The following is a 111,315-nucleotide window of genomic DNA, read 5'->3' on the forward strand; positions in this document are numbered from 1 at the left end:
CGCGGAATGGTGTGTGGGCCGGGCCACTTTCAACGCGAACCGAAGGAAACCGGGGCCTCGAACGCCGCTTTCCGCACCACCCGCCGCAGCGCCCTCAGCAGCGTGCCGCCGATCGTGAGGGTCAGTACGACGGTCAGCACGGCCCGGCCCAGGTCCCAGCCCAGCGAGGTCGCCGCGCAGTACGCGGCGAAGCGCGCCAGATTGGCGGGGACCGGGTCCCCCGGGTGGAACGAGATCCCCTGACCCATGCCCTGCAGGAGCACCCAGCCCTGCAGGTTCATGATCGTGCCGTACGCGAACGAGCCCGCGAACCCGTACGCCGACAGCATCAGCAGCTCCGCCCGGCCCCGGAGCCTCTCCGCGCCGGGCAGCAGTCCGGCGCCCAGCGAGAACCAGCCCATCGCCAGCATCTGGAACGGCATCCACGGCCCGACCCCGCCCGTGAGCAGGGCGGAGGCGAACATCGTGACCGAGCCGAGGACGAAGCCGAAGCCCGGGCCGAGGACGCGGCCGCTCAGCACCATCAGGAAGAACATCGGCTCCAGGCCGGCCGTGCCCGCGCCCAGCGGCCGCAGGGCGGCCCCGACCGCGGCGAGCACGCCGAGCATCGCCACCGCCTTGGCGTCCATGCCCTGGTCGGCGATGGTCGCGACGACGACGGCGACGAGGAGGGGGAGCAGCCCGGCGAAGAGCCAGGGGGCGTCCTGGGAGTGGGCGAGGCCGGACTGGCGGTCGGCGAGCAGGGGCCAGCCGAACGCCGCGATGCCGATGAGGGTGACCAGGAGCAGCGCGGCGGCGGCGCGGGGGCCGATGCGCAGGGGGCGGCTGCTCATGGTGTGGCCTCGGCTCGCGGTTCGGCCCCGGCTTCGGCTTCCGCCTCGGTGGGGGCGTTCGCCTCGTCCTCGTCCTCGTCCTTCTCCTCTGCCTCCGCTGCCGCCTCGGCCAGGGCGTTCGCGACCTGGGTCACCGTGAGCCAGGGGGCCGGGGCCAGGATCTTGGCCACCTGCGGTGCGAAGGCCGGGGAGGAGACGACGACCTCGGCGGTCGGGCCGTCCGCGACGATCTCGCCGCCGGCCAGGATCACGACCCGGTGGGCCAGCTCGGCGGCGAGCTCCACGTCGTGGGTGGCGAGCACGATGGCGTGCCCTTCGGCTGCCAGCGCCCGCAGGATCTCGATCAGGCGGGCCTTGGCCGCGTAGTCCAGACCGCGGGTCGGCTCGTCGAGCAGGAGCAGGGCGGGCCGGCCGGTGAGTACGAGAGCCAGGGCCAGGGCCAGGCGCTGGCCCTCGGAGAGGTCCCGCGGATGCGTGTCGTCGGGGACGTCGGGCAGCAGGGCGGCGACCAGGTCCCGGCAGGTGCCGGGGGCCGCGCCGGCGTCGGCGTCGGCCGCGGCGCACTCGGCGGCCACGGTGTCGGCGTACAGGAGGTCGCGGGGCTCCTGGGGGACGAGGCCGACGCGGCGGACCATCTCCTGCGGTGCGGTGCGGTGGGGGGTGCGGCCGCGGACGGTCACGGTGCCGGTGGTGGGGGCGAGCGTGCCGATGAGGGTGGCGAGGAGGGTGGACTTGCCGGCGCCGTTGCGGCCCATGAGGGCGACGGTCTCGCCGGGGGCGACGCAGAGGTCGACGCCGTGGAGGACCTCGGCGCGGCCGCGGCGGAGGGAGAGCGCCTGGACGCTGGCGACGGGCTCCGGGCGCCCGCCGCCCAGGTCACCGCCCTGCGGGCCGGTCCCGATCGCGGGACCCGGGGCCGGCTCGCTGCGGCGGAGCAGGCGGGCCAGGAGGCCGGGGCCTGCGCCGGGGCCGCCGCGCTGGGCTTCCTCCCGGAGCCCTGGTCCCTTCCCGGCGCCGACGCTCCGCCCCGGACCCCGCGCCTCGGACGCCGCGGCGGCCGCGGGCGGGGTGAGGGGCAGCCGGGCCACGAGGGCGGGGGCCCGGCGGCGGGCGTCGCGGATCGAGAGGGGGAGGGGGGACCAGCCCGCCAGCCGGCCCAGGGCCACCACCGGGGGGTGGACCGGGGAGACGGCCATGATCTCGGACGGGCTGCCGAGGACCGGGGGCGCGCCCGGGGACGGGAGGAGGAGGACCCGGTCCGCGTACTGGACCACCCGCTCCAGACGGTGTTCGGCCAGCAGGACCGTCGTGCCGAGGTCGTGCACGAGGCGCTGGAGCACCGCGAGCACCTCCTCGGCGGCCGCCGGGTCCAGCGCCGAGGTGGGCTCGTCCAGGACCAGGACCTTCGGGTGCGGGGTCAGGACGGAGCCGATCGCGACCCGCTGCTGCTGGCCCCCGGACAGGGTGGCGATGGGGCGGTCGCGCAGTTCGTTCAGGCCCAGCAGGTCCAGGGTCTCCTCGACGCGGCGCCGCATGACGGCCGGGGCCAGGCCGAGCGATTCCATGCCGTAGGCGAGCTCGTCCTCCACCACGTCCGTCACGAAGTGGGCGAGCGGGTCCTGGCCGACCGTGCCCACCACGTCGGCGAGCTCGCGCGGCCTGTGGGTGCGGGTGTCGCGGCCGCAGACCGTGACCCGGCCCCGCAGCGTGCCCCCGCTGAAGTGCGGGACCAGGCCGGACACGGCACCGAGGAGGGTGGACTTGCCGACGCCCGACGGGCCGACCAGGAGCGTGAGTTCGCCCTCCGGGATCACCAGGTCGACATCGCGCAGGGCGGGCTGCGCGGCGCCGTCGTACGTGACCGACACCTGCTCGAAGCGGATCACTGCGATTCCTCCTTCGGAGGTACGGGGGCCACGAACGCCGGGACCAGGCCGATCAGGATCGCCGCCGCCGGCCACAGCGGGAAGGTCGGGGCGACCAGCGGGACGACGCCGGGCTGGAGGGCGGCCGGGTCCACCGCCCCGGCGCGGATCAGGGCGGCGGCCACCGCTGCACCCGAACCGGCGACCACCCAGGCCCGCCACCCCCACCGGTCGGGCCGGTAGCGGGTACGGATGCTGCGCCGCCCGCCCAGGCGCAGCCCCGCGAGCGCCAGGCCGAGCCCGATCACGAGGACCGGCAGCCCGTACGCGGCGCCCTCGGCGGCCAGCAGTCCGTACGTGCCGGCGCACATGCCGAGCAGCCCGCCCAGGGTGAGGACGTTGGTGGTGTGCCGGACGGCGGGCGGGACCTGCGCGGTCCGGCCGTACCCGCGCGCGTCCATCGAGGCGGCGACGGCGACGGAGCGCTCCAGCGCGCCCTCCAGCACGGGCAGGCCGATCTGGAGGATCGCCTTGACTCCGCCGGTGGGGCGGCCGCGCAGGCGGCGGGCGGTCCGCAGCCGGGCCACGTCGGCGACCATGTTCGGCGCGAAGGTCATGGCGACGACGACGGCGACCCCGGCCTCGTAGAGGGCGGCCGGGAGGGACTTCAGCAGCCGCGCCGGGTTGGCGAGGGCGTTGGCGGCGCCGACGCAGACGAGGAGGGCGGCCAGCTTGGCGCCGTCGTAGAAGGCGAAGACGAGCTGCTCGGCGGTGACGCGGCCGCCGAGGCGGATCCCCTGGGCCGCCCAGCCGGGCAGCGGCACCTCGGGGAGGGTGAACAGGACGTGCGCGCCGGGGATCGGGGAGCCGAGCAGCACCGAGAAGAGCAGCCGCAGCCCGATGACGAAGAGGCCGAGCTTGAGGAACGCGCCGTAGGAGCGGGCCCAGGGGGCGGCGGTCCGGCGGGCGGCCACGACGTAGCCGGCCACGCCGACGACGAGGCCGAGGAGCAGCGGATTGGCGGTGCGCGAGGCGGCGGTGGCGAGCCCGAGCGCCCACAGCCACCACGCCCCCGCATGCAGGGCGTTGCCGCGCCGGGCGCGCGGGGCCGCGATTTTTTCGTACGAGAGGCGGAACCCGGGACCACCCGCCCCGGCCCCGCCGGGCCCGGCCGGGGTCAGGTCGTCGGGTGCGGGACGGCGGGTCCGGGTCGTACCCGCACCAGCCGTGCGGGCGGCCCCGGTGGCCCGGAGCGCCGGGCCGTCGGGGGTGGCCGGGGATGTCATCGGCGGCGGCGGGACTGCCAGACCGCGGCCGCCGCCAGGGCGGCCACCGCCGCCAGGCCGACCAGGAGGGACGTCGCCGGGCCGCCGTCCTCGGCCTTCGGCTCCGCCGAGGTCTTCGGACTCGCGCTCGGATCCGGGTTCGGCTTCTGCGCCGTGTCCGCGATCGGTTCGCCGCAGCCCTGCTTCGGGTAGCCCGACACCGCGCACAGCAGTGCCGCGCTGTTGTAGCGGAGCGGCTTGGCGGCCGCCGCCAGGGCCTCGGCCGCCGTGGCGTCCGGGGCGACCTGGGCACAGGCCGTGCGCGGGGTGTCCTGCGGCGGGGCGTCGCCGGCCGGGGCGTCCGCCGGGACGCCGTAGTCCACGACCACCGCGATCCGCTTGCGGCCCTCCGCGGCAGGAGTGGCCGCGCAGACCGCAGCGAAATCGGCCGCGGCGCGCGGCTTGGCCGCCTCGGCCGCCGCGTCCTGGCTCACCGAGAAGCGGAAGCCCAGGGTCGCGCCGTCCGCCGGACGTGCCGTCGAGGGGCCCTGGGTGGCGTACTGCCACTGGCCGCCCGAGGCCTCCCAGAACGACCAGTAGCGGTAGCCCGCCGCCAGTGCCGGGGAGGAGGCCAGGAGGGTGAGGAGGACGCCGAACGCGAGGACCAGCGGGGTCGGGCTGCGGCGGCGCATCAGAGCTGGTTCTTCTTCCGGCGGCCGCTCAGCAGGACGCCGATGCCCATGCCGGCGGCCAGGCCGGCGCCGACGATCCACCAGACGTTCGAGCCCGAGTCGTCCGACTTCTCCTGCGCCTTGTCCGCCTCGGCCTCCGCCGTCTTCGGCGCCGGGCCCGTCGCGTTCAGGGCCGTCACCAGGTCCGTGCCGCCGAACGCCTTCGGGTCCGTGCCCGTCGCGTGCGCGGCCAGGACCAGGGTGCCGAGGGCCGCCGGGCTGTCCTTGGCCCACTCCGCCGAGTTCGTCTTGAGCCACTCCAGCGCGCCGGCCGCCGACTGCTTGTGCCCGGCCGCGGCCAGGGCGATCACCGCGTCGGCGGTGTTGCCGGTGTCCGCGGTCGGCTGGTCCGCGCCCGGGGTGACGGCCGTGAGGTGGCCGTCCTTCTTCAGCGTCTCGGCCAGGTAGCCGGCCGCGCCCTGGGCCGCGGCCGCCGGGTCGGCGGCGGCGGCCGGGCAGGCCAGTGCGGCCGCGGGGGTGTCCGCGGCGGACGGGGAGACCACCGCACCCTGGCCCAGGCCGGCCAGGACCGCGGCGGCGGTGGCGTCGGCGTTGGCCGCCAGCTTGCCGTCGGGCGCGGGCTGGTAGCCGAAGGCGCCCCGGTCGGCGGCCGGTTCGGCGGCGCAGCCGAGCTGGAAGGCGAGCAGGCCCTCGTACGCGGACTTGCCGGCCTTCGACTTCACCTCGGCCGGCTTCTCGCCCGCCACCGCCAGCGCGCCGATGACGATGGAGGTGGAGTTGCCCTCGCTGGGCGTGCCGGGGACGAAGGCCCAGCCGCCGTCCTCGTTCTGGACGGACTTCAGCCAGTCCACGGCCTTCTTCACCTCCGCGTCCCGGCCGCCCAGCGCCTTCAGCGCCTGCACGGCCACCGCGGTGGCGTTGGTGTCGTACATCGTCTTGTCGTCGCAGGCCGCGGCCGCGTCCGCGCGGAAGGAGGCGAAGCCGCCGCCCGCGCACTGCTGGCCGGCGAGCCAGTCGACGGCCTCCTTGGCCGGCTTCACGCCGACCGTGTTCTGGGCCAGCAGCGCGAAGGACTGCCGCCACACGCCGTCGTACGTCGGGTCCTTCTTGCCGAACAGACCGGAGGGGATCACCGGGGCCGGCGGGGTGGAGGGGGAGGGCGCGGCGAGGGCTGCGGGGGCGGCGCCCACGCAGAGCACGGCGGAGGCGGCGAGCGCGGCGGCGCTGCGGCGGACGTTCATGGGGGCGGGTGCCTCTCGTGCTGGGGAGCAGGAGAGCAGGCCCGTACAGGGCACCGGGCTCCGGCTCCGTTTACCTCGACGGTGCCGGCCGCCGGGGGCTCCGGCGGCGCGAGCCGCGCACCTCGCGTACGGGGCGGTCCGGCTCCCCGCCCGGCAGGGGCCGGGGCGGGTCACGGTTGCGGGTCAGCGCCGGAATCGCACCGGCTTTCCCCCGTACGGAAGGGTGGACGACTGGTTCACTGTACCGGCCCGTAGCAGCCCGGAAGGGTGGCGTGGGGGCGGAGCACCCCTTACCGCAGGGCCCGCCGCCGTCACAGCGCGCGGTACGTGACCGGGTCGCTGCCCGGGACCGCCTCCGCCCGGCCCTGCTTCACCAGCCGCCGCAGATGGGCTTCCGCTTCCGAGACGGCGATGTTGCGGGAGCCGTACGGGATCTGCTCCCAGGGCCGGTTCCACTCCATGCGCTCCGCCAGTTCCCACGGGGTCAGCGGCTCGGCCAGCAGTTCCCGCAGGCCGGTCAGCCGCTCCTCGTGGTGGTCCAGCAGTTCGCGCACCCGGGCCGGGGCGTCGGTGAAGGCGTGCTGGTGGGCCGGCAGGACCTCGGCCGGTTCGAGGCGGCCGATGCGTTCGAGGGAGTCGAGGTAGTCGCCGAGGGGGTCGGTGACCAGCTCGGACGACGGGTCCTCGTAGAGGCCGATGTGCGGGGAGATGCCGGGCAGCAGGTGGTCCCCGGAGAAGAGCCGGCCGTTGCCGGGGAGGTTCGCCGGGTGCCGCTCCTCCAGGTGCAGGCAGACGTGGCCGGGGGTGTGCCCCGGGGTCCAGATGGCGCGCAGGCGGCGTCCGGCGAGGGGGAGCAGCTCGCCGGGGACGATCTCCCGGTCGGGGACCGCGGCCCGCAGACCCGGCAGCGTGCGCATGCGGCCGCTCGCGCGGGCGGCCCGCAGGGGGGCGATGTGCTCCTCGGGGGCTCCGGCGGCGGCCAGTTTCTCGCTCATGTAGTCGAACCAGGTGCCGGGTTCCGCGGAGCGGGTCCGTACGACGACCTCGGTGTCGGCGGCGTGCATGGCGATCCAGGCCCCGGAGGCCTCGCGGACCCGGCCGGACAGGCCGTGGTGGTCGGGGTGGTGGTGGGTGATGACCACGCCGTGGACGTCGGCGATCGCGATGCCGAGGGCGTCGAGGCCGGCGACGAGGGTGTCCCAGGACTCCGGGTCGTCCCAGCCGGTGTCGACGAGGACGGGGCCGCGGTCGGTGTCGAGGACGTGGACGAGGGTGTGGCCGAGCGGGTTGTCGGGGATCGGGACCTTGATGCCGCGGACGCCGCCGCCGTGGTCGGTGACGTGGGGCGTGACCGGCGGCGTGACGGCTGGCGTGATGGGGGGCGCGGCCGGGGTGGCGGGGGCTGTGGCCCCGGGGGCGGCGGGCGGCGCGGCCTGCGGTGGCGTGTCCTGCGGCATGTCCTGCGGCATGAGGGCTCCCTGTCTGCGCCTGGGCGCGTCTGCGCCGCCCGGCTCACTCTCACGAGAACGTGTTCCAGTAGTCGCCCAAGTCGACCATCTGCAGCCGGTTCTGACTAGTCGCAACCCCGCATTGGATCTTCCGGGCCGTTGCGTCCTGGCCGTGGACTCCTGGAACTAGAACTGGTATCAGTTCGGGAACGTCAAGCCGCAGGAGGCAGCAGCCATGACCGAGCTCGTGGAACACGGACACCTGTTCATCGGCGGGGAGTGGACGGATCCGCTGGGCACCGACACGATCGAGATCGTCTCCCCCCACACCGAGCAGGTCATCGGCAGCGTCCCGCACGCCTCCCGCGCGGACGTGGACCGCGCCGTCGCGGTCGCGCGCAAGGCCTTCGACGAGGGGCCCTGGCCCCGGATGTCCCTGGACGAGCGGATCGCCGTCGTCACCCGGATCAAGGACGCGATCGCCGTCCGGCACGAGGAGATCGCCCGCTCGATCAGCTCGCAGAACGGGTCCCCGTACTCCTGGAGCGTCCTCGCGCAGGCGCTCGGACCGATGATGGTCTACGACGCCGCGATCCAGGTCGCGCGCGCCTATCCGTACGAGGAACACCGCCAGGGGGCTCTCGGGCCGATCCTGGTGCGGCGGGAGCCGGTGGGCGTGGTCGCGGCCGTCATCCCGTGGAACGTGCCGCAGTTCGTGGCCGCCGCCAAGCTCGCGCCCGCCCTGCTGACCGGGTCGACGGTGATCCTCAAGCCGTCCCCCGAATCGCCCCTCGACTCGTACATCCTCGCCGACATCGCGCGCGAGGCCGGGCTGCCGGAGGGAGTGCTGTCGATCCTGCCCGCCGACCGGGAGGTCAGCGAGTACCTGGTCGGCCACCCCGGTGTCGACAAGGTGGCCTTCACCGGCTCGGTCGCGGCCGGCCGGCGCGTGATGGAGGTCGCCGCCCGCAACCTGACGCGGGTCACGCTGGAGCTCGGCGGCAAGTCCGCCGCCGTGATCCTGCCGGACGCCGACCTGGACACGACCATCGCCGGCATCGTCCCGGCGGCCTGGATGAACAACGGCCAGGCCTGCGTGGCCCAGACCCGGGTGCTCGCGCCGCGCAGCCGGTACGAGGAGGTGGCCGAGGCGCTCGCGGCCGCGGCCGGCGCACTGGTGGTCGGCGACCCGCTGGACCCGGCGACGCAGCTCGGGCCGCTGGTGGCCGAGCGCCAGCAGCGGCGCTCGCTGGACTACATCCGGATCGGGCAGGAGGAGGGCGCGAAGGTCCTGGCGGGCGGCGGCCGCCCGGCGGGGCTGGAGCGGGGCTGGTACGTGGAGCCGACGCTCTTCGGGGACGTGGACAACTCGATGCGGATCGCCCGCGAGGAGATCTTCGGGCCGGTCGTCTGCCTGATCCCGTACGGGGACGAGGCGGAGGCGCTACGGGTCGCCAACGACTCGGAGTTCGGTCTGAGCGGCAGCGTCTGGACGGGGGACGTCGAGCACGGCATCGACTTCGCCCGGCAGGTGCGGACCGGCACCTTCAACGTGAACACCTTCAGCCTGGACATGCTGGGGCCGTTCGGCGGCTACAAGAACAGCGGCGTGGGCCGGGAGTTCGGTCCCGAAGGGCTGAGCGAGTACCTGGAGCACAAGATGATCCACCTGCCGGCGGGCTACGCGGCGGGCAATGCGGCGGGTGCGTGAGCGCCGTGGGTGACCGCTGGGTGGTGGAGGTGGACCGGGGGGTCTGCATCGGCTCGGGGATGTGCGTGAACCACGCGCCGGAGGGCTTCGCGCTGGACTCGGCGCGCCAGTCGCATCCGCGGGATCCGGAGACGGACGCGAACGAGCCGATCCTGACGGCGGCCGAGGGCTGCCCGGTGGAGGCGATCCTGATCACGCTGGCGGGGAGCGGGGAGGCGGTGTTCCCTCCGGAGGAGTAGCGGGCGGGGGCTTCGGCGGCGGTCTCCCGGTCGACAGGGGCGCGGCGCGGGAGGAGCATCGGAAGGGGAGGTCCGAAGGGGAAGGCTGAACCATGAACGGACCCGGCCGACCGGCCCTCGCCGCAGCACTCGCCGTCCTTCCGGTCGCGCTGTTCCCGGCCGCGCATGCCCTGGCGGCTCCGCCGACCCTGGTCACCGCCACCTGCACGGCGAAGGCCGGTCCGCTGAACACCGTGACCCTCACCGTGTCCGGGTTCAGCGGTGACCTGCGGGTGACGGAGACGGGCAGCAACGTCTCGAAGATCGTCCACAAGGGCGAGACCACGATCCCCAAGCTGCCCGCGGGCACGTACACCGTCGAATGGGCCAACGCGCCCACCCCTGCTCAGAACCAGCGCACGACGTGCGTCGGCGACACCACGTCGACGAACCAGGGCGAGGAGCAGTACGGCAAGGGCTTCCAGCAAGGGCTCAAGGACACCCTCGCGACCTGCACGAAGAACCCGCCGAAGCTGGCCGCACCCGATCCGAACTGGCAGGACGGCTACGACAAGGGTGCCGAGACCGCTCTCAACAGTGCGCGGTGCGCCGCTTGACGGGCGTAGCGGCCGCTTCGCTCCGGCCTCCGTCAGGGGGCCGTCAGGGTGATCAGGCGGCAGACCGTCTCGATGTCGATCTTGACCTGGGCGATCGAGGCGCGGCCCGAGAGCCAGGTGATCAGCGCCGAGTGCCAGGTGTGCTCGATCACCCGGACCGCCGAGAGCTGCTCCGCCGTCGGCGGGGCCTCCAGGCCCATCGCGTCCAGGATGATCGCCGTGGTCAGCCGGGACACCGTGTCCACCTCGGGGCTCACGCTGCGGTCCGCGAACGTGAGTGCGCGGACCATCGCGTCGGCGAGGTGCGGCTCCCGCTGCAGCGCGCGGAAGGCGCGCATCAGGGTCTCGGCGACGCGGGCCGCCGGATCCTCGCCCGCCGGGGGGCGTTTGCGGAGCGTCGTGTGCATGTGCTGGAGCTGGTCCTGCATGGTGGCGACGAGCAGGTGCACCTTCGACGGGAAGTACCGGTACAGGGTGCCCAGCGCGACCCCGGCGGCCTCGGCGACCTCCCGCATCTGGACGGCGTCGAAGCCGCCCCGGCTGGCCAGCTGTGCGCTGGCGTGCAGGATCCGGCGGCGGCGCGCTTCCTGGCGCTCCGTCAGGGGAGGGGACGCCGTCGTGGCGACGGCTTTCGCATCCGCTGTCATCTGTCCCGTTCCATGGCGTTCCGTGTCGTTGTGCTGCTGACTTCCGCACTGTTCACGTCGTGTTGTCGACAGGTGATCGGCGGCCAGCATGTCAGGCGTCGGAGCCGTGGCGCGAATCACCTGCTCCGCCTCTTACGGTGTGGTTTCCGGCCGGTAGATTCAATGGTCTTCGACGGATCAAGTCTGAAACTTGTTCTACATTATGCGAGCGGTTACGCTCCGGCGAAAGTGCAGGGAGAAGGGGGCCGAGAGTGACCGCTGAGGCCATGGTGACGAGCCCTTTCGCGGGTGCCGCCACCGACGGCGACCGCCCGTTGCGCATCGCACTCCTCACCTATAAGGGGAACCCGTTCTGCGGCGGTCAGGGCGTCTACGTCCGGCACCTCTCGCGGGAGCTCGTGAAGCTCGGCCACAGCGTCGAGGTCATCGGCGCGCAGCCGTACCCGGTCCTCGACACCGGCGCCACGCTCACCGAACTGCCGAGCCTGGACCTGTACCGGCACCCCGACCCGTTCCGCACGCCGAAGCGCGACGAGTACCGGGACTGGATCGACGCGGTCGAGGTCGCCACCATGTGGACCGGCGGATTCCCCGAGCCGCTGACCTTCTCGCTGCGGGCCCGGCGCCATCTCGCCGCCCGCGCCGGTCAGTTCGACGTCATCCACGACAACCAGACGCTCGGCTACGGCCTGCTCGCCGACCTCGGCGCCCCGCTGGTCACCACCATCCACCACCCCATCACCGTCGACCGGCAGCTGGACCTGGACGCCGCGCAGGACCGCAAGAAGCGGCTCTCCGTCCGCCGCTGGTACGGCTTCACGCGCATGCAGGGGCGCGTCGCCCGCCGGCTGCCCTCCGTGCTGACCGTCTCCGGCTCCTCCAAGCAGGAGATCGCCGAGCACCTCGGCGTGCGCGGCGAGCGCATCCACGTCGTCCACATCGGCGCCGACACCGACCTGTGGTCGCCCGACGCGTCCGTCGCCGAGGTGCCCGGACGGATCGTCACCACCTCCAGCGCCGACGTCCCGCTCAAGGGCCTCGTCCACCTCGTCGAGGCGCTCGCGAAGCTGCGCACCGAGCAGCCCGAGGCGCACCTCGTCGTCGTCGGCAAGCGCGCCGAACAGGGCCCCGTCGCCCGCGCGATCGAGACGTACGGGCTGCAGGACGCCGTCCGCTTCGTCAAGGGCATCACCGACGCCGAGCTCGTCGACCTGGTGCGCAGCGCGCAGATCGCCTGCGTGCCCTCGCTGTACGAGGGCTTCTCGCTGCCCGCCGCCGAAGCCATGGCCACCGGCACCCCGCTGGTCGCCACCACCGGCGGCGCGATCCCCGAGGTCGCGGGCCCGGACGGCGAGACCTGCCTCGCGGTGCCGCCCGGCGACGCGGGCGCGCTGGCCGTCGCGCTGGGCCGGCTGCTGGGCGACGCGCAGCTGCGGGCCCGCCTCGGCGCGGCCGGACGCGAGCGGGTGCTGTCCCGGTTCACGTGGGCCAGAGCCGCCGAGGGCACCGCCGCGCACTACCGCGCCGCCGTCAAGCAGGCCGCCCGCACCCGCCGCGCGCGGTGACCTTCCGCCTTTTCCACACCACCCCCGAACACCCCCGCGACCGCGAAGGCAGGACCCCGTGCTGACCGTCGATTTCTCCCGGTTCCCGCTCGCCGCAGGCGACCGCGTGCTCGATCTGGGCTGCGGCGCCGGCCGGCACGCCTTCGAGTGCTACCGGCGCGGCGCCCAGGTGGTCGCAGTCGACCGCAACGGCGAGGAGATCCGCGAGGTCGCCAAGTGGTTCGCCGCCATGAAGGAAGCCGGTGAGGCCCCCGCCGGCGCCACCGCCACCGCCATGGAGGGCGACGCGCTGGCGCTGCCCTTCCCCGACGAGTCCTTCGACGTCGTCATCATCTCCGAGGTGATGGAGCACATCCCCGACGACAAGGGCGTGCTCGCCGAGATGGTCCGGGTCCTCAAGCCCGGCGGCCGCATCGCCATCACCGTGCCGCGCTACGGCCCGGAGAAGATCTGCTGGGCGCTGAGCGACGCCTACCACGAGGTCGAGGGCGGCCACATCCGCATCTACAAGGCCGACGAGCTGCTCGGGAAGATGGAGGCCGCCGGCCTCAAGCCGTACGGCACCCACCACGCCCACGGGCTGCACTCCCCGTACTGGTGGCTCAAGTGCGCGTTCGGCGTCGACAACGACCAGGCGCTGCCGGTGAAGGCGTACCACAAGCTCCTGGTCTGGGACATCATGAAGAAGCCGCTGGCCACGCGCCTCGCGGAGCAGGCGCTCAACCCGGTCATCGGCAAGAGCTTCGTGGCGTACGCGACGAAGCCGCACCTTCCCGTCGGCGCGGCGAAGTGAGCTCGCCCGGGCGCACCGAACGCCTGGTCCTGGACGGCGTACTGACCGCCGAGGAGGCCGCCGGGACGGTGGCCGGCATCCTCGCCGCACAGCGCTCGGACGGGGCCATCCCGTGGTTCCGCGGCCACCACCTGGACCCGTGGGACCACACCGAGGCCGCGATGGCCCTGGACGCGGCGGGCGAGCACGAGGCGGCGGAACGGGCGTACGACTGGCTGGCCCGGCACCAGAACGCCGACGGCTCCTGGTACGCGGCCTACGCCGACCGGCCGGACGGGGTGGACACCGCCGCGCCGCAGGACGCGAGCCGCGAGTCCAACTTCGTCGCGTACATAGCCGTAGGGGTCTGGCACCACTACCTGGCCACCGGCGACGACCCGTTCCTGGACCGCATGTGGCCGGTCGTGCTCGCGGCGACCGAGTTCGTCCTCGGACTCCAGCAGCCGGGCGGGGAGATCGGCTGGAAGCGGGAGGCCGACGGCAGCGCCGTCACGGACGCGCTGCTCACCGGCTCCTCCTCGATCCACCAGGCGCTGCGCTGCGCGCTGGCGATCGCCGAGCACCGCGAGGAGCCGCAGCCGGACTGGGAGCTGGCGGCGGGGGCTCTCGGGCACGCGATCCGGCGCCACCCGGAGCGGTTCCTGGACAAGTCCCGGTACTCGATGGACTGGTACTACCCGGTGCTGGGCGGCGCGCTCGGCGGCGCGGAGGCGAAGGCGCGGATCGAGGAGCGCTGGGACGAGTTCGTGGTCCCCGGGCTCGGCGTGCGCTGCGTCCTGCCGAACCCGTGGGTGACGGGAGGGGAGTCCTGCGAACTGGCGCTGGCGCTGTGGGCGATGGGCGAATCGGACCGGGCGCTGGAGATCCTGCGCTCGATCACGCACCTGCGCGCGGACAACGGCATGTACTGGACGGGCTACGTCTTCGAGGACAAGGCGGTGTGGCCGGTCGAGCAGACGACCTGGACGGCCGGGTCGCTGCTGCTCGCCGTGGCGGCACTGGGCGGGGACGAGGCCACCGGGGCGGTGTTCGGGGGGCTGGAGCTGCCCTCCGGGCTGGAGCCCGACTGCTGCCGGTAGGCGGTGTCCGGCGGGGCTGCCGACATGGCGGGGTCGCGGGCATGGCGGGGCAGGCCGCCGCGGACGGGGGCCTGCCCGTGGCGGGACGCTCGGTCAGCGGCGGTAGAGCCGGCCCGCGACCAGGTGGCCGATGACCAGGTAGGCCACGGCCGCCACGCCGTAGCCGACCACCACCTGGACCCACTCCCGGTCGAAGGTGAACAGGTCGTAGGACCAGCCGGCCAGCCAGGTGGCGGCGTCGTGGACGAACTCCACGAGGCCGTTGCCCCGGTTGGCGTCGAGGAAGTAGAGAAGGACCCACAAGCCGATCGTGAAGGCCATGACGTCCGCCACCGCGGCGACGACCCGGCCGGCTTGAACGCCTCCACGGGCGTGTACTCCGGTGTGTGTGCGCATGCACCGCGTCTTGCCCCGTCCGGGTGAAGCAAACCCGAACGGGTCAGCCAAGTGGCGCAGCACGGGGGCCCGGGTGACGCTGCGGGAGACACCTCACTCCCCGGAGGCCCACTGTGTCGAAACCCAGCGAGTCCATACCCACCAGCACCCGTTTCCGCCGCGCCTGCACCGCCCTGCTCGTGTCCGGTGCGCTGCTCGCCGGCGCCACCGCCTGCGGCGGCGGCTCCGCCAGTGGGTCCGGAGGCGGTGAGCCGGCGCGCTCCGACATCGCCGTGTCCGTGGCCGCGCAGCAGGCGGCGGCCGACGAGGCGCTCGCCGTGCAGGCGCTGACCGCGCAGGCGGCCGCCTGGCAGGAGACCGCCGACGAGGCGGCCGCGGCCTCGCCCTCGCCCAGCACCCCCGTGGAGAAGCAGAAGTTCGCGAAGACGCGCTTCATCGCCAACGCGGGCCTCGCGGCCGGGGCCACGTACCAGTGGATCATCAAGCCGTACCGTGCGGGCAAGTTCAAGAAGGGCGCCAAGGGCCGTACGTTCGCCCTCGTCAAGGCGGGCCTGGCGGGCGCCTTCGCGTACAACCGGCTGAAGGCGGCGGCGGACAACGCCAAGGGCGACCCGCTGCTGTCGAAGGCGGTGGCCCCGCTGACGGCGGGCATCGAGTCCCTCAAGGGGCTGGGGTCCAAGCTGCGCAAGGGCGATGCGAGCGACGCCGACCTGAACTCCCTCCAGGACGTCATCACCGGAGTCAAGGACGCGGGCGCGGGCGCCGGCGCCACGGTGACCGACAAGGTCCCGAGCCTGTCCCAGCTGAGCGGCGGATAGGCCTGCGGCCCCTCGTGCTCCGCGGGCCGGCAGGGCAGCGTCGCCCGGCCGGTCCGCGGGCTGTTTCAATGGACGGATGATCGAGTTCCTTCGGCGCAAGCGGCGCGAGCGGCTCGCGGCCGGCAGTCCGGACGGGATCCCGTGCATGGTGCGCCATCCGGCCGGCGCGGGCCGCTGGCGCATGGGCCGGGTGTTCACGGGCCCCGGCGGGGCGCGCTGGGTGCCCCGGCGCGGTGAGCCCGTACCGCTGACCGGCGGCCGGGCCACCGGGGTGCGGGCGCCGTCCGTGAAGGAGGGCATCTCCATCAACCCCGGCTCGCGGATCGTGTCCTGTGCGTACGGGAGCGCCGCGGACGGTGAGGCCGGTGCGGCCGCCGGGACCATCGAGATCGCGGTCATGCCGCTGGACCTTCGCGAACTCCTGGAGGCCGTTCCCCAGGCCGGCCCGGACGCGGACGCCCCCGCCCCCTGACACGCCGGGAGCCCCGGTCACCGCCGTGTGCGCGGTGGCCGGGGCTCCGGTGTGCTGCGGTGTGTGATCAGCCTGCGGTGAAGTAGCCGAACAGGTCGGTGATCACGTGGTTGCTGCCGCCGTAGCTGTTCCAGACGGTGACGCGGCCGTCGGCCGCCGGGGTGGTGACGTGGTTGGGCACGGTCTCACCGGGGCGGGTGTTGAGGCTGCTGGCCTCGGGGCGCGTGCCGCCGTGTCCGTACACGGTGAGGAAGCCGGGGCCGGCGGTGTCGGTGGCCGTGACGTTCAGGGCCGCGCCGATCGCGTTCGCCGGGATCCCGGCGACGGTGGTCGTCGCGCCGGGGGCCAGCTTCCCGGTGCTGCGGGTGTCGGCGAGGCGCTGCGGGACGACGGGCGTGAAGAGGGCCTTGCCGTCCTTGGCGTAGTAGCCGACGGCGTCCAGCACCAGGTGGGTGGAGCCGGTGTTGGTGTAGAGGGTGATGGTGCCGTTCGGGCCGACGGGGACGATGGCCTGGTTGGACTTGTCCTTGCCGGGTTCGAGGTTGAGGTTCGAGGTGGCCGGGCGCTTGTCCGCCTCCGGGTAGGCGATGACGTGGGCGTTCTCGGTGGAGCCGGTGCCGGTCAGGTTGAAGGCGACGGCGGTGGCGTCGGCGGGGATGCCGTTCACGCCGGCGACCTTCACCGTACGGGTCTGGCCGCCGCCCAGGGCGCCGCCCGCGGTGCGGGTGTCGGCGACGCGGGTCGGGGCGAGCGGGGTGAAGCGCTGCCCGGTGTTCGGCTGGTAGTGGCCGACGTAGTCCACGATGAGCGCGGCCTTGCCGGAGTTGAGCTGCGCGGAGATCCTGCCGTCGGCGCCGACGGGCACGGTGACGGTGTTGGAGGAGGTGCCGCCCGCCTTGACGTTGACGTTCGAGGTGACCGGGCGGGACTGGCCCGAGGGCCAGACGCTGAGGTGGGTGTCCTCGGTGGCGCCGGTGACGGTCACGTTCAGGACCACGGCGGAGGCGCCGGCCGTGTGGTGCGGGCCGGAGCTGTAGTAGTGGACCGGAACGTCGATCGGGGTGGCGGTGCCGCCTTGGACGGGCGAGCCGGTCGTACGGGTGTCCAGGACGCGGGACGGGGCGACGGCGACGTAGCCGGCCGGGGTGTAGGCGACCTGCACCGTCCGTTCGGCGGTGGAGGTGGCGCCCTTGGCGTCCTGGAGGGTCACCGTCACCTTGTACGTGCCGGGCTGCTTGTAGGCGTGGCGGGTGGTGATGATCGGGTCGCTGACCTCCTTGGCACCGTCACCGTAGTCCACGTCCATCCGCACGATCGGCCACGGCATGGTGGAGCTCCGCGGGTCGACCTCGATGGCCAGCGGAGTCACGAGCTGGTTCGGGTCGCTCGCGCTCGGCAGGTACGGCTGGGCGGTGAAGGCCGTGGTCAGCGGCGAGGCCGGGGTCACCTTGATCGACTGCTGGCGGTAGGCCTCGTTCCCCGCGGCGGTGATGGCCTTCACGCTGACCGTGCACGCGCAGGGCGACTGGTAGACGTGCTCGGCGGCGGCCTCCTTGGTGACGACCGGAGCCGTCCCGTCACCGAAGTCGTAGCGGTAGGTCAGCGTGCCGGGCCAGTTGTTGTCCGCCACGGCCTTCGCCTGGACGGTGGTGCCGACCGGGGCCCAGTTCTGGGCGATCTCCAGCCGGACGTCGCGCACCGTGTCCTGCAGCTCGTGGGCGCCGCGGTCGATGAAGCCGCCGTCCTTGCCCGTGTTGGGCGCGAGCGGGTCGTCCACCACCGGGTACCCGTTGTAGTCGGTGGGCAGGACGCCGGGCGCGGCCGAGTCACCGGAGTCGACGTTGGGGGAGCGGTCCCACGGGCCGACGTCCCACGTGTTCGCGGTCAGGATGTCGTGCGCGCCCTGGCCGGTCGCCGCCCGGAGCGCCGCCGGGGTGGCGTGGACGACGTCGGCCCACTTGTAGGGGACCACCCCGTCCGCCGGGAAGCCGGCCAGCAGGTTGTGGTCGGCGCGGGTGCCGGCCGCGGAGTCCTGGCCCACCAGGATGCCGCTGCGGGGGTCGGCGTTGACGCACGACTTGGGGGCGCTGGTGTAGATCAGGTTGTTGAACGCCCCGGAACCGGTGGAGCCGCCGCGGAAGGAGACGGCCGCATCGCAGCTGAGGTAGAGGGTGTTGTTGGTGACGATGGTGCCCGGGGCCCCGACCGCGTCGACCGCGGCCGCGATGCCGCCGCGGATCTGGTTGCGGCCCAGCACGGTGCCCCGGGAGCCGCCCTCGATCCGGACGGGGGAGAGCAGGTTGCTCCTGGTCACGCGCACGTCGACGCTTTCCGCGCCGATGACGACGGGTTCGGTCTGCGAGGCGAGGGTGATCCGGTCCAGCTCGATGTCGGTGGAACCGCTGACCTGGATGCCTCCGGTGGAGGTCAGCCCGCGCACCACCACGTGGGAGGCGCCTTGGACCTTGAGACCCTTGACCCGGACGGGGCCGCCGGTGTTCGGCCGCATGACGATGGAGATGGGCTTGCCCGGCTCCCCGGAGCGGTCGACGGTGACGATCTCGTCGTACGACTTGTACGCCAGGACCTGCACGGTCTGGCCGGGCTGTGCGGCCTTGGCGCCCGCGGAGATCGTGCAGAACGGAGCGTCCTCGGATCCGGGTCCGGTATCGGAGCACCTGGGCGCGGAGGCGGAGTTGTTCACGTAGAGCGTGGACGGGGTGTCGGCTGCGGCGGCGGCCGGGATCCCGAGCAGGGTGACGAGGCCTGTGGTCAGCAGGACGGTCGTACGAGTGGGACGCACCAGGGGGTTCTTTCCGGCAGGAGACGAATGGCGACGATCATCATCTACTTTCGGACAGTCGCTGTCACATGTGATTAGTTGTTGAGCTCCGCCAGGACCCTCAGCGTGTGCGGGTCCGGGGCCGTCACGAGCAGGTCGGTGACCGGGCCCTTGCGCCACAGGTCGAGGCGTTCGGCGATGCGTTCGCGCGGGCCGATGAGCGAGATCTCGTCGGCGAAGGCGTCGGGGACGGCGAGGACCGCCTCCTCCCGGCGCCCGGCCAGGAACAGCTCCTGGATGCGGCGGGCCTCCTCCTCGTAGCCCATGCGCGCCATGAGGTCCGCGTGGAAGTTGCGGGCCGCGTGGCCCATCCCGCCGATGTAGAAGCCGAGCATCGCCTTGACCGGGAGCAGGCCCTCGCAGACGTCGTCGCAGACCTTCGCCCGGGCCATCGGGGCGATCATGAACCCTTCGGGGAGGTCGGCCAGCGAGGCCTGGTAGACGTCGGTGCGGGTCGGCGACCAGTAGAGGGGGAGCCAGCCGTCCGCGATGCGGGTGGTCTGGGCGATGTTCTTCGGGCCCTCCGCGCCCAGCAGGAGCGGCAGGTCCGCGCGCAGCGGGTGGGTGATCGGCTTCAGCGGTTTGCCGATGCCGGTGCCGTCCTGCCCGCGGTACGGGTGCTGGTGGAAGCGGCCGTCGAGGGCGACGGGCCCCTCGCGGCGCAGCACCTGGCGGACGACGTCGACGTACTCGCGGGTCGCGGTGAGGGGGCTCGCGGGGAAGGGGCGCCCGTACCAGCCCTCGACCACCTGGGGGCCGGAGAGCCCCAGGCCCAGCATCATCCGGCCGCCGGAGAGGTGGTCCAGGGTGAGGGCGTGCATGGCGGTGGCGGTGGGGGTGCGGGCGGCCATCTGGGCGATGGCGGTGCCGAGGCGGATCCGCGAGGTGTGCGCGGCGATCCAGGTGAGCGGGGTGAAGGCGTCCGAGCCCCAGGCCTCGGCGGTCCACACCGAGTCGTAGCCGAGGTTCTCGGCCTCGGCGGCGAGGTCGAGGTGGGACCGGTCGGGGCCGCGGCCCCAGTAGCCGAGTGCGAGTCCGAGGCGCATGTACGTCCCCTCCAGCCGTATCTGACGATGCGTCAGGTGACTGTAGGGCAACGGCCCCCCACCCGGAAGGGCGGGGGGCCGTCGGCCGTACGGAGCGGGCGGCGTCAGCCGCGCTGGATGCCCGAGGTGTCGTTCAGGACGCCGCGGCGGCCGTCCTGGGTCTGGGCGATCAGCGTGGCCGGGCCGCGCTGGTCCACCGCCAGGTACCAGGTGCCCGGCGCGAGTTCGGCGATCGGGGTGGGGGAGCCGTCCTCGGGGAAGAGGGGGCGGGCCACCGGGACCGCGAACCAGAACGGGGTGAAGTCCGCCGCCGGGGCGGGCGCCGCGTCCTGCTGGCCCGGGTTCGGCGTCGGGTTGGGGGTGCCGCCGTACGGCGGGACCGGCTGCGGGGTGGACCCGTACGGCTGGCCCTGCTGGGCGCCCGGGTAGCCGTACCCGGTGCCGGGCTGGGGCTGGGCCCCGTACGGCGCGGGGGCGACGGGCTTCGGCTCGGGCACCAGGCCGCCGGCGAGCGCGGGGATCTTCGCGCCCGCGACGGCCACGCCGGCCAGCGCGAGGGTGGCGAGGAAGGCGATGATGCAGCCCGCGCCGAGGTCGGCGCCGCTCGGGCTGGTGATCAGGGACCAGAGGGAGGACCAGGCGGCCGCGACCGCGAGCACCGTCCCCCACGCGGCCAGCGGCAGGCCCGCGAGCTTGCGGGTCTCCGGCTGGAAGCGGGCCGCGATGAGCAGGCCGGCCGCGATGAAGCCGAGCAGGAAGATGGTGGGAAGCGCCAGACGGTAGACGTCGGTGTCCCACACGCTCGGCAGGTCGAGGCCGGTCGCGGAGTAGAAGTCGAGGAACGAGGCGATGAACAGCAGCGCCGCTGCTCCGATCACCACGCCGTCGCCTCGAGTGAGGGAGCGGATGTTCACGTCTTAGGTGTCCTTCTCGGTCTCGGTCGTCTCGTGGTGCCGCGGTCGCGCACGTGCAGGAGCGGGGCGGGCGGGACCATGGTACGGAGGTTCCCGGCAACCGAGAGGATCGGGGCGGCAGGCTGTCCCGGGGGAACTACCCGCCCAAGAAGCCCACGATGCCGTCCGCGATGCCCTGGGCGGCCTTCTGCCGCCACTCCGGACTCGTCAGCAGCGCCGCGTCCTTGGCGTCACGCATGTTGCCGCATTCGATGAACACCTTGGGCCGGGTCGAGAGATTGAGTCCGCCCAGATCGTCGCGGACGACCAAGCCGGTTCCGCTTCCGAGGTAGTTGGCGGGGGCGGAGCCCGTGGTCCGGGCGAAGTTCGAGCCGATCCGCTCGCCGAGGTCACGGGAGGGGCCGACGATCTTGGCGGTGTCCGCGGCACCGCCCTTGACCTTGGCCGGGAGGATGACGTGGTAGCCGCGGCTGCCCTCGGAGACCCCGTCGGCGTGGACCGAGACCACGGCGTCGGCGGCGGCCTCGTTGCCGATGCGGGCGCGCTCGTTGATGCAGGGGCCCCAGGCGCGGTCGGCCTCGTGGGTGAGGACCACCTTGAGGCCCTTGGCCTCCAGGACGGTGCGCAGCCGGCGGGACACGTCGAGGGTGAACTCGGCTTCCTTGTAACCGGCGTTGGTGGTGGTGCCGGTGGTGTCGCACTCCTTGCGGGCGGTGCCGATGTCGACCTTCTTGTCGATCTCGGAGGTGTGCTGGAAGTTGCCGGTGTTGTGGCCGGGGTCGATGACCACGGTCTTGCCGGCGAGCGGGCCCTTGGCCTGTGGGGCGGCCGAGGCGGGGGAGGCGGTCGGGGAAGACGCAGGGGAGGTGGTCGGGCTGGACGAGGGGGAGTCGGCCGGCATCACGATCCGGGGCGGGCGGGCGTCGTCCGCCCCCGCGCCGGTGGTCACCTGGACGAGGACCCACCCCGCAAGGAGGGTCGGGGCGAGTACGGCGGCCCCGACGGCGAGGCCGGAGCGGCGCGTGAACCACCGCCGCTCCGGGCTGACCGAGGAGGCGGACTCGGGGGAGGGGGGACTGTCGTCGTAGCGCACGTCGCGATGCTAGACCGGCGGCCCGCCGCGGGCCCGGACCGTGGGCCATATGGGGGCGTGGTGCGCTTATCCGCTTATACGTGCGCCGCCGGGCGGGTGCCTGGGCCGTGTCTTTCGGATCGGGCGGGCCGGGCCTGATCCGAAAGACACGGCCTAGATGCCCGGGGCGGTGCGGCGCAGGATGCGGAGGGAGTCGGTCACCGTGACCTCCTCGAAGGCGCCCGAGGCCAGGGCGCGCAGGTAGATCCGGTACGGGGCCTGGCCGCCGTCGGCCGGGTCGGGGAACACGTCGTGGATGGCGAGCGTCCCGCCCTCGGCGAGGTGCGGGGCCCAGCCCTCGTAGTCGCCGGCGGCGTGCTCGTCGGTGTGGCCGCCGTCGACGAAGACGAAGCCGAGCTTGCCGCCCCAGGCCGCCGCGACCTGCGGGGAGCGGCCGACGATCGCGATGACGTGCTCTTCCAGGCCCGCCTTGTGGAGGGTGCGGCGGAAGGTCGGGAGGGTGTCCATCAGCCCGACCTCCGGGTCCACGACGGTCGGGTCGTGGTACTCCCAGCCCGGCTGCTGCTCCTCGCTGCCCCGGTGGTGGTCGACCGTGATCGCGGCCACCCCGGCCTCGCGGGCGGCGTCGGCCAGCAGGATGGTGGAGCGCCCGCAGTACGTGCCGACCTCCAGGAGCGGCAGCCCGAGCGCCGCCGCGGCGGCGGCCGCCTCGTACAGGGCGAGGCCCTCGCGTACGGGCATGAACCCCTTGGCGGCCTCGAAGGCGGCCAGGATCTCCGGCTTGGGGGTGGCGGCGGCCATGGGGTTCCTCCGGCGGTGCGGTGCTGTGCTGCGGGTGGGCTGGGCGCCCATGGTGCCCTACCGGCCGGTAGCGCACCATGGCGGGGGCCGACCGGCGGGCGGGGCTCCCTCCTCGGGGGGACCGGCCGCGGCGCGTCACCCTTCCGTGCCGCGGTCCGCTGATGCGATATACGTACTTTGGCCGGCATGTTCAGACTCGGAGTCTTCGCCGCCTCGGCGGCCGCCCTCACGACCGTGGTCGCCCTGCCCGCCGCCGAGGCCCGCGCGCAGCAGTTCGTGCCGTGCACCGCCGCCGCGCTCAAGGGGGCCATCACCACGGCGAACGACGCCGCCGGGCCCGCGCACCTCTTCCTCTCGCCCGGCTGCACGTACACCCTCACGGCCCCCGACAACCCGGGCAACGGCCTGCCGCGGGTGACCGGCGACATCACCGTGGTGGGCAACGGCAGCACGATCCGCCGCCAGTCGGCGACCGGGTTCCGGATCTTCGAGGTCAGTGCTCCGAACGGCAGGCTCACCCTGAACGACCTGACGATCCGCGGCGGCCGGTCGCAGAGCGCAGGCGCGGGCGGCGGCGGCATCGCCAGCGAGGGCGTGCTCACCCTCGACTCCGTCACCGTGACCGGGAACGTCTCGGCGGTCTCCGGGGCCGGGGGCGGTATCGCCAGCTCCGGCACGCTCAACCTCCGCAACAGCACCGTGAGCCACAACATCTCCACGAACAACGGAGGCGGTGTCCACAGCTCCGGCACCGCGAACATCTCGAACACCACCATCACCGGCAACACGGCCAAGGACACCGGAGGCGGGCTGGACGCGCGCGGCGGTCTGACCCTCGGCGCCAGCCGGGTGACCGACAACGCGGCCAGGCTCGACGGAGGCGGGATCAGCGCCTTCATGCTGACGGGGACCGTCACGGACACCCTCGTGCAGGGCAACGACACGGCCGAGGACAACGACGGCGGCGGTGGCATCCTCAACCGCCGGTCGAACCTGACCCTGGAGCGGACGAGGGTCTTCGCCAACCGGGTCCTCGCGACCGGGGCGACGGGCGGCGGCATCTCCAACATCTCCGGCGCCTCCCTCGTCCTGCGCGACAGCTCGGTGACCGACAACTACGCCGGCGGCGCGCCGGGCGGCATCTTCAACCACGCGAGCACCGTCTCGCTGACCGCCACCACCGTGGCCGGCAACTACCCGACCAACTGCGCCCCGGGCGTGTTCGCCGGCTGCGCCGACTGACGGGTCCTACACGGCGGCCGCGGCCGGGACGGGGCGTGCCCGCAGGAGCATCCGCGCCGCGTGGTCCACGAGGTGCCGCATGCCCGGCAGGTGGCGCTCGTCGCCGCCGAGCGCGGAGAGCAGGCGGTGGGCCTCGGCGCGGAAGGAGTCGAGGCCCGCGGCGTACCGGTCGAGCACGTCCGGCGTGAGGAGGAGGCGGCCGAGCTCCGCGCGGGCCTGTCCGCAGTGGCGTGCCGCGACGCTCCGGCCCACGATGTCCTCCCGGACCTCCGGTGTGGCCGCGTCGTCGAGGGCGCAGGTGAGCAGATAGGTGACCGTCCCGTTGTGGAGGTCCTCATCGCGGCCGGTCAGGATGTCTTCCTGGTCGTTGAACAGCTGCCACAGAATGCCGAATATGTATCCGAACTCCCGCCACAGTTCGACTCTTTCGTCACTAGCGCCCGCCAATAACGCCGCCATCGCCGTGATCATCGAGTAGGGGCCGCCGGATTTCCCGCGGTAGGTCTCGATCACCGAGTTCCGGGTGGCGTGCTCGGCGGCGGCTTCGATATCGGTCAGCTGGCCCTCGGCTCCCACCGCCCAGCCCGTGGCGATCTCGGCGCTGAGCGCGACCTGGAGCGCGGCCGGCACCGGGAGCGAGCGGACGATCCGGATCGGCAGCACCGTGCCGCTGAGCACCGAGGCCAGCAGGGCTTCGTCCTGGCCGATGGCGGCGGAGGCCTTCCTGCCGTGCCCGTCGGCCAGGTCGTCGAGGTAGCAGGCCGAGGTCCACCAGAGCACGTGCACGGCGGCGAGCGGGGCGGCCGGTCCGGGATCCCCCGTCTCGATCGCGTGGACCATCATCGGGAGCACGGAGAGGGGATGCCGCATTTTTTGATGCCTGAGGAGTCTGTTCACTGCGTTACCGGCGGCGTTCGCGGCGCCCGTACCCGAAGGGGGAGTGAGGGTCGAGACGGCGGCGTCCAATTCCGCCTGGATGTCTTGGGCGACGTGCCGATGGAGATCCATATACGTGGTGCAATTCACGGCCATTTCCTTCCTGAAATGAATTGGGCTCGGCGTCGACGCCCCAGATTCGGTCATTTGGCGCGGAGGGATCTAGAGCGATTTCCGGACATGACCGGTTCAGGTCCGTGGCGCTCGGACCACACCGTCCGGCCGGCGGCCGCCGGCCCCGCGCCCCGGCGGCCGGAACGGCCCCGATCGGATCTGACCTTCCGTCAGAATGGAACGTGTTCTACTCTGCCGCGCATGGGCATCGGAATCACGCAAGAACAGCGGGAGTTGGCCGGGGCCGTGCGCGGCTGGACGGCGCGCGCCGTGCCGCCCGAGGAGGTGCGCAAGCTGCTCGACACCCCGCCGCAGACCGGGGTGCGGCCCGCCTACTGGGACGCGATGGCCGCGCAGGGGCTGCTGGAGCCGCACCTGGAGGGCGGCACCCTCCTCGACCTGGCCGTCGTCGTCGAGGAGGCCGCCCGGGCGGCGCTGCCCGGGGCGTTCCTGCCGAGCGCGCTGGCCTCCGTACTGCTCGACCGGGCCGGGGCCGAGCCCCTGGAAGGGCGGGTCGGCGCCGTCGCCCTCGGCCCCGGGAGCCTGACCGCCGTCGCCGTCGAGGGCGGCGGGCACCTGCTCGACGGTCTCGCGCCCCCGGTGCTCGGCGCCGGGGAGGCCGACCTCGTCGTGCTCGCCGCCGAAGCCGCGCACGGGACCTGCTGGTTCGCCGTGGACGCCGCCGCGCTGGACATCCGTACGCACGACAGCGCCGACCCGACCCGGCCCACCGCCGAGGTGCGCGCCCGCGGGGTCACCGTCCCGGCCGACCGCGCTCTCGATCTCGACGCGGCCCTCGTGCGGGACCTGGCCTGCACCCTGTTCGCCGCCGACGCCTGCGGGACCGCCGCCTGGGCGCTGCACACCGCCGCCGAGTACGCCAAGGTCCGCGAGCAGTTCGGCCGCCCGATCGGGCAGTTCCAGGGCGTCAAGCACCTGTGCGCCGACATGCTGGTACGCCTCGAACAGGCCCGGGCCCTGGCCTGGGACGCCGCCCAGGCGGCGGAGGAGCCGGCGCAGGTGCGCTCGCTCGTGGCCGCGCTCGCCGCCGGGAGCGCGCTCGACGCCGCCTACTCCTGCGCCAAGGACTGCATCCAGATCCTCGGCGGCATCGGCTTCACCTGGGAACACGACGCCCACATCCACCTGCGCCGCGCCATCGTCGCCCGCCAGCTGCTCGGCGCCGGTGACGGACACCGCATGCGGGCGGTGCGGCTCGCGGCCGGCGGCGCGCGGCGGGAGCTGCGCCTGGAACTTCCGCCCCGGGCCGAGGCGTACCGGGAGCGGGCCCGGGCCGCCGTCGAGGACGCGCGCGGCCTCGACCCGGCGGCCGCCCGCCGGGTCCTGGCGCCCACCGGCTACGCGGCCCCCTACCTGCCGCCCCCGTACGGGCTCGGCGCCGGGCCCGTCGAACAGCTCGTCGTGCAGCAGGAGCTGGCGGCGGCCGGGGTCTCGGTCGCCGACCTCGGGATCGCCACCTGGGTCGTCCCCTCGCTGCTCGCCTACGGGACGCAGGCGCAGCGCGAGGCCTACGTACTGCCCACCCTGCGCGGGGACGTCACCTGGTGCCAGCTCTTCTCCGAGCCGGGGGCGGGCTCGGACCTGGCCTCGCTGCGGACCAGGGCGGAGCGCGCCGCGGACGGCTCCTGGAAGATCAACGGACAGAAGGTGTGGACGAGTTCCGCGCACAGCGCCGACTTCGGGATCCTGCTGGCCCGGACCGACCCGGCCGCCCCCAAGCACAAGGGGCTCGGCTACTTCGTGGTCGACATGCGGGCCACCCCCGGCATCGACGTGCGCCCGCTCAAGGAGATCACCGGCGAGGCCCTGTTCAACGAGGTCTGGTTCGACGACGTGGTGCTGCCCGCCGACGCCCTCGTCGGGGAGCCCGACGGCGGGTGGAAGGTCGCCCGCAACACCCTCGGCAACGAGCGGGTCCACATGGCCGACCAGATGACCTTCGAAACCGGCCTGGAGGCGCTGATCGCCCGCTCGGCCGACCTCGACGGGGCGTACCGGGCGCGGATCGGGGCGCTCACCGCCGAGGCGCACGCCCTGGCCTGCATCGGGCTGCGCACCACGCTCCAGCAGGTCTCGGGGCTGGAGCCGGGCGCCGGTGCCTCCGTACGCAAACTCGTCCAGACCCCGCACCAGCAGCGGACCGCCGAGCTCGCGCTCGAACTGCTGGGCCCGGCCGGAGCGGTGCGGGAAGGGGCGGGGGAGCGGGCGGTGCACGGGATGCTCATGTCCCGCTGCCTGACCATCGCCGGGGGTACCACCCAGGTCCAGCTCAACGTCGTCGCCGAGCGGATTCTCGGCCTCCCCAGGGACTGAAGGGCATCAGTGATGAAGTCGTACATCGTGGGCGTCGGCATGACGAAGTTCGAGAAGCCGCAGTCGCGGGACTGGCAGTACTGGGACATGGCCAAGGAGGCCGGGACGGCGGCGCTGGCGGACGCGGGGATCGCGTACGACCAGGTGGAGCAGGTCCCGGTGGGGTACTGCTTCCAGGCCTCCACGGCCGGCCAGCGGGCCGCGTACGAGCTGGGACTGACCGGGGTCCCGGTCTACAACGTGAACAACAACTGCGCGACGGGCTCCACGGCGCTGATGATGGCGCGCCAGTTCGTGGAGGGCGGGAGCAGCGACTGCGTGCTGGCCCTGGGCTTCGAGAAGATGAAGAAGGGCGCGCTGGGCGGCGGCGCCGACGCGGGCTCCGACTTCAAGACCTCGCCGGTCGCCCGGCACTACGGGATCATGGCCGCGGGGCACGGCTTCGAGATGTCCCCGCCGACCGCGCAGATCTTCGGGAACGCGGCGCGCGAGCACATGGAGCGGTACGGGACCACGGCCGCGCAGCTGGCGATGGTCGGGGCGAAGAACCACCGGCACTCGGCGAACAACCCGAACGCGCAGTTCCAGGACGTGTACACGGTCGAGGAGATCCTGGCGGCGAAGCCGATCCACGAGCCGCTCACGAAGCTCCAGTGCTCACCGACCTCGGACGGGGCCGCGGCGGCGGTCGTCGTCTCGGAGCGGTTCGTGGTGGCGAACGGGCTGCACGACAAGGCCGTGGAGATCGTCGCGCAGGCGATGACGACGGACACGGAGGCCTCGTTCGCCTCCGGATCCTGCATCGACGTGGTCGGCAGGCCGATGACGGAGGCGGCGGGGCGCCGGGTGTTCTCGGCGTCCGGGCTCGGGATCGAGGACGTGGACGTGATCGAGCTGCACGACTGCTTCTCGATCAACGAGCTGCTGACGTACGAGGCGCTGGGCATGTGCGAGGAGGGAGCCGGCGGGAAGCTCGTGGAATCGGGCGCGACCACGTACGGCGGGCGGTGGGTGGTGAACCCCTCCGGGGGTCTGATCTCGAAGGGCCACCCGTTGGGCGCGACGGGTCTGGCGCAGGCGGCGGAACTGGTCTGGCAGCTGCGCGGCGCCGCCGGGCCGCGGCAGGTCGAGGGGGCCAGGGTGGGCCTGGCCCACAACATAGGCCTGGGCGGCGCGGCGGTGGTGACGATGCTGCGCAGGGGCTGAGCCCGTCCGGGGCTGCGGGGGCGGCGCGCCGGTCAGAGCTTCTCGATGTCCTTGTGGACCACGTCGCCGAGGTGGTCGCCGGCCAGGCGCACCTTGAGCGGGTGGCCGGCCGGCGCCTTGATGATCTGGTCGTGCGACTCGAACAGGCCGGTGCCGTTGCAGGAGGGCTCGCTGGTCAGGTTGGACCAGCCGTTCACGTCGTGCGGGTCGTTCCACGAGACCCAGGCGCAGTCGCGCTCGCCGCTGACGATCTCCACCGAGATGATCTTGACGGAGTTCGCCGCGCCGTCGACGCGCTGGTAGGTCACCCTCGCGGTGTTGTGGTGGTGGGCGGCGGTGCCGGCCTCGAGCTCCACCGTGAGGATCGGGCCGGGGGTGTCGGCGGCGGCCGGAACCGCTCCTGCGGCGAGCGTGGCGGCCGCCAGGGCGACGGCGGCGGGAAGGGTGGATATGCGCATGATTCCTTCTCCACGAAGCTGGGTTGAGGAAGCCTCATCCTGGTCCAGTGCGCGGACCGGCGCTGCGGCGGAATCCGTCAAATCGGTGGCCGGGAACGGCTGCCCGCCGCCTTACGGTTCGAGCGTCGGGTCCGTGACCGGCTCGCCCGTCACGGCGCGGCGGATGGCGTCGGCCAGGGCTACGGGAGGGTCGTCGCGCACCACCACCCCCGCCGCCCCCGCGGCGAGCGCCCCCTCGACCAGGCCCGGCCGGGCCGACCCGGCCAGCAGCAGCACCCGGCACTCCGGGGCCGCGCGGCACACCGCCGCCACCTCCGCGAGCGCGTCCGGCCGGTCCGCGTCCACCAGCGCCACCGCCGGGCAGGCCGTCAGCGCCGCCGCGCCCACGTCCGCGCCGGGCGCGACCCGGGCGACCACGTCGAGATCCGGCTCCAGCCCGAGCAGGACCGCGAGCGCGCCGGCCGGCGTGCCCGGCCCCTCCGCCAGCAGGACCCGCAGCGACCTCGTCGTACGGAAATTCCGGGGCAGCTCGTCCACCCCGTCAGCCTAGGTGCCACCCCTCCGGGTTACGCGGCAACACGCCTCGGCCAAACCCGTCCTGACACGTAGTCAGGAGTCTTCCCAACTGCTGGGGCGTGCGTTATACATTCCTCACCGCTCGATCCTAGAACGCGTTCTAGAACCGGAGCGGTCCCGCAAACGACCTCGGTGCGGCCGACGGTGCGGACGGCCGCACCGAGGTCTTCCACGCAATGGGAACCGAAGAACCGAACAAGGAGCAGCATCCTCAATGCCGATCGATGCCGCCAGGGCCCTCGCCGCAGACCCCCGCCAGGGGACCATCGCCTGGGACCACAAGGACATCCAGCTCTACCACCTCGGCCTCGGGGCCGGCCGCCCCGCCACCGACCCCGACGAACTGCGCTACACCCTGGAGTCCAAGCTCCACGTACTGCCCAGCTTCGCGACCGTCGCCGGCGCCGGCATGGCCATGATGGGCGGCCTCGCCGCCCCGGGCATCGAGGTCAACCTCGCCAACGTCCTGCACGGCGGCCAGTCCATCGAGCTGCACCGGCCCATCCCGGTCAAGGGCAGCGCCACCTCCTCCGCCAAGGTCGCCGCCCTCTACGACAAGGGCAAGGCCGCGGTGATCGTGCTGCGCACGGAGGTGGCCGACGCCGACGGGCCGCTGTGGACCAGCGACGCGCAGATCTTCGTACGCGGCGAGGGCGGCTTCGGCGGCGAGCGCGGCCCCTCCGTCACCTCCGAGCTGCCCGAGCGGGCCCCCGACCGGGTCGAGGAGCGGCACATCCGCGAGGAGCAGGCGCTCCTGTACCGGCTGTCCGGCGACTGGAACCCCCTGCACGCCGACCCCGAGTTCGCCAAGCTGGCCGGCTTCGACCGGCCGATCCTGCACGGCCTGTGCTCGTACGGGATGACCCTCAAGGCCGTCGTCGACACGGCGCTCGGCGGGGACGTCTCGCGGGTCCGCGCCTACCGCACGCGCTTCGCCGGGATCGTCTTCCCGGGCGAGACCCTGCGGATCCGGATGTGGGAGGAGCCCGGGCAGGTCCGGGTCGCGGTGACCGCCGTCGAACGGGACGACGCGCCGGTCCTCGCCGACACCGTCGTCGAACACGCGTAACGCCCGACCTTCGCGACACACAAGGAGCCGCACCGTGCGCGCAGCACTGCAGAGCGAGATAGGCCAGGACAAGCTCGAAGTCGTCGACGACATGGAGACCGCGGGCTTCGGCCCCGGCAAGGTCAGGATCCGCATCAGGGCCACCGGCCTGTGCCACTCGGACCTCTCCGCGATGAGCGGCGTGCTGCCGCAGCCGGCCCCCTTCATACCCGGCCACGAGGGCTCGGGCGAGATCGTCGACGTCGGCGACGGGGTCACCACGCACGCCATCGGCGACCGGGTCCTCGTCTGCTGGCTGCCGCCGTGCGGACACTGCCCCGCCTGCAAGCGGGGCCAGGGCCACCTGTGCCTGGAGTCCTTCGCGAACGTGGCCACGCCCAACTTCCGCCGCGCGGGCGGCGGGGACATCTTCGGTTTCGCCGGCACCGGCACCTTCTCCGAGGAGATGGTGGTGCCCGCCTCCTGCGCCGTACCGATCCCCGACGACCTGCCGTACGACATCGCCGCGCTGATCGGCTGCGGAGTGACCACCGGCCTCGGCGCCGCCATCAACACCGCCAAGGTGGAGGCCGGGTCCTCGGTCGCCGTCATCGGCTGCGGCGGCGTCGGCATCTCCGTCATCCAGGGCGCCAAGGTCCAGGGCGCGGCGCAGATCATCGCGGTGGACCCGGTGGCCTCCCGGCGTGAGGCGGCGCTCCGCTTCGGTGCCACCGAGGCGGTGGCACCGGAGGCCTTCGGCGACGCCAAGAACCGGATCACGGCCGGCGAGGGCTTCGACTACGTCTTCGAGGTCGTCGGCAAGTCCGCCACCACGCAGACCGCGTACGAGATGACCCGGCGCGGCGGCTCCGTCGTCGTGGTCGGCGCGGGCGCGCTCGACGACAACTACTCGGTCAACATGTTCTCGCTGTTCTTCGACGAGAAGAAGATCCTGCCGTCGATGTACGGGGGCGGGGACGTGCTCCGCTCGTACGAGCGCACCATCGCGCTGTGGCGGGCCGGCCGGGTGGACCTGGGGAGCCTGATCACGCACCGGGTGCACCTCGCCGAGATCAACGACGCCCTCGACCAGATGCGCACCGGCGTGGCCCTGCGCACCTGCATCGAACTCTGAGAGGAATCCGGTAGATGTCACTCCCACTTGAGGGGCTGTCCGCCATCGTCACCGGCGCCGGCCGCGGTCTCGGCCGGGCCGAGGCGATCGAGCTCGCGCGGCTCGGGGCGGCCGTGGTCGTCAACGACTTCGGCCAGAGCGGGCGCGACGGCTCCGGCGAGGCCTCGGCGGCTCCGGCGGAGGAGGTGGCCGAGGAGATCCGCGCCGCGGGCGGGCGGGCGGTGGCGCACCTCGGCGACGTGGCCGACTTCGAGCAGGCGCGCGAGCTGGTCGAGCTGGCGGTGTCCACCTTCGGGAAGCTGGACGTCCTGGTCAACAACGCGGGCATCCTGCGCGACCGGATGGTCTTCTCCATGTCGGAGGAGGAGTGGGACTCGGTGATCCGGGTCCACCTCAAGGGTCACTTCAACACCACCCATTTCGCCTCCGTGCACTGGCGCGAGCGGTCGAAGGCGGCGGGCGGACCGGTCTACGGCCGGATCGTCAACACCTCCTCCGAGGCCTTCCTCGGCGGTTCGGCCGGCCAGCCGAACTACGCGGCGGCCAAGGGCGGCATCGTGGGCCTGACCACCTCGACCGCCCTGGCGCTGGCCAAGTACGGGGTGACGGCCAACGCCATCTGCCCGCGCGCCCGGACCCGTATGACGGAGGACGTCTTCGCGGGCTTCCAGCTCCCGGAGGACGGCAAGCTCGACCCGCTGGCCCCCGAGCACGTCGCCCCGCTCGTCGGGTACCTCGCCTCGCCGGCCTCGGCCGGGGCCAACGGGCAGCTGTTCGTCGTGCACGGCGGGATCGTGGTGGTGATGGAACGCCCGAAGGTGGCCGCGAAGTTCGACACGGCCAAGGAGGCCTTCTCCTTCGAGGAGCTGGACGAGGCCCTGACCCCGTACTACGCGTCCCGTCCGGCGAACGAGACCTTCGCGGCGGCGGAGGTGCTGGCCCTCAAGCACGACCAGGGGGTCCGCGCCGCGGACCGGGCCTGATCCGCACGGGCCGGCCCGGCGGGGAGGGCGCCCTCCTCTCGGGCGGCCCGCCGGGCGCCGGGCGGGCGGCTACAGCGGGGCCTGTTGCAGGGGGACGGGTCGCGGTGCGGCCGCCGGAGGGTCCAGGCGGACGGGGGGCGGCGGGGCCACCGGCATGGTCAGCCCCGTGATCCCGCAGGGGGTGTCGGGGGTCGCGTACGGGAGGTGCAGGCGGCCCTGCGGGCTCCACAGCCCGGTCCCGAGCCAGCCCTCGGGCGCAGCCAGCCGGAACACGTGCCGGTCGGCGGGGCGCCACAGGCCGATCCTCCCCCGGCCACCGCCGGGGGTGCCCCCGCCGTCCTCCAGCCGCAGCGCGACCGCGCAGCTCTCCGGCATCAGGGCCTGACCCGGCTGCACCGCGAACGGGGTCCCCGCCTCCCCGCGCAGGCACTCCGGGAAGCGCACCGGGAGCGAGCTGCCCAGCACCCCCCACCCCAGGCGCGGTTCGCCCGGGGCGTCCGAGCGGATCAGCAGCAGTCCGCTGTCGGGGTCGGCCAGCAGCAGCCGGTCGTCGCTGCCCTCCGCGATCTGGAGCAGCGGGGAGACCTCGCCGCCGCGGCCCAGGTCCACCGCGACGGCCTTGGTGGTGCCGTCCAGCTCGCGGTCCAGGGCCAGCATCCGGCCGGCCCGGTCCAGCCACACGCCGCCGGAGCACCGGCCCGGGATCCGGGCGACCTGTCCGAAGGGGCCTCCGGCCACCTGCCAGACCGTGGTCCCGGCGGCCGAAGAGGCCAGGGCGAAGGCGCCGCACCCATCCGGGGAGGGGGGCAGCAGGCGGACCCGCACCGCCTCGTCCCCGGGCTCCACCGAACCCAGCGGGAGCTCCCCGGTCCGCGGCCCGTCCGCGGCGCCGCCCGTCGGGTACAGCAGCGCGAAGGCGTGCCTCCGGGCGACCCGCCGGTGGATCAGCACCCGGCCGTCGGCCAGCGCCAGCACCTCGCTGTCGGCCTCCTCGGGCTGCGCGAGCGGCAGCGGCACCGCGTACGGCTCGGGCCCGGTCAGGGTCCAGCGCTCCGGATACCGCGCCTCTCCGTCCCCGGCCAGCCGGGCCGCGTACGACCCGTCCGCGGCGATGGTGAACGGGGCCGTCGTCGTGATCTCGATGGCACAGACAGTCATCCGTGCGTCACCTCCGGGGAGGAAGCTAGTTTTCGCACTTCGGGCCGAACAACACCACCATCCCCGCTTCACACATACGGGTGGCCGTCGGGCGGTTCGAGCCTGCCGGCGGGGGCGATTGTGCTGTGCGACAGCGGGGCGTGCTCGCCCTCACCGCTTGCGGCGGCCGGGACGCGAAGGCCGGCAAGACGGCGCGGACGGCAGGGGCGGCGCCTCGGACAACGTTGTCTCCCTCGGCCCCCAGCCCGTCGGCCACGCCCCACCGAGGGCGACGACGGCATCCCGGGCCACCTGAAGAAGGAAGCCGGCGAGCCCAAGCCCGTCGGCACCGTCAACCACCTCGACCTCGAGGCGATCAACGCCCTCAAGCCCGACCTGATCCCCGGCAGCCGGCTGCGCTCCGCGGACAAGTACGACGCGCTCTCGAAGATCGCCCCGACCGCGTTCTCCATCCGCCCGGGACCCCGTACCACCCCGGCACCCGGTGGGGCCGCCGCCCCGCGGGGACGGACCCGCTCCCGTGCGGACGGTAGCCTTGGCCTGTGCCCCGTCTCTCCGAAGTCATCGCCGCGCTGGACGCCCTCTGGCCCCCCTCGCGGGCCGAGCAGTGGGACGCCGTCGGAACCGTCTGCGGCGATCCCGACGCCGAGGTCTCCCGCGTCCTGTTCGCCGTCGACCCCGTACAGGACATCGTCGACGAGGCGGTGAAGCTGGGCGCCGACCTGGTCGTCACCCACCACCCCCTCTACCTCCGGGGCACCACCACCGTCGAGGCCGGCACCTTCAAGGGCCGCGTCGTGCACACGCTGATCAAGAACGACATCGCGCTGCACGTCGCCCACACCAACGCAGACACCGCCGACCCCGGCGTCTCCGACGCCCTCGCCGGCGCCCTCGACCTGCGCATCACCGGTCCGCTGGTCCCCGATCCCACCGACTCCGAGGGCCGCCGGGGCCTCGGCCGGATCTGCGAGCTGGACCACCCCGAGACCCTTCGCGCCTTCGCCGCCCGCGCCGCCGCACGGCTGCCGCGGACCGCCCAGGGCATCCGCGTCGCCGGCGACCCCGAACTGCTCGTCCGTACCGTCGCCGTCAGCGGCGGCTCCGGGGACAGCCTCTTCGACCAGGTCAGGGCCGCCGGCGTGGACGTGTTCCTCACCGCCGACCTGCGCCACCACCCGGTGTCCGAGGCCCGCGAGCGCAGCCCGCTCGCCCTCGTCGACGCCGCGCACTGGGCCACCGAGTGGCCCTGGTGCGAGCAGGCGGCCGCGCAGCTCGACGCCGTCTCCGAGCGCCACGGCTGGGGTCTGCGCACCCACGTCTCGCGCACGGTCACCGACCCGTGGACGGCGCACGCGCCGTCCGACGTTCCTTCACCTCCCTCTTCTATCTCAGGAGCCCCCAACTGAACGCCGAGCCCGCCGACCAGATCCGACTTCTCGACGTCCAGGCCCTGGACGTGCGGCTGTCTCAGCTCGCCCACAAGCGCAAGTCGCTGCCGGAGCACACCGAGGTCGAGTCCCTGACCAAGGACCTGACGCAGCAGCGCGACCTGCTCGTCGCGGCCCAGACGCAGGCGAGCGACGCCGCCCGCGAGCAGACCAAGGCGGAGCAGGACGTCGACCAGGTGCGCCAGCGCGCGGCCCGCGACCAGCAGCGGCTCGACTCCGGCGCGGGCATCTCCGCCCGTGACCTGGCGAACCTGCAGAGCGAGGTCGTCTCCCTCGCCAAGCGCCAGGCCGACCTGGAGGACGTGGTCCTGGAGGTCATGGAGCGCCTGGAGGGTGCCCAGGAGCGGGTCACCGAGCTGACCGAGCGGGTCTCCGCCCTCGAAGCCAAGCTGACGGACGCCACCGCCCGCCGCGACACGGCCACCGCCGAACTCGACGCCGAGGCCGCGAAGGTCACCAAGGACCGCGAGGTCATCGTCGCCTCGATGCCGGCCGACCTGATGGCCCTGTACGAGAAGATCCGCGTCAAGCAGGGCGGCGTCGGCGCCGCCCGCCTGTACCAGCGCCGCTGCGAGGGCTGCCGCCTGGAGCTCGACATGGCCGAGGTGAACGAGATCAAGGCCGCGGCCCGCGACCAGGTCGTGCGCCACGAGAACTGCGGCCGCATCCTGGTCCGTACGGCCGACTCGGGCATCTGATGCAGAGGCTCGTCGTGGAGGCGGACGGCGGCTCCCGGGGCAACCCGGGGCCCGCCGGCTACGGCGCGGTCGTCCTCGACCCGGCGACGGGCGAGACGCTGGCCGAGCGTGCGGAGTACATCGGCGTCGCGACGAACAACGTGGCCGAGTACAAGGGCCTGATCGCCGGCCTGAAGGCCGCCCGCGAGCTCTTCCCGGACGCCGTGGTGCAGGTCCGCATGGACTCCAAGCTGGTCGTCGAGCAGATGTCGGGCCGCTGGAAGATCAAGCACCCGGACATGAAGCCCCTCGCGGCCGAGGCGGCGAAGATCCTGCCGCGCGCGCAGGTCGCGTACGAGTGGATCCCGCGCGAGCGGAACAAGCACGCGGACCGGCTCGCCAACGAGGCGATGGACGCGGGCAAGCTCGGCAAGCAGTGGGAGCCGTCGGCCTCTTCGGCGGCCCTGGACTCCTCGGCGGCCCGCGCCCTGGCGACCCCGCCCGCCGGCCCTCCGGGGGATGCCGCGAAGGGGGCCGCGGCCGTACGGGCCGCGCTCGCCACCGCTTCCGCCACGTCGGCCACCGCACCGGCACGCGAGGAGGCAGGGGCCGACACCCTGTTCGCGGAGCACGGCGCCAGTGCCTCGGCACGCATCCCCGCGCCCGCACCGGGCCCGGCCCAGGCCCCGTCCGCAACGCCCGGCTGGGGTCCCGACATGGGGACCCCGGCGACCTTCGTCCTGCTGCGCCACGGGGAGACGGCCCTCACCCCGCAGAAGCGCTTCTCCGGCAGCGGCGGCACCGACCCGGAGCTGTCCGAGGCCGGCCGCCGCCAGGCAGCGGCGGTGGCCGAGGCCCTGGCCGCGCGCGGGACCATCCAGACGATCGTCTGCTCCCCGCTGCGCCGCTGCCGGGAGACCGCGCAGGCCGTCGCGGACCGCCTCGGCCTCACGGTCACCGTCGAGGAGGGCCTGCGCGAGGTGGACTTCGGCGCCTGGGAGGGGCTGACCTTCGGCGAGGTGCGCGAGCGCTTCCCGGACGACCTGCAGGCCTGGCTGGACTCCCCGAAGGCGGCCCCGACGGGCGGCGGTGAGAGCTTCACGGCCGCCACCCGCCGCATCTCGGCGACCCGGGACCGGCTGCTCGCCGCGCACGCGGGCCGCACGGTGCTGCTGGTCACGCACGTGACCCCGGTGAAGATCCTGGTCCGGCTCGCCCTGGGCGCCCCGCCTGAGGCGCTGTTCAAGATGGAGCTCTCCGCGGCCTCCCTCTCGGCGGTGGCCTACTACGCCGACGGCAACGCCTCGGTGCGCCTGCTGAACGACACCTCGCACCTGCGGTAGCCGCCGGTCGAGCACGTACGGCGAAGACGCCGAAGGGCCCGCCCCCTCAAGGGGGCGGGCCCTTCGGCTTCGTCGAGTGCAGAACAACCGGAGCTGTACGCCGGGTTCTGTCGCCCGGTGACCTCGCGGTCGCCGGGGAGACGGCCATCCATCTAGGACCGGCGTTGCCGCCGGCCTCCTGCGGTCTACCCGCGAACTCGGGCGGGCAGCCCTCGAACGTTCGCGCAGGGCCGTCCGAAAACGACCCCTCTTGACCTTGCTCCGGGTGGGGTTTACCTAGCCGCCTGGGTCACCCCAGGCGCTGGTGGTCTCTTACACCACCGTTTCACCCTTACCGAGGCCGAAGCCCCGGCGGTCTGTTTTCTGTGGCACTGTCCCGCGGGTCACCCCGGGTGGCCGTTAGCCACCACCCTGCCCTGTGGAGCCCGGACGTTCCTCGGCGGGATCCGGGGATCCCGACGCGGCCGCCCGCTCCGGTTGTTCTGCGAGTGACCATGCTACCCGCGCCCGGCGCCGCGCTTGACCTTGACGCAGCGGCAGGGTTTCTACTGGAGGGCATGCGGATCGGAGAGATCGCCGCGCTTGTCGGGGTCACGACCCGGGCGATCCGGCACTACCACCACGTCGGGCTGCTCCCGGAGCCGCAGCGGCGGCCCAACGGATACCGCGCGTACAGCGTGCGCGACGCCGTCCTGCTGGCGCGGGTGCGCCGGCTCACCGAGCTCGGGCTGAGCCTCGACGAGGTGCGGGACGTCCTCGCGGACGACGCGGGGCGCGAGCTGGCCGACGTACTCGAGGAGCTCGACGCCGACCTGGCCCGGCAGGAGGCCGCGATCCGGGAGCGCCGGCAGCGGCTCGCCGCGCTGCGCGCTTCGCCGCCCGGGGAGGACGGGCCGCTCTCGCCCGCCCTCGCCGCGCTGCTGGCGAAGGCTCCGGAGACGGACTCGCCGAGCGCCGCACTGGACCGCGAGCACCTGACGCTGCTCGACTCGGTGGGCGTGGGCGGCGCCGAACTGTACGCGGCGCTCGGCCCGGTGGCCGCCGACCCGGCGGTCCTCGCCCTGTACGAGCGGCTCGACGAGCTCGCCGACGCCGCCGTCGACGACCCGCGGATCCCCCCGCTCGCCGCCGCGATGGTGGCGGCCGTACCCGACGGGATCTTCGACGCGGTCCCGGCCGGCGGCGGGGTGGCCGGCGAGGGGTTCAAGGAGGCGCTGCTCGCGGAGTTCACCCCGGCGCAGGCGGAGGTCGTCCGCCGGGTCATGGAGGCGTTCGTGGAGAGGGGCAGGGGATGAGCGACGTCCGGGCGGTGCGGAAGGCGGTGCGGAAGGCGGTGCGGAAGGCGGTGCGGAAGACGACGCGGAGGACGGTGCGCGAGGCGGTGCGGGCCGTCGTGCCCGTGCCCGTACGGAGGCTGCTGCTGCACGAGCTGCGCGCGGGCGCCTCGCTGGGGCGGTGGGTGCTGCGCCGGCCCCCGCACGGGGTGGGCGCGGGCGAGCTCGCCGCCGGGTACACCGGACCGCAGACGGCCATGATGTACGGGCTGGTGTTCGTGGCGCTGGTCGAGACCGTCGCGCTGTCCCTCCTGATCCCCTGGCCGGCCGTCCACCGGGTGGTGCTCGTCCTCGACGTGTACGGGGTGCTGCTGATGCTCGCGATGCACGCGGCCTGCGTGACCCGGCCGCACGTGGTCCGCCGGGACGGCTCCCTGCGGATCCGGTACGGAGCCCTGTTCGACCTCACCGTCCCGCCCGAGGCGGTGGCCTCGGTCCGGGTGGACCGGCGCTATCCGGAGGGCCGGCTCGTCGCGCTCTCCGGGGACGGGGTGCTCGACCTGATCGTCGGCAGCCAGACCACGGTGACCCTGGAGCTGACCCGGCCGCTCGCCTTCACCCGGCCCCTCGGCGCCCGGGCCGAGGCCCGCACCATCCGCTTCCACGCCGACGACCCGCGCACGCTGGTGGCCGCACTGCGGCAACCCGCACCCCCGTGACGGGCTGCCGCACTGCGTCGGGACTCTCCGGGGGGATGAGGAGTCGTGCGCCGAGCGTGGCAAGGAACGGGCGGCCGTGTCTTGTCAAAAACGGCACGCACAGGTGATTCCCGGCCATGTTCACGGCTCCTGTCCGGGTTCGGCCGGGAGGTGTCCCACGCCCTCGTCGGGGAGCAGCAGGCTGGTGATGCGGCCCGGTACCCGGTCCAGGGCGGAGCCCGGCGGCAGCCCGCCGCGCAGGGCCGCGAACCGGGAGGGCGGCAGCCCGGTCAGGGCCTTCACGTCCCGCCCGAAGTGGGCCTGGTCGTGGTAGCCGCACGCCGCCGCGACCTGGGCCGGGGCCGTCCCGGCCGCCAGCATCCGCAGGGCGTGCTGGAGCCGGAACACCCGGGCGACGCCCTTGGGGGACAGGCCGACCTGTTCGCGGAAGCGGGCGCGCAGCGTACGGGCGCTCCAGCCGGTCCCGGCCGCGGCCAGGGCCAGCGAGCCGCTGTCGGCCCACAACAGGGACAGGGCTCCGCGGACCTCGGGGGCGGCGGCCGGACCGCGCTCCAGGCGGGCGGTGAACACCGCGTCGAGCAGGTCGAAGCGCGCGGACCAGGAGCCGAGTGCCCGGAGCCGCTCGGCCAGGTACCGGCCGCCGGGGCCGAGCACCTCGGCCGGGTCCACGCGGGCCTCCCCGAAGTGCGCCACGGGGACGCCGAAGAGCCGGTAGGCGCCGAGCGGGCTCATGTTGACCTCCAGCCCGTGGACGGCGCCCGCGTGCACCCCGACCGCCCAGCCGGTGCGCGGGCCGCTGACCAGCGCCCCGGCGGCGGGCCGCAGCGGGGCGGACGGCTGCTCCCCGCCCCGGGAGACCCACAGGCCCTCGTCGAAGGGGAAGACGAGCGTCACGTACCCGGTGGGGAGCTCCAGCCTGCGCCGGGGAGCGGTGAACTCCGTACGGAAGCCGGTGTAGTTGACGATGTGCGGGCGCAGTGCGGCGGCGGGTCGGCGGCGGTGCGCGTCCGGAGGCCGGACCGGCGCCGCGGTTGCCGGAGCTGCCGGTGCGGCCGGCCGTACGGACATGTCGACGGACCCCATCGCCGGCCTCCCCCGCCTGCTGCGCAGATGATGACAGGCGGCGGTCGCCCGGGCCATAGCCGGCCCGGCCGCGTCTTTTGGATCATGCAGGGGGCATCCGCTCACGCGGGCGCGAACAGCACCTTCGCGCGGCCCGGGTCGGCCTCGGTCAGGCGGACCCGGATGCGCTCGCCGAGCGGCAGCCGCGCGGACGGCGACTCGACCCGGCCGACCACCGCGGGCTCCTCCAGGTGGACGGTGCCCACCAGCGGCTCGTGCTCCTTGACGTCGATCACGGTCGCCTCGAAGGTCTGCCCGACGTGGTCCTTCAGCAGGGCCGCCTCGACGAGGTCCACGCACTCCCGCTCGGCCGTGTTGGCCAGCCTGTTCCCGTCCGCCATCCGCTGCGGGAGCGCGTCCAGCGCCTCCAGCGCCCACGCCGGGGGCTCGGCCCCGGCCACCGCCGCCACGCACAGCTCGCCGGCGTACCGGTCGACGAGCCGGCGCAGCGGGGCGGTGCAGTGCGCGTACGGGGCCGCCACCGCGGCGTGCAGGAGGGGGTCCGGGGCCCGGCCGCCGGTGAACACCGTGTAGCCCGCGCCGCGCAGCAGGGCCGTGCACTCCTGGAGGAACGCGGCGTGGGCGGGGAGGTGCGGGTCGAGGGTGCGGACGAGTTCGGCGTACGGCATGTGGTGCGGCCAGTCGATCCGCAGGGCGGCGGCGGCCCTCCGGAGCCGGCCGACGGCCCCGTCGGGGGCGCTGGGGAGGGTGCGCAGGATGCCGGTGCCGGCGCCGAGCATCAGCTCGGCGGCGGCCATGCCGGCCATCAGGGAGATCTGGGCGTTCCAGCCGTCGGCGGGGAGCGGGGCCCGGTAGGCGAGGGTGTACGAGCCGTGCTCCGCGACGATCTCCTGCTCCGGCACGTTCAGGGAGACCCCGCCGCGCTCCTGCTCCAGGGTCTCGCGGAGCCGGCCGACGTCCCGGAGCAGGGCGAGGGGTTCTTCGGCGGTGCCGGAGTCGATGGCCAGCTGGGCGCCGTCGTAGTCGAGTCCGGCCCGGCTGCGGACCAGGGCGCGGCGGACCTCGGTGGTCTCCACGCGGCCGGCGGAGTCCAGGTCGAAGCGCCACAGCAGCGCCGGGCAGGTCTGGCCGGGCAGCAGGCTGGCCGCGCCCTCGGAGAGGACGGACGGATGGAGGGGAACCCTTCCGTCGGGGAAGTAGAGGGTGGTGACCCGGCGGTGGGCCTCGGCGTCGAGGGCGCCGCCGGGGGTGACGAAGGCGGCGACGTCGGCGATGGCGTAGTGGACGCGGTACCCGCCGCCGTCGCCGCTCGGGCGCCTCGCCAGGTGCATGGCCTGGTCCAGGTCGCGGGAGGCGGGCGGGTCGATCGTGAACAGCGGGAGGTCGGTCGCGTCGACGCCGGGGAGCCGCGGGGCGCGGGCCGCCCGCTCGGCCTCGGCGAGCACCGGAGCCGGGAACTCCCCGGGCACGCCCAGCTCCGTCCTCAGGTCACGCAGCGCGGCCCGCAGGGCAGCCCCGTCTGCGCCGGTCATGTGCATATGGCGGCGTGGCATGGGTCGAGCGTATGACCGGTGGCGCCGTGGGGCGCGGCGAGAGCCTTACCCTGGCTCGGGGGCCGCACCCCCTGCGCCGTGTCGTACCGAAGGAGAACCACCGTGCTCGTGCTGCTGCCGCCGTCCGAGGGAAAGGCCGTCGGCGGTTCCGGCGCGCCCCTGGAGCCGCAGGCGCTGTCGCTGCCGGGACTGGCCGAGGCGCGGGCGGCCGTGCTGGAGGAACTCGTCGAGCTGTGCGCGGGTGACGAACTGAAGGCCCGCGAGGTGCTCGGCCTGAGCGAGGGGCTGCGCGGCGAGGTGGCGAAGAACGCCGCCCTGCGCTCCGCGCCGGCCCGGCCGGCGGGGGAGATCTACACCGGTGTCCTGTACGACGCGCTGGGCCTGGCGGACCTGCCGGCGGCGGCGCGGACGCGGGCGGAGCGGTCGCTGATGGTGTTCTCGGGCCTGTGGGGCGCGGTCCGGGTGACCGACCGGATCCCCTCGTACCGCTGCTCGATGGGTGTGAAGCTGCCGGGGCTGGGCGCGCTCGGGGCGTACTGGCGGGAGCCGATGGCCGCGGTGATGCCGGCCGCGGCGGGGGAGGGGCTGGTGTTGGACCTGCGGTCCTCGGCCTACGCGTCGGCGTGGAAGCCCAAGGGCGAGGTGGCGGGGCGCACGGCGACGGTGCGGGTGCTGCACTCGCAGGTCGTGGACGGGGTGGAGAAGCGGTCGGTGGTGAGCCACTTCAACAAGGCGACGAAGGGCCGGCTGGTACGGGACCTGCTCGTCGCCGGGGCCGAGCCGGACGGCCCGGCGGAGCTGGTCGCCGCCCTGCGGGACCTCGGCTACACGGTCGAAGCCGAGGCCCCCGCGAAGCCGGCCAAGGCCTGGGCCCTCGACGTGGTGGTCACCCAGATCCACTGACGGACGGCCGGCCGGGGTCCGGGTCGGGCCCCGCCCGGCACCGCCTAGCGGCTCAGGGGCCAGGCTGCCGACGGGGTCCGGTCGGCCGCCACCGCGTAGGCGGCGCAGGCGTCCGTCAGGGTCTCGAGGAGGGTGAGCGGGTCCGGCAGGGGGTGTTCCATGCCGCGGATCCACGTCACCGCCAGGTCACCGGGGAGGGCGGCCGGGGGGACCAGGACGTAGCTGCCGCGGCAGTGCCAGCGCAGGCCCGGGTGCTCGTCCATCGTCTCGGGGTGGCAGTCCAGCTCGCACGGCCACCACTCGTCCTCGTCCTCGGGGGTGCCGCGCGTCGCCGTGAAGAAGAGCATCCGGGCCTGGTCGCCCGTACCGCCGGACTCCGCGACCGGGCCGACCTCCACGCCCGCCGCCAGCAGGCGGCTCAGCGCGCTCGCCCCGGCTTCGAGCGGGACGTCCAGTACGTCGTGGACCATGCCCGTCGCGGTGATGAAGTTCGCCTGCGGCTCGTTGCGTGCCCAGCGTTCGATCTGCGCGCGGTCGGTCGTCGACTGCGTCTGCCAGGCGAAGGAGAGGGGGTGGCGTGCGGGGGTGGGACAGCCGATCCGGTCGCACGAACATCGGTAGCCGGCGGGATGGGCGGCGGGGGCGAGCGGCAGGCCCGCGGCGGCCGCGGACAGCAGAAGGGCCTCGCGTGCGTGCTCGGGATCTTCGGGGGAGGGTTTGGGCCGCCGGCGCAGCCACTGGGAAATCCTGCTCTGCTCGCCGCGTTTGACGCGGCCGGACTCAGACCCCATCTATCCCCTCACCTCACCGTTTCCCCGGCAGACCCTCACATGGTCCCACCATCCTGCGGTCCGGGTGACCGCACTCCCTCACCGGGGGGTGGGGGACAGGTGCACGGGGAGCGCACAACAGCAGGCGGAATACCATCACATACCCGTGAAATTCGGCCAATTGTTCCTGGCCCGTCGCCGCCCCGTCAGCCCTCGGTGACCTTCGACACCCCACCGAGCACCCGGTCCACCAGCTCGTCCGCGAACGCGTGCGTCAGCGGCGCCGTACGCATCAGCCAGCGGTACGTCAGCGGCCCCACCAGCATCTCCACGATCAGGCGCAGGTCCACGTCCGGCGCGAGCGCGCCGGCCTCCCGGGCCGCCCGCAACCGCGTCTCGTACAGCGCGAGCTGCGGCTCCAGCAGCTGCTCGGTGAAGCGGGCGCTCAGCTCCGGGTCGGTCGCCCCGGCGGCCGTCAGGGCGCGCGCGGGGGCCTCGTACTTCTCGTCGTTGAACTGGTCCACCGTCGCCCGCAGCACCAGCTTGAGGTCCGCGGCGAGGTCGCCGGTGTCCGGGAAGCCCGTCCAGCCGGCCTCCGCCTCCGCGTCCCCGAAGAGCGTGAGCGAGGCGTCCAGCAGGACCACGGCCTTCGAGGGCCACCAGCGGTAGATCGTCTGCTTGCCGACGCCCGCGCGGGCGGCGATGGCCTCGATCGTCAGCTTGTTGTAGCCGACCTCGGCGAGCAGCGCGAGCGCCGCGTCGAGGATGGCCCGCCGGGAGCGGTCGTTGCGGCGGGCCGGGTCGGGGGCCTTCGCGTCAGGTGATCTGCTGCTCATTCGGACAAATTATCAACGCGAGACGTCTCGTCTTTGTGTCATTCCGTAAACCACCCAATCAGTTCACTGCGCGGTTTCCCTTGAGGAGAGACGATTCTCTCGACATCTCTCGTGAGCCGTGAGGAGCCTTCTTTGCGCAGAGTCGCCACACCCCGGCGCTACTTGATGTGCCCACCCGCACACTTCAAGGTCACGTACTCCATCAATCCGTGGATGGACCCCACGAAACCGGTGGACCTGCCCCTCGCACACGCCCAGTGGGAAGACCTCCGGGACCGCTACCGCTCGCTCGGCCACAGCGTCGAGACGCTCGTACCGGACCCCGAGCTGCCCGACATGGTCTTCGCCGCGAACGGCGCCCTCGTCGTCGACGGCCGGGTGCTCGGCGCCCGGTTCGCCTATCCGGAGCGCGCCGCCGAGGCGGAGATCCACCTCGACTGGTTCCGCTCCCACGGCTTCGAGCACGTCCACGAGCCGTCCCACGTCAACGAGGGCGAGGGCGATTTCGCCGTCACCGCCACCTACATCCTGGCCGGCCGGGGCTTCCGCTCCAGCCCGCTCTCGCACGACGAGGCCCAGGAGTTCTTCGGCCGCCCGGTCATCGGCCTCGACCTGGTGGACCCGCGGTACTACCACCTGGACACGGCGCTGTGCGTGCTCGACGGTGACGAGGTCATGTACTACCCGCCCGCGTTCTCGCCCGGCAGCCGGGCCGTGCTGGAGCGGCTCTTCCCGGACGCGCTCATCGCGGGCGACGAGGACGCGGCGGCCCTCGGCCTGAACGCGGTCTCGGACGGCCTGAACGTGCTGCTCCCGCAGGCGGCGACCGGTCTCTTCCAGCCCCTGCGGGAGCGGGGCTTCGAGCCGGTCCCGATGGACCTGGGCGAGCTGCTCAAGGGCGGCGGCAGCGTGAAGTGCTGCACCCAGGAGCTGCGGATGTAGCCCCCCGCCGCGCGGTCACGAGGTGGCCGGCGGCCACTCCTGGCCCCAGTCGGCGTCCCGCGCCGCCTTGTAGAGGTCACCGTGGCGCTTGGTCACGTTGACCCGGGTCAGCCCCTCGCTCAGCGGACCGCACAGGTCCAGCTGGACGAGCCCCTTCCGGATCTGCGGCCTGCGCGTGATCCGGGAGGGGGCCGGCTCCACCGGGAAGCGGGTCGCGGCCACGTAGCTGAACTTCTCGTCCTCGTACGGCAGGGACCCGCCCTTGACCTGCCGGTGCAGGGAGGAGCGGCTGACCCGCGCCGAGAAGTGGCACCAGTCCCGGCCGACCTCGATCGGACAGGTCCCGTCGTGCGGGCAGGGGGCGGCGACCTTCAGCCCCGCCGCGATCAGCTGGTCGCGGGCCTCGCGGATGCGCAGGTACCCCTCGGGCGTGCCCGGCTCGATCAGCGCCACGGCCTGTCCGGCGCGGGCCGCCTCGGCGACCACGGCCCGGCGGGCCTCCGGCGTCAGCTCGCCGAGTACGTACGAGACCGTCACGAGGTCCGCCTCGGGGAGCGCCAGTCCGGATCCGATGACGGCCCGGCGCCACTCGGCCGCGCGCAGCGCCTGCGAACCGGAGGACGCCGCGAGCTCCTTGCCGAGGGCCAGCGCCGGCTCCGCCCAGTCCAGGACCACGGTGTCGCGCGGCCCGTCCCAGACGGCGTCCACCGCCCAGACCGCCGCGCCGGTGCCGCCGCCCACGTCCACATGGGATTCCGGGGACCAGCCGGGGGCGGCCTCGGCGAGGGCGTCCAGGGCGGACCGTACGGCCTCGAAGGTGGCGGGCATCCGGTACGCCGCGTACGCCGCCACGTCGGAGCGGTCGCGCAGGACGGGCGCGTCGGTCGGGGTCCGGCCGCGGTAGCTGGCGATGAGCCGGTCGACGGCGGCCGTGGCCTGCTTCGGCGGGAGCCCGTCGAGCAGTCCGCCCAGCGCGCTGCGCAGGGATTCGGCGGAGGTGGGCACGGAGGCGGAGGCGTTCACCAGCGAAGTTTACGGCGCCCGCGGGGCCCGGGACGCCGCCCCCCGGGGCGCCCCGGAAACCCGGCTCAGACGGCGGAGTCCCGGTTCTGCCAGGGCCGGCACATGGCGGTGAAGCAGGCCACCGCCAGCAGCGAGCACACCAGCTGGACCAGCGCCATCGGCACCGCGGTGTCCTCGCCCGCGATCCCGACCAGCGGCGAGGCGATCGCCCCGACCAGGAAGGAGGAGGTGCCCAGCAGGGCCGAGGCCGAGCCGGCCGCGTGCGGGGTGCGCATCAGGGCCAGCGCGTTGGTGTTGGGCAGGACCACGCCCATCGCGGACATCAGCACGAACAGCGCCGACGCGATCGGGACCAGCCCGACCTCCCCGAACACCCCGGTGGACATCAGCAGCAGCGCGACCGAGGCCGCCGTGATGACGGCGAGCCCGAAGCCCAGCACCTTGTCCAGCCGGACCCGGCCGACCAGCAGCTTGCCGTTGACCTGCCCGGCGGCGATCAGGCCGACGGAATTGAGGCCGAACAGCAGGCTGAAGGCCTGCGGCGAAGCCCCGTAGATCTCCTGCACCACGAACGGCGAGGCCGAGATGTACGAGAACAGCGTGGCGAAGGCGAAGCCGCCGGCCAGCGTGTACCCGGCGAAGACGCGGTCGGCCAGCAGCCCGCGCATGGTCCGCAGCGCGGAGCCCACGCCGCCGGTCTGCCGCTGCTCGGGGGCCAGGGTCTCGCCCAGGCTGCGCCAGACCACGAGGGTGAGCACGGCGCCGACGCCGGTGAGGACGACGAACACCCCGCGCCAGTCGGCGAAGCGCAGGATCTGACCGCCGATGAGCGGGGCGATGATCGGGGCCACGCCGGAGATCAGCATCAGCGTGGAGAAGAACCGGGCCATCTCGACCCCGTCGTACAGGTCGCGTACGACGGCCCGCGCGATGACGATCGCCGCCGACCCGGCCAGCCCCTGGAGCAGCCGGAAGCCGATCAGCAGCTCGGCGCTCGGCGCGAGGGCGCAGATCGCGGTGGCGAGGACGTAGACCACCATGCCGGTCAGCAGGGGCCTGCGGCGGCCCCACTTGTCGCTCATCGGGCCGATGACGAGCTGGCCCAGGGCCATGCCGGCGAGGCAGGCGGTGAGGGTGAGCTGGATGGTGGCGGCAGGGCTGTGCAGGGCGCCGGTGACCTGCGGCAGGGCCGGCAGGTACATGTCCATGGACAGCGGGGGGAGGGCGCTGAGTCCTCCGAGTATGAAGGTGACGAGCAGTCCGGTACGGCGGGCGGCCGTGAGCGGGGCGGAAGGGGCCCCCGCCGGTACGGCGACGGTCTGCGGTGCGGAAGCGGTCTGCGGTGCGGAGGGCGTTTCGGGCGGCGGCTCGTGCGAGGGGGCCGTCGCGGGGCCTCTCTCCGACATGCGGAACTCCAGTCTTTTCGTCGTCTTTTCACACCCCCGACCGCCCCATGCTCTCAGCTATCGGAACGTCCGTGGACCGATGCGACATGTGACGTACCCTGCGGCCCCATGAGCGCAAGTGGGAAGAAGATCGCCGTCGTGACCGGCGCGGGCTCCGGCATCGGCCGCTCCGTCGCCCTGGCCCTGGCCGCCGCCGGCTGGTCGTTGGCCGTGGCCGGCCGCCGGACCGAACCGCTGGAGGAGACGGCGAAGGCGGCCGGGGACGGCGCGGACGTGCTGTGCGTACGGGCGGACGTGAGCGATCCGGACGACGTGGCCGCGCTGTTCGCCGCGGTACGCGAGCGGTACGGGCGCCTCGACCTCCTCTTCAACAACGCCGGGACCTTCGGCCCGGGCGGGGTCCCGCTGGAGGACATCACGTACGAGGCCTGGCGCCAGGTGGTGGACGTCAACCTCACCGGGGCCTTCCTGTGCGCGCAGGCGGCCTTCCGGCAGATGAAGGCGCAGGACCCGCAGGGCGGCCGGATCGTCAACAACGGCTCGATCTCGGCGCACGTGCCGCGGCCGAACTCGATCGCCTACACCGCGACCAAGCACGCCATGACGGGCCTGACGAAGTCCCTCTCGCTGGACGGACGGCCGTACCGGATCGCCTGCGGGCAGATCGACATCGGCAACGCGGCCACCGAGATGACCGAGCGGATGCAGACCGGGATCCTCCAGGCGAACGGGCAGCTGGCCGTGGAGCCGGTGATGGACGCCGCGGACGTCGCGCGCACGGTGCTGCACATGGCGGAGCTGCCGCTGGAGGCGAACGTGCAGTTCGCGACGGTGATGGCGACGGCGATGCCGTACATCGGACGCGGCTGATCCCCGGCACCGGACGGGAATGCGGGCGCGGGGACCGGAGTTGGGGTGATCATGACTGAGGTGCTGCGTTACACCGCCTTCTCCGACGACCCGGCCGGCGGCAATCCCGCCGGGGTCGTCCTCGACGCCACCGGCCTGGACGAGGCCGCCATGCTCCGGATCGCCGCCGCGCTGGGCTACAGCGAGACGGCCTTCCTGACCGCGCCGCCCGAGGGCCTCGGCGGTGCGCGGGGCCGGGCCTTCACCGTGCGGTACTTCAGCCCCAAGACGGAGGTGCCCTTCTGCGGGCACGCCACCGTGGCCACCGCCGTGGCGCTGGCGGAGCGGATCGGGCCCGGCGAGCTGGTGTTCGCGACCCCGGCAGGCACGGTGCCCGTCTCGGTCACCGCGGCAGGCGGGGGCCTGCGGGCCGTGCTGACCAGCGTCGAGCCGTACGTCGAGGAGGTCGGCGCGGCCGACCTCGCCGAGGCGCTGGCCGCACTGGACTGGCCCGAGGCCGACCTGGACCCGGGCATCCCGCCCCGGATCGCCTACGCCGGAGCCCGCCACCTGGTGCTCGGCGCGGCCACCCGGGCCCGCCTCGCGGACCTCGCGTACGACTTCCCCCGGCTGGAGGCGCTGATGCGGCGCCTGGACCTGACCACGGTCCAGCTGGTCCACCGCAAGGGGCCGGCGCTGTTCGACGTACGGGACCCCTTCCCGGTCGGCGGTGTCGTCGAGGACCCCGCGACCGGGGCCGCCGCGGCCGCCTTCGGCGCGTACGCCCGCGAGCTCGGCCTGGTCCCGGCGGCCGCCGTCCTCACCCTCCACCAGGGCGAGGACATGGGCCGCCCCGGAGTCCTGACGGTGGAACTGCGCGCGGGCGATGCCCGGATCCGGGTCGGCGGCAGCGCGGTCCGCATCGCATGAGGGTGCGGACGTACGCGGAAGCCGAGCTGCCGCCGGAGGTCGCCGCGCAGGTGGCCGACCTGGAGACACGGGCCTGGCCCGGCGCCACCGCCGGGCACGACCCGGCGCTGGCTCCCCGGATCATGGTGCTCGTGGACGAGCACGGCACCGTGGCCGCCTCCCTCGCGCTGCTGTTCAAGCCGGTCCGGCACGCCGGGCGGACGTACCGGGCCGCGGGGCTCAGCGCCGTGGTGACCCGTGACACCGCGCGGGGGCGCGGGTACGGCGGGCGGCTGGTGGCGGCGGCCCGTACGGCCCTGGCCGCCGATCCGGCCGTGGACCTCGTCCTGTTCAGCTGCGACCGGCCGCTCGTCCCCTTCTACGAGGCGGCCGGCTTCACCCGGCTGCCCGGGACCGTACTGCTCGGCGGGACGCCCGGGCAGCCGCTGGCCACGGACGCGCCCGGGTTCGCCAAGGAGGTCCTGGCCGACTTTCCCGGAGCGGACACCGCGGCCGAGGACTTCGCGGGTGCGCGGATCGCCTTGTATCCGGGGCTCGTCGACCGCTTGTGGTGACCGGTCGTGGTGACCGGGACGTGCGGAAGGGGCCCGGATCGGGATGATCCGGGCCCCTTCCGCACGCCGTGCGCGGCGCGGTCCTACGAGCCGCTCTTGGTCTGCGCGGGCGCGGCCGGCGCCGGCGCGGGCGTCTTCGTACGGGCGAAGACCCCGAAGAACAGCAGCAGGGTCGGGACCAGGTAGGCCACCCACACGCCGACCTGGAGCCAGGTCGGGTCCGGCTGGAAGTTGAAGGTGCCCTTCAGCAGGGTCCCGTACCAGCTGTCCGGCGGGACGGCCGAGCTGACGTCGAAGGCCTTGTTCATCAGGCCCGGCAGGAACTCGGCCTCCTGGAGGTCGTGCACCCCGTACGCGAGCACGCCCGCGGCGACCACGACCAGCATGCCGCCGGTCCACGTGAAGAACCTGGACAGGTTGATCTTCAGCGCGCCGCGGTAGAACAGCCAGCCCAGCAGGATCGACGATCCGATGCCGAGCAGCACGCCCACCAGCGGACCCGCGCCGTCGCCGGCCGCGTGCACCGAACGCCACACGAACAGCGAGGTCTCCAGGCCCTCCCGGCCGACGGCCAGGAACGCCGTCGTCACCAGGGCGCCGGTGCCCATCGCGAGGGCCGCGTCGAGCTTGTCCTGCAGCTCGGCCTTCATGTGCCGCGCGGTGCGCTTCATCCAGAAGACCATCCACGTCACCAGACCCACCGAGACGATCGACAGGCTGCCGCCGATCGCCTCCTGCGCCTGGAACGTCAGCTCCGAGGTGCCGAATTCGAGCCCCGCGCCGAAGGCCAGGCTGAGCGCGGCCGCGAGGCCGACGCCGAGCCACAGCGGACCCAGCTTGTCCTTGTTCCCGGTCTTCACCAGGTACGCGATGAGGATGCAGACGACCAGGCTGGCCTCCAGCCCCTCGCGCAGGCCGATCAGATAGTTGCTGAACACGTTGTTCCTTTCGAGTCCGCGGAACTACGCGAACAGCGCCCGGCCCCACCAGTCGTCCTTGTCGCGGACGCCCGGCGGAATGGCGAACAGGGCCGAGCTCACGTGCTGGATGTACTCGTTGAGCCCGTCGTTCTTGGAGAGGTTGCGCTGGATCGGGACGAAGCCCTTGCGGACGTCCCGCTGGTAGGCGAGGAAGAACAGGCCCGCGTCGAGCCGGCCCAGCCCGTCCGATCCGTCGGTGAAGGAGTAGCCGCGGCGCAGGATCGTGGCACCGCTGTTGGTGTCCGGGTGCGCCAGGCGCACGTGCGCCTCCGGCTTCATCGCCTTCAGGAACGGCTCGTCGCGCTCCTTCGACTTGCCGACCGGGGCGCCCTCGCCCTTGTCCCGGCCGAAGATGTCCTCCTGCTCCTGGAGCGGAGTACGGTCCCAGGTCTCGATGTGCATGCGGATGCGGCGGGCGACCAGGTACGAGCCGCCGGCCATCCACGCCGAGCCGTCCTTGGCCTCGTCCCCGACCCAGACGAACTTGTCGAGGGCGGCGTCGTCGGTGCCCGAGATGTTCCGGGTGCCGTCCTTGAAGCCCATCATGTTGCGCGGGGTCTGTTCGTCCGGGGTGGTGGACGAGGTCTTGCCGAAGCCGAGCTGCGACCAGCGCACCGCCACCTTGCCGAAGCCGATGCGGGCGAGCTGGCGGATGGCGTGCACCGCGACCTGCGGGTCGTCCGCGCAGGCCTGCACGCACAGGTCGCCGCCGCTCTTGGCGGGGTCGAGGTTGTCGCCGGGGAACTGCTCCAGGTCGACCAGGGCCTCGGGGCGCCTGCCCTCCAGGCCGAACCGGTCCTTGGCGAAGAGCGAGGCGCCGAAGCCGACGGTCAGGGTCAGCCGGGACGGCTTGAGGCCGAGGGCCTCGCCGGTGTCGTCCGGCGGGGCCTCGGGGAGGCCGCCGACGGCGCCCTCGCCGACGGGCAGCCCGGCGGTCATCCGCTCGGCCGCCCGCGTCCAGTCCTTGAGGAGCTGGACGAGCTCGGCGCGGTCCTTCGTCTTCACGTCGAAGGCGGCGAAGTGCAGCCGGTCCTGGACGGCGGAGGAGATGCCGGCCTGGTGCTTGCCGTGGAAGGGTACCGAGGAGCCGCTGAGCGCGGCCGGTACGGGGTCGCCGTCGCCGGTCAGCGCCGCGACGGTGCCGCCCGCCGCGGCGGCGCCGAGCGCGAGCCCGGCACCGCCCCAGCCGAGTACGGACCGGCGCGACGGTCCGCCGCCGGCGGCCGTGGCGGAGTCGGCGGAGTCGGCCGGCTCGGCGGCCTCGGCGCCCGGGCCGGTGGTGCTGGTGTCGTCAGACATGGTCCGTACTCCTGATCACGCGTTACTTGGCGACGGCCGCGGCGAGCTTGGACAGCGGCTCACCGAGGGCGCTGACGGCGTCCGACAGTTCCTTGCGCTGGTCCTGGCCGACCGTGTCGTACGCCGTGAAGTCGTAGCCGTTCTTGTCGGCGCGGTACTTGTCGAGCAGCGTGTTCATCGCGGCGAACTGCTTGTCCAGCTCCGCGGACAGGGCCGGGTCGTTCTTCGCGGCGACCGGCTTCAGCAGCTCGTAGGCCTTCTGGGCGCCCTCGACGTTGGCCTTGAAGTCGACCAGGTCGGTGTGGCTGTAGCGCTCTTCCTCACCGGTGACCTTGCCGCTGGCGACCTCGTCCAGCAGCTCCTTGGCACCGTTGGCCATCGAGGTGGGGGTGATCTCCGCCTGGCCGACCTTCTTCTGCCATTCGGTGAGGTCGGTCATGAGCTGGTCGGCGAGCTTCTTCTCGTCGTCGCCGATCTTCTTGTCGGCGAACAGGGCCTTCTCCAGGCGGTGCCAGCCGGTCCAGTCCTTCGCCGGGTCCTGGCCGGCCTCCAGGCCGTCCTCGCGGACGTCGACCTTGGGGTCGATGTCGCCGAAGGACTCGGCGACCGGCTCGGTGCGCTCCCAGCCGATGCGGGACACGGCGTACGCCTTCTTGGCGGCCTCGATGTCGCCGGCCTTGACCGCGTCCGCGAAGGCCTGCGCCTTGGGGAGGGTCTCGTCGGCCTGCGCCTGCACGTACTTGCGGTACTCGGCGACCGCGGCGTCCAGCTCGGGGCTGCGCTTCTCGACGGCGCCGCCGCCGGTGGCCTTGACCTTCTGGCGGATGCCGTCGCCCTTCATGCCGGGCTTGCAGGCGATCTCGTAGTCGCCGGCCTTGATCTCGGCGGTGATGGAAGCCTTGGTGCCGGGGCCGATGTTCTCGCGCTCGGCGACGATGCGGTCGTCCGGGAAGAGGACGTAGACCTCGGTGACCTTGGAGCCCTTGTTCTCGACCTCGAGGGTGACCTTGCCGGCCGGGAACTCCGTCTTGGAGACCTCGCACGCGCTGTCGGAGGCGGCGATCTTGACGGCCCCGTCGCCGCTGCCGCCCTTCTCGGCGCAGCCGGTGACGGCGGTGAGCGCGGCCACGGCGGCGACCGCGGTGAGGACGTTGAGGCGGGCGGGACGCATGCGGGCTCCTGGCTGTCTGGCGTTCGGCATACGGCCGCCCCGATCGGGAGGGCGGCCGGTGAGGCGGACCTAACTTAACCGAGGCTTACCTGACTCATGCCCGCGCGTCCAGTGATTCAGCGCACACGCCGGGCCGCCGGACACGGCGCCGTCACGGGGTCTCCAGGGCCAACCCATGGGAAGGTCAAGCGGAGGTCAAGCCGGCGTGGTTGTTCCGTAGGGCGCAACGGCCGTCGTCCCCGACGGCGGACGGCTCGGCCCCCCGTACGGGCAGCACAAGCGGAACCCCGGTACGCGGATGGGGCAGCACCTCCACGGGCTGCCGGTAGACCCGGCTCAGGAGCTCGTCCTCGAACACCTCGGCCGGCGGGCCGTCCGCCGCGATCCGCCCGCCGTGCAGTACGGCGACCCGGTCGGCGTACGCGGCGGCCAGGCCCAGGTCGTGCAGGACGACGACGACCGCGTCCCCGGCCGCGGCCCGCTCCCGGCAGATCCGCAACACCAGCTCCTGGTGGCGCAGGTCCAGGGCCGCGGTGGGTTCGTCGAGCAGCAGCAGCGGGGCCTGTTGGGCCAGTACGCGGGCCAGTGCGACCCGGGCCCGTTCGCCGCCGGAGAGCGCGGAGAAGGGGCGGGCGGCGAAGCCGGCCACCTCCGTGGCGGCCATGGCGGCGGCCACCGCCTCCTCGTCGCAGTCGGCGCGCGGGGTGCCGGCCCAGGGGGCGCGGCCCATCCGTACGACCTCCTCGACCGGGAACGGGAAGGACATCTCGGCCGACTGGGGGAGCACGGACCGGCGCAGGGCCAGATCCGGGGCCGCCCACTCGCCCACCGGACGCCCGTCGATCCGTACGAGCCCTTCGGCGGCGGGCAGATCGGCCGACAGGGCGGCCAGCAGCGTGGACTTGCCGGCGCCGTTCGGGCCGACCAGGGCCAGCACCTCGCCGGCCCGGGCGGTCAGGTCGATCCCGGCCAGCACCTCGCGCTCGCCGAGCCGGACGCGCAGGCCGACGGCCTCGGCGAAGGCGGCGCCGGGCGCCGGCCGGGCGGGAACGCCGCGCCCGCCGCGCCGCGGGAACGGGAAGCGGGGGAACGGGATGCTCATGCCCAGCCCCCCTGCTTGCGGCGGGTGCGGCGCAGCAGCCAGAAGAAGAAGGGGCTGCCGATCAGCGCGGTCAGCACCCCGAGCGGCAGCTCGGCGGGCCGGGCGATGGTCCGGGCGGCCAGATCGCCCGCCAGCAGGACCACGGCGCCGGCCAGTGCGCTGCCCGGGACCAGGAAGCGGTGGCCCGGGCCGTTCGCCATGCGCAGCAGGTGCGGGACGAGCAGCCCGACGAAGGTGATGACGCCGGCCACGGCGACGGCGGCCGCGGTGAGCAGCGCGACGACGAGGATGAGCGCGAGGCGCAGCCGCTCCACGTCCACGCCGAGGTGGCGGGCGGGCCGTTCGCCGAGGGAGAGCAGGTCCAGCTTGCGGGCGTGGAAGGGGGCGATCAGCAGCCCGGCGAGCGCGCAGGGCAGCACGGCGAGCACCTTGGGCCAGGTGGCCTGGGCGAGGGAGCCGAGCTGCCAGAAGGTGATCTGGTTGACCTGGCCGCTGTCCGCGAAGAAGACGAACAGGCCGATCAGGGCGCCGGCGAAGGCGTTGACGGCGATGCCGGTGAGGATGAGGGTGACGACCTCGGTCCTGCCCCCGTTGCGGGAGAGGAGGTAGACGGAGCCGACGGTGACGAGCCCGGCGACGAACGCGCAGGCGGTGATGGTCCAGTTGCCGAGGAAGCCGAGCCCGAGCCCGATGGCGGCCACCGCGCCGACGGCCGCGCCCGCGGAGATCCCGATGACTCCGGGCTCGGCGAGCGGATTCCCGAACACCCCCTGCATCAGGGCCCCCGCGCAGCCCAGGCTGGCGCCGACGAGCAGCGCGAGCACGACGCGGGGGAGCCGTACGTTCCACAGCACGCTCTCGCCGACCCGGTCGAGCGGGGCCCCGCCGAGCCCGAGGCGGTGCGCCGCGGAGCCGAGCACGTCGCCCACGGGGATCCCGTAGGCCCCGACCCCGGCGGACACCAGGGCCAGCCCGGCGAGGAGCACGACGAGCCCCGCGATCAGCAGGGCACCGGTCCGGCTCCGGGGCGCCCCGGTCGCCGCCTGTGCATCCGGCCCATCCGGCCCATCCGGCGCATCCGGCCCTGCCGGTGTTCCGGGCGCGGGAGTTCGGGGGCCGGTGTCCGTCAGCGTGCCGCTGTCCTGTTCCCTCACGTCACGCGGTCTTTCCGTACAGCTGGGAGATCAGCGAGCGCAGCACCTGGTCGGTGCGCGGGCCGTAGTTCAGCAGGACCCCGTCGTCGACGGTGACGACCCTGCGGTCCATCCCCGCCGGGGTCTGGGCCACGCCCGGGATCTTCACCAGGCCGTCCGTGCCGCCCACGGACTCCAGCCCCTTGGACATGACCAGGATCGCGTCGGGCGCGGCGGCCGCCAGCGCCTCGCTCGTGATGGGGGTGAAGTCCTTGCCGAGCCCCGACTCCTTGCCCGTGTCCACCGCGCCGGCCGCTTCGAGCAGCGAGGCCACGCCCGAGTCGGAGCCGCCGAGCAGGTACACGGAGGCGGTGCCGCGCAGGTAGAGAAAGGCCACCCGGGGCTTCTTGCCGGAGGTCGCGGAGGCGGGGATGGCCTTGCGGGCGGCGGCGATCCGCTCGGCGGTGCGCTCGTTCAGCCGGGCCCCGGCCTCCTTGACGCCGAGCGCGGCGGCGATCGCCTCGATCCGCTTCGGTACGTCGTCCAGGGATGTGGCCGGGGCCACCACCAGCAGCGGGATGCCCGCGTCGCGGATCTGCCGGATCGCCTCGGCCGGGCCGGAGGTGGTCTCGGCCAGTACCAGCGTCGGGCGCAGCGACAGCACGCTCTCGGCCGAGACGTCATGGCCCCGGGTCACCACCGGCAACTGCGCGGCCTGTTCGAAGGTGGCCGTGATGTCGCGGGCGACGACCTGCGGGCCGAGGCCCAGGGTCTGGACGATCTCGTTCAGGCTGCCGCTCAGCGGGACGATCCGGTCCGCCGCCGTCACCGTCACCTGGCGGCCGTCCGCCGATGCCGCGGTGACCGGGAGGGCGGGCAGCGGCGCGGGGGCGAGCGGTTCCACCCGGTCCGGCGCGGCGGCCGGGCGGGCGGCGGTGCCGGCCCCGGCACCGGTGGCGGAGGTGCCTGCGCAACCCGTCAGGGCGGCCAGGGCCAGCGCGGAGAAGGTGACCGCAAGGGCAAGGGCGCGGCGGGGGAAGCGGGTTGACGCGGCGGGCGTAGGCACGAAGGCACCGTCCTGATCGTCCGGCTGGGGGTGTGGGGTTCCAGGCTGCGAGGTTCCAGGGAACCGGGGGTTCCCCTCTGACTGGAGGTAGCTTAGGTTAGCCTAACCTTATTAACCAGCCCTGGGAGGGGACGAACATGCCTGCAAGACCCGCTCGCGCGTCGGCAGTCGCCCTGTTGGCAACCCTGGCGGCCTTGCTCGGCGCCCTGTTCCCGGCCACCGCCGCCCATGCGGCCGGCCGCACCGTACAAGGGGGCCGGCTCGACTGGGGCATCAAATCGTCCTTCCAGAGTTATGTCACCGGTCCCGTCGCGAAAGGCGCTTTCAAGCTGAAGAACGGAGCCGCCACGGCCGGCGGCAGCCTGTTCCGCTTCCACTCGGCCACCGGCTCCTACGACCCGGACTCCGGCGCGTTCGAGGCGGCCTTCAGCGGCGGCGTCGGCTTCCAGGGCCACCAGAAGCCGGACGGCACGTACGAGCTGGACCTGACGGTCAGCCGCCCCACCGTCAAGATCGACGGCGGTCGCGGCACCCTCTACGCGGACGTCTCCAGCAAGGCCAAGGACACCGGAGCGGTCACCACCCAGACCCAGGTCCCCTTCGCCACGCTCGGTCTGGGCGGGGTCGACATGGCGGGCGGCGGCAGCCCGATCGCGCTGACCAACATCCCGGCCACCCTCACCGAGCAGGGCGCCAAGGCCTTCGCCGGCTACTACTCGGCGGGCGCGCAGCTCGACCCGGTCTCGCTCTCCGTGGACGTCAAGGCCCCGGCCGCCGAGACCGCGCCCTCCGCGAGCGCGCCGGCGCAGCCCTCGCAGGATCCGCAAGCCCCCCAGGGCGCGTTCGTCGACGCCGCGGTCGACTGGGGCGTGCGCCGTACGTTCCGCGAGTACGTCACCGGCTCCATCGGCCAGGGCAAGTGGACCCTCGCCGAGGGGGCCCGGGACGGCGGCGCGCTGTTCCGCTTCCCGCAGGGCAAGGGCACGTACGACGACCGGAAGGGCACCCTTGACGCCGCCTTCGCCGGCACGGTCCACTTCACCGGCGCCCATCTCGACCTGAAGCTCGGCAAGCTGAGCGTCAAGGTGGAGAACGGCAAGGGAGTCCTGTCCGCCGACGTCACCACGGGCACCGAGACGAAGAACGCCGTCCCGCTCGTCGAGTTCGACGCCAAGGGGCTGAAGACCGAGGGCGCGCTCGCCACCCTCGCCGAAGCCCCCGCCACCCTCACCGAGGGCGGCGCGCAGGCCTTCAACTCCATGTACAAGCCCGGCACCGAGATGGACCCCGTCTCGCTCTCCGTCGCGCTGGACGCCACCGCGAAACTGCCGGCCCTGCCCGACCTGGGCTCGACGGCCCCGCCCGCCGCACCGGCGACCTCCGGGCCGTCGCCCGCCCCCGCCGCGAAGGCCGAGGAGTCCTCGAACGCCGGCCTGTACGCCGCCCTCGGCGTGGCCGTCCTGGTCCTGGCCGCCGGCGCCGTCTTCCTGTTCCTCCGCCGCAACCGCGGCGCGGAGGCCGCGGACGGGGCGGATGCCGCGGACGCGCCGACCTCGCAGCCCTGACCCGCACCTTCCTTGCCTCTCCCCGCCTCGCCCCGCCCCCGCCCGTCACCCCCGTTGCCTTTCAGGAGGCCTTCGCCATGCCCTCGTCCCACCGCCGTTCGCTCGCGCTCGCCGCTGCCGTCGCCACCGCAGCCGCACTCGGCGCCACCGCCTTCGTCCTGCCCGCGACGGCGGTGGGCGGCGGGCAGGCCTCCGCGGCCGTCGCCTCCGCGCCGATGCCGATCGTGAACGGCACCCTCGACTGGGGAGTCCTGGCGAGCTACCGCTCGTACGTCCTGAACATCGCGAAGGGCACGATCACCCCGGCGGACGGGGCCACCCTGAACGCGGACGGCACCTTCCGCTTCACCTCGGCGACCGGCCGGTACGACAAGGACGGCGGGCACATCGTGACCGCCGCCTTCAAGGGCAGCGTCACCTTCGACGCCCCCATGCACGGCTTCAAGCTGACCCTCGCCAACCTCCGCTTCGACACGGGCACGAAGAAGCTGACCGCCGACGTCACCAAGAACGGCACCCTCACCCCCGATGTCCCCATGGCCGACGTGGCCTTCGGCGGGCAGTCCATGGACAAGCTCGGCACCACCCTCACCAAGGAAGCGGCGGGCCAGCTCGGTTCGGACAAGTACGTCGGCCTGGCCGGCGACCCGCTCACGGCCGCCCTGCAGTTCGGGCAGCCGTCCCCCTCCGGCTCCCCGTCCTCGTCCCCCTCCCCGTCCGTGACACCGTCGCCGTCCGGTTCCACCAGCCCCTCCGCGACCCCGTCGAACTCCGTGACCCCCTCGCAGGGCGCGAGCTCCCCCGCGGCCGACGGGCCGCAGCAGCTCCTCGGCGGCCGGCTCACCTGGGGCGTGAAGGAAGGTTTCCGCTCGTACGTGGTGAAGGGCGGCGGCTCGGTCACCCCGGCCGACGGGGCGGTCGCGAGCGGCGACACCTTCGCCTTCTCCCTCGGCAAGGGCGAGCTCGACGTCAAGAAGCAGAAGCTGAGCGCCACGTTCGCCGGCAACCTGCGCTTCCAGCGCGCCGACCACGGCGTCGACATGACCTTCGCCAATGTGCGCATCACCGCCGAGGGGAAGAAGGGCACCCTCGTCCTGGACGTCAAGTCGCCCACCGCCACCAAGGCGAACGTCCCCTTCGCCACGCTCGACTTGTCGAAGGCCGAGTACCGGACCTCGGGCGGCCTGCTCACCCTGAACGCCGTCCCGGCCGCCTTCACCGCCGAGGGCGCGGCCGCCATCGGCGCCCCGAGCGCGGACTACGCCGAGGGCAAGCCGACCGACCCCGTCACCCTCTCGGTCTCCGTGGACAAGGACGTGGCCATCCCCACCACGGCGCCCACCGGAACCTCCACGTCCACCACTGGCGGTACGGGCGGCACCGTGGGCGGTGGCGGCACGGTCGGCGGGAACCTCGCCAGCACCGGCGCCGAAGTCCCGGCCGGAGCGCTGCTCGCCACCTCCGGCGCGGTCGTCGCGGCCGGCGCCGGAGCCGTCTTCCTCGCCCGCAGGCGGCGCGCGGCCCAGATCTGAACCGTGTTTCAATTTCCCGCGTGAACGATCTCGATGTGCTCAAGGTCTTCTGCGCGGGCGACGGGCGGCACGGCAACCTGCTCGGCGTCGTCCGTGACGGCCGGACCTGCCCCGACGACGCGTCGAGGCAGGCGCTGGCCGCCGAACTCGGCTACAGCGAGACGGTGTTCGTCGACGACCCCGAGCGCGGGGTCGTCGACATCCGCACCCCCGGCACGCGGATGTCCTTCGCCGGCCATCCGCTGGTCGGGGTCGCCTGGCTGCTGGACGTCGAGGAGCTCCAGCCGCCGGCCGGCTCCGTATGGGCGCGTGACGACGGGGAGTTCACCTGGATCACCGCCCTCCCCGAGTGGGTCGAGGGGAAGCGCACCGAGCAGTACGCCAGCCCCGCCGAGGTCGACGCGCTGCCCGCGCCGCCGCCCGGCGAGGGCTGGCTGTACGCCTGGGCCTGGGAGGACGAGGCCGCGGGCCGCGTCCGGGCCCGCGGCTTCCCGCGCCGCCCCGACGGGGTCATCGCCGAGGACGAGGCCACCGGATCGGCCGCGATCCTGCTGACCGCCGAGCTGAACAGGGCCCTGAACATCACCCAGGGCGCGGGCTCCCAGATCCTCACCGCGCCGGGCCCGGACGGCACCGTCGAGATCGGCGGGCGCGTCCGCTTCGCGAAGCTGCCGCCGCCGCGCACCGCATAGGCGCGCACCGAGCAGGCACGAACTGAGTAGGTGCGCACACCCGATTGAGTACCTCCGCGCTGGGGGCGCGGGGCCGTGGGGCGGTTCCATGGCTGCATGAACACGCAATCCAGCGCAGGCTGGCCGCCGCCGCAGTCGTACGCGCACCCGCACCCCGGCGAGACGCGGCGGTGGCTGCTGGTCCCCGCGCTCTTCACGGCGCTGACGCTGGTGGCCGCGGGCCTCGGCTACGCGTCCTCGTACCTGCCGAGCTGCCCGCTCTGGTTCTCGCTCCCGTACCTGGTCCCGCTGGGCCTGACGGCCCTCGCCTGGCGGCGGCCCCGGACCCCGGCGCAGCGTACGAGCCGCATCGTGGCGGGCAGCATCGGCGCCGGACTCGCCCTCTTCTGCGCCAAGGCCATCGAGACCGTGCTCATGTTCGTCGCCCTGGCCCTCTGGCTGATCCACGGCGACTGACGGCGGGGCGGATACGGCGGCACCCCCGGGACCGCTCGGTGCCGGGGGTGCCGTGTCGTGCGCGTACGGGGGAAGGGGAGAGGGCGGGTCAGGCGCTCAGCGGGAACTCCGCGCCCAGCTCCCGGAAGACCGCGCCGTTGAAGTCGAAGGCGCGCTTGCACTCGTCGATGATGCGCTGCTTCTCCAGGTCGTCCGCGGCGATCGCGTCCAGCAGCTCGCGGTAGGTCCGCTTGAAGGCCGCGGGGTTGGAGATGCCCGCGAAGACGTAGAACCGGACTCCGTCGCCCTTGCGCGTGAAGCCCCAGGTCCGCTCGGCCTTGTCGCGGATGATCTGGCCGCCCGAGAGGTCGCCCAGGTAGCGGGTGTAGTGGTGGGCGACGTACCCGCCGGGCCAGCCCGCCGCGCACTCGGCCACGCGGCCCGCGTAGGCCTCGGTCGCGGGCAGCGCGACCAGCGTCTCACGCCACGACGGACCCCGCAGGTGCGCCAGGTCGCGCTCGATCTCGGCCACGCGCATCAGCTCGGGCCGTATGAACGGGCCCGCCACCGGATCGTCCTTCAGGGACTCGGCCGCGTCCTCCAGGGCCCGGTACACGAACCACAGCTGCTCGGTGTAGCGCGTGTACGCGTCCACCCCGAGCCGGCCGCCGAGCAGGTCGCTCATGAAGGTCGAGGTCTCCGCCTCGGTGTGCTGCTCGTGCGACGCGACACGGATGACCGTAGAGAAGGCGTCCAAGACAATCCTCCGAAGACGGGGCGAGGAACAACGGGCCCGGCGGGCGTGACGGCACGGCCGCCACGCCCGATCCTCGCGCTTAGGGTTACCTAAGTCAATGTCTTCCCGACGCCTTGTCGGTAAAACTCCCCCGGCGGACTTTTGGGAGGAGCTTTTCCGGTGAGCCGCTACGGAAGGGTGAGGATCTCGGCGCCCGTGTCCGTCACCACCAGTGTGTGCTCGAACTGCGCGGTGCGCTTGCGGTCCTTCGTCACGACGGTCCAGCCGTCCGCCCACATGTCGTACTCGTGGGTGCCCAGGGTCAGCATCGGCTCGATCGTGAAGGTCATCCCGGGCTCGATGACGGTCGTCGCGTGCGGGCTGTCGTAGTGCGGGATGATCAGGCCGGAGTGGAAGGACGAGTTGATGCCGTGCCCGGTGAAGTCCCGGACCACGCCGTAGCCGAAGCGCTTCGCGTACGACTCGATGACCCGGCCGATCACGTTGATCTGGCGGCCCGGCTTGACGGCCTTGATGGCGCGGTTCAGGGCCTCGCGGGTGCGCTCCACCAGCAGGCGCGACTCCTCGTCCACCTCGCCGCACAGGTAGGTGGCGTTGTTGTCGCCGTGCACGCCGCCGATGAACGCGGTGACGTCGAGGTTCACGATGTCGCCGTCGCGCAGGACGGTGGAGTCGGGGATGCCGTGGCAGATGACCTCGTTCACCGAGGAGCACAGGGACTTGGGGAAGCCCCGGTAGCCCAGCGTCGACGGGTAGGCGCCGTGGTCGCACATGTACTCGTGCGCGACCCGGTCCAGCTCGTCGGTGGTCACCCCCGGGGCGATCAGCTTGGCGGCCTCTTCCATCGCCTGGGCGGCGATCCGGCCGGCGATGCGCATGGCCTCGATGGTCGCGGCGGACTGCACCTCCGGTCCGGTGTACGGAGTGGGCGCGGGCTTGCCCACGTACTCGGGCCGGCGGATGTTTCCGGGAACGGAACGGGCGGGAGAGAGCTCGCCTGGTACGAGCAGCGACTGGCCAGACATGCAAGCGAGTGTATCCAGCGGGGATGGGGCAGCATGGCGGCAGAGAGTGGTATCGAGAGGAGCCCGAAGACGATGGCCCTGTTCAAGAAGCGTCAGGTGGGCAAAGCCGGCGAGTGGTACTACTGCCTGGTCCACCACAAGGTCGAGGAAGGCCCGGACTGCCCGGCGAAGGACCGTTTCGGCCCGTACTCCACGCCGGAGGAGGCCGCCCACGCCATGGAGACGGCGCAGGAGCGCAACCTCGAATGGCAGAACGACCCCAAGTGGAACGACAAGTCCCGCGAAGAGGGCGAGGGCACGAGCGCGCCGTAGGACTGCAGGACTGAAGGACTGAGGGACTGCGACTTCATGGCCGTACGGCTTGTACGGCGCATGGCCGCGGGCTCGGCGGCGCGAGGTCTCGCCGCCTACCAGCGGCTGGGCGGCGGGGCGGTCAGCTGGTCGGCCAGCCGCGCCAGCCGGTCCCGCAGCCGCCGCGGCCCGCGCTGCACCGGCAGGCTGTTCTCCCCGGCCGCCGCCCCGACCAGGTGCTGCACCGTGTCAAGGTCCGGCTCGCCCGCGCCCTCCCGTACGGACAGGGCGTCGTGCGCGAGCGCGGCGAGATCCGGATCCCCGCCGTCCAGCGACAGTACGGTCGCTCCCGCGCGCCGGGCGTCGTGCACCCGCTCCAGCAGCCCCGCCCCGGGCCGGTCCGGGGCCACCACCAGCAGCGTGTGCCCGCGCCGCGCCGCCTCCAGCCGGCCCAGCCCCACCGACAGGTGCGGCGGCTGCCCCGGCCGCACCCGGTGCCGTACGAGCGTGGGCGCCAGCTCCGCCAGCCCGGACCAGGCGGCCTCGTCCACCAGGTGCGCCGCCAGATGCCAGGGCTCGTAACCCTCGGTCCCCACCAGCAGCAGGTTCCCCCCGGCCGGCACGACCGACTGGCGCAGCGAGCCGGCGAAGCGGCGCGCGGCGCCGGGCCACTGCGTTCCGGCGAGCACCTCGCGCAGCAGCGCGACCCTCACGGCGTCCATACCGGCATCCTGCCGCAGGAAAGGGGCCTACGGGGGCACTTCGCCCGGCTTCGCCCGATGGTGGCGGCTCATGTCCGTTCGCCTCTCGGGATCACGGCATTACCCTCGCCCCCATGACCTCCACAGACAGCACTCAGAATCCGCCCGCCCCGGCAGCGGCGAAGGCGCCGGCCAAGGACCCGTGGGACCTGCCCGACGTCTCCGGCCTCGTCGTCGGCGTCCTCGGCGGCACCGGCGACCAGGGCCGGGGCCTGGCCTACCGGCTCGCCCGGGCCGGCCAGAAGGTGATCATCGGCTCCCGCGCCGCCGACCGCGCGCAGAGCGCCGCCGAGGAGCTGGGCCTCGGCGTGGAGGGCGCGGACAACGCCGAGTGCGCGCGCCGCAGCGACATCGTGATCATCGCGGTGCCGTGGGAGGGCCACGCCAAGACCCTCGAAGCGCTGCGCGAGGACCTCGTGGGCAAGCTCGTGGTGGACTGCGTCAACCCGCTGGGCTTCGACAAGCAGGGCGCGTACGCGCTGCAGGTCGAGGAGGGCAGCGCGGCCCAGCAGGCCGCCGCCCTCCTCCCCGACTCCCGCGTGACGGCGGCCTTCCACCACCTCTCGGCGGTCCTGCTCCAGGACGAGTCGGTCGAGGAGATCGACACCGACGTGATGGTCCTCGGCGAGGTCCGCGCCGACACCGACATCGTCCAGGCCCTGGCCGCCCGCATCCCGGGCATGCGCGGGGTCTTCGCGGGCCGCCTGCGCAACGCCCACCAGGTCGAGTCCCTGGTGGCCAACCTCATCTCCACCAACCGCCGCTACAAGGCCCACACCGGCCTGCGCGTCACGGACGTCTGATCCCGCCCGCCCCCTGCGCCCGGCGTCGGCCGGGCGCAGGGGGCGGGCGTCAGCCCCGGCGGCCGGCGCGCGCCTCGACCGGGCCCAGGTGCGCCACGACCCCCTGGTAGAAGCGGTCCACGGCCTCGTCGACGCTGCGGATGAAGCCGGACTCCGTATTGCCGCGGGTGTTGCCCATGCCCTTGATCAGCGACAGCCGGAACCCGGTGGGGGCAGCGCCGCCCCTGGGCAGCAGGTCGCCCGGCTCGGGACGCAGCCGCTCCAGGGTGCCGCGCGGCCCGTTCCCGGCCTCGACCAGGCTCTCCACGTGCAGGTCCGCCGGGGCCTCGGCCAGCAGCCGGACCAGCCGCTTCACCGTGGTCAGCGGGTACGAGCCCGCCGGCGCCGGCACGTCCACGCAGGTGCGGACCTTGCCCGTCCGCAGATCGGCGGTCACCGCGATGACGCTGCTCGTCCCGTCGACGCGCAGCTCCGCGGTGAGCCGCCCGTCCAGGCACAGCTTCTGTGCGGCGGCCGTGCGGCGCGCCTGCGGATCGCTGCCGCGCCGCACGCGCTGCACCGGCAGCGCCTTCTGCCCGAGCTCCCCGCCCAGGCGCAGGCAGACCTGGCGGATCAGCCGCTCCCAGCTCTCGACGACCTCGACGGCGCGCGGGTCGTCGCAGGCGAGGGTCTCGTCCTCGATCCCCTTGCGCACGGGCACCCAGGCGGCGCCCATGTTCTGGAAACCGTGGCAGCCCGACTGCTCGTGCCGGAGGTACTCCAGCAGCTCCTGCAGCAACCAGGCGTGCGCGGCGTTGCCCACGCCCTCGTGGCGGATCAGCATCTGGGCCTGGTGGGCCACCTCGGCCCAAGACAGGTGCCAGAGGCTGACCTTGTGCTTGCGCCGCCCGTCGATCTTGACGTCCACCATGGGCGCGCCTTCGAGGGCGACGTCGTTGGAGAGCGTGATCACGGCCTCGTAGCCGCGGCGGGCGGCGATGTCCATGTACTGCTGCACCTGCTCGGGCCTCAGCGGGTTGCCGTTCGTCTTGGTCTCCACCAGCGCCGTCCAGAGCTTCCCGGCGCGCTCGACCCGGATCACCCCGTCCGGGCGGCGCGGGGTCTCGCCGTGGGGGAGGGACACCTCGGTGAAGGTCTGCATCCGTCCGGCGGGGGCGCCGAAGGCGGCGGTGAGGCGGCGGCCGAACTCCGGGACCTGCGCCATGACGGACAGCAGCACGGAGGTGGCGCGCACCTCCCGCTCCTTGTCGCTCTTCAGCGTCGGCACGGGGAACAGCCGGGCCGGGCGCCAGGAGTCGTTCTCGGCGAGCGAGCTCTTGGCCAGCTTGGGCAGGGTGACCTTCTTCTTGGTCGTACGGGGCCCCCGGCCGCGGGTCTGGGCGGGTACGGGGGCGGCCTCGGCGGGGGCCGGGGCCGGGGCCGGGGCGGCCGGCTCGGGCCGCGCGCCGGGCGTCTTCTCCATGGCGGTGGCGTCGGCGGCCGCGCCCGCGCCCCCGGTCTCTCCGCCTTCCTCGCCCGCTTCGCCCTGCCCGGGCTCCTCGGGCTCCTCGGACTCGGGCTCAGGCTCCTCGGACTCGGGTTCGTCGTGCACGGCGATGCCGAAATCGGTGGCCAGACCGGCCAGCCCGGTCTCGTAGCCCTGCCCGACCGCGCGGAACTTCCACTCCTCGCCGCGCCGGTACAGCTCACCGAAGATGAACGCCGTCTCCACGCCCGCGTCGTGGATCGAGAACCCGACCAGGGGTTCGCCTGACCGGTCCGCGACCGTCATCCGCAAGTCGTCCAGGTCGCCGAACCGAGCGCCCCCGTACTGGCTGGCCGCCACCACGATCCGCTCGACCCCCGCGGGCACGGCGGTGAGGTCCACACTGATCCGGTCCTCGTCCCCGCTCCCGGTGGGCGTCTTCCCCAGCAGCTGCACGCTTCCGTCGGCGGCGGCCGGGTTGTTGTAGAAGTAGAAGTCGTTCTCGCTGCGGACCTTGCCGTCCGCGTCCACGAGGAGCACCGAGACGTCGGCGTCGCCGGCCCCCGACACGCTGCTCCAGCTCAGGCTCACGACCACGGCCCCGGCGTCTTCGCTGAGGGCCGTCAGACTGACGTTGGCGCCCTTTGAGATCTCCCGCATGCCCATCCCCCCAGTCGCCCGGCTTCGGCCGTGGCGGACCGTGCAGGCCGGACTGTCGTTCTTCCGTTCCCGGCGACCGTAGCGGCGGGCCGCGCCGAAGATCGGGAAACGCCGAAAAAGGGGCGGAAGCGGAGTGCGGGGCTCGTGGGGAGCCTTTACGGGACCACTGCGGGGCATGGGGGACACTGGTGGGGCTCGACCCCGTTCCGTGTCGCCGAGGAGCTGTTCCCCATGCCCCGCCTTGCCCTGTTCGCCATCGTCGTCTGCGTCCTGTCCGTGGCCGCGGCCGTGGTCGCCTTCGTGGAGGGCAGCTTCCTGGGGATCGTCTGGGTGCTGCTGGCCGGCCTCACGTCGAACATGGCCTGGTTCTACCTGCGCAAGGCGAAGGCCCAAAAGGCCGCCTCCGCACGCACCTCCTAGCAGCCGGCCGTCCCGGCTCAGCCCTCCCGCCTCAGCCCTGCCCGGTCGCGCAGAAGCCGTTCGCGTCCTGCCAGAAGCGGTAGAGGTCGCGGCCGCAGTAGGTCTCCAGGTCGGACACGCCCAGCGTGGACAGCAGGTTGCGCACCACGTCGAAGAAGAACTGGTTGACCTCCGGGATCCACAGCAGCGCGAAGACGGCGATCAGCCCGAACGGCGCCAGCGGCGCCACCTCGCGGCGGATCCGGTACGAGAGCCAGGGCTCGATGATCCCGTAGCCGTCCAGGCCGGGGACCGGCAGGAAGTTCAGGATCGCCGCCGAGACCTGGAGCAGCGCGAGGAAGGCGAGCGCGAAGCGGAACGCCATCGGGACCCCGTCGAGGGCGTTCAGCCAGAACGGCGCCGTGCACACGACGGCGAAGGCCACGTTGGTCAGCGGGCCCGCCGCGGAGATGAGGCTGTGCTTCCAGCGGCCCTGGATCCGGTCACGCTCGATGTAGACGGCGCCGCCGGGCAGGCCCAGCCCGCCCATGATCACGAAGATCACCGGGAGGACGATGCTGAGCAGCGCGTGCGTGTACTTCAGCGGGTTCAGCGTCAGGTAGCCCTTGGCCCCCACCGAGAGGTCGCCGCTGTGCAGGGCCGTGCGGGCGTGCGCGTACTCGTGCAGGCAGAGCGAGACGACCCAGGCCGAGGTGACGAAGAGGAACACGGCGAGCCCGGTGCTCGTCGAGTACCCCGTCCACACGGCCCAGCCGGTGACCGCCATGACGGCGAAGATGCCGAGGAATACGGAACTGATCTGCCGCTCGCCGCGGCTGCCCTGATGACCCATGCGGCGAAACCTACCCCGGGCACAGGGCCAAAAGGAGTACGGGGCCGGGGCCCGGTCCGGCGACAATGGGCCGATGCGTTACGCGATTCTCGGCACTGCCCAGGCCAGCCGCGACGACGGGAGCCCCGTCGCCGTCGGCGGAGCGCGCCTGCGGGCGCTGCTGACGGCGCTCGCGCTGCGTCCCGGGCGGGCCGTGCCGGTGCACCTGCTGGTGGAGCAGGTGTGGGACGGCGACCGGCCGGCGGATGCGCCGGCCGCCCTCCAGGCGCTGGTGGGCCGGCTGCGCAGGGCGCTGGGACACGGGGCGGTGCGCTCGGTGGAGGGCGGCTACCTGCTCGTCGCGGCGGCCGACGACGTCGACCTGTACCGCTTCGAGCGGCTCGCCCGGGCCGGCGCCGCGGCGCCGGACCCGGCCGAGGCGGCCGCACTGTACGACGAGGCGCTGGCGCTGTGGCGCGGACCGGCGCTGGCCGATCTGCCGGACGCGGCGGCCGACGCCGCCCGGTGGGAGGCCGTACGTCTGGACGCGCGCCGGGGCCGGCTCGCGACGGCCCTGGCGCTGGGCCAGGCCGAGCGGGCCCTCCCCGAGCTGACCGCCCTGTGCGGGGAGCGCCCGCTGGACGAGCCGCTCCAGGCGCTGCGGATCCGGGCCCTGCGCGATACGGGCCGCCCGGCGGAGGCCCTGGCCGCCTACGAAGCCGTCCGCCGGGACCTGGCCGCCCGCCTGGGCACGGACCCGGGCCCGGCCCTGCGCGACCTCCACAAGGAACTCCTGACCCCGGCTTCCGGCCCGGCTTCCGGCCCGGCTTCCGACCCGGCCGCGGGTCCGGCCGCCACGCCGGTCGGCCCGTGGGACGGCGGCTCCCCGCCGCCATCCGGTCCCGGGCGGGCAGCCCCGGCCCCGGTCCCGGACCCCGCCCCGGCACGGCCGGGGCCCGGGCAGGGGAACCTGCGGGTCCGGCTGACCAGCTTCGTCGGGCGCGAGGACGACATCCGGGTCATCGGCGAGGACCTCGGACGGGCCCGGCTCGTCACCCTGCTCGGGCCCGGCGGGGCCGGGAAGACCCGGCTGTCCCAGGAAGCCGCCGAGCACGCCGCCCGCGCCTGGCCCGACGGGGTGTGGTTCGTGGAGCTGGCTCCCGTGGACGACCCCGAGGACGTCGCCGAAGCCGCCCTGACCGCGCTCGGCGCGCGCGAGACCAAGCTGCGCGGCGGCGCCGCCGAAGAGCTGCGGGCGCTGACCGAGCGGGCCGGGGACGAGCCCCTCGAACGGCTCGCGGAACACTGTGCCCGCCGCCGGATGCTGCTGATCCTCGACAATTGCGAGCACGTCATCGGCGCCGCCGCCGGACTCGCCGAGGAACTCCTCGCCCGCTGCCCCGGCGTGCGGATCCTGGCCACCAGCCGCGAACCCCTCGGCGTACCGGGCGAGTTCCTGCGCCCGGTGGAGCCGCTGCCCGACCCCGTCGCGCTCCGGCTGCTGGGCGAGCGGGGGGCCGCCGCCCGGCCCGGCTTCCGCACCGAGGACGACCCCGCGGCCGCCGCCGAGATCTGCCGCCGCCTGGACGGGCTGCCGCTGGCCATCGAGCTGGCCGCGGCCCGGCTGCGGCTGCTCACCCCGCGCCAGATCGCCGACCGCCTCGACGACCGCTTCCGGCTCCTGACCGGCGGGGCCCGCACCCACCTGCCCCGCCAGCAGACCCTGCGCGCCGTCGTCGACTGGTCCTGGGACCTGCTCGACGCACCCGAACGGGCCGTGCTGCGCCGGCTGTCCGTCTTCGCCGGCGGCTGCGACCTCGCCGCCGCCGAAGCCGTCTGCGACGACCCCGGCACCCTCGACGTCCTCGGCTCCCTCGTCGACAAGTCCCTCGTCGTCGCGACCCCCGGCCCCGACGGCACCGGCATGCGCTACCGGCTCCTGGAGACCGTCGCCGAGTACGCCGCCGAGCGCCTCGCCGAGGCCGACGGGGACCGCGCAGCCGCCGAGCGCCGCCACCTCACGTACTACCGCGAACTCGCCCGCACCACCGAGCCGCTGCTGCGCGGCCGGAGCCAGCGGGAGGCCACGCGGCGGTTCGCCGCCGAGTACGAGAACCTCCGTACCGCCCTGCGCCGCGCCATCGCCGCCCGCGACAGCGACGAGGTGCTCTGCCTCGTCCACTCCCTCGCCTGGTACTGGTCGATGCACGACCTGCGCACCGAGTCCCGGCACTGGTCCGCCGCCGCCGCCGCGCTCGGCCCCGACCCCTTCCGCGCGCCCGTCGTCCCCGCCGAGCCGGTGTACGCACAGGTCGTGGACACGCCCCCGCCCTACAGCGGGGAACTGCTCGCCGAGGCCTGGCGCGGTATCCGGCTGATCCAGCTCGCCTCCCGCGACCAGACCAACGCGCACTGGGCCGATCCGGAGGTCCGGCAACAGGTCGAGGGGATCGTCGCCGCCTACCGGCCGGGCCTGCCGCAGACCTGCCGGAACCCGGGAGGCCTGTGGGTCTTCGCGGTGATCATCGCCGGGGAGTCGGAGCTGCTCCAGCAGGTCCTCGACGCCTCCGTGGACACCGCCCGGGAACTGGACTACCGCTGGGAGTTGGCCGCCGCCCTCCAGGTGCGGGCCAACTGGCTCGCCAACCGGGCCGCCTGGTCCGGGGACGCGGCCCGCGACGCGGACGAGAGCCACGCCCTCTTCGAGTCGCTGGGCGACGACTGGGGCTGCGCCGAGGCCCTGTCCGCCCGAGCCGAATCCCGCGAGAAGCGGGGCGAGTACGCGGCGGCCGCCGAGGACTTCCGGGCCGCGATCGAGCATGCCGAGCGGCTCGGTGCCATGTCCCAGGTCACGGTCCTGCGCGTGCGGATGGCCGGCACCCTCGTCGAGGACGGCGCGATCGCCGAGGCGGAGGAGATCCTCACCGCAATCCTGGGCACCCCCCTCACCTACGGCAACGAAGCACTGCCGGCCGCCCGGATGTTCCTGGCGAGCGTCTACGGCCGCACCGGGCGCATCCCCGAGGCACACCTGCAGCTCCGGACGCTGCGCGAGGAGTTCGCGTTCGGCGCCTTCGCCGTCTTCGACGGGTTCCTGCTCGGCATGATGGCCTGGCTGGACAACCAGGACGGCGCGTACGCCGACGCCCTCACCCACCTCCGGAAGGCCGCGGGGGTCGCCCAGGACCCCCTCGCCATCATGGTCGCCCCGCAGATGCCCGCCGTGTACCTGCTGACGGCGGCCCGCTCGCACGCCTGCCTCGGTGGCGGGCGCCGCGCGTACGACGCCGCGCGGCTGATCGGCGCGTACCGGGCCCTCCTGCCGGCCCAGCACTTCCCCGTCGGAACGGAACGCGAGGACGCGGCCCGCGCCGAGGAACTGGCGCGGGCCGCGCTCGGCGACGCCGGGTACGAGGCGGCGTACGCCGAAGGCGGCGGCCTCACCCTGGAGGAGGCCACCGCCCTCATCTGACCCGGCCCCCCGTGCGGGGCCCGTCCGGGACGCGATCCGGAACGGACCGACGTCCCGGATCAGGTCTTCTGGCGGAACTTGCGGACCGCGAGCGGCATGGTGACCGCCGTGATGGCGACGGACCAGATCAGGGTCACCGTCACCGGGTGGGCGACCGCGCCGCCGTTGATCAGGCCGCGGGCCGCGTCGGCCAGGTTGGACAGCGGGTTGTAGTCCGTGAAGGTCTGCAGCCAGCCCGGCATGGTCGACGGCGGGGCGAAGATCGAGCTGCCGAACTGCAGCGGCATCAGGACCAGCATCGCCATGCCCTGCACGGCCTGCGCGGTCTTCATGGTGAGACCGAGCAGGATGAAGATCCACATGAGCGAGGCGCCGAAGACGGCCGACAGGCCGATGGACAGCAGCAGGTCGACCACCGAGGTCTTGATCGACAAGCCGAGCATGAAGCCCACGGTGAGCAGGATCGCGATGGCGACCATCATCCGGCCGAGCTCGACGACGATCTTGGCGATCAGGACGGACGACCGGGCGATCGGCATGGACCGGAACCGGTCCATCACGCCCTTCTTGAAGTCGTCGTTGACGCCGGTGCCGACACCCATGGCGATGTTCATGCCCATCATGGCCATCAGGCCGGGGACGACGTAGTTGACGTACGCCTCCTGCTGGCCCTTGCCGGAGATCGCGCCGCCGAAGACGAACACGAACAGCAGCGTGAAGATGATCGGCATGAACAGGACGTCGAACATCGACTCGGGGTCCTGCTTGATCTGCAGGGCGTTGCGGCGCACGAGGGCGCCGATGTGCCGCAGGTTGGCCCGCAGGCCGATCCGGCCCTCGCCGGAGCGGCCGTCCACCGGGGCCGGAGCGGGCGCGGTGGGGGCGGGCTTCGTCGTGGTTACGGTGCTCATGCCGCGACCTCCTCGGTCTTCTCGGTGGGAACGGAGTCCTCGACGGAGGAGGGCCGCTGGCCCGTGATGGCCAGGAACACCTCGTCGAGGCTGGGCAGGTAGGTGCCGAGGTCGGCGATCGCGTACCCGCGGGCGGCCAGCAGGCCGACGACGGCGGTCAGCTGCTCGTCGCTCAGGATCGGGACCAGCAGCACGCCCTCGTCCGGGACGGCCTGCGAGCCGGCGACCCCGTCCAGCCCGGCCTCGGCCAGCGAACGGGCCATGCCCGGCAGGTCGGAGGAGGCGACGGGGCGGATCTTCAGCGTGCGGCCGCCGACGCGCGCCTTCAGCTCGTCGACCTTGCCGTTGGCGATGACCTTGCCCTTGTCGATGACCGTCAGCTCGTTCGCGAGCTGCTCGGCCTCCTCCATGTACTGGGTGGTGAGCAGGACGGTGGCCCCCTCGGCGACCATCCGCTGCACCTCGTCCCACACCTCGTTGCGGGTGCGGGGGTCGAGGCCGGTGGTCGGCTCGTCCAGGTAGAGCACGGCCGGGCGGCCGATCATCGAGGCGGCCAGGTCGAGCCGGCGGCGCATGCCGCCGGAGTAGTTCATCGCGGCCTTCTTGGCGGCGTCGGTGAGCGAGAAGCGCTCCAGCAGCTCGTCGGCGCGCGACCGGGCGTCCTTGCGGGACAGGTCGAGCAGCCGGCCGATCATGTAGAGGTTCTCCCAGCCGGAGAGCTTCTCGTCGACCGAGGCGTACTGGCCGGTGAGGCCTATGGTGCGGCGCAGCTGCCGCGGCTGGCGGACCACGTCGTAGCCGGCGACGGTCGCGGTCCCGGCGTCCGGGACGATCAGGGTGGAGAGGCAGCGTACGAGGGTGGTCTTGCCGGCGCCGTTGGGGCCGAGGACACCGAGGACCGTGCCCTCGCGGACATCCAGGTCGACCCCGTCCAGGGCCTTGGTCTCGCCGTAGTGCTTGACCAGCCCCCGCACCTCGACGGCGTGCGCGCCGTTCACGGGATTCTTGTCGTTTCGCGTCATGTCCACCATGGGACCATCCGCCACCGACAACGCACCGACAGCGGACCGACAGACGACCGACAGGCAGTCGACCAGCAGCCGACCGGCAACCGGAAGCCCGCCGGAAGCCCGCCGACGACGCGTCGCGGCGGGCTTCCGGTACGGGCCCGGCGGGTCAGTGGAAGCTGTGCTCGGCCTGCGGGAACGTCCCGCCGACCACGTCCTCGGCGAAGGCCTTCGCCGCGTCGCCCATGGTCGCGCGCAGGTTCGCGTACTGCTTCACGAACTTCGGCATCTTGCCGCCGGTCAGACCCATCATGTCGGTCCACACCAGCACCTGCGCGTCGCACTCCGCGCCGGCCCCGATGCCGACCGTCGGGATGTGCAGGGACCGGGTGACCTCGGCGGCCAGCTCGGCCGGGACCAGCTCCAGCACCACCGCGAACGCGCCCGCGTCCTGCGCCGCCTTGGCGTCGCGCAGCAGCTGGTGCGCGGCCTCGTCGCCGCGGCCCTGCACCCGGTAGCCCATGGCGTTCACGGACTGCGGGGTCAGGCCCAGGTGGGACATGACGGGGATGCCGGACTGCACGATCATCTCGGTCTGGTGCAGCGACCGCTCGCCGCCCTCCAGCTTCACGGCTCCGACGCCGGCCTCCTTCACGAGGCGGGTGGCACTGCGCAGCGCCTGCACGGCGCCTTCCTGGTACGAGCCGAACGGCAGGTCGCCGACGACCAGGGCCCGGCCGGTGCCCCGTACGACGGCGGCCGACAGCATGGTCATCTCGTCCATCGTCACGGGGACGGTGTTCTCGTAGCCGAGGTGGCAGTTGCCCATGGAGTCGCCGACGAGGATGACCGGGATTCCGGCCTCGTCGAAGACGGACGCGGTCATCGCGTCGTAGGCGGTGAGCATGGGCCACTTCTCGCCGCGCTCCTTGGCGAGGGTGAGGTCGCGGACGGTGATCCGCCGGGTGCCCGTGCCTCCGTACAGGGTGGGGGAGGAGGCTTCGCGGGCAGGCGAAACGGCATGCGTCATTGCAACTGCTCCTTGATGTCATCTCGAGGCGCCCTTACGGCGTCCCCGGACTCACCCACCATGGTGGCACCTGCCGGGGCCGTGGGGAAAGTGGTGAGAGGACCCGTACGTCACACTCCTGCCGCACGCGAGGAGCCCTCCCTGCACCCTCATGGCCTCCTCTTGGCCCTCTCATGGTCCCCTCCCCGGCGGTTCGGCGCGCGCGGGAGCCAATGTGCGCGTTTCGTGACAAGCGGAACCTCGGCCACACGGCCGTTCGTCCTCCCGGACGTACGGCCGGAAGAACGGCACGGAAGGCTCCGTCGATCGCCTAGGGTCAAGGTGCGGGGACGGAGCGCGAGCACGGCAGCGAGGGCAGTGGCATGGCACAGGCGTACATGACGGAGACGGGGAACGGCGGCTCGGAGCCCGAGCCCTCCGGATCCCGCCTCCGGCGCCGGCTGGCCGGGCTGCTCCGGGACCGGGGCATCTGGCGGCGCGGGATCGTGACCGCGGCACTGGCCGCCCTGATCTCGCTGATCATGATCTTCCACGCCGAGCTGCCGAACGACGTGGGCAACCTCGGCAGCCTCACCGAGACCTTCCTGCCCTGGCTGGGCCTGGCCGTGCCGCTCCTGCTCGCCGCCGCCGTCCTGCGCAAGTCCGCCACCGCGCTGATCGCGATACTGCTGACGGCGGTCGTGTGGGTGAACCTCTTCGGCAGCCTGGTCCTCGACAAGTCCGGTTCCGGCGGCAACCTGATGGTCGCCACCCACAACGTCGACGCCGACAATCCGGACCCGCAGGGCACCGCCGCCCAGATCGCCAAGTCCGGTGCCGACGTGCTCGCCCTGACCGAGCTCAAGGGCAGCGCCGTCCCCGTCTACGAGCAGGCCCTGGCGGGCACGTACAAGTACCACTCCGTCGAGGGCACGGTCGGTGTGTGGAGCAAGTACCCGCTGAGCTCCAGCGCGCCCGTCGACATCAAGATGGGCTGGACCCGCGCCATGCGCACCACCGTGGACAGCCCGTACGGCCGGATCGCCGTCTTCGCCGCCCACCTGCCCAGCGTCCGCGTCAAGCTCAACGCCGGCTTCACCGCCAACCAGCGCGACAACAGCGCCGCGGCCCTGGGCAACGCGCTCGCCGCCGAACCGCTGAAGAAGGTCATCCTGCTCGGCGACCTCAACGGCACCATGAACGACCGGTCCCTGTCCGACGTCACCTCGCAGATGCGCTCCACGCAGGGCGCGGCGGGCGACGGCTTCGGGTTCAGCTGGCCCGCCCAGTTCCCGATGGCCCGGATCGACCAGATCATGGTCCGCGGGATCAAGCCGGAGGCCTCCTGGACCCTGCCGCGCACCGGCAGCGACCACCTGCCCGTCGCCGCGCGGGTGACGGTGAAGCCGTAGCCCGTACGTCCGTACGGGTGAGCGAGGGGGCCTGGCGCCGCTCCGGCGGCGAGGCCCCCTCCCCCTCTCTCGCTTCTTTACGTCCGACCCCGGCGGCAGCGGCTACGCGTGCTCGCGCCAGCCGTTGGTGATGGGCAGCCGGCGGTCCTTGCCGAAGCCCTTCGCGGAGATCTTCGTGCCCGGCGGGTACTGGCGCCGCTTGTACTCGGCCGTGTCCACCATCCGCAGGGTCTTGGCGACCAGCGCGCGGTCGAAGCCGGCCTCGACGATCGCGTCGATGCCCTGGTCGCGGTCCACGTACAGCTCCAGGATCGCGTCGAGCACCGGGTAGTCCGGCAGCGAATCCGTGTCCACCTGGCCCGGGCGCAGCTCGGCGCTCGGCGGCTTCACGATGGAGTTCTCCGGGATCGGCGGGGTCTCGCCGCGCTCGGCGGCGGCCCGGTTGCGGTACCGCGCCAGCCGGAAGACGTCCGTCTTGTAGACGTCCTTGATCGGGCCGTACGCGCCCACCGAGTCGCCGTACAGGGTGGAGTAGCCGACGGCCAGCTCCGACTTGTTGCCCGGGGCCAGCACGATGTGGCCCTCCTGGTTCGAGACCGCCATCAGCATGGTGCCGCGCAGCCGGGACTGGAGGTTCTCCTCCGCCAGGCCGGTCAGGCCGAGCGAGCCCATGTACGCGTCGAACATCGGCTCGATCGGCACGGTCCGGAAGTTCAGGCCGGTCCGGTCGGCCAGGTCGGCGGCGTCGCCCTTGGAGTGGTCCGAGGAGTACTTCGAGGGCATCGAGATGCCGTACACGTTCTGCGCGCCGATGGCGTCGCAGGCGATGGCGGCGACGAGCGCGGAGTCGATGCCGCCGGAGAGCCCGATCAGGACGGAGCGGAACCCGTTCTTCCTGACGTACGCGCGCAGGCCCACGACCAGCGCGTCGTAGACCTCCTCGTCGTCGTCCAGGCGGTCGGCGTAACCGCCGGTGACCACGGGCTCGTACGGTTCCACCGGCTCCTCGGAGAGGATCACGCGGTCGATCCGCAGCCCGTCGTCGACGAGCCCCTCGGGGGCGTCGGCGCGGGCGGCCGGCAGGTCGAGGTCGACGAGGACGCAGCCCTCGGAGAACTGCGGGGCGCGGGCGATGACCTCGCCGTCGGCGTCGACGACGATCGAGTCCCCGTCGAAGACCAGATCGTCCTGGCCGCCGATCATCGCCAGGTAGGCGAGGGTGCAGCCGGCCTCCTTGGCCCGCTTCTGCACGAGTTCGAGGCGCAGGTCGTCCTTGTTGCGCTCGTACGGGGAGGCGTTGACGGAGATCAGCAGGCCGGCCCCGGCCGAGCGGGTGGCCGGGACCCGGCCGCCCTCCTGCCAGAGGTCCTCGCAGATGGCCAGGGCCACGTCGACGCCGCGCACCCGGATGACCGGCTGGGTGCCGCCCGGCACGAAGTACCGGAACTCGTCGAACACGCCGTAGTTGGGGAGGTGGTGTTTGGCGAAGCGGAGGACGACCTTCCCGCCGTGGAGCACGGCGGCCGCGTTCTCCGGGGACCCGGCCGGGCGGCCGAGCCGCGGGGCGGCCTGCTCCGTCCGGTCGAGGTAGCCGACGATGACCGGCAGTTCGCCGAAGCCCTCGGCCGCCAGCCGCTGCGCGAGCTCGCGCAGCGCGGTGCGGGAGGCCTCGACGAAGGAGGTGCGCAGGGCCAGGTCCTCCACGGGGTACCCGGTCAGCATCATCTCGGGGAACGCCACCAGGTGGGCGCCCTGCTCGGCGGAGTGCCGGGTCCAGTGGACGACCGAGTCGGCGTTGGCGGCGATGTTGCCGACCTGCGAGTCGATCTGATTCAGAGCGAGGCGAAGTTGAGGCACGGGCCCAGTGTAATCGTCTTTCTGACGCGATGTCCTGGGACCCGTGCCTCTTCTCAGCCGATCGAGCCGCTGAACTTCGCGCTGGGCAGCCGGATGCCGGGGGAGATGTCGGCCGAGAGCCGCTCGGTGCCCTCGGGGACCTCGTACGCCAGGATCCCGCTGGCGGACTCGCCCGGCAGGATGTCGCCCCTGATCAATTTCGGGACGTCGCCGCCGTCGAAGGCCAGTTTGGCGGTCATGCCCTTGTCGTCGCGGACGTTGGGCACCGCGTAGATGACGTTGTGGGTCTCGGTGGAGTCGTTGGTGATGGTGAGCGTGAACTCCACCGCGTTCTCGACCGTCGAGTACTTGTTCTTCGTGACGTACTTCTTCGGCTTCGAGAGGGTCACCTTGATGCCGTTGGGGTACGTGTACGTCTCACCGAACGCCAGCGGGGAAGTGATGCCGGGGACCTGCGAGGGCGTCGGCAGCGGCGTCGGGGAGTACTTCGGGACCGGCGGCAGGCTGTCGTCGATGTCGTCCGGGACCTCCCAGCCCTCCCTGAGCTTGGCGTCGGCCACGTTCGTGACGACGAGGCCGGTGAGGAAGAGGCCGCCGACCGTGGAGCCGAGGCCGAGCACGGCGAGGACCGTGCCGGTGACGGCCATCGACTTGCGGCCGGCGCCCTTCGAGGCGCGCACGAGGGCGCCGATGCCGATGCCGATGCCGATCACGGCGAGGAGGCCGCCCGCCCAGAAGATGAACGGGATGATGCCGATGACCACGGCGGCGATGCCGAGGATGAGCGCGGCGACCGCCAGGCCGTTCGTGGTGGCCTGCGGGGGCGTGCCCCACGGGTTGCCGGGGGCGGCGCCGGGGTGGGCGCCCCAGGTGCCCTGGGGCGGTACGGGAGGCACCGGCGCGCCGAACGAGGGGGCCGGGGGCACGGGCGCGAGCGGCGCGAAGCCCGCGGCGGGGGCCGCGGGGGCGGTGGCCTGCGGGGGCGCGGTCGCGGTCGCGGCCGCGGGCTCGGGCTGAGGCGCGGGCCGGGGTGCGGCGGCCGGGGTCTCGGCGGCCGGGGCGGGCTCCGGAGCGGGCTCCGGGGTCTTCCGGAGCGAGAGCGGCTGGGCCGGCTCGGGCGCGGAGGGCGTCTCCGAAGCCGGCTCCGGTATGGGCGTGCCCGCGGGCTCCGTCGGCGGACCGGACGGGCTGTCGGGCTGGTTCGGGGGCGTGCTCATACCTGGCGGGAGTCCTCACGGGGGTGGTGTGCGCGGAGATCGCCAAGCCTGCCATGCGCCCCGTACGGCTCCAAGGGGTTCGGCCCCCGGCCGGCGCCCGGCCCGCGGGCCGGGGGACCGGGGGCCGAACTCCCCGGCGGGGGGCTACCGCCGGTAGCCGAGCACCGTCATCATCCCGGCGTCCGCGTGGTACACGTTGTGGCAATGCACCATCCACAGCCCGGGGTTGTCGGCGTCGAAGTCCACCGACAGCTTCCCGCCGGGCAGGATCGGCGCGGTGTCCTTGCGCGCGCCGCCCGCGCCGCCGCCGAGGGCGAAGGTGTGCCCGTGCAGGTGCAGCGGGTGCCACATCGTTGTGGAGTTGTTGAACTCCAGCCGGACCCGCTCGCCCGCCGACACCGGGTGCCGCTGGTCCGGGGTGTACGGCTTGCCGTCGAAGGCCCAGTCGTACTTCGCCATCCCGCCGGTCAGTTCGATCGCGATCGTGCGGTCCGGCGTACGGGCCGCCAGCGCTGCGGACTCCGCCGCCCGCAGCCCCTGCGCCGTCAGCGGCTTCCCGGCCAGCTCGGCGGGCCGGGTCGCGGCCGTGGGGGCGGTGCCCGACCCCGTGCGCAGCAGGGCGAGCGCCGATGCCGAGCCGCCCTTGCCCTCGGGGAGCGCGGTCAGCGGGAACACCCCGTCCTGGGCGGTGACCAGTACGTCGTACCGCTCGCCCATGCCGAGCAGCAGGGAGCCGGCCTTCGCGTGCTCCACCGGGTAGCCGTCGGTGTGGGTGACCGTCAGTTCGTGCCCGCCGAGGGCGATCCGGAAGGCGGTGTCCCCGCCCGCGTTGACGATCCGCAGCCGGATCCGCTCGCCGGGCTTGGCGGTGAAGACCGAGGGGTCCTGCGCCGTCCGGCCGTTGACAAGGTAGTACGGGTAGGCGACGTCGCCCGGGTCCTTGCCGAGGACGTCGCTCTCCCCGCCCATGAGCAGCCGCGAGGGCGCGCCGTCGGCGGCCGGCGGCTGCGTGGCTCCGCCGCCGTGGCCCGCGTGGCCGCCGCCCGCCCTCGGGTCCATGCCCTTGCGGAGTTCGGCGAGGACCGCGTCCGGGGTGGAGCCGTCCACTCCGTCGAGCCAGTCGTCCAGGACCACCACCCACTCCTTGTCGTAGGACAGGGGCTCCTTCGGGTCCTCGACGATGAGCGGCGCGTACAGGCCGCGGTCCTGCTGGACCCCCGAGTGCGGGTGGAACCAGTACGTCCCCGGGTGCGGGACGGCGAAGCGGTACGTGAAGGACCCGCCCGGCGCGATGTCCCGCTGGGTCAGGCCCGGGACCCCGTCCATGTCGTTGCGCAGGGCGAGGCCGTGCCAGTGCAGGGAGGTGGCCTGCGGGAGGTTGTTGGCCAGGGTCAGGGCGAGGGTGCCGCCCGCGGTGACCCGGACCTCCTGGCCGGGCAGCCGGTCCCCGTACGCCCAGGAGCGGACGGTGAGCCCGCCGCCGAGGTCGAGCGGGGTGGCGGTGGCGGTCAGCTTGACCTCGGAGACCGGTCCGGTGGCCTTGCGGGCGGCCTCGGCGGCCCGCACCTCGGGCCCGGCGGGGTCCACGTAGCCGCCCGGCGAGGCGGCGGGGGAGGGGCCGCCGTGGTTCATGGAGCCGTGGTCCATCGAGCCGTGGTCCGCGCCGGAGCCGGTGTCGGAGCAGGCGGCGAGCAGCCCCGAACCGGCGAGGGCCGCGGTGGCGCCGAGTACGGCGCGGCGGGTGGGAAGAGAGCGCATGGAAGCACCTCGTGGTGTGTCGTACGAGCGGAGGGACGCCGTCTGCTGCCGCCGCCGGGCCCTGTGCGCGGGCGTGCGGGGGCGGCAGCGGGCCCGCCGCTATACGCGCAGTACCGCCAGCCGGGTGAGGAGTTCGCGGGGTGAGGGCGGGTCGGGTCCGCCGGACCGGCCCGGCGCGCGGGCCGCGCCCCCGAGCGGCGCGGCGTCGCGGAGGCCGGCCGGTCCGGCGCCCAGGATCAGCAGGGTGAGCCCGCCGAGCACGGCCAGGCAGACCGACATGGGGTCCATGCCGGAGCCGGGGAGCGGTGCCCCGGCGGCGGGGGCCCGCTCGCCCTGCGCGTGCTGCTCGGCCCGTACGGCCGCGTGGCCGGGGGCCTGTACGGCCGTGTGGTCCGGGGCCTGGTCTGCGGCCATGTGGTCCGGGGTGTGGTCCGCCGCACGCGCGGCCGAGGCAACGCCGACGGGCGCGGCCGCGTCCTCCATGGTGTGGGACCGACTCGGATGGCCCAGGGTGTGCATGGTGACGATGCCCAGGAGCAGCGCAGCGAGCAGCAGCAGCCGGGGCCACCGGGCGGCTCGCTGTGCGGTGCGCTGGGCAGGGCGCGTCATGGGCGGAACCCTACCCCGGGTGGGTATCTGATCGTAGGACCGGGTCCGCCGTGTTGAGGATGATGCGCAGTATGTCCACACCTCCCGAAAAGGGACTGTCCGCCAGGAGACCGTGGCCGGTCGCCCTGCTCATCGGCCTGGGCGCCGCCGCGTACACCGCCTGGGTGCTCGAGGTCGTCCTGTCGACCGGGCTGAACCCCATCGAGACGTACGTCAGCGAGCTCGCCGCCCAGGACCAGCCGCTCGGCGGACTGTTCCGGGCCACCGACTTCACCGCCGGCCTGCTCGCCTTCGCGGGCGGTCTGCTGGGGCTCGTCCGGCTGCTGCGGGACGGCGGATCCCGGCTCCCCTGGTCGGTCGTCGGCTGGGCCGGCGTCACCCTCTTCGGCGCGGCCACCGCCGCCGACGCCTGGCTCCCGCTCAGCTGCACGCCCACCGTGGACCCCGTGTGCGCCGCCCGGGAGACCGCCGGCCTGGTCCCGGCCACCCACCAGGCGCACGCCGTCAGCAGCAGCCTCGCCATGACCGGCGCCCTCGTCGGGATAGTCGCCCTCACCTTCGCCGCCCGCCGCTACCGCCGCCTCGCCCCGCTCGCCCGCCGGGGACCCGTCCTGGTGGTGCTGGAGCTGCTGGCCACCGTCTGGACCCTGTCCGCGATCGCGCTGTTCACCGCCGGCCGCGGGACCTGGGCGCTCGGCGCGGGGCAGCGGCTGCAGGTGCTGTTCGTGGCGCTCTGGCTGGGCCTGCTCGCGTACTCCGTCCACAAGGAGGGGCGCACATGACGACCGGCCGTTTCGTACGGGTGGACGGGGTCGCGCTGCACGTCGTCGTCGAGGGGAGCGGGCCGCCCGTGGTGCTGAGCGCCGGGCTCGCGATGGCCTGGTTCGACTGGGACCGGGTCGCCGCGCTGCTCGTCGCGCAGGGCCGTACCGTGGTCCGCTTCGACCGCCCCGGGCACGGGCTGAGCGGCCCCGCCACCGACCCGCCGACCGCCGCCGGGGAGGCCCGCCGGATCGCCGGGCTGCTGGACGCGCTCGGCCTGGCCGGCCCCGTCACCCTCGTCGGGCACTCCATCGCCGGATTCCACGCCGAGGCCTTCGCCCGCCTCCACCCCGAGCGCACGGCCGCCCTGGTCCTGGTCGACACCAGCATCGAGGAGGACCCCCGTACGGCGGTGCCCGCCGGGCTGCGCACCGGCGCCGCCCGCCTGCTCGGCGGGGCCCTGACCGCGGCCGGGCTGCCCGCCGCGCTGGGGCCGCTCGCACGGCGCGCCACCGTACGGGCCTCCCGCACCGGCGGCCCCGACCCGGCCGCGCGGGACCTCGTACGCCGCGTCTACCGCACCGGCCGGGTCTGGCGGGGCGCCCTGCTGGAGAACGCCCGCTACCCCGACACCGCCGCCGAAGTGCTCGCGCTGCGCACCGGGCGCCCGACGGGCGTGCCCGTCACCGTCCTCGCGGGGTACGACGGCTCGGCGGGGCGCGGGGCGCTGCGGTGGCTCGTACGCCAGGCGGAGCTGGCCGTCCGGCTCGGCGCCCGCTTCGAGGTCGCCGAACCGGCGGGGCACCTGGTCATGCTGGACCGCCCGGACCGGGTGGCGCGGGCGGTCCTGGACGCGGATCAGCGCCGGGCGTAGACCTTCTCCACGAAGCCCGCCAACTGCTCCTCGGAGAGGTGCTGGGCCAGATCGGCCTCGCTGATCATGCCGACGAGCTTCTTGTTCCTGATCACCGGCAGCCGCTTGATCTGGTGGCTCTCCATCTCCTCCAGCACGTCGGTGACGTCCGCGCCCGCGTCGATCCAGCGCGGGGTGCCCTGGGCCATGTCACCGCAGGTGACCTTGGCCGGGTCGTGCCCCTTGGCCACGCAGTTCACGACGATGTCGCGGTCGGTGAGGATGCCGCACAGCCGCTCGTCGGCGTCGCTGATGGGCAGGGCGCCCACGTTGAGCCGGGCCATCAGCTGGGCGGCCCGGTCGAGGGTCTCGGTCGCCGGGATCCACTGGGCCCCGGGGTGCATGATGTCTGCGGCGGTGGTCATCGCTGAAACCTCCCTGAGCACGCCTTTCACGGCCGGTCGCGGATGCGCTCGGCCGCGGCGCTCCCCACGCGCCGGAGCACACGCCCGTACGGGTGGGAGGACGCCTCCCCCCACCGTACGAGCGTGTTCCGTCACCCGCGCGGCGCAGCCCCGCGCTGTTTCAGCATGTCCGCCATGAGGGTGAGCTCCGACTGCTGCGCCTCGACCATGCCCCGGGCCAGCGCCCGCTCGGCGGGGGTCTCGCACTGCGTCGCGCAGCCCTGGGCCATCGCGACGCCGCCCTTGTGGTGGTCGGTCATCAGCTGGAGGTAGAGCACCTCGGCGTCCCGGCCCTCGGCGGCGCCGAGCTGCGCGAGCTCCTCCTTGGTGGCCATGCCGGGCATGAGCGCGCCGGGCTTGGCGGCGACCCCGCCCATGTCGTGGCCGGCCGCTTCGTGGCCGCCCGTGTCGTGCCCGCTCGCCTCGTGCCCGCTCGCCTCGTGGCCGCCCGTGTCGTGCCCGGCGTGGCCGCCGTGCCCGTCCGCCGTCCCCATCCAGGACATCGGCGGCTCGTCGGCCACCACCTTCGGCAGTCCCCACAGGTCCAGCCAGCCGAGCAGCATGCCCCGCTGGTTGGCCTGGGTGTTGGCGATGTCGTAGGCGAGGGAGCGCACCGGCTCGTCCTTCGTGCGGTCCCGCACGATGAACGACATCTCCACCGCCTGCTGGTGGTGGACGGCCATGTCCCGGGCGAAGCCCGCGTCCGGCGAGTAGAGGCCGGGCGCGCGGGCGGACGTACGGGAGCCGTCGCCGTCGCCGCCGCTCGCGGAGGCGACCGTGGCCGCCACCGCGAACAGCAGCGCGAGCAGGACGGCCGTCCCGGCCGCCCAGTACGTACGGGTCACTTCTCGGCCAGACCGTTGGTGCAGGCCGCGCCCGGCTCGGGGGTCTGCGGGCCCTGCACGTACTTGGTGAAGAACTGGGCGACGCGGGGGTCGTCCGCCTTGTCCACCGTCAGCTGCTTGCCCCAGGCGCTCAGCATGATCGCGCCGGCCTGCTCCTTGTCCGGGCTCATCAGCGTGTACGGGGTCTTGGCCACCTTGCCGGCGAGCGCGTCGACGTCGCCCTTGGCGGCCTTCTCGCTGTACGTCACCCACACCGCGCCGTGCTCCAGCGAGTGCACGGCGTTGACCTCGGGGATCGCGTTCTTGTAGACGTCGCCGTTGCAGTTCATCCAGCGCGGGCTGTGGTCGCCGCCGACCGGCGGGTTCATCGGGTACTTCACCGGGGTCTCGACGTGGTTGCGGCCCAGCGTCTTCGCGTCCCAGGTCTGCTCGCCGTTCACCGGGGCCTTGGCGGCCGCCACGGCGGCGTCCTCCTTCTCCTTCTTGTCGATCAGCACCCACGCGCCGAACCCGACGAGCGCGGCGACGACGGCCACGGAGGCGGTGATCGCGATGGCCTTGTTGCGCCGGTCGCGGGACTGCTCGGCGCGGCGCATCTCGGCTATGCGCGCCTGGCGGGAGTTGTTGTCGGGAGAGGTCCTGCTGGCCATGTGCCCTGAATCCTTCTGCTGAGGGGGGTGGAGGGATGGATCCGGTGGAGCGCGGTACGGCGCCCGGACCCGTCAGGTCCGCAGCACTTGGAGGGCATGGAGGTCGGGGGCGCGGGCGAGCGTCCCGTGCGGCCGGGCCGGCCCGCCGCCGGCAGCGGGCCGGGCGGGGTCCGGGGCGGAGCCCGGCACGGTCACGGCGGGCGGCGGGGCGGGCAGCACGCCGGGGGCCACGTGCGAGAAGGGGGAGCAGCCGGGCGACTCGTCGGGGGCCGCGCAGACGGCGCGCGCCGCGGTCGCCGGGGCCGCGGCGGTGACCGCCGCCCCGGCCGCCGCCCCGGCGTGCGGCTCGCCCGGCCGTACGCACAGGAACAGCGCTCCGAACAGCACCGACAGGGCGACGACGATGACGGCACGCCGACGTGCGCGGCGCCCGATGCGCCCGCGTCGTGTGTGCTCCCCGCCCCCCATGGGCGCAGATGGTAATGCTCATGACGGCCCCGAGGTCAGTGCGGGGGTGCCACGAGCTTTCAAGGGTGCGTAATGTGGCGGAAACCGCGGCTGGCGATACTGGGCCCGCCCGACCGTGCCCCCACCCCTCGGGGGAGTGGTGCACAGGCCGTCTGAACTGCGAGGATGAAGGCATGGACAAGCAGCAGGAATTCGTCCTCCGGACGCTCGAGGAGCGCGACATCCGGTTCGTGCGCCTGTGGTTCACCGACGTACTGGGCTTCCTGAAGTCCGTCGCGGTCGCCCCCGCCGAGCTGGAGCAGGCCTTCGACGAGGGCATCGGCTTCGACGGCTCGGCCATCGAGGGCTTCGCCCGGGTCTACGAGTCCGACATGATCGCCAAGCCGGACCCCAGCACGTTCCAGATACTGCCGTGGCGCGCCGAGGCCCCCGGGACCGCCCGGATGTTCTGCGACATCCTGATGCCGGACGGCTCCCCCTCCTTCGCGGACCCGCGCTTCGTGCTCAAGCGCATCCTGAACAAGACCTCCGACCTGGGCTTCACCTTCTACACCCACCCGGAGATCGAGTTCTTCCTGCTGAAGGACAAGCCGCTGGACGGGACCCGCCCGGTGCCGGCGGACAACTCCGGCTATTTCGACCACACCCCGCAGAACGTCGGCATGGACTTCCGCCGCCAGGCGATCACCATGCTCGAATCCATGGGCATCTCGGTCGAGTTCAGCCACCACGAGGGCGCCCCGGGCCAGCAGGAGATCGACCTCCGCTACGCCGACGCCCTCTCCACGGCCGACAACATCATGACCTTCCGCCTGGTGATGAAGCAGGTGGCCCTGGAGCAGGGCGTCCAGGCCACGTTCATGCCGAAGCCCTTCTCGGAGTACCCGGGCTCGGGCATGCACACCCACCTCTCCCTCTTCGAGGGCGACCGCAACGCCTTCTACGAGTCGGGCGCCGAGTACCAGCTCTCGAAGGTCGGCCGCTCGTTCATCGCGGGCCTGCTCCGCCATGCGGCGGAAACGGCGGCGGTGACGAACCAGTGGGTGAACTCCTACAAGCGCATCTGGGGCGGCTCCTCCCGCACCGCCGGCTCGGGCGGCGAGGCCCCCTCGTACATCTGCTGGGGCCACAACAACCGCTCGGCCCTGATCCGCGTCCCGATGTACAAGCCGGGCAAGACGGGCTCCTCGCGCGTCGAGGTCCGCTCGATCGACTCGGGCGCCAACCCGTACCTGACGTACGCCGTCCTCCTCGCGGCCGGCCTCAAGGGCATCGAGGAGGGCTACGAACTCCCGGCGGGCGCCGACGACGACGTCTGGGCCCTCTCCGACGCCGAACGCCGCGCGATGGGCATCGAACCCCTCCCCCAGAACCTCGGCGAGGCCATCTCCCTGATGGAACGCAGCGAACTGGTGGCCGAAACCCTGGGCGAGCACGTCTTCGACTTCTTCCTGCGCAACAAGAAGCAGGAGTGGGAGGAGTACCGCTCGGAGGTCACCGCCTTCGAACTCCGCAAGAACCTCCCGGTCCTCTAACCACAGCTCAAAGCGTTTTCGAGGTGTGCAGGACACTCCGGGCCGGTGGTCGCTGACCACCGGCCCGGAGTCGTCTCATTCCCCCTGGGTCGTAGGTGAGCCGTCGGCCGCAGAATCCGAGCTCTCGTACACCTCGTCCACGGCCTTCGGTCTGCCCCTCGCTGCTCGGCATGAGGAGCCCTACCGGCCGTCGACTCCAATCCTCACCGACATGCCTCCGGCAAGGGCGCTCCGACTCCGGGGTGCGGGGCCCGTCGTGCACCGATTCGATGTAGCCGTTGAGTGGCCATGGGTCGAGATCGATCCGCAGTCTCAATTCAGGTGGAAAGGCCAGAGGGCCTTTGTGGTGTTGCTCGACTCCCCAGACTGGACCACGATTCTGTTCAAAACCGACCCTGAGTCGTGGACCGGGTCGCACCTTAATAGATGGATAGTGGCGGTATTGCCACCCTCAAGCCGGCATCACGCAATTTCTGCTGCCAGCGCACCTCTATCTCTGCGCGGCTACGCCGGATCTCTCCCCACCCCTCGATGGAATCCGGCAATTCCTCCCCTCTGGCCCACGCCCCCAACAGCATCCGGGTCTCGCTTCTGGCAAGGAAACCCACCTCTGCAGGTGAGTACTCGCCCACGTCGCCTACTGAGGCAAGATCCAGGAAATGACAGATCTCGGCGACGCGTTGACGAAGCTCGCCATTGAGAAGGAAGGACTGCTCGAACGCCAAGACCGTGACTATCTTGGTGATGCTCAGAACGGTATCTTCCGTGGGCTGATTCACGAGCCCGATGGGGCTCTCAAGGTAGGCGGAGAGGATGCTTTCCGCGGCGCGCATCTCTCTGGCCCCCTTGTCCTTCCTGTCTTCGTCTTCAATGGCCTGGCGTCGGGCCATCTCGGCGTCCTCCAAGTTTTGTTGGCGGGTTATTTTCGCTTGGCGGCGAGCCCCTATTCGCCCTATAGCGTCACCGCTCAAGCCGATTAGTCCGCCGATGAGGACGGCGACAACTGTCCCCCATTCCATATTCCCTCCCCGTTTTAGAAACGCTCCTGCAAGGACGCCTGTCGGTATCGAGCTTTGCAGGCGCGGACCGGTGCAGCCCGCGGCCTAAGTGGCGGGCAGCCTCCGACTAAACGTCCCCACGCACAAGAGTCAACATGCATCATCGTCAGCAACAGCCTCGGGCCGCTTCTGCCCCTCCGAGGCCTTGGCAGGGCCGGTCTGACCGTTGCTGACCGGTCCGGCTAGAGCTACGGATCAGGTGTTGCTGCTGGCGTCCAGTTCTGCCTTCCGCCGACGCGAGTAGCCCTGGAGGTCCTGCTTGATTGCCATGACTTCCTCGACCGGGATGCGGATGGGCTCGCAGTGCTGTGCGTCGCACGAGCGGGGGTACGTGCCGTCAATGAGTGACACGCCGCTGAGGAGGACCCAGCCGTCGTCGTCGATCTCCGTGCAGAGCACCGGGTGGAAGGAGCAGTCCTCGTAGATGTCCCCTACTCGGATCCCGGCCGGGTTTCGGGGGTCGACGTCCTTGGTCATGACCCTCAACCTGCCACACGCGGGTGGACGAAGGCTCCGGAGATTGGAGCAGCATCCATCTCCATAGAGCTAGGGCCAGGCTGATGGTTGGGAAGGGGGGGTGGAGTCGGAGCTGCACGAGGACGCGGAGCCCGCAGGCTCGGCGCACTCTTCTGAGCCACCCCCCATGGCCGCGTCGTACCGTTGTGCGGTGCCAGGCCGGCCCAACGTCGGGAAGGCTAGCCCGGGGCACTGACAGTGAGCCGTACCCCCCGCGTGCCGGAACGAGAGGGCTTCTGTGGGGAGCCTCGGGGAATGACACTCAAGCGGACGGGGGGCGGCGGGAGCCTCGACGGAGATGAGGGGGCTACATGGCCGACTATGCCGCTCACGCGCACAGGGCCCAGGACCCGCTGGACGCAAGTGAGAAATGGGCGAAGGGACGGCTCGGTGCCGATCAGCTCATAGCGAGCGCTCAGGTTGAGGCCCTGCTGGCACTTGCCGCAGCTGTCTCGCGCCGAGATGACAGCGCGGTTATATCGTCGATCAGCTGAAGTAGCTGCTTCCGCCGGCCGCGGCCCTACGTGGACGCGGGGCGCCAGAAGCCGGCCTTGTACTCGCTTGACCAGCAGAGACGCATGAGACGCAGGGGGCCTCCGGATCCGCGTGCTGCTCAGCTGGTGGTGTCGGGCGAAAGCACCGTGGATGAGGCGGCGTGATCCGCGCAGGCGGCCCACCAGCTGTCGCCGGTGGTGCCGGTGACCAGCACGCTCCAAACCGCGGGGTGGGGGCATGGAGCCGCCCAGGTGCACCCGCCCTGTGCGGAAGCCGTGCCGACCCTGTGGTTGTCGGCTGCCCACGGGTGCTTCTCTCGGAGTTCCATGGTGGACATTGAAGCGGAGGTGCGTACGGCCTTGTCGCCGAACGAGCTGATTCACCCGGGCCGTCCCTGGGCCTTCGGAGGGGTGGCCGGGTGTGGCAGGCGACCGCCAACGACGGCCTCTCCGAGGCTGGTTGGGGGTGGGTGGAGCGGGGTTTGGCTGGGTGGGCCGAGTGGGGCATGACCTCCTGTGCAACAAGAAACAGGAGCGGAAGGGGTACCGGAGCGAGGTCACCGCCTTCGAGCTGCGGAAGAACCTGCCGGTGCTGTAACCCGGGCTCAGCGCCCCTTCGGGGTGTGCACGGGGCTTCGGGCCGGTGGTCGGTGACCGCCGGCCCGGAGTCGTGTCACCGGTCAGGCGGGCTGCTGGCGCCCGGGGGTCTTTCGGGTTTTGACGCCGGTGGCTACGAGGGCCAGGCCTGCGGCGGCTATGGCCAGGTAGGCGGGGGACGGGAGGTCGGCGATCTTGTGCAGCCAGCCCCACTCCGTGCCGAAGAAGGTCTGCGAGGCGAAGCTGACGAGCCCCTGGGCCCCTATGACGTAGCCGATGCTCTCGACGGTGTATCCGATGGTTGTTCGCACGGATCAACCCTCTCGCGGCGGTGCCGCGAGAGCGTCCACCGCAGGGCTGAGAGCGCGGTAGGCCGAAGGATGCAGTCACGCGCGGCGGGTTACCTCGGGGGGACCGCCCGGTGCCAGGGGGTGCGGGGCGGTTGGGGTTGGGTGGGGGGCGCGGTGGTCGTGACGTGGAGTTCGGCGTCCAGGCCCAGGACCGCCGTCGTCGTGGCGCCCGCCGGTTCCAGGACGCCGGCCGGGGCGCCCGCGTAGAGCATCTGCGACTCCGTCCACGCCGGCGGCCCGCCGAGGCCCGTCGTGCCGACCGCGCCCGTGTCCGCGCGGCCCGACAGGAGGCGGCCCGCGACGCCGACCGCGCCGTAGCCCGCCCGGCCGCCGGCCTCCGAGACGCTGGAGACCTGCGGCTTGCCGGCGCCCGCCGTCACCAGGGCCGTACGGACGACCCCCGAGTCGGGGCGCCGGAAGTAGAGCCGGACGCCCGCGCCCTCCGGAGCCGCCGACAGCGGGACCGTGGTGGCGGGCAGGCCCGTCGGGAACGGCCCCTGGAGCGGGGCGCCCGGGTCGGGCTGGACCCAGGCCAGGACGGACTTGGTGGTGGTGAGGTACACCTGGCGGCGCCCCGACGCGTCGACCGCCGTCACCGGGTCGCTCTGCAGGTCCTCGCCGCCCAGGTGCTGCCAAGGGCCGAAGACGCCGTCCGGCTGCTGCTCGCGGGCGCGCAGCGTGCGGCGGGAGTCGCGGACGTAGACGGTCAGCCGGCCGTCCGGGGCCACGGCCGCCGCGGGCGCGCTGATCGAGGAGGTGCCCTCCTCGTCGGCGCCCTCGGGGGTGCCGATCGACTGCCACGGCCCGAACGGGCCGTCGGGCGCGGACTGGACGGCGTAGACGATCTCGCGCCGGTAGTCCGACGGCCCGGGGCCCAGGACCGTACGGGTGGCGAGGACCGCGACGCGGCCGTCGGGGAGGCGGGCGCTGCCCGCGCCCGGGTCGATGCCCGTGCCGGGGAGCAGTACCGGACCGGTCCAGGCGGCGCCCGGACCGCCGCCGCCCGGCCGGGTCCAGACCGCCATCTGCCCGTCCAGGGCGGCGAAGGCGTAGAGCCGGCCGCCGGCGCCCGCCGCCAGCCAGGAGGTGTTGTCGGCGCGGGCGTAGCGCAGCGACTGGGCCCAGTTGCGGCCGGTGGGGCTGCTCGCGACCTTGCGGTCGCCGCAACCGGAGGGGCTGCCGCAGTAGTTCTGGTGGTCGAGCCAGGCGTACGTCTTGAGGAAGCCGATCTTCGTCTCGGCCGTCTGCGGGTCCAGCGCGTGCGGGAGGGTGCCGTTGTGGTAGCCGAGGTAGTTCTGCACCGAGAACCGCGGCCGGTCCGCGACCTGGGCGGCGTACGCGGCGGTGGCGGCCTGCACGAAGCGCGCGCCGTACATGTGGTCCTGGTGGTCGGTGTACTTGCCGGTGTCGTGGTAGCGGCCCGGCGTCGGGTCCTGCATGCGTATCGTCGTCGGCTTGTACAGCGCGAGCAGCCCGGCTATCGACTGGACCACCTGGTCCTTGGTGTACGTGGACTGCTGCCTGACCGGGGTTCCGGAGGTCAACTGGGCGCCCAGCGCGGGTATCTTGCCGTTCCACAGCCCGCGCAGGCTGTCCGGGTTCTCCGCGGTGGGGTTGCGGGCCTCGCGCATCTGCAGCCAGACCAGGTTGACCTGCGGCCGGGCTATGAGGACGTCGAGCTCGGCCTGGCCGCCGCCCGCGGTGGGTATGACCGTGCGCTTCCAGGCGCTGGTGCGGTCGCCGGTGACCATCTGGGCGTACGCGCAGCGGATGCCGTTCTGCCGGGCCTCGGCGTAGTGGGCGCGGTCGGCGGGCTGCTCGGGGTCCTTGGCGCCGGCCCCGTTGGCCTCGTTGCGGCCGTCGGCCTCGCCGGAGGTCAGGTAGACGCTGGTGAGCTGGAGGCCGGCGGCGAGCGAGCGGCTGAGGTCCGGGTTCATGAAGAACAGGTCGTCGTCGGGGTGGGCGACGACCTGGACGACCGATCCGGAGGTGGTGCTCGCGGTCAGCGCGACGTCCTGGTTCCGCTCCGGGGTGGCGGTGGCCTCCGCCGAAGTCTGCTGGCCGGTCGCGACGGCGAGCACGCCGGTGGCGCCGACGGTGAGCACGGGAAGGAGGGCAGCGAGGAGGAAGCGGCGACGGGCAATCGGCATCGGTCACGCCTTGGGTCGTTCCGGGCGGGAAGAACGGCACTGAAGAACCGCGGCGAAGAACCGCGGTGAAGAACGGCCGTGAGGAACGGCAGTTCAGTCAGTTCGGCTCAAGCAGCTCAGTCAGTGAGAGGCCAAATCGGGGGACTTGGTTCACCGATGTGCTCGATGACTCCTGCTTTCCGGAAACGACCGGATGTGATTGTGCCGTGTGCTTTTCGGATCCGCGCACGCGCCCGGGATGTGGACGCGCTCAGCGGGCGGCGTTGCGCGGGCCCACCGGCAGCCACGGCGCCAGGTGCGCGTCCGCGTCGTCCGCCGAGGAGGTCACGTACAGCCGCGCGTCGAGCCCCACCACCGCCAGGCTGACCGTGTTCCTGCCGGTCACCGCGGACGACGGCGCCCCGACGAACATCAGCGGCGACCGCTCCCACGGCCGCCCCTCGCCGAGCCCCGCGCCCAGCAGCCCGCCCGCCGAGCGGCCGGCCAGCACGTGCCCGCTCGCCGTCACCGAGCCGAAGCCCTGGAGCCCGCCGAGGTCGGTGAGGTGGTTCACCTTCAGCCCGCCCTCGCCCGTCACCAGGGCGGTACGGACATTGCCCGAGCCCGGCTTGCGGAACCACAGCCGCACCCCGCCCTCGCGCCCCTCCGCGGTGAGCGGGAGCGTCGTGTCCGGCAGCCCCGTGGGGGTGGCCGGCCCGAGCGGGGCGCCCGGCTTCGGCTGCGTCCAGCCCACCACCGACTTGGTGGTCGCCGCGAACACCATGCGCCGCCCGGCGCCGTCGGTGGCGGTGACCGGGGTGCCGTGCAGGTCGGCGCCGCCGTACGAGGCCCACGGGCCCCAGCCGCCGTTCGCGAGCTGCACCCGCCCGCGCAGGGTGCCCGCGCCGTCGCGGACGTACGCCGCCAACTGTCCCGTGCCGTCGACCGCGACGGCCGGGGCGCTGATGTCGGAGGTCCAGTTCTCGTCGGCGGTCTCGGGCGTGCCGAGCGACTGCCAGTCCCCGAACTCCTCCGTGCCGGGGCCCTTCTGGACGGCGTACACGACCTCGCGCCGGTAGTCCGCGGGCCGCGCGCCGAGGGCGGTGCGGGTGCCGAAGGCGGCGATCCGGCCGTCCGGCAGGGTGACGGTGGCCACGCCCGGGTCCATGCCGGTGCCGGGCAGCAGGCGCGGACCGCTCCAGGCGCCGATGGGCCCGGAGCGGTGCCAGAGCGCGACCTGTCCGTCGAGCACCTTGAAGGCCCACAGCCCGTGCTCCTTGTCGGAGGTCAGCCAGGACGTGCCGGTGCCGCGGGCGTAGTTGACGGTCGAGGTCCAGCCGTTGCCGGCGGGGTGGTCGGCGACCTTGAGGTCGCCGCACCCGGCGTTGCTGCCGCAGTGGTTCTGCTTGTCGAGCCAGGCGTAGGTGTCCAGGATGTCCAGCTTCTCCTTGGCCTCGTCCGGGTCCAGGGCGCTGGGCAGGGAGCCGTTGAAGTATCCGACGTAGTTCTGCACCGCGAAGTGCGGGCGGTCCTTCGCGTCGACGTCCTTCGCGTACGCGGCGAGGGCGGCCTGCACGAAGCGGGCCCCGTAGAAGTGGTCCTGGTGGTCCGTGTACTTCTTGGTGTCCGGGAAGCGGCCGGGAGTGGGGTCCTGCGCGCGGACGGTGGTCGGCTTGTACTGCTCCAGGACGCCGACGAGCGTGCGGACCACCTGGTCCTTGGAGTACGAGAAGCGCTGCTTGACGGGGGTGCCGGAGGCGAGTTGGGCGCCGAGCGCGGATATCTTCCCGTCCCACAGGCCGTGCAGGCTGTCGGGGGCGCTGTCGTAGACGGTGCCGGCCTCGCGCAGCTGCAGCCAGACGAGGTTGACCTCGGGCTTGGCGACGAGGACGTCGACCTCGGCGTGGCCGCCGCCCTTGGTCGGGACGACGGTGCGCTTCCAGGCGCTCGCGCGGTCGCCGGTGGCCATCTTGGCGTAGGAGGCGCGGATGCCGTTCTGGCGGGCTTCGGCGTAGGCGGGCTTGTTGGGCGCGGTGGAGGCCTGCTTGCCCTCGGTGGCGTTGATGCCGTCCGCCTCGCCGGCGGTGAGGTAGACGGTGGTGACGGGGTGGCCGGCGGCTATGGAGTACCGCAGGTCCGGGTTCATGAAGTACAGGTCGTCGTCGGGGTGGGCGACGATCTGCAGCACCCGGCCGGGGTCGGGCGCGTCGACGGCCGCCGCCGGCGCGGGGCCGGGCCGCTCGCCGCGGATGCCGTCGAGCGCCTCGGAGCCGCGCAGTACGAACATGCAGCACGCGGCGGCGGCGGCGAAGCCGGCCACCGCCTTGACCACACGCCCCCGGCGCCGGGCGGCCGCCGGGGCCTCGGCCCGGCCGGAACGGCGGGAGGCCCGCCCGCCGCCGCCCTGCCGGCCGGTGGCCGCCTCGGCCGCGTCCTCGGCCCGTGCGCGGCGTGCGGCGCGGCGGCCGCCGGGGGCGGGCGGCCGGTCCGCGCCGGAGCGGCCGTCCGCGCCCGCGCCGTCCGGGGCGGTACGGGGCGCCTGCGCGTCGGCGGTGGACGCGGGCCGGCGCGCTTCGGCCCCGCCCGGCCGAGGGCGTGGGGGATTCCAGCCGGATCCCGCTTCCGCTCCCGCTTCCGCGTGCGGCTGTGCGCCCGCCGGATACCGCGACGGGTCCCAGGGCCCGGCATCCGCCGGGGCCACGGGATACCCGGCCGGTCCGACCGGCCCCGCCGGGCCCGGGCCCCCGGACCACGGCTGCGCCGCGTCTGCGACCGGGCCCCCGGACCACGGCTGCGCGGTACCCCCGCCGGGGCCCCCGGACCACGGATCCCCTCCCGGGCCCCCGGACCACGGCTGTGCCGCGTCCACGCCCGGGCCGTCCGGCCAGGGCGCCGACGGCGGGGTGCCCGGCCAGGGTTGCGGCGACGCGGGGCCCTGCCAGGGGGTGTGGCCCTGGGTGTGGGGGCCTTCGGGCATCGGGGTCCTTCGGGGCGGGAGCGGACCGACAGGGTCCGAATATATGTAGATAGTCCGATAATCGGGATCATGGTACGTGCCCGACCGGGCCGGTGGGTCGAACACCTGCTCCGGCCCGGCGTGTCCCGCGGATCAGGCCGGATCGGCCGCCGGACGCCGCGAGCCAGGCATGATCCGAAAGACACGGGCTAGGCTCCACTCAGGCACGCTCGGGGCCCGCTCGGGGCCCGCTCGGGCAGTGGCGGCGAAGGCGACGTACGCGGGAGGCGGCGGGATGACAGTCCCGGGACGCAGGAGCAGTACCTTCATGCGGCTGCTGCGCAGCGGCTTCACCGACCCCTCGGCCGCCGCCCGGCTGCTCGACTCCGACGCGCTGGCCTCCGTACGCACCGATCCGGTGCTCCTCGACGCCCTCGGGGCCACCGCCGATCCCGACCTCGCCCTCCTCGGGCTCGTCCGGCTCGCCGAGGCGCAGACCGAGGACGAGCGGCCCGTACTCCTCGACACCCTGGTCAGCGCCAAACCGCTGCGCGACCGCCTCCTCGGTGTACTCGGCGCGTCCGAGGCGCTCGGCGACCACCTCGCCCGCCACCCTCGCGACTGGCACGCGCTGGTGACGTACGAGGCCGCCGATCTGCACCCCGGGCTCGCCGAGTTCGAGCAGGGGCTCGCCCAGGCCCACGACCCCATCGCCCTGCGCGTCGCCTACCGCCGCTGCCTGCTCTCCATCGCGGCCCGCGACGTCTGCGGCACCATCGACGTCGCCCAGACGGCCGCCGAGCTCGCCGACCTCGCCACCGCCACCCTCCGCGCCGCCCTGCGGATCGCCTCCGCCGCCGCACCCGAGGACGCCGCCGCCTGCCGCCTCGCCGTCATCGCCATGGGCAAGTGCGGCGGCAACGAGCTCAACTACGTCTCCGACGTCGACGTCATCTTCGTCGGGGACGCACCGGCCGGCGCCGACGAGGGCAAGGCCGTCCAGGCCGCCACCCGCCTCGCCTCCCACCTCATGCGGATCTGCTCCGAGACCACCATCGAGGGCACGATCTGGCCCGTCGACGCCAACCTGCGCCCCGAGGGCCGCAACGGCCCCCTCGTCCGCACCCTCGCCTCCCACCTCGCCTACTACCAGCGCTGGGCCAAGACCTGGGAGTTCCAGGCCCTCCTCAAGGCCCGGGCCGTCGCCGGCGACCCGGATCTCGGCGCCCAGTACATCGAGGCCATAACGCCGCTGGTCTGGCACGCCGCCGAACGCGAGAACTTCGTCGCCGACGTCCAGAAGATGCGCCGCCGCGTCGTCGACAACATCCCCGCCGCCCAGGTCGACCGCGAGCTCAAGCTCGGCCCCGGCGGCCTGCGCGACGTCGAGTTCGCCGTGCAGCTCCTCCAGCTCGTCCACGGCCGCAGCGACGCCGGCCTGCACTCCGGCTCCACCCTCGACGCCCTGCACGCCCTGGCCGCCGGCGGCTACGTCGGCCGCACCGACGCGGCCCAGCTGAACGACGCGTACCGCTTCCTGCGCGCCATGGAGCACCGCATCCAGCTCCACCGACTGCGCCGCACCCACCTCGTCCCCGAGGACGAGGCCGACCTGCGCCGCCTCGGCCGCTCGCTGGGCCTGCGCACCGAACCCGTCGCCGAACTCAACAAGGCCTGGCGCCGCCACGCCTCCGTGGTCCGGCGCCTGCACGAGAAGCTCTTCTACCGGCCGCTCCTCGACGCCGTCGCCCAGCTCGCCCCCGGCGAGGCCCGGCTCTCCCCGCGCGCCGCCGGCCAGCGCCTCGAAGCCCTCGGCTACGCCGACCCGGCCTCCGCCCTGCGCCACCTCGAAGCCCTCGCCTCCGGCGTCACCCGCAAGGCCGCCATCCAGCGCACCCTGCTGCCGGTCATGCTCGGCTGGTTCGCCGACTCCGCCGATCCGGACGCCGGCCTGCTGAACTTCCGCAAGGTGTCCGACGCCCTCGGCAAGACCCCCTGGTACCTGCGGCTCCTGCGCGACGAGGGCGCCGCCGCCGAGAACCTGGCCCGCGTCCTGTCCGCCGGCCGGCTCGCCCCCGACCTGCTGATGCGCGCCCCCGAGGCCGTCGCCCTGCTCGGCGACCCCGGCGGGCTCACCCCCCGCACGCACGAGGCCCTGGAGCAGGAGGTGCTCGCCGCCGTCGGCCGCGCCGAAAGCGCCGAGGCGGGCGTCGCCGTGGCCCGCGGGGTCCGCCGCCGCGAGCTGTTCCGTACGGCCGCCGCCGACATCATCCGCTCGTACGGTACGGAGGACCGCCCGGCCGAAGAGGACACCGGCGCCCTCGTCGACCGGGTCGGCGGAGCCCTCTCCGACCTCACCGCCGCCACCGTCGCCGGAGCCCTGCGCGCCGCCGTCCGCCACCACTGGGGCGAGACCCTGCCCACCCGCTTCGCGATCATCGGGGTCGGCCGCTTCGGCGGCCACGAGCTGGCCTACGGGTCCGACGCCGACGTCCTGTTCGTCCACGAACCCCGCGAGGGCGTCGACGAACAGGAGGCCGCCAAGGCCGCCCAGACCGTCATCGCCGAGATGCGCCGACTGCTCCAACTCCCCACCGCCGACCCGCCGCTGCTCATCGACGCCGACCTGCGCCCGGAAGGCCGCTCCGGCCCGCTCGTACGGACCCTGTCCTCGTACGCCGCGTACTACCGGCGCTGGTCCCTGACCTGGGAGAGCCAGGCGCTGCTGCGCGCCGAACCGGTCGCGGGCGACGCCGATCTCGGGGCCCGCTTCATCGAGCTGATCGACCCGCTGCGCTACCCGGCGGAGGGTCTCGGCGAGGACGCGGTACGGGAGATCCGCCGTCTGAAGGCCCGCATGGAGTCCGAGCGCCTCCCGCGCGGCGCCGACCCCACGCTCCACACCAAGCTGGGCCGCGGCGGCCTCAGCGACGTCGAGTGGACCGTCCAGCTGATCCAGATGCGGCACGCCTGGGCGGAACCGGGCCTGCGCACCACCCGCACCCGCGAGGCCCTGGCCGCCGCCCACGCGGCCGGCCTGATCCCGACCGAGGAGGCGCAGATCCTGGACGAGGCCTGGGTACTGGCCACCCGGGTCCGCAACGCGGTGATGCTGGTCCGCGGCCGCGCCGGGGACACCTTCCCCTCGGAGGCCCGCGAACTGGGCGCCGTGGGCCGCTACCTGGGCTACCCGGAGGGCACGGCCGGCGAACTGCTCGACGACTACCGCCGCATCACCCGCCGCGCGCGGGCGGTGGTGGACGACCTGTTCTACGGGGCGTAGTTCGGCCCGGGGCTAGTGCACCGGCGGGTAGTAGGGCTCGGGCTGCGGCCGGTTCTGGCAGTTGGCTTTGTTCCATTCGCGCTGGTAGGCCCGGTCGTACCCGGTCTTGAACCCGCTCTGCTTGGCGCTCGACACCTCGTTGGGGTTGGGCACCCACAGCGGGTAGTTCTTCGGGCGGCACTGCCGTCCGTCGTCCGCACCGCGCGCTTCGCCCTGCCTGAGCCCCTCGCAGCGGGCCCGGGCCTTCTGGTCCGTGGAGACGTGCCCCGTGGAGTAGTCCCAGACCGTGCCGTCCAGCTTGCAGAGGGTCGCGGTCGGTGCGACGGAGACCTGGCCGGACGGGGGTTGCGCGGCGACGGCTGCCGGTCCGAGGGTGAGCGAGGCCGAGAGCGCGAGGCCTGTCAGAGCAAACAGTGGTGAGTAACGCATGACGTGCCTCCCCCACCAGTTCACCCCGGTGGGCGGGGCCCCGCCACTCGGCTACGCAGCGCGCGCGTCGGCGGGTGGGCAGTCGCGGCAGCGGCCCGGTACGGGGGAGCGGAAGGCGGGGTCGCAGCCGTCGCAGGTGCGCAGGGGGTGGATCTCGCGGTCGGGCGGTACGGGGCGGGCCTCGCCGGGGTCGGGCAGCCGGGGCGGGAGCAGCTCCCGCAGGCGGTGGCCGAGCAGTGCCGCCGGGGAGTGGATGGCCGTCGTCGGCAGCGAGCGGGTCAGGGCGGCGGCGACGGCGCTCGGGGTCACCCCGCGCTCCAGCCAGAGCGCCGCGGCGGGCGCCAGCCGTACGGTGTCCCGCTCGGACAGCACGAGCCGGGGATCCCGCAGCCGCAGCCGGGCCAGCAACTCGCGTGCGTGGAGCTCTGTTTCGGAGACGGCGGCCGGGGCGGGGTCCGCCTCCGGCTCGGGGTCCGGCTCGGGAACCGGCTTCCGCTCGGCCGCGGTGGGCTCGGCGCGCCGCTCGCGAGCCGCTGCCGCCATCGCGGGCGGGTTGTTGTACGAGACCGTGCAGGTCACGATCCGGCCGGTGGGGAGCCGCTCGTGGTAGCGGGCCAGGTAGCCGTGCTCCTCCAGCTCGCGCAGGGTGGCGGCGATGCGGACCTCGCCCTCGGGGAAGCGTTCGGCGAGGGCCTTGATGGTGACCTTCGCGCCCGCCGGGAGGGACTGGATGTGCGTGGCCAGACCGATCGCGCCCATGCTCAACTCGCGGTGCTGGGCGAGGTGGTTGCCGATCTTGACGTAGCCGCGGCGGTGATCGTGATTGATGTGCCGGATGCCCGACGAGACGCGCGAGGGCGCGCTAAACTGCTGGTCAGCCATGGAAGGGTAGGTGCCTTCTCTTGGTCAGGCCCTCGGTCGGGATTGGCGTCCCGTACGAGGGCCGAATTGCGTTTATGGGGTTGTCGGGGGTTAGCGTGCCCGACGGATTGGCATATGCGCCAGCCGAGTTGGGGTGATTCACCCGTCCGGGTGAGAGGGGAGGGGGAGGTGAGGAGAGGTCATTTCCCCCGGTTGTTTGTCTTTAGACGTCGAGCGTCACCGGTTATCGCCCCACCGGAGCGTGGAAACCTCGATCCGGCGAAATCGGACTTTCCGATTCCCGTGCCTCGACGTGTGCATCCGTGCTTAGCCTGAAGGGAGTTGCAGGCCAACGGAGGTGGCAGTGAGCGCAGAGGGCACCGACGAGTCGAGCTGGGCACTCGACCCGGAGGACGAATCCGGGGCGGTCGTCGCGGCGGTGGGACGCCAGTTGAAAATGTGGCGGGAAGCGGCCGGACTTGACCGATCCGCTTTCGCTGAACGGATGGGTTACGGGGCGGACCTGACCCGCAAGATCGAAAGCGGCACCCGCATTCCACGCCCGGAGTTCCTGGACAAGGCGGACGAGGTTCTCGGGGCGGGCGGGAAGATCGCCGCGATGAAGGTGGACGTCGAAAAGGCCCGCTATCCCAAGAAGGTTCGGGATCTGGCCAAGTTGGAATCCCAAGCGGTTGAGCTCGGCGCCTACGGGAACCACAACCTCCACGGACTGCTGCAGACCGAGGAGTACGCGCGGGCGCTGTACGAGATCCGACGGCCGGCCTTCTCGTCGGACGAGGTGGAGCGCCACGTAGCCGCTCGGATGGCTCGGCAGGAGATCTTCCACCGACAGCCGTCGCCCGCGCTCACGTTCGTGCTGGAGCAGGTCACGCTTGAGCGCACGATCGGTGGACGGGACGTCCTGCGCAGGCAGTTGGAGCACCTGCTCGACGTCGGTCGACTCCGCAACGTTGAGATCCAGGTGATGCCGATGGACTGCGAGGATCACGCCGGGATGGGCGGGCAGATCGATGTCTTGAAGCTCAGGGATGGTTCTACGATCGGATACGTCGAGGCGCAGCTCATGAGTCGCCTGGTCACGGGCGCGAAAGAGATCCAGATCCTCGAACTCAGGTATGGGATCATCCGTTCACAGGCCCTCAACCCACGGCAGTCGAGAGCCTTCATCGAGAAAGTGCTGGGAGAGACATGAGCATCAAGCCCTCGGTCGGCGGCCCTTCCGCACTGGAGTGGGTGAAGAGCAGCTACAGCCCGAGCAGCAGCAACGACTGCGTCGAAGTCGCCTGGACCAAGAGCAGCTACAGCACGAACGACGGGCCTAACTGCGTCGAGGTCGCCCAGACCCCCGGAACCGTCCTCGTCCGGGACTCCAAGCGGCCCGACGGCGGTCGGCTGGCCGTCGCCCCGGCCGCCTGGGTCGGGTTCGTCACTCACGCCACCGCGTGAGAAGCACGGGTTCGGCCGTCAAGGCCGTCATTCGCTACCGGCGGCCGGATCCGGAGTGCTGGGGGGTCGTGGTCAGGGCGGCCTGCAACCCCCTGGGCAGCAGCTGGGACGCGGCCAAGGCGGTGGCGCAGGCCGGCCCCGCCGTCTCCGGGCACGCCGACCGGCTGGCCAAGGCCCTCGCCGCGCGGCTCGGGAACGTCGAGGAGCTCGCGGTCGCCCTCGCCGGTACGGGGGACCTCCGCGCGCTGCCCGCCCTCCGGCGCATCGCGGAGGGCAACCGGGTCCCGTTCCACGTCCCCTGGGTCCCGCACCTGGCCGCGCTGCCCGCCGCGGAACTGCTTCCGACGATGCGGGCGGTGCTGCGCCTGGATCCGGCGAAGTACCACGCGAGCACCGCCGCCCTCGAACTCCTCGCGCATTGGGGCCCGGCCGCCGCACCCGCCGTACCCGAGGTGCTCCCGTACCTGGAGGGCCCGTACGCCTACGGCGCCCTGCGCGCCCTGGGCCGGATCGGCCCGGCGGCTGCGGGAGCGGCCGACCTGCTGGCCGACTTCGCCACCGGCCGTGCCCCGAAGGCGGCACGCCACCATCCGCGGCTGGCCGCCTGGGCACACTGGAAGGCCACCGGCGACCCGGAGCTCGCCCTCGACGTATGCGGGGTGGCCGTGCGGTCCGGGAGCGCCAGCCACGGGCTGCCCTTCCTCGCCGACCTCGGACCCCTGGCCGCCGCCCACGCGGACACCGTGCGCGGCCTGATGGAATCGCCCGGGCCGTGGACCCGCGTCGCCGCGGCCCACGCGTACGCGCGGATCACCGGGGATCCGGAGCCCGCCGTGGCGGTGCTGCTGGCGGAGGTGGACCCCGACTGGACCGGGAACCCCGCCCTGCCGACCCGCGAGGCCGTCCGCCGGCTCGGCGGGATCGGGGCGCCCGCCGCCGCCGCGGCGCCCCTGCTGCGCCGGATCCTGGCGGCGGAGGAGCGGCTGAGCCACCCGTACGAGCCCGTCCGGATCATGGCCGACGAGGCCTACGTCCGCACCCTCACCGAGGCCCTCGAACAGATCGGCGCGAGTGCGGACGGCCCGGCGCCGGTGGCCGCACCCACCGCCCGGCGCGGGGTGCTGGAGCGATGGCTGGGCCCGCGCACGCCGCGCACCCGCTGACCGGCCGCCTCCTCAGCCCGCTTCGCCCAACAGGGTGCGCGCGTACGTCAGGAACGCGGCCAGGCCCTGGTCGAAGGCGGCGTCCGCGCGGCCCGGGCCGACGGCCGCCAGGGCGTCCGCGAGCAGCGGGGTGTCGGCGGACGGCTCCCACATGGCCTCCGGCGCGGCCAGGTCCAGGGCCGAGCCGAGCACCAGGTTCTCCAGCGCCGTCAACAGCGGCATCACCCGGTCGCGGGTGAACCCGGCCGCCAGCAGCATGCCGACCGCGCGCTCGTACTGCGCCAGCACCCGCGGGGCCCGCACCGGCGTGGTCATCAGCAGCGGGATGGCCCGCGGCGAGGCCGCGAAGGCGGCCCGGTACGAGCGCGCCCAGGCCTCCAGGGCGCGGTCCCACGGCTCCAGGTCCAGCGTTTCGCCGCCGATCCGGTCGCATACGAGCTCCCGCACCAGCTCCACCACCCCCGCCCGGCCGTCCACGTGGTGGTACACCGAGGCGGTCTGCACCCCGAGCGCCCGGGCGATCTGCGGAACACTGAACTCGCCCTGTTCCGCGACCAGTTGCAGTGCGGTCGTGGCGATCCGCTCCCGGTCGAGCAGGGGGGTGCGCGGCCGTGCCATCGATTTCTCCCGCCGTGAGGTCTTCCCGTACGCCAAAACCGGAGGCTACATTGCCGCGAACCTAAAGCCTTTAGATTCTGGTCTCCCCGAAGGGTGTATCGCCGCATGCCCGAAACGCCGGAACCGACAGCAGCCAGACCCACCCTCCGCCGTGCCACGCTCGGCACCGCGGACATCTCCTTCTTCGTGGTCTCCGCCGCCGCCCCGCTCACCGTCATGGCCGGCGTCGCCCCCGTCGCGATCCTGCTCGGCGGGATCGGCGCCCCCGCCGGGTACCTCCTGGCCGGCCTCACCCTCGCCGTCTTCGCCGTCGGGTTCACCACCATGAGCCGCCACGTCCGCAGCGGCGGCGCCTTCTACGCGTACATCACCCGAGGCCTCGGCAAACGCGTCGGCATCGGCGCCGCCCTGCTCGCCCTCGTCGGCTACAACGGCATGGAGATCGGCGTCTACGGCCTCCTCGGCACCACCACCGCCGACACCGCCCGCGCCCTCGGCGGCCTCGAGGTCCCCTGGCTGCCCGTCTCCCTCGCCGGCCTCGCCCTCATCTGGTACGGCGGCTTCCGCTCCATCGACTTCGGCGCCAAGGTGCTCGGCGTCCTGCTCGTCGCCGAGACCGGGATACTCGTCCTGCTCGCGGGAGGAGTCCTCCTCAAGGGCGGCGCCCACGGACTCTCCCTCGGCTCCTTCGCCCCGGGCGCGGTCCTCGTCCCCGGCACCGCCGCCGTCCTGGCCTTCGCCTTCGCCGCGTTCACCGGCTTCGAGTCCACCGTCATCTACCGCCGCGAGGCCCGCGACCCCGACCGGACCATCCCGCGCGCCACCTACATCGCCGTCGCCTTCCTCGGCCTCTTCTACGCCTTCATCGTCTGGACCGTCATCCAGGCCTTCGGCGCCGAGGAGGTCGTCGCTGCCGCCGCCGCGGACCCCGGCGGGCTGTTCTTCGCCGCGATCACCACGTACGTCGGCCCCTGGGCGGCCGACCTCATGCACCTGTTCATCGTCACCAGCGTCATCGCCTCCCTCCTGGCCTTCCACAACGCCATCAACCGCTACGCGCTCGCCCTCGCCGAGGAGGGCGTACTGCCCGCGGCCCTCGGCCGGATCCACCCGCGCCACCGCTCCCCGTACCTCGCCGGGCTCGCCCAGACCGCCCTCGGCGCAGTGATCGTCCTCGCCTTCGCGCTGGCCGGGGCCGACCCCTACCAGCAGCTGCTGCTCTGGGTGAACACGCCCGGCATGATCGGGCTCATGGCGCTGATGCTGCTCGCCGCGATCGCCGTACCCGTCTACTTCCGGCGCACCGCGCACACCGAGGGCCCCTGGCGGACGGTGATCGCACCCGTCACCGCCGCCGTCCTCCTCGCCGTGGCGATCTGCCTGGTCGTCTCCAAGGTGGACCTGTTCACCATGGCCTCCACGACCGTGAACACCGTCCTCGTCGCCCTGGTCCCCGCCGTGTTCCTGGCCGGACTGGCGCTCGCACAGCGCCTGAAGACCCGCCGCCCCGAGACCTACGCCCGGTTCGCCGCCGAGCCCGCAACCGACGTACCCGAAGGAGAACAGCCGTGCCCGCTGCCGACACCGTCCTCACCGGAGCCCGCGTCCGCACCCTCGACCCCGGCCGCCCCGAGGCCCGCGCGGTAGCCGTGCGCGGCGGCGAGATCCTCGCCGTCGGCGACGAGGCCGACGTACGCGACTGGCGCGGCCCCGCCACCGAGGTGCTCGACCTCGGCGGCGCCACCCTCACCCCCGGCCTGACCGATGCCCACAGCCACCCCGTCTGGGGCATCGAGATGGCCGCCGGAACCGACCTCTCGGCCGTCCGCGACCTCGACCAGCTCCGGGCCGTCCTGCGCACCGCCCCACGCGCGGCCGGCTGGGTCCTGGGGCACGGCCTCGACCACAACGCCTTCGGCGGCCGCCCCGTGGACAAGGCCCTCGTCGAGGAGGCCCTGGCCGGCGCCCCCGCCTTCCTGCGCCTGTACGACGGCCACTCCGCGCTCGCCTCCGGCGCGGCCCTGGACGCCGCGGGCATCACCGGCCCGCGCACGTTCGACCAGCGCTCGGAGATCGTCTGCGATCCGGACGGCCGCCCGACCGGCCACCTCGTCGAGCACGCCGCGATGGCCCTGGTCGGCGCCCTCGCCCCGAAGCCCCCGGCCGCCGAGCGGCGCGGCCGGCTCACCGCCCTGCTCGGGGAGATGGCCGCCACCGGCCTCACCGGGGCCCACGTGATGGACCTCGGCGACGGCGACGTACCGGCCCTGCTCGCCGGCATCGAGTACGAGGCCGATCTGCCGCTGCGGCTGAACCTGGCGCCCTGGTGCATGCCGGGCGCCACGCCCGAGGCGCTCGCGGAGCTGATCGCACTCCAGGGAGTGCGCGGTCGCCACTGGCGGGTCGGCGGGGTCAAGTTCTTCATGGACGGCACCGTCGAGGGCGGCACCGCCTGGCTGGAGCACGCCGACTGCCACGGCCGGGGCACCGACGCCTTCTGGCCCGATCCCGAGGCGTACTCGGCGGCCGTACGGACCCTCGACGCGGCCGGGGTCCGCACCGCGACCCACGCCATCGGGGACGCGGCCGTCCGCCACGTCCTGGACACGGTGGCCTCGCTGGGCGCCGGGGCCCGGATGCGGCACCGGATCGAGCACATCGAGACCGTCCCCGACGACCAGCTGAAGCGGTTCGCGGAGCTCGGGGTGATCGCCTCGATGCAGCCGCCGCACACCGCCTACACCCGGGCCGACCACAGCGACGAGTGGTCGAAGCGGCTGGGCGCGGACCGCGCGGGGAGGGCCTGGCGCTGCCGGGACCTGCGCGACGCGGGGGCCGTGCTGGCCCTGGGCTCGGACTGGCCCATCGCCCACCACGACGCCCGCCGGGTCCTGGCCATCGCCCGCAGCCCGCTGGGCGCGGCCGCGGCCGGGCCGGCCCTGACCGGGCTGATGGCCCTGGAGGGCATGACCTCGCACGCGGCGCTCGCGGCGGGGGAGCAGCGGGTGGCGGGCCGGATCGCGGCCGGCTTCCGGGCGGACCTGACGGCCTTCGCCCTCGACCCGGTGGACGCGGCCCCGGACGAGCTGGCCGAGGCCCCGATCCGGCTCACGATGTCGGGCGGGCGGATCACGTACGGCGGGCACCCCGTGTAGCGGCGGTCAGGCGTGCAGGAGGCTCTGCGGGAGGTAGGCGGAGGTGACGCCGAGCCGCCAGCCGTGCACCTGGACGGCCAGCGCGGCCAAGGCGATCGTGCCGGCGGGGAAGAGGGAGCGGGCGGGCGCGTCGGGGCCCGCGCCCTCGCGGAGCCCGGCGAGGTTCCCGGCCAGGGCGCGCTCGAAGGCCGGCTGGTCGTCGTCGAGGAGGACGCGCAGCAGCCGCTGGTCCGCGGTGAGCACACCGAAGTCGTCCAGCCGGCGGGCGGCCTCGGCGCGCTCGGCTGCGTCGGGCTTGCGCAGCGGCACGTCCGGCCAGTCCCGCGGCAGGTGCCCGGCCGCCGGCGCGAGGTAGAGGCACAGCGCGTCCATCTCGGCGAGCTCGGCCGGGTCGGAATGCGAGTCGAGCGGCGAGTACGGCACTCCGTCGTGCAGGGCGGGCGCGTAGTCGCCCCGCAGCAGCAGCCCGATCCCCCGGTTCCGTTCCCGCACCAGCCCGCAGGCAACGGACAGCGCGAAGGCGTCCAGCCAGGTCCGGGCCGTGGGCGCCTGGTCGACGGCGTCGCCGAAGGAGAGGTCCATGCTGCTGAGCTCCTCGTGGAGGAGCGGGAACGGCACCTCGAAGTCGCCGTTCGGGAAGCAGCCGAGGTCGAGCTCCCCGAGTGCGCATTCGGCGGCCGTCAGCAGCGCGCGGCGTGCGACGGCTCCGGTCAGCCCGGGGTCCGCCAGCGTCCGTGCGCCGACGTGGTCGAGGAGGTCGTCGCGGGTCTCGTGGAGCCCCTTCAGGGACAGCCCGCCGCCGTACCGCAGCCGGTACCAGTGGTCGTAGGCCCGTCCCGGCACGTCTTCCAGGGCCTCGGATATCCGGTGCTCGCCGACCTCGTGCCGTTCCACGTCCTGCACGCCGCCTCCTTGATCGTTCCTACTGGCGAGGCGCACGCTAACAACATCCACTGACATTGCGGGCCGCGGGCCGCGGACGCGACGCGGCCCGGCCGGGCGGGAGCGGCTCAGGCCTTGCGGAACCGGTTCAGCAGGGCCGACGTCGCCGGATGCGGTCCCGTCTCCTCGGGCTCGCGCGGCAGCCGGTGCGGCAGCGAGCCGTACCAGCCGCGCGAGACCGCGTAGCCGAACGCGAGGCAGAGCATGCCGCCCGCGGCGTCCAGCCAGAAGTGGTTGGCGGTGGCCACGATGACCACGAGCGTGGCCACCGGGTAGAGCAGGCCCAGGATCCGGGCCCACGGGGCGGCGGCGACCGCGAAGATCGTCAGCCCGCACCAGAGCGACCACCCTATGTGCATCGAGGGCATGGCCGCGTACTGGTTCGACATGTGCTTGAGGTTGCCGGAGGCCATGGAGCCCCAGGTGTGGTGGACCAGCACGGTGTCGACGAAGTGTCCGCCGTTCATCAGCCGGGGCGGCGCGAGCGGGTAGAAGTAGTAGCCGAGCAGGGCCACGCCCGTGGTGGCGAAGAGGACCATGCGCGTGGCCGCGTAACGCCCCGGATGGAACCGGTAGATCCACACCAGGACGCCGATGGTCACGACGAAGTGGAGCGTGGCGTAGTAGTAGTTCATGCCGACGATCAGCCACGTCACCGAGTTGACGGCGTGGTTGACCGACTGCTCCACCGCGATGCCGAGGGTGCGCTCGAGGTCCCACAGCCAGTCGGCGTTCGCGAGGGCGTCCGCCTTCTGCTCGGGCACCGCGTTGCGGATGAGCGAGTAGGTCCAGTAACTGACCCCGATGAGCAGGATCTCGAACCAGATCCGCGGCCGGCGCGGGGCGCGCAGCCGGGGCAGGAGAGCGCGCTGAGCCCCCGGACGGGCCTCACCCTCGGTCACGTGGGGTGACGAGACTTCCGTCCGGGTTTCCAGTGTCTTCACGCTCGATTCACCCATGGGGAAAGAGTCTGCCAGATGGCTTCTCGCCTTCGATCATCCCTCGGGACGGTCTCCGGCGCAGCGGCTCACCCCTGGGGAGTAGACGGTCCCCTACGTTGCCGCGGACCGGAGGCGGTGGATCCGCGGACCACCAGCTCGGGGAGGAAGACGAACTCGCTGTGCGGGGCCGGCGTACCGCCGATCTCCTCCAGGAGCGTACGGACCGCAGCCTGGCCCATGGCCTGCACGGGCTGCCGGATGGTGGTGAGCGGCGGATCGGTGAACGCTATGAGGGGGGAGTCGTCGAAGCCGACGACCGACACGTCCTGCGGCACCCGCAGCCCCTGCTGCCGGGCCGCCCGGATCGCCCCGAGCGCCATCATGTCGCTGGCGCAGACGATGGCGGTGCAGCCGCGCGCGATGAGCGCGGCCGCCGCGGCCTGCCCGCCCTCCAGCGTGTACAGCGAGTGCTGGATGAGTTCCTCGACCTCGGCCTCGTCGAGACCGAGCCGCTCCTTCATCCCGAGCCGGAAGCCCTCGATCTTGCGCAGGACGGGCACGAAGCGCTTGGGTCCGACCGCGAGTCCGATCCGGGTGTGCCCGAGCGCGGTCAGGTGGGTCACGGCGAGCTGCATCGCGGCGCGGTCGTCGGGGGAGACGAAGGGCGCCTGGACCTTGTCGGAGAAACCGTTGATGAGGACGTACGGGACGCCCTGCCCGCGGAGTTGGTCGTAGCGGCCCATGTCGGCGGTGGTGTCGGCGTGCAGCCCGGAGACGAAGATGATGCCGGAGACCCCCCGGTCGACCAGCATCTCGGTGAGCTCGTCCTCGGTGGACCCGCCGGGCGTCTGCGTGGCCAGCACCGGGGTGTACCCCTGCCGGGTCAGCGCCTGGCCGATGACCTGCGCGAGCGCGGGGAAGATGGGGTTGTCCAGCTCGGGGGTTATCAGGCCGACGAGCCCGGCGCTGCGCTGGCGCAGCTTGACCGGGCGCTCGTAGCCGAGCACGTCGAGTGCGGCCAGCACCGATTCACGGGTGCCCGCGGCCACACCGGGCTTGCCGTTGAGCACGCGGCTGACTGTGGCTTCGCTGACCCCCGCCTGGGCTGCGATGTCGGCTAGCCGTGCGGTCACGGGATTGGACTGTACCGGTCCCGGGCTCACAGTGCCCACCACGTGCACGCATCGGGCGGCAGCAGTACGGTCCGGCCGTCCGTCTCCACCGGGGCGCTGGAGAGTACGGGGCGTCCCGGCGAGGCGAGTTCCAGCGGCTCGGAGCGGCTGTTGAGGGTGCAGGCGAACCCGGGCCGGGTGAAGAGGAGCACGCCCTCGGGCGAGGGCAGCCAGGTCAGCGGGCCGGCGTCGGGGGAGCCGAGGCCGGGCAGTGCGCGGCGCAGCTCCAGGGCGGCGCGGTACAGCTCCAGGGTGGAGTGCGGGTCGCCGGTCTGGGCGGCGACGCTGAGCGGGGCCCAGTCCCGCGGCTGGGGGAGCCAGGTGTCGGCCGGCCCGAAACCGTACGGGGGCTCCTCGCCGGACCAGGGCAGCGGGATCCGGCAGCCGTCGCGCAGCCCGTCCTGCCCGGCGGAGCGCAGGAAGGCGGGGTCCTGGCGCACGGCGTCGGGGAGGTCGGCGACCTCGGGCAGGCCGAGCTCCTCGCCCTGGTAGAGGTACGCGGACCCGGGCAGGGCGAGCATCAGCAGCGCGGCGGCCCGGGCGCGGGACAGACCCTGGGCGCCGCCGCCGTACCGGGTGACATGGCGTACGACGTCGTGGTTGGACAGCACCCAGGTGGTGGGGGCGCCGACGGAGGCGGTGGCCGCCAGGGACTCGTCGATGACGGTCCGCATCGCGCGGGTGTCCCAGGGGCAGTTCAGGAAGCGGAAGTTGAAGGCCTGGTGCAGCTCGTCGGGCCGCACGTAGAGGGCGAGCCGCTCGGAGGTCGGCGCCCAGGCCTCGGCCACGCCGATGCGCGGGCCCTCGTAGGAGTCGAGCAGCCGCCGCCAGGAGCGGTGGATCGCGTGGACCCCGTCCTGGTCGAAGAAGGGGAGCGGCTCGGTCCCGATCAGGGTGGCCTGGGCGCCGCGGCCGATGTCGGGCATGCCGGGGGCCTTGACCATGCCGTGCGCGACGTCGATGCGGAAGCCGTCGACGCCGAGGTCGAGCCAGAAGCGCAGGACGGAGGCGAACTCCTCCGCGACCTCGGGGTGCTCCCAGTTCAGGTCGGGCTGCTCAGGCGCGAAGAGGTGCAGGTACCACTCGCCGTCGGGGGTGCGGGTCCAGGCGGGGCCGCCGAAGACGGATTCCCAGTCGTTGGGAGGCTGCTCCCCGCCGGGGCCGCGGCCGGGGCGGAAGTGGTAGCGGGCCCGGGCCTCGGACGCGGGGTGGGCGAGGGCGTCGCGGAACCAGGCGTGCCGGTCGGAGGTGTGGTTGGGCACGACGTCCACGATGACCCGCAGGCCGAGCGCGTGCGCGGCCCGGACGAGCTCGTCGGCGTCGGAGAGGTCCCCGAAGAGGGGGTCGACGGCCCGGTAGTCGGCGACGTCGTAGCCGCCGTCGGCCTGCGGGGAGACGTAGAAGGGGGTGAGCCACACGGCGTCGACCCCGAGCCGGGCCAGGTGGGGCAGGCGCGCGCGCACCCCCTGGAGGTCGCCGATGCCGTCGCCGTCGCTGTCCGCGAAGGACCGTACGTACACCTGATAGATGACGGCATCGCGCCACCAGCCGGCGCTTGCGTTGGCATTGCTGGAAGCGCTTGCAAGCCGGGAGGCGGTCAGCTCATGGGTCATATCGGGGTCAACGCGCGTACATGCCCCCTGGTTGCGGCCTGGTTCCGGGCCCGCACACCCGAAGGACGTTCGAACGAACAGCAAGCTGCGGCAACCGTCCGGACACACGGATGTAACGATCAGCTCCTCTTGCAGAAAATTGCCGCAAGCTCTTTCGGTCGGCTTTCAGGCTTGTTACGTTCCCTGCAACTCGGGACCGCGAGGGCGCGGCCGGGATCATCGAAGGAGTTCATATGCGGCGTGGCATAGCGGCCACCGCGCTGGTCGCGACCCTGGCGCTCGCGGCGACGGCTTGCGGCGGTGACACCAAGGACGGCGGCGAGACCAAGGCCGGCGGGGAGCTCTCCGGCACGGTCACGTGGTGGGACACCTCGAACGACGCCGAGAAGGCCAGCTTCCAGAAGATCGCCGAGGCGTTCACCGCGAAGCACCCGAAGGTCACCGTCAAGTACGTCAACGTCCCGTACGGCGACGCGCAGAACAAGGTCAAGAACGCCTTCAGCAGCGGTTCCGAAGCCCCTGACGTGATCCGTGCCGACGTCGGCTGGGTCGCCGACTTCGCCTCGCTCGGCTACCTCGACGAGGTTCCGGCCGAGACGGCCAAGAAGGTCGACGCCGAGTTCCTGCCGCAGGCCGCGGCCAGCGGCAAGTACGAGGGCAAGACCTACGCCGTCCCGCAGGTCATCGACACCCTCGGCCTCTTCTACAACAAGAAGATGCTCGCCGACGCCGGCGTCCAGCCCCCCAAGACCCTGGAGGAGCTGAAGACCGCCTCCGCCGCGATCAAGGCGAAGAGCGGCAAGGCCGGCCTCTACCTGCGCGGCGACGACTCGTACTGGTTCCTGCCGCTCATCTACGGCGAGGGCGGCGACCTCGTCGACGCGAAGAACAAGACGGTCACGGTCGACAACCCGG

General features: G+C 73.3%; 99 protein-coding genes, 1 other RNA gene, 3 pseudogenes and 1 riboswitch (1 of these 104 only partly in view). Of the genes and pseudogenes, 45 read left to right on the top strand and 58 right to left on the bottom strand.

Going from position 1 to position 111,315, the window contains the following annotated elements; genetic code table 11:
* Nucleotides 1–29: 29 nt before the first annotated feature.
* The 6 genes from ACFYZS_RS22155 to ACFYZS_RS22180 form a co-directional block, all read right to left on the bottom strand.
* Nucleotides 30–833, bottom strand: a complete 804-nt coding sequence (locus tag ACFYZS_RS22155; protein WP_389015189.1) for an ECF transporter S component — start codon at nucleotides 831–833, stop codon at nucleotides 30–32.
* Entirely contained in the window at nucleotides 830–2,719 is a 1,890-nt protein-coding gene (locus ACFYZS_RS22160) for an ABC transporter ATP-binding protein (RefSeq protein ID WP_389015192.1), read from the bottom strand. The genes ACFYZS_RS22155 and ACFYZS_RS22160 overlap by 4 nt, the downstream gene beginning before the upstream one ends.
* Nucleotides 2,716–3,984, bottom strand: coding sequence for an energy-coupling factor transporter transmembrane protein EcfT (locus tag ACFYZS_RS22165; protein ID WP_389015195.1), 1,269 nt, complete (start codon nucleotides 3,982–3,984; stop codon nucleotides 2,716–2,718). The genes ACFYZS_RS22160 and ACFYZS_RS22165 overlap by 4 nt, the downstream gene beginning before the upstream one ends.
* Entirely contained in the window at nucleotides 3,981–4,655 is a 675-nt protein-coding gene (locus ACFYZS_RS22170; protein WP_389015198.1) for an SCO2322 family protein, read from the bottom strand. The genes ACFYZS_RS22165 and ACFYZS_RS22170 overlap by 4 nt, the downstream gene beginning before the upstream one ends.
* Entirely contained in the window at nucleotides 4,655–5,896 is a 1,242-nt protein-coding gene (locus ACFYZS_RS22175; RefSeq protein ID WP_389015200.1) for a prenyltransferase/squalene oxidase repeat-containing protein, read from the bottom strand. Before ACFYZS_RS22175 ends, ACFYZS_RS22170 begins: the two co-directional genes overlap by 1 nt.
* A gap of 135 nt (nucleotides 5,897–6,031) precedes the next feature.
* A riboswitch (cobalamin riboswitch) is annotated at nucleotides 6,032–6,106 on the bottom strand.
* Between the two features lie 101 nt (nucleotides 6,107–6,207).
* Nucleotides 6,208–7,365: an MBL fold metallo-hydrolase gene (locus tag ACFYZS_RS22180; protein WP_389015202.1), complete on the bottom strand. Its 1,158-nt coding sequence runs from the start codon at nucleotides 7,363–7,365 to the stop codon at nucleotides 6,208–6,210.
* Between the two features lie 214 nt (nucleotides 7,366–7,579).
* On the opposite strand from ACFYZS_RS22180, the gene ACFYZS_RS22185 reads away from it, so the two are divergent.
* The 3 genes from ACFYZS_RS22185 (at nucleotide 7,580) to ACFYZS_RS22195 (ending at nucleotide 9,890) form a co-directional block, all read left to right on the top strand.
* Entirely contained in the window at nucleotides 7,580–9,055 is a 1,476-nt protein-coding gene (locus ACFYZS_RS22185) for an aldehyde dehydrogenase (protein WP_389015205.1), read from the top strand.
* A 5-nt stretch (nucleotides 9,056–9,060) separates the two neighbouring features.
* Nucleotides 9,061–9,294: a ferredoxin gene (locus ACFYZS_RS22190; protein WP_054223178.1), complete on the top strand. Its 234-nt coding sequence runs from the start codon at nucleotides 9,061–9,063 to the stop codon at nucleotides 9,292–9,294.
* A gap of 92 nt (nucleotides 9,295–9,386) precedes the next feature.
* Complete coding sequence (locus tag ACFYZS_RS22195; RefSeq protein WP_389015207.1) at nucleotides 9,387–9,890, top strand: hypothetical protein; 504 nt, start codon at nucleotides 9,387–9,389, stop codon at nucleotides 9,888–9,890.
* A 32-nt stretch (nucleotides 9,891–9,922) separates the two neighbouring features.
* Here ACFYZS_RS22195 and ACFYZS_RS22200 read toward each other — a convergent pair whose 3' ends face one another.
* The gene (locus ACFYZS_RS22200; protein WP_389015209.1) at nucleotides 9,923–10,537 is read right to left on the bottom strand and encodes a TetR family transcriptional regulator; all 615 of its coding nucleotides are present in this window, start codon (nucleotides 10,535–10,537) and stop codon (nucleotides 9,923–9,925) included.
* A 251-nt stretch (nucleotides 10,538–10,788) separates the two neighbouring features.
* Here ACFYZS_RS22200 and ACFYZS_RS22205 point away from each other — a divergent pair, with 251 nt between their 5' ends.
* The 3 genes from ACFYZS_RS22205 to ACFYZS_RS22215 are packed head-to-tail and all read left to right on the top strand — an operon-like array spanning nucleotide 10,789 to nucleotide 13,974.
* Nucleotides 10,789–12,102 (top strand): glycosyltransferase family 4 protein, encoded by a 1,314-nt coding sequence (locus tag ACFYZS_RS22205; protein ID WP_389015212.1) that lies wholly within the window; start codon nucleotides 10,789–10,791, stop codon nucleotides 12,100–12,102.
* Between the two features lie 58 nt (nucleotides 12,103–12,160).
* Nucleotides 12,161–12,895, top strand: coding sequence for a class I SAM-dependent methyltransferase (locus tag ACFYZS_RS22210; protein ID WP_053693378.1), 735 nt, complete (start codon nucleotides 12,161–12,163; stop codon nucleotides 12,893–12,895).
* Complete coding sequence (locus tag ACFYZS_RS22215; protein WP_389015215.1) at nucleotides 12,892–13,974, top strand: prenyltransferase; 1,083 nt, start codon at nucleotides 12,892–12,894, stop codon at nucleotides 13,972–13,974. Before ACFYZS_RS22210 ends, ACFYZS_RS22215 begins: the two co-directional genes overlap by 4 nt.
* Before the next feature lie 93 nt (nucleotides 13,975–14,067).
* On the opposite strand, the gene ACFYZS_RS22220 is transcribed toward ACFYZS_RS22215, so the two are convergent.
* Nucleotides 14,068–14,370, bottom strand: coding sequence for a hypothetical protein (locus ACFYZS_RS22220; protein ID WP_063755638.1), 303 nt, complete (start codon nucleotides 14,368–14,370; stop codon nucleotides 14,068–14,070).
* A gap of 134 nt (nucleotides 14,371–14,504) precedes the next feature.
* On the opposite strand from ACFYZS_RS22220, the gene ACFYZS_RS22225 reads away from it, so the two are divergent.
* Together ACFYZS_RS22225 and ACFYZS_RS22230 are read left to right on the top strand one after the other, a co-directional pair.
* Complete coding sequence (locus ACFYZS_RS22225) at nucleotides 14,505–15,188, top strand: hypothetical protein (RefSeq protein WP_389015835.1); 684 nt, start codon at nucleotides 14,505–14,507, stop codon at nucleotides 15,186–15,188.
* A gap of 76 nt (nucleotides 15,189–15,264) precedes the next feature.
* Entirely contained in the window at nucleotides 15,265–15,660 is a 396-nt protein-coding gene (locus ACFYZS_RS22230; protein ID WP_389015218.1) for a hypothetical protein, read from the top strand.
* 67 nt (nucleotides 15,661–15,727) lie between these two features.
* Here the strand turns inward: ACFYZS_RS22230 and ACFYZS_RS22235 are convergent, their stop codons facing one another.
* From ACFYZS_RS22235 to ACFYZS_RS22255, 5 genes are all read right to left on the bottom strand, one after another.
* Nucleotides 15,728–18,463 carry a PKD domain-containing protein gene (locus ACFYZS_RS22235; RefSeq protein WP_389015221.1) on the bottom strand — a complete coding sequence of 912 codons (2,736 nt, stop codon included), beginning with the start codon at nucleotides 18,461–18,463 and terminating at the stop codon, nucleotides 15,728–15,730.
* A gap of 74 nt (nucleotides 18,464–18,537) precedes the next feature.
* Nucleotides 18,538–19,548, bottom strand: coding sequence for an LLM class F420-dependent oxidoreductase (locus ACFYZS_RS22240; protein ID WP_389015224.1), 1,011 nt, complete (start codon nucleotides 19,546–19,548; stop codon nucleotides 18,538–18,540).
* 104 nt (nucleotides 19,549–19,652) lie between these two features.
* Nucleotides 19,653–20,462 (bottom strand): hypothetical protein, encoded by an 810-nt coding sequence (locus ACFYZS_RS22245; RefSeq protein WP_389015227.1) that lies wholly within the window; start codon nucleotides 20,460–20,462, stop codon nucleotides 19,653–19,655.
* A 136-nt stretch (nucleotides 20,463–20,598) separates the two neighbouring features.
* Nucleotides 20,599–21,555 (bottom strand): N-acetylmuramoyl-L-alanine amidase, encoded by a 957-nt coding sequence (locus tag ACFYZS_RS22250; protein ID WP_389015230.1) that lies wholly within the window; start codon nucleotides 21,553–21,555, stop codon nucleotides 20,599–20,601.
* A 153-nt stretch (nucleotides 21,556–21,708) separates the two neighbouring features.
* Entirely contained in the window at nucleotides 21,709–22,356 is a 648-nt protein-coding gene (locus tag ACFYZS_RS22255) for a class I SAM-dependent methyltransferase (RefSeq protein ID WP_389015233.1), read from the bottom strand.
* Nucleotides 22,357–22,542: 186 nt separating this feature from the next.
* Here ACFYZS_RS22255 and ACFYZS_RS22260 point away from each other — a divergent pair, with 186 nt between their 5' ends.
* Nucleotides 22,543–23,598 carry a right-handed parallel beta-helix repeat-containing protein gene (locus ACFYZS_RS22260; RefSeq protein WP_389015236.1) on the top strand — a complete coding sequence of 352 codons (1,056 nt, stop codon included), beginning with the start codon at nucleotides 22,543–22,545 and terminating at the stop codon, nucleotides 23,596–23,598.
* Nucleotides 23,599–23,604: 6 nt separating this feature from the next.
* On the opposite strand, the gene ACFYZS_RS22265 is transcribed toward ACFYZS_RS22260, so the two are convergent.
* The gene (locus ACFYZS_RS22265) at nucleotides 23,605–24,468 is read right to left on the bottom strand and encodes a polyprenyl synthetase family protein (RefSeq protein WP_389015239.1); all 864 of its coding nucleotides are present in this window, start codon (nucleotides 24,466–24,468) and stop codon (nucleotides 23,605–23,607) included.
* A gap of 381 nt (nucleotides 24,469–24,849) precedes the next feature.
* Between ACFYZS_RS22265 and ACFYZS_RS22270 the strand changes: the two genes are divergently transcribed.
* Nucleotides 24,850–26,982, top strand: a complete 2,133-nt coding sequence (locus ACFYZS_RS22270; RefSeq protein WP_389015242.1) for an acyl-CoA dehydrogenase — start codon at nucleotides 24,850–24,852, stop codon at nucleotides 26,980–26,982.
* A gap of 12 nt (nucleotides 26,983–26,994) precedes the next feature.
* Nucleotides 26,995–28,188: a lipid-transfer protein gene (locus ACFYZS_RS22275; protein WP_389015245.1), complete on the top strand. Its 1,194-nt coding sequence runs from the start codon at nucleotides 26,995–26,997 to the stop codon at nucleotides 28,186–28,188.
* Nucleotides 28,189–28,220: 32 nt separating this feature from the next.
* Here ACFYZS_RS22275 and ACFYZS_RS22280 read toward each other — a convergent pair whose 3' ends face one another.
* Both ACFYZS_RS22280 and ACFYZS_RS22285 read right to left on the bottom strand, forming a co-directional pair.
* On the bottom strand, nucleotides 28,221–28,646 hold the full coding sequence (locus ACFYZS_RS22280) for a hypothetical protein (RefSeq protein ID WP_389015248.1): 426 nt from the start codon (nucleotides 28,644–28,646) through the stop codon (nucleotides 28,221–28,223).
* 111 nt (nucleotides 28,647–28,757) lie between these two features.
* Nucleotides 28,758–29,183 (bottom strand): DNA-binding response regulator, encoded by a 426-nt coding sequence (locus ACFYZS_RS22285; RefSeq protein WP_389015251.1) that lies wholly within the window; start codon nucleotides 29,181–29,183, stop codon nucleotides 28,758–28,760.
* Between the two features lie 253 nt (nucleotides 29,184–29,436).
* Here ACFYZS_RS22285 and ACFYZS_RS22290 point away from each other — a divergent pair, with 253 nt between their 5' ends.
* From ACFYZS_RS22290 to ACFYZS_RS22300, 3 genes are read left to right on the top strand one after another with little or no spacing between them, the layout of a single operon-like run.
* Complete coding sequence (locus ACFYZS_RS22290) at nucleotides 29,437–30,291, top strand: MaoC/PaaZ C-terminal domain-containing protein (protein ID WP_389015254.1); 855 nt, start codon at nucleotides 29,437–29,439, stop codon at nucleotides 30,289–30,291.
* A 34-nt stretch (nucleotides 30,292–30,325) separates the two neighbouring features.
* Entirely contained in the window at nucleotides 30,326–31,405 is a 1,080-nt protein-coding gene (locus ACFYZS_RS22295) for a Zn-dependent alcohol dehydrogenase (protein ID WP_389015257.1), read from the top strand.
* 14 nt (nucleotides 31,406–31,419) lie between these two features.
* Nucleotides 31,420–32,388 (top strand): 3-oxoacyl-ACP reductase, encoded by a 969-nt coding sequence (locus ACFYZS_RS22300; RefSeq protein WP_389015259.1) that lies wholly within the window; start codon nucleotides 31,420–31,422, stop codon nucleotides 32,386–32,388.
* A 69-nt stretch (nucleotides 32,389–32,457) separates the two neighbouring features.
* On the opposite strand, the gene ACFYZS_RS22305 is transcribed toward ACFYZS_RS22300, so the two are convergent.
* Nucleotides 32,458–33,546: a hypothetical protein gene (locus ACFYZS_RS22305; protein ID WP_389015261.1), complete on the bottom strand. Its 1,089-nt coding sequence runs from the start codon at nucleotides 33,544–33,546 to the stop codon at nucleotides 32,458–32,460.
* Nucleotides 33,547–33,754: 208 nt separating this feature from the next.
* Between ACFYZS_RS22305 and ACFYZS_RS22310 the strand changes: the two are divergent.
* The 4 genes and pseudogenes from ACFYZS_RS22310 to ACFYZS_RS22325 all read left to right on the top strand — a co-directional run.
* A pseudogene (locus ACFYZS_RS22310) lies at nucleotides 33,755–34,008 on the top strand (iron-siderophore ABC transporter substrate-binding protein); the annotation flags it as partial.
* Between the two features lie 80 nt (nucleotides 34,009–34,088).
* Nucleotides 34,089–34,955, top strand: coding sequence for a Nif3-like dinuclear metal center hexameric protein (locus ACFYZS_RS22315; RefSeq protein WP_389015264.1), 867 nt, complete (start codon nucleotides 34,089–34,091; stop codon nucleotides 34,953–34,955).
* Nucleotides 34,952–35,695: a zinc ribbon domain-containing protein gene (locus ACFYZS_RS22320; RefSeq protein ID WP_389015838.1), complete on the top strand. Its 744-nt coding sequence runs from the start codon at nucleotides 34,952–34,954 to the stop codon at nucleotides 35,693–35,695. The genes ACFYZS_RS22315 and ACFYZS_RS22320 overlap by 4 nt, the downstream gene beginning before the upstream one ends.
* On the top strand, nucleotides 35,695–37,017 hold the full coding sequence (locus ACFYZS_RS22325) for a bifunctional RNase H/acid phosphatase (protein ID WP_389015267.1): 1,323 nt from the start codon (nucleotides 35,695–35,697) through the stop codon (nucleotides 37,015–37,017). The genes ACFYZS_RS22320 and ACFYZS_RS22325 overlap by 1 nt, the downstream gene beginning before the upstream one ends.
* Before the next feature lie 80 nt (nucleotides 37,018–37,097).
* On the opposite strand, the gene rnpB is transcribed toward ACFYZS_RS22325, so the two are convergent.
* Nucleotides 37,098–37,497, bottom strand: an RNA gene (rnpB, locus tag ACFYZS_RS22330) — RNase P RNA component class A.
* A gap of 77 nt (nucleotides 37,498–37,574) precedes the next feature.
* On the opposite strand from rnpB, the gene ACFYZS_RS22335 reads away from it, so the two are divergent.
* A complete protein-coding gene (locus ACFYZS_RS22335) occupies nucleotides 37,575–38,312 on the top strand; it encodes a MerR family transcriptional regulator (protein ID WP_389015270.1) in 738 nt (245 codons plus the stop codon).
* Entirely contained in the window at nucleotides 38,309–39,010 is a 702-nt protein-coding gene (locus ACFYZS_RS22340) for a hypothetical protein (protein WP_389015273.1), read from the top strand. The genes ACFYZS_RS22335 and ACFYZS_RS22340 overlap by 4 nt, the downstream gene beginning before the upstream one ends.
* A 120-nt stretch (nucleotides 39,011–39,130) precedes the next feature.
* Here the strand turns inward: ACFYZS_RS22340 and ACFYZS_RS22345 are convergent, their stop codons facing one another.
* Together ACFYZS_RS22345 and ACFYZS_RS22350 are read right to left on the bottom strand one after the other, a co-directional pair.
* Nucleotides 39,131–40,093, bottom strand: a complete 963-nt coding sequence (locus ACFYZS_RS22345) for a helix-turn-helix domain-containing protein (RefSeq protein ID WP_389015276.1) — start codon at nucleotides 40,091–40,093, stop codon at nucleotides 39,131–39,133.
* Between the two features lie 101 nt (nucleotides 40,094–40,194).
* Nucleotides 40,195–41,646 carry an RNB domain-containing ribonuclease gene (locus tag ACFYZS_RS22350; RefSeq protein ID WP_389015279.1) on the bottom strand — a complete coding sequence of 484 codons (1,452 nt, stop codon included), beginning with the start codon at nucleotides 41,644–41,646 and terminating at the stop codon, nucleotides 40,195–40,197.
* Nucleotides 41,647–41,748: 102 nt separating this feature from the next.
* On the opposite strand from ACFYZS_RS22350, the gene yaaA reads away from it, so the two are divergent.
* Nucleotides 41,749–42,549, top strand: coding sequence for a peroxide stress protein YaaA (gene yaaA / locus ACFYZS_RS22355; protein ID WP_389015282.1), 801 nt, complete (start codon nucleotides 41,749–41,751; stop codon nucleotides 42,547–42,549).
* Nucleotides 42,550–42,593: 44 nt separating this feature from the next.
* Here yaaA and ACFYZS_RS22360 read toward each other — a convergent pair whose 3' ends face one another.
* A complete protein-coding gene (locus ACFYZS_RS22360; protein WP_389015285.1) occupies nucleotides 42,594–43,340 on the bottom strand; it encodes a bifunctional DNA primase/polymerase in 747 nt (248 codons plus the stop codon).
* 185 nt (nucleotides 43,341–43,525) lie between these two features.
* Nucleotides 43,526–44,155 (bottom strand): TetR/AcrR family transcriptional regulator, encoded by a 630-nt coding sequence (locus ACFYZS_RS22365; protein WP_389015288.1) that lies wholly within the window; start codon nucleotides 44,153–44,155, stop codon nucleotides 43,526–43,528.
* Nucleotides 44,156–44,266: 111 nt separating this feature from the next.
* Between ACFYZS_RS22365 and ddaH the strand changes: the two genes are divergently transcribed.
* Nucleotides 44,267–45,097, top strand: coding sequence for a dimethylargininase (ddaH, locus tag ACFYZS_RS22370; RefSeq protein WP_389015290.1), 831 nt, complete (start codon nucleotides 44,267–44,269; stop codon nucleotides 45,095–45,097).
* A gap of 15 nt (nucleotides 45,098–45,112) precedes the next feature.
* On the opposite strand, the gene ACFYZS_RS22375 is transcribed toward ddaH, so the two are convergent.
* Entirely contained in the window at nucleotides 45,113–46,120 is a 1,008-nt protein-coding gene (locus ACFYZS_RS22375; protein ID WP_389015293.1) for a small ribosomal subunit Rsm22 family protein, read from the bottom strand.
* A 65-nt stretch (nucleotides 46,121–46,185) separates the two neighbouring features.
* A complete protein-coding gene (locus ACFYZS_RS22380) occupies nucleotides 46,186–47,526 on the bottom strand; it encodes a Bcr/CflA family multidrug efflux MFS transporter (RefSeq protein WP_389015296.1) in 1,341 nt (446 codons plus the stop codon).
* A gap of 108 nt (nucleotides 47,527–47,634) precedes the next feature.
* Between ACFYZS_RS22380 and ACFYZS_RS22385 the strand changes: the two genes are divergently transcribed.
* Genes ACFYZS_RS22385 through ACFYZS_RS22395 form a run of 3 tightly spaced genes read left to right on the top strand, consistent with a single transcriptional unit; the run spans nucleotide 47,635 to nucleotide 49,859 of the window.
* Entirely contained in the window at nucleotides 47,635–48,396 is a 762-nt protein-coding gene (locus ACFYZS_RS22385; RefSeq protein ID WP_389015299.1) for an SDR family oxidoreductase, read from the top strand.
* A 51-nt stretch (nucleotides 48,397–48,447) separates the two neighbouring features.
* A complete protein-coding gene (locus ACFYZS_RS22390; protein WP_389015301.1) occupies nucleotides 48,448–49,305 on the top strand; it encodes a PhzF family phenazine biosynthesis protein in 858 nt (285 codons plus the stop codon).
* Nucleotides 49,302–49,859, top strand: coding sequence for a GNAT family N-acetyltransferase (locus ACFYZS_RS22395; protein WP_389015304.1), 558 nt, complete (start codon nucleotides 49,302–49,304; stop codon nucleotides 49,857–49,859). The genes ACFYZS_RS22390 and ACFYZS_RS22395 overlap by 4 nt, the downstream gene beginning before the upstream one ends.
* A gap of 83 nt (nucleotides 49,860–49,942) precedes the next feature.
* Here the strand turns inward: ACFYZS_RS22395 and efeU are convergent, their stop codons facing one another.
* From efeU to ACFYZS_RS22425, 6 genes and pseudogenes are all read right to left on the bottom strand, one after another.
* Entirely contained in the window at nucleotides 49,943–50,797 is an 855-nt protein-coding gene (gene efeU, locus ACFYZS_RS22400) for an iron uptake transporter permease EfeU (protein ID WP_389015307.1), read from the bottom strand.
* 24 nt (nucleotides 50,798–50,821) lie between these two features.
* Complete coding sequence (gene efeB / locus ACFYZS_RS22405) at nucleotides 50,822–52,138, bottom strand: iron uptake transporter deferrochelatase/peroxidase subunit (RefSeq protein WP_389015310.1); 1,317 nt, start codon at nucleotides 52,136–52,138, stop codon at nucleotides 50,822–50,824.
* A gap of 22 nt (nucleotides 52,139–52,160) precedes the next feature.
* Nucleotides 52,161–53,309, bottom strand: coding sequence for an iron uptake system protein EfeO (gene efeO / locus ACFYZS_RS22410; protein ID WP_389015312.1), 1,149 nt, complete (start codon nucleotides 53,307–53,309; stop codon nucleotides 52,161–52,163).
* Nucleotides 53,310–53,568: 259 nt separating this feature from the next.
* Nucleotides 53,569–54,411, bottom strand: a pseudogene (locus ACFYZS_RS22415) (heme ABC transporter ATP-binding protein); the annotation flags it as partial.
* Nucleotides 54,408–55,541: a FecCD family ABC transporter permease gene (locus ACFYZS_RS22420; RefSeq protein ID WP_389015840.1), complete on the bottom strand. Its 1,134-nt coding sequence runs from the start codon at nucleotides 55,539–55,541 to the stop codon at nucleotides 54,408–54,410. The gene ACFYZS_RS22420 and the pseudogene ACFYZS_RS22415, both read right to left, overlap by 4 nt.
* A gap of 25 nt (nucleotides 55,542–55,566) precedes the next feature.
* Complete coding sequence (locus tag ACFYZS_RS22425; protein ID WP_389015314.1) at nucleotides 55,567–56,610, bottom strand: hemin ABC transporter substrate-binding protein; 1,044 nt, start codon at nucleotides 56,608–56,610, stop codon at nucleotides 55,567–55,569.
* A 137-nt stretch (nucleotides 56,611–56,747) separates the two neighbouring features.
* Between ACFYZS_RS22425 and ACFYZS_RS22430 the strand changes: the two genes are divergently transcribed.
* The 4 genes from ACFYZS_RS22430 to ACFYZS_RS22445 all read left to right on the top strand — a co-directional run bounded on the left by ACFYZS_RS22430 (nucleotide 56,748) and on the right by ACFYZS_RS22445 (nucleotide 60,855).
* On the top strand, nucleotides 56,748–58,175 hold the full coding sequence (locus ACFYZS_RS22430) for an HtaA domain-containing protein (RefSeq protein ID WP_389015316.1): 1,428 nt from the start codon (nucleotides 56,748–56,750) through the stop codon (nucleotides 58,173–58,175).
* 77 nt (nucleotides 58,176–58,252) lie between these two features.
* Nucleotides 58,253–59,707, top strand: a complete 1,455-nt coding sequence (locus tag ACFYZS_RS22435; protein ID WP_389015318.1) for an HtaA domain-containing protein — start codon at nucleotides 58,253–58,255, stop codon at nucleotides 59,705–59,707.
* 20 nt (nucleotides 59,708–59,727) lie between these two features.
* Complete coding sequence (locus ACFYZS_RS22440; protein ID WP_389015321.1) at nucleotides 59,728–60,399, top strand: PhzF family phenazine biosynthesis protein; 672 nt, start codon at nucleotides 59,728–59,730, stop codon at nucleotides 60,397–60,399.
* A gap of 96 nt (nucleotides 60,400–60,495) precedes the next feature.
* Nucleotides 60,496–60,855, top strand: coding sequence for a hypothetical protein (locus ACFYZS_RS22445; protein WP_389015324.1), 360 nt, complete (start codon nucleotides 60,496–60,498; stop codon nucleotides 60,853–60,855).
* An 88-nt stretch (nucleotides 60,856–60,943) separates the two neighbouring features.
* On the opposite strand, the gene ACFYZS_RS22450 is transcribed toward ACFYZS_RS22445, so the two are convergent.
* Together ACFYZS_RS22450 and map are read right to left on the bottom strand one after the other, a co-directional pair.
* Nucleotides 60,944–61,591 carry a heme oxygenase (biliverdin-producing) gene (locus ACFYZS_RS22450; RefSeq protein ID WP_389015327.1) on the bottom strand — a complete coding sequence of 216 codons (648 nt, stop codon included), beginning with the start codon at nucleotides 61,589–61,591 and terminating at the stop codon, nucleotides 60,944–60,946.
* Between the two features lie 167 nt (nucleotides 61,592–61,758).
* Nucleotides 61,759–62,616, bottom strand: coding sequence for a type I methionyl aminopeptidase (gene map / locus ACFYZS_RS22455; RefSeq protein ID WP_099892814.1), 858 nt, complete (start codon nucleotides 62,614–62,616; stop codon nucleotides 61,759–61,761).
* Between the two features lie 72 nt (nucleotides 62,617–62,688).
* On the opposite strand from map, the gene ACFYZS_RS22460 reads away from it, so the two are divergent.
* The gene (locus ACFYZS_RS22460) at nucleotides 62,689–62,928 is read left to right on the top strand and encodes a hypothetical protein (protein ID WP_389015843.1); all 240 of its coding nucleotides are present in this window, start codon (nucleotides 62,689–62,691) and stop codon (nucleotides 62,926–62,928) included.
* 95 nt (nucleotides 62,929–63,023) lie between these two features.
* Here ACFYZS_RS22460 and ACFYZS_RS22465 read toward each other — a convergent pair whose 3' ends face one another.
* Complete coding sequence (locus tag ACFYZS_RS22465) at nucleotides 63,024–63,629, bottom strand: hypothetical protein (protein WP_389015329.1); 606 nt, start codon at nucleotides 63,627–63,629, stop codon at nucleotides 63,024–63,026.
* Nucleotides 63,630–63,742: 113 nt separating this feature from the next.
* Here ACFYZS_RS22465 and npdG point away from each other — a divergent pair, with 113 nt between their 5' ends.
* Nucleotides 63,743–64,471, top strand: coding sequence for an NADPH-dependent F420 reductase (npdG, locus tag ACFYZS_RS22470; protein ID WP_389015332.1), 729 nt, complete (start codon nucleotides 63,743–63,745; stop codon nucleotides 64,469–64,471).
* A 49-nt stretch (nucleotides 64,472–64,520) separates the two neighbouring features.
* Here npdG and ACFYZS_RS22475 read toward each other — a convergent pair whose 3' ends face one another.
* Entirely contained in the window at nucleotides 64,521–66,596 is a 2,076-nt protein-coding gene (locus ACFYZS_RS22475; protein ID WP_389015334.1) for a TerD family protein, read from the bottom strand.
* Between the two features lie 231 nt (nucleotides 66,597–66,827).
* Between ACFYZS_RS22475 and ACFYZS_RS22480 the strand changes: the two genes are divergently transcribed.
* Complete coding sequence (locus ACFYZS_RS22480) at nucleotides 66,828–67,016, top strand: hypothetical protein (RefSeq protein WP_389015337.1); 189 nt, start codon at nucleotides 66,828–66,830, stop codon at nucleotides 67,014–67,016.
* Nucleotides 67,017–67,047: 31 nt separating this feature from the next.
* On the opposite strand, the gene ACFYZS_RS22485 is transcribed toward ACFYZS_RS22480, so the two are convergent.
* Nucleotides 67,048–67,848, bottom strand: a complete 801-nt coding sequence (locus tag ACFYZS_RS22485) for a site-2 protease family protein (RefSeq protein WP_389015340.1) — start codon at nucleotides 67,846–67,848, stop codon at nucleotides 67,048–67,050.
* 73 nt (nucleotides 67,849–67,921) lie between these two features.
* Between ACFYZS_RS22485 and ACFYZS_RS22490 the strand changes: the two genes are divergently transcribed.
* Nucleotides 67,922–71,299 carry a BTAD domain-containing putative transcriptional regulator gene (locus ACFYZS_RS22490; protein ID WP_389015342.1) on the top strand — a complete coding sequence of 1,126 codons (3,378 nt, stop codon included), beginning with the start codon at nucleotides 67,922–67,924 and terminating at the stop codon, nucleotides 71,297–71,299.
* A 59-nt stretch (nucleotides 71,300–71,358) separates the two neighbouring features.
* Here the strand turns inward: ACFYZS_RS22490 and ACFYZS_RS22495 are convergent, their stop codons facing one another.
* From ACFYZS_RS22495 to panB, 3 genes are all read right to left on the bottom strand, one after another.
* Nucleotides 71,359–72,210: an ABC transporter permease gene (locus tag ACFYZS_RS22495; protein ID WP_389015345.1), complete on the bottom strand. Its 852-nt coding sequence runs from the start codon at nucleotides 72,208–72,210 to the stop codon at nucleotides 71,359–71,361.
* Nucleotides 72,207–73,241 (bottom strand): ATP-binding cassette domain-containing protein, encoded by a 1,035-nt coding sequence (locus ACFYZS_RS22500; RefSeq protein ID WP_389015348.1) that lies wholly within the window; start codon nucleotides 73,239–73,241, stop codon nucleotides 72,207–72,209. The genes ACFYZS_RS22495 and ACFYZS_RS22500 overlap by 4 nt, the downstream gene beginning before the upstream one ends.
* Before the next feature lie 145 nt (nucleotides 73,242–73,386).
* Complete coding sequence (gene panB, locus ACFYZS_RS22505) at nucleotides 73,387–74,247, bottom strand: 3-methyl-2-oxobutanoate hydroxymethyltransferase (protein WP_327131832.1); 861 nt, start codon at nucleotides 74,245–74,247, stop codon at nucleotides 73,387–73,389.
* A gap of 362 nt (nucleotides 74,248–74,609) precedes the next feature.
* Here panB and ACFYZS_RS22510 point away from each other — a divergent pair, with 362 nt between their 5' ends.
* Nucleotides 74,610–75,638 carry an endonuclease/exonuclease/phosphatase family protein gene (locus tag ACFYZS_RS22510; protein ID WP_389015352.1) on the top strand — a complete coding sequence of 343 codons (1,029 nt, stop codon included), beginning with the start codon at nucleotides 74,610–74,612 and terminating at the stop codon, nucleotides 75,636–75,638.
* Nucleotides 75,639–75,740: 102 nt separating this feature from the next.
* On the opposite strand, the gene ACFYZS_RS22515 is transcribed toward ACFYZS_RS22510, so the two are convergent.
* The 4 genes from ACFYZS_RS22515 to ACFYZS_RS22530 form a co-directional block, all read right to left on the bottom strand.
* Nucleotides 75,741–77,495: an NAD+ synthase gene (locus ACFYZS_RS22515; protein ID WP_389015355.1), complete on the bottom strand. Its 1,755-nt coding sequence runs from the start codon at nucleotides 77,493–77,495 to the stop codon at nucleotides 75,741–75,743.
* Nucleotides 77,496–77,548: 53 nt separating this feature from the next.
* Nucleotides 77,549–78,712 carry a hypothetical protein gene (locus ACFYZS_RS22520; protein ID WP_389015358.1) on the bottom strand — a complete coding sequence of 388 codons (1,164 nt, stop codon included), beginning with the start codon at nucleotides 78,710–78,712 and terminating at the stop codon, nucleotides 77,549–77,551.
* A 144-nt stretch (nucleotides 78,713–78,856) separates the two neighbouring features.
* A complete protein-coding gene (locus ACFYZS_RS22525) occupies nucleotides 78,857–80,470 on the bottom strand; it encodes a multicopper oxidase family protein (protein WP_389015360.1) in 1,614 nt (537 codons plus the stop codon).
* A gap of 99 nt (nucleotides 80,471–80,569) precedes the next feature.
* Nucleotides 80,570–81,079 carry a hypothetical protein gene (locus tag ACFYZS_RS22530; RefSeq protein ID WP_389015363.1) on the bottom strand — a complete coding sequence of 170 codons (510 nt, stop codon included), beginning with the start codon at nucleotides 81,077–81,079 and terminating at the stop codon, nucleotides 80,570–80,572.
* Nucleotides 81,080–81,150: 71 nt separating this feature from the next.
* Here ACFYZS_RS22530 and ACFYZS_RS22535 point away from each other — a divergent pair, with 71 nt between their 5' ends.
* Both ACFYZS_RS22535 and ACFYZS_RS22540 read left to right on the top strand, forming a co-directional pair.
* The gene (locus ACFYZS_RS22535) at nucleotides 81,151–81,861 is read left to right on the top strand and encodes a DUF998 domain-containing protein (RefSeq protein ID WP_389015366.1); all 711 of its coding nucleotides are present in this window, start codon (nucleotides 81,151–81,153) and stop codon (nucleotides 81,859–81,861) included.
* The gene (locus ACFYZS_RS22540) at nucleotides 81,858–82,715 is read left to right on the top strand and encodes an alpha/beta fold hydrolase (RefSeq protein WP_389015369.1); all 858 of its coding nucleotides are present in this window, start codon (nucleotides 81,858–81,860) and stop codon (nucleotides 82,713–82,715) included. The genes ACFYZS_RS22535 and ACFYZS_RS22540 overlap by 4 nt, the downstream gene beginning before the upstream one ends.
* Here the strand turns inward: ACFYZS_RS22540 and ACFYZS_RS22545 are convergent.
* The 4 genes from ACFYZS_RS22545 to ACFYZS_RS22560 form a co-directional block, all read right to left on the bottom strand.
* Nucleotides 82,700–83,119, bottom strand: a complete 420-nt coding sequence (locus ACFYZS_RS22545) for a CBS domain-containing protein (protein WP_389015372.1) — start codon at nucleotides 83,117–83,119, stop codon at nucleotides 82,700–82,702. The genes ACFYZS_RS22540 and ACFYZS_RS22545 overlap by 16 nt on opposite strands.
* A gap of 131 nt (nucleotides 83,120–83,250) precedes the next feature.
* A complete protein-coding gene (locus ACFYZS_RS22550) occupies nucleotides 83,251–84,003 on the bottom strand; it encodes a DUF305 domain-containing protein (RefSeq protein WP_389015374.1) in 753 nt (250 codons plus the stop codon).
* Complete coding sequence (locus tag ACFYZS_RS22555) at nucleotides 84,000–84,653, bottom strand: DUF3105 domain-containing protein (RefSeq protein WP_389015377.1); 654 nt, start codon at nucleotides 84,651–84,653, stop codon at nucleotides 84,000–84,002. Before ACFYZS_RS22555 ends, ACFYZS_RS22550 begins: the two co-directional genes overlap by 4 nt.
* A 72-nt stretch (nucleotides 84,654–84,725) precedes the next feature.
* Complete coding sequence (locus tag ACFYZS_RS22560) at nucleotides 84,726–85,121, bottom strand: hypothetical protein (protein ID WP_389015380.1); 396 nt, start codon at nucleotides 85,119–85,121, stop codon at nucleotides 84,726–84,728.
* A 173-nt stretch (nucleotides 85,122–85,294) separates the two neighbouring features.
* Here ACFYZS_RS22560 and ACFYZS_RS22565 point away from each other — a divergent pair, with 173 nt between their 5' ends.
* Entirely contained in the window at nucleotides 85,295–86,656 is a 1,362-nt protein-coding gene (locus tag ACFYZS_RS22565) for a glutamine synthetase family protein (RefSeq protein WP_030156261.1), read from the top strand.
* 419 nt (nucleotides 86,657–87,075) lie between these two features.
* Here ACFYZS_RS22565 and ACFYZS_RS22570 read toward each other — a convergent pair whose 3' ends face one another.
* Both ACFYZS_RS22570 and ACFYZS_RS22575 read right to left on the bottom strand, forming a co-directional pair.
* Nucleotides 87,076–87,561 (bottom strand): hypothetical protein, encoded by a 486-nt coding sequence (locus ACFYZS_RS22570; protein ID WP_389015383.1) that lies wholly within the window; start codon nucleotides 87,559–87,561, stop codon nucleotides 87,076–87,078.
* A gap of 348 nt (nucleotides 87,562–87,909) precedes the next feature.
* Nucleotides 87,910–88,191 carry a hypothetical protein gene (locus ACFYZS_RS22575; protein ID WP_389015386.1) on the bottom strand — a complete coding sequence of 94 codons (282 nt, stop codon included), beginning with the start codon at nucleotides 88,189–88,191 and terminating at the stop codon, nucleotides 87,910–87,912.
* 1,047 nt (nucleotides 88,192–89,238) lie between these two features.
* Between ACFYZS_RS22575 and ACFYZS_RS22580 the strand changes: the two are divergent.
* Nucleotides 89,239–89,322: pseudogene (locus tag ACFYZS_RS22580) on the top strand (glutamine synthetase); the annotation flags it as partial.
* A gap of 82 nt (nucleotides 89,323–89,404) precedes the next feature.
* On the opposite strand, the gene ACFYZS_RS22585 reads toward ACFYZS_RS22580, so the two are convergent.
* From ACFYZS_RS22585 to ACFYZS_RS22595, 3 genes are all read right to left on the bottom strand, one after another.
* Nucleotides 89,405–89,632, bottom strand: a complete 228-nt coding sequence (locus ACFYZS_RS22585; RefSeq protein ID WP_389015388.1) for a hypothetical protein — start codon at nucleotides 89,630–89,632, stop codon at nucleotides 89,405–89,407.
* An 89-nt stretch (nucleotides 89,633–89,721) separates the two neighbouring features.
* Nucleotides 89,722–91,821: a PIG-L family deacetylase gene (locus tag ACFYZS_RS22590; protein WP_389015391.1), complete on the bottom strand. Its 2,100-nt coding sequence runs from the start codon at nucleotides 91,819–91,821 to the stop codon at nucleotides 89,722–89,724.
* A gap of 250 nt (nucleotides 91,822–92,071) precedes the next feature.
* On the bottom strand, nucleotides 92,072–94,501 hold the full coding sequence (locus ACFYZS_RS22595; RefSeq protein ID WP_389015394.1) for a PIG-L family deacetylase: 2,430 nt from the start codon (nucleotides 94,499–94,501) through the stop codon (nucleotides 92,072–92,074).
* Nucleotides 94,502–95,051: 550 nt separating this feature from the next.
* Between ACFYZS_RS22595 and ACFYZS_RS22600 the strand changes: the two genes are divergently transcribed.
* Nucleotides 95,052–98,039 (top strand): bifunctional [glutamine synthetase] adenylyltransferase/[glutamine synthetase]-adenylyl-L-tyrosine phosphorylase, encoded by a 2,988-nt coding sequence (locus tag ACFYZS_RS22600; protein WP_389015397.1) that lies wholly within the window; start codon nucleotides 95,052–95,054, stop codon nucleotides 98,037–98,039.
* Nucleotides 98,040–98,051: 12 nt separating this feature from the next.
* Here ACFYZS_RS22600 and ACFYZS_RS22605 read toward each other — a convergent pair whose 3' ends face one another.
* Together ACFYZS_RS22605 and ACFYZS_RS22610 are read right to left on the bottom strand one after the other, a co-directional pair.
* Nucleotides 98,052–98,468, bottom strand: a complete 417-nt coding sequence (locus ACFYZS_RS22605; protein ID WP_389015400.1) for a hypothetical protein — start codon at nucleotides 98,466–98,468, stop codon at nucleotides 98,052–98,054.
* A gap of 51 nt (nucleotides 98,469–98,519) precedes the next feature.
* Nucleotides 98,520–99,350: a helix-turn-helix domain-containing protein gene (locus tag ACFYZS_RS22610; RefSeq protein WP_389015402.1), complete on the bottom strand. Its 831-nt coding sequence runs from the start codon at nucleotides 99,348–99,350 to the stop codon at nucleotides 98,520–98,522.
* A gap of 343 nt (nucleotides 99,351–99,693) precedes the next feature.
* On the opposite strand from ACFYZS_RS22610, the gene ACFYZS_RS22615 reads away from it, so the two are divergent.
* Genes ACFYZS_RS22615 through ACFYZS_RS22625 form a run of 3 tightly spaced genes read left to right on the top strand, consistent with a single transcriptional unit; the run spans nucleotide 99,694 to nucleotide 101,959 of the window.
* A complete protein-coding gene (locus ACFYZS_RS22615; protein ID WP_389015405.1) occupies nucleotides 99,694–100,542 on the top strand; it encodes a helix-turn-helix domain-containing protein in 849 nt (282 codons plus the stop codon).
* Nucleotides 100,539–100,796, top strand: a complete 258-nt coding sequence (locus ACFYZS_RS22620) for a DUF397 domain-containing protein (RefSeq protein ID WP_389015408.1) — start codon at nucleotides 100,539–100,541, stop codon at nucleotides 100,794–100,796. Before ACFYZS_RS22615 ends, ACFYZS_RS22620 begins: the two co-directional genes overlap by 4 nt.
* A complete protein-coding gene (locus tag ACFYZS_RS22625) occupies nucleotides 100,793–101,959 on the top strand; it encodes a hypothetical protein (protein WP_389015411.1) in 1,167 nt (388 codons plus the stop codon). The genes ACFYZS_RS22620 and ACFYZS_RS22625 overlap by 4 nt, the downstream gene beginning before the upstream one ends.
* Before the next feature lie 12 nt (nucleotides 101,960–101,971).
* On the opposite strand, the gene ACFYZS_RS22630 is transcribed toward ACFYZS_RS22625, so the two are convergent.
* Entirely contained in the window at nucleotides 101,972–102,577 is a 606-nt protein-coding gene (locus ACFYZS_RS22630; protein WP_389015414.1) for a TetR/AcrR family transcriptional regulator, read from the bottom strand.
* 105 nt (nucleotides 102,578–102,682) lie between these two features.
* On the opposite strand from ACFYZS_RS22630, the gene ACFYZS_RS22635 reads away from it, so the two are divergent.
* Nucleotides 102,683–104,224, top strand: a complete 1,542-nt coding sequence (locus ACFYZS_RS22635) for an APC family permease (RefSeq protein WP_389015416.1) — start codon at nucleotides 102,683–102,685, stop codon at nucleotides 104,222–104,224.
* Complete coding sequence (locus tag ACFYZS_RS22640) at nucleotides 104,146–105,732, top strand: amidohydrolase (RefSeq protein ID WP_389015418.1); 1,587 nt, start codon at nucleotides 104,146–104,148, stop codon at nucleotides 105,730–105,732. The genes ACFYZS_RS22635 and ACFYZS_RS22640 overlap by 79 nt, the downstream gene beginning before the upstream one ends.
* 6 nt (nucleotides 105,733–105,738) lie before the next feature.
* Here the strand turns inward: ACFYZS_RS22640 and ACFYZS_RS22645 are convergent, their stop codons facing one another.
* The 4 genes from ACFYZS_RS22645 to ACFYZS_RS22660 form a co-directional block, all read right to left on the bottom strand.
* The gene (locus ACFYZS_RS22645) at nucleotides 105,739–106,635 is read right to left on the bottom strand and encodes an immunity 49 family protein (RefSeq protein ID WP_389015421.1); all 897 of its coding nucleotides are present in this window, start codon (nucleotides 106,633–106,635) and stop codon (nucleotides 105,739–105,741) included.
* A gap of 107 nt (nucleotides 106,636–106,742) precedes the next feature.
* On the bottom strand, nucleotides 106,743–107,633 hold the full coding sequence (locus tag ACFYZS_RS22650) for a phosphatase PAP2 family protein (RefSeq protein ID WP_389015424.1): 891 nt from the start codon (nucleotides 107,631–107,633) through the stop codon (nucleotides 106,743–106,745).
* Nucleotides 107,634–107,701: 68 nt separating this feature from the next.
* Complete coding sequence (locus ACFYZS_RS22655; RefSeq protein ID WP_389015427.1) at nucleotides 107,702–108,748, bottom strand: LacI family DNA-binding transcriptional regulator; 1,047 nt, start codon at nucleotides 108,746–108,748, stop codon at nucleotides 107,702–107,704.
* 26 nt (nucleotides 108,749–108,774) lie between these two features.
* A complete protein-coding gene (locus ACFYZS_RS22660) occupies nucleotides 108,775–110,400 on the bottom strand; it encodes a glycoside hydrolase family 13 protein (protein ID WP_389015431.1) in 1,626 nt (541 codons plus the stop codon).
* Between the two features lie 233 nt (nucleotides 110,401–110,633).
* Here ACFYZS_RS22660 and ACFYZS_RS22665 point away from each other — a divergent pair, with 233 nt between their 5' ends.
* Nucleotides 110,634–111,315, top strand: the 5' portion of a protein-coding gene (locus ACFYZS_RS22665) for an extracellular solute-binding protein (protein ID WP_389015434.1). 590 nt of this gene lie beyond the right edge of the window; only the first 682 of its 1,272 coding nucleotides appear in the window; it begins with the start codon at nucleotides 110,634–110,636; its stop codon lies beyond the right edge, outside the window.

This window comes from Streptomyces sp. NPDC001903 (assembly GCF_042891345.1).
GTDB lineage: Bacteria > Actinomycetota > Actinomycetes > Streptomycetales > Streptomycetaceae > Streptomyces.

Coding starts and splice junctions, on each gene's coding strand:
- ACFYZS_RS22610 (WP_389015402.1), bottom strand. CDS start 99,350: ATGGCTGACCAGCAGTTTAGCGCGCCCTCGCGCGTCTCGTCGGGCATC.
- ACFYZS_RS22385 (WP_389015299.1), top strand. CDS start 47,635: ATGAGCGCAAGTGGGAAGAAGATCGCCGTCGTGACCGGCGCGGGCTCC.
- ACFYZS_RS22535 (WP_389015366.1), top strand. CDS start 81,151: ATGTCCACACCTCCCGAAAAGGGACTGTCCGCCAGGAGACCGTGGCCG.
- ACFYZS_RS22220 (WP_063755638.1), bottom strand. CDS start 14,370: ATGCGCACACACACCGGAGTACACGCCCGTGGAGGCGTTCAAGCCGGC.
- ACFYZS_RS22540 (WP_389015369.1), top strand. CDS start 81,858: ATGACGACCGGCCGTTTCGTACGGGTGGACGGGGTCGCGCTGCACGTC.
- ACFYZS_RS22520 (WP_389015358.1), bottom strand. CDS start 78,712: ATGAGCACGCCCCCGAACCAGCCCGACAGCCCGTCCGGTCCGCCGACG.
- ACFYZS_RS22630 (WP_389015414.1), bottom strand. CDS start 102,577: ATGGCACGGCCGCGCACCCCCCTGCTCGACCGGGAGCGGATCGCCACG.
- ACFYZS_RS22495 (WP_389015345.1), bottom strand. CDS start 72,210: ATGAGCACCGTAACCACGACGAAGCCCGCCCCCACCGCGCCCGCTCCG.
- ACFYZS_RS22200 (WP_389015209.1), bottom strand. CDS start 10,537: ATGACAGCGGATGCGAAAGCCGTCGCCACGACGGCGTCCCCTCCCCTG.
- ACFYZS_RS22340 (WP_389015273.1), top strand. CDS start 38,309: ATGAGCGACGTCCGGGCGGTGCGGAAGGCGGTGCGGAAGGCGGTGCGG.
- ACFYZS_RS22525 (WP_389015360.1), bottom strand. CDS start 80,470: ATGCGCTCTCTTCCCACCCGCCGCGCCGTACTCGGCGCCACCGCGGCC.
- ACFYZS_RS22325 (WP_389015267.1), top strand. CDS start 35,695: ATGCAGAGGCTCGTCGTGGAGGCGGACGGCGGCTCCCGGGGCAACCCG.
- ACFYZS_RS22180 (WP_389015202.1), bottom strand. CDS start 7,365: ATGCCGCAGGACATGCCGCAGGACACGCCACCGCAGGCCGCGCCGCCC.
- ACFYZS_RS22260 (WP_389015236.1), top strand. CDS start 22,543: ATGTTCAGACTCGGAGTCTTCGCCGCCTCGGCGGCCGCCCTCACGACC.
- ACFYZS_RS22510 (WP_389015352.1), top strand. CDS start 74,610: ATGGCACAGGCGTACATGACGGAGACGGGGAACGGCGGCTCGGAGCCC.
- ACFYZS_RS22305 (WP_389015261.1), bottom strand. CDS start 33,546: ATGACTGTCTGTGCCATCGAGATCACGACGACGGCCCCGTTCACCATC.
- ACFYZS_RS22175 (WP_389015200.1), bottom strand. CDS start 5,896: ATGAACGTCCGCCGCAGCGCCGCCGCGCTCGCCGCCTCCGCCGTGCTC.
- efeO (WP_389015312.1), bottom strand. CDS start 53,309: ATGCGTCCCGCCCGCCTCAACGTCCTCACCGCGGTCGCCGCCGTGGCC.
- ACFYZS_RS22500 (WP_389015348.1), bottom strand. CDS start 73,241: ATGGTGGACATGACGCGAAACGACAAGAATCCCGTGAACGGCGCGCAC.
- ACFYZS_RS22435 (WP_389015318.1), top strand. CDS start 58,253: ATGCCCTCGTCCCACCGCCGTTCGCTCGCGCTCGCCGCTGCCGTCGCC.
- ACFYZS_RS22465 (WP_389015329.1), bottom strand. CDS start 63,629: ATGGACGCCGTGAGGGTCGCGCTGCTGCGCGAGGTGCTCGCCGGAACG.
- ACFYZS_RS22240 (WP_389015224.1), bottom strand. CDS start 19,548: ATGCGCCTCGGACTCGCACTCGGCTACTGGGGCCGCGGCCCCGACCGG.
- ACFYZS_RS22395 (WP_389015304.1), top strand. CDS start 49,302: ATGAGGGTGCGGACGTACGCGGAAGCCGAGCTGCCGCCGGAGGTCGCC.
- ACFYZS_RS22350 (WP_389015279.1), bottom strand. CDS start 41,646: ATGCCACGCCGCCATATGCACATGACCGGCGCAGACGGGGCTGCCCTG.
- ACFYZS_RS22480 (WP_389015337.1), top strand. CDS start 66,828: ATGCCCCGCCTTGCCCTGTTCGCCATCGTCGTCTGCGTCCTGTCCGTG.
- ACFYZS_RS22230 (WP_389015218.1), top strand. CDS start 15,265: ATGATCGAGTTCCTTCGGCGCAAGCGGCGCGAGCGGCTCGCGGCCGGC.
- map (WP_099892814.1), bottom strand. CDS start 62,616: ATGTCTGGCCAGTCGCTGCTCGTACCAGGCGAGCTCTCTCCCGCCCGT.
- ACFYZS_RS22390 (WP_389015301.1), top strand. CDS start 48,448: ATGACTGAGGTGCTGCGTTACACCGCCTTCTCCGACGACCCGGCCGGC.
- ACFYZS_RS22530 (WP_389015363.1), bottom strand. CDS start 81,079: ATGACGCGCCCTGCCCAGCGCACCGCACAGCGAGCCGCCCGGTGGCCC.
- ACFYZS_RS22380 (WP_389015296.1), bottom strand. CDS start 47,526: ATGTCGGAGAGAGGCCCCGCGACGGCCCCCTCGCACGAGCCGCCGCCC.
- ACFYZS_RS22460 (WP_389015843.1), top strand. CDS start 62,689: ATGGCCCTGTTCAAGAAGCGTCAGGTGGGCAAAGCCGGCGAGTGGTAC.
- ACFYZS_RS22650 (WP_389015424.1), bottom strand. CDS start 107,633: ATGGGTGAATCGAGCGTGAAGACACTGGAAACCCGGACGGAAGTCTCG.
- ACFYZS_RS22155 (WP_389015189.1), bottom strand. CDS start 833: ATGAGCAGCCGCCCCCTGCGCATCGGCCCCCGCGCCGCCGCCGCGCTG.
- ACFYZS_RS22270 (WP_389015242.1), top strand. CDS start 24,850: ATGGGCATCGGAATCACGCAAGAACAGCGGGAGTTGGCCGGGGCCGTG.
- npdG (WP_389015332.1), top strand. CDS start 63,743: ATGACCTCCACAGACAGCACTCAGAATCCGCCCGCCCCGGCAGCGGCG.
- ACFYZS_RS22255 (WP_389015233.1), bottom strand. CDS start 22,356: ATGGCCGCCGCCACCCCCAAGCCGGAGATCCTGGCCGCCTTCGAGGCC.
- ACFYZS_RS22620 (WP_389015408.1), top strand. CDS start 100,539: ATGAGCATCAAGCCCTCGGTCGGCGGCCCTTCCGCACTGGAGTGGGTG.
- ACFYZS_RS22195 (WP_389015207.1), top strand. CDS start 9,387: ATGAACGGACCCGGCCGACCGGCCCTCGCCGCAGCACTCGCCGTCCTT.
- ACFYZS_RS22600 (WP_389015397.1), top strand. CDS start 95,052: ATGACAGTCCCGGGACGCAGGAGCAGTACCTTCATGCGGCTGCTGCGC.
- ACFYZS_RS22170 (WP_389015198.1), bottom strand. CDS start 4,655: ATGCGCCGCCGCAGCCCGACCCCGCTGGTCCTCGCGTTCGGCGTCCTC.
- ACFYZS_RS22545 (WP_389015372.1), bottom strand. CDS start 83,119: ATGACCACCGCCGCAGACATCATGCACCCCGGGGCCCAGTGGATCCCG.
- ACFYZS_RS22365 (WP_389015288.1), bottom strand. CDS start 44,155: ATGAGCAGCAGATCACCTGACGCGAAGGCCCCCGACCCGGCCCGCCGC.
- ACFYZS_RS22290 (WP_389015254.1), top strand. CDS start 29,437: ATGCCGATCGATGCCGCCAGGGCCCTCGCCGCAGACCCCCGCCAGGGG.
- ACFYZS_RS22280 (WP_389015248.1), bottom strand. CDS start 28,646: ATGCGCATATCCACCCTTCCCGCCGCCGTCGCCCTGGCGGCCGCCACG.
- ACFYZS_RS22275 (WP_389015245.1), top strand. CDS start 26,995: ATGAAGTCGTACATCGTGGGCGTCGGCATGACGAAGTTCGAGAAGCCG.
- ACFYZS_RS22475 (WP_389015334.1), bottom strand. CDS start 66,596: ATGCGGGAGATCTCAAAGGGCGCCAACGTCAGTCTGACGGCCCTCAGC.
- ACFYZS_RS22555 (WP_389015377.1), bottom strand. CDS start 84,653: ATGGCCAGCAGGACCTCTCCCGACAACAACTCCCGCCAGGCGCGCATA.
- ACFYZS_RS22660 (WP_389015431.1), bottom strand. CDS start 110,400: ATGACCCATGAGCTGACCGCCTCCCGGCTTGCAAGCGCTTCCAGCAAT.
- ACFYZS_RS22635 (WP_389015416.1), top strand. CDS start 102,683: ATGCCCGAAACGCCGGAACCGACAGCAGCCAGACCCACCCTCCGCCGT.
- ACFYZS_RS22490 (WP_389015342.1), top strand. CDS start 67,922: ATGCGTTACGCGATTCTCGGCACTGCCCAGGCCAGCCGCGACGACGGG.
- ACFYZS_RS22485 (WP_389015340.1), bottom strand. CDS start 67,848: ATGGGTCATCAGGGCAGCCGCGGCGAGCGGCAGATCAGTTCCGTATTC.
- ACFYZS_RS22185 (WP_389015205.1), top strand. CDS start 7,580: ATGACCGAGCTCGTGGAACACGGACACCTGTTCATCGGCGGGGAGTGG.
- ACFYZS_RS22345 (WP_389015276.1), bottom strand. CDS start 40,093: ATGGGGTCCGTCGACATGTCCGTACGGCCGGCCGCACCGGCAGCTCCG.
- ACFYZS_RS22560 (WP_389015380.1), bottom strand. CDS start 85,121: ATGGGGGGCGGGGAGCACACACGACGCGGGCGCATCGGGCGCCGCGCA.
- panB (WP_327131832.1), bottom strand. CDS start 74,247: ATGACGCATGCCGTTTCGCCTGCCCGCGAAGCCTCCTCCCCCACCCTG.
- ACFYZS_RS22265 (WP_389015239.1), bottom strand. CDS start 24,468: ATGCGGCATCCCCTCTCCGTGCTCCCGATGATGGTCCACGCGATCGAG.
- ACFYZS_RS22590 (WP_389015391.1), bottom strand. CDS start 91,821: ATGCCGATTGCCCGTCGCCGCTTCCTCCTCGCTGCCCTCCTTCCCGTG.
- ACFYZS_RS22445 (WP_389015324.1), top strand. CDS start 60,496: ATGAACACGCAATCCAGCGCAGGCTGGCCGCCGCCGCAGTCGTACGCG.
- ACFYZS_RS22605 (WP_389015400.1), bottom strand. CDS start 98,468: ATGCGTTACTCACCACTGTTTGCTCTGACAGGCCTCGCGCTCTCGGCC.
- ACFYZS_RS22575 (WP_389015386.1), bottom strand. CDS start 88,191: ATGACCAAGGACGTCGACCCCCGAAACCCGGCCGGGATCCGAGTAGGG.
- ACFYZS_RS22335 (WP_389015270.1), top strand. CDS start 37,575: ATGCGGATCGGAGAGATCGCCGCGCTTGTCGGGGTCACGACCCGGGCG.
- ACFYZS_RS22565 (WP_030156261.1), top strand. CDS start 85,295: ATGGACAAGCAGCAGGAATTCGTCCTCCGGACGCTCGAGGAGCGCGAC.
- efeB (WP_389015310.1), bottom strand. CDS start 52,138: ATGTCTGACGACACCAGCACCACCGGCCCGGGCGCCGAGGCCGCCGAG.
- ACFYZS_RS22360 (WP_389015285.1), bottom strand. CDS start 43,340: ATGGGGTCTGAGTCCGGCCGCGTCAAACGCGGCGAGCAGAGCAGGATT.
- ACFYZS_RS22300 (WP_389015259.1), top strand. CDS start 31,420: ATGTCACTCCCACTTGAGGGGCTGTCCGCCATCGTCACCGGCGCCGGC.
- ACFYZS_RS22430 (WP_389015316.1), top strand. CDS start 56,748: ATGCCTGCAAGACCCGCTCGCGCGTCGGCAGTCGCCCTGTTGGCAACC.
- ACFYZS_RS22165 (WP_389015195.1), bottom strand. CDS start 3,984: ATGACATCCCCGGCCACCCCCGACGGCCCGGCGCTCCGGGCCACCGGG.